The organism is Microbacterium sp. Y355 (genome assembly GCF_059445345.1).
Window position 1 is genome coordinate 286,149 of sequence record NZ_JCAIUD010000002.1, and the last position, 112,825, is coordinate 398,973.

A 112,825-nucleotide genomic window follows, 5' to 3' on the forward strand; every position below is an offset into this window, starting at 1 on the left:
ATTGCGATTGCACAGCCAGATCTCTCGCACGCCGGAGGAATCTCCGAGGTGCGTCGCATCGCCGCGCTCGCCGAGACATTCGACGTCTCGCTCGCACCGCATTGCCCCCTGGGTCCGCTTGCGCTCGCCGCGTGTCTGCAGGTGGGTTTCGCGACGCCGAACTACCTCATCCAGGAGCAGTCGATCGGCATCCACTACAACCAGGGCGCTGAGGTGCTCGACTATGTTGTCGACACGGCGCCGCTGAAGTTCGTCGATGGCAGCTTCGAGCGGTTGACTGGTGCAGGTCTCGGAATCGAGATCGACGAGAAGGCCGTACGGGATGCCGCATCTCGCTGGGAGACCTGGCAGAACCCGATCTGGCGGCACACGGATGGATCGGTGGCGGAATGGTGAGCACAGGATCATGAGCACAGTGGATAACGCGCAGTTGCGCGAACGGATCGCCTCTGACCGGCTGGTGGCGATTCTGCGGGGTACCGACGTGGATGCGACCGTGGCCGCTGCGCGCACGCTGATCGCCTCTGGCGTGACGACGCTGGAGATCACGCTCACGCTGGCGGATGCCGAAGAGGCGATCGCTCAGATCGTGTCGGATGCCCCGGCAGAAGCTCTTATCGGTGCAGGAACAGTTCTCACCGAGGCAGACACCGACCGTGCGGTCGCGGCCGGTGCTCAGTTCATCGTGACGCCGACGCTCACAGCATCCGTCGAGTACGCGATTGCGCAGAACATCGGCGTGCTCCCTGGCGTCTACACACCCACCGAGATTCAGCGCGGAATGGATCTGGGGGCGGCAGCGGTGAAGCTGTTCCCCGCAGCCACACTCGGCGCCGGATTCATCCAGGCGGTGCGCGATCCCTTCCCGGATGCCAGGATCATCCCCGTCGGGGGTGTGTACGTCGAGACGATCGGGTCATTCCTCGCGGCAGGTGCCTTCGGGTTTGGTGTCGGCAGCCCTCTCGTTGGAGATGCTGCCCGCCCGGGCGGTGACCTCAAAGCCCTCGCCGCGCGCGCCTCCGCGTTCCGCACTGCCGTCGATACGTCCCCCTGAACAACCGCCCCGCCGATGGCACCGTCCATGACTGGTGAAAGGTCGCAACCGATGAACACCATGCCTGCCGTGATTAAGCGTGGTCCCGGCGTCGAGGGTATCGAGATCGGCGAGGTCGACGTTCCGGTCGCTGGTGCAGGACAGGTCGTCATCGATGTTCTCGCGACCGGCATCTGTGGCACTGACGTGCACGTCGCCCATGACGAGTACGACCACGAGCGGCCGGTCGTCATGGGCCACGAAGTTCTCGGCGTTGTTTCCTCGGTCGGCTCCGAGGTGGATGCCTCCTGGCTCGGCGCAAAAGTGGCAATGGAGACGTATTTCGCTGCGTGCGAGGAGTGTGACATGTGCCGCGCCGGGCGCCGCAATCTGTGCGTGGATCGCCGTTCGATCGGTTCATTCCGAAACGGTGGGTTTGCCACGCAATTGCTGATGCCTGTCATCAACCTGCACCGGATGCCGGCGACGCCGGGAGAACTCGACGGAGTGCTCAGCGAACCACTCGCCTGCGTCGCCCAGTGTCTGCTCGATCCGCCGGTCGTGCAACCGGGGGACCGCGTTCTCGTCACCGGGCCTGGGGCGATGGGACAGCTCGCAGCACAAGTGGCTAAAGCCTCCGGGGGCATCGTTACACTCTCCGGGCTCCCCGCCGACGCCGCACGTCTGGCCGTCGCCGCAGATCTCGGCATCGGAACCACGACCGAAACGCCGGAGACTGACTCCTTCGATGTCGTCATCGAATGCTCCGGGTCTGCCCCGGGAGCCGCAAACGCGCTGCGCGCTGCGCGCCGGGGCGCACGCTACGTGCAGGTGGGGATATTCGGACGCGAGGTTACGCTGCCGTTCGACATCGTTTTGTACAAAGAGCTCACCGTTTCCAGCGGCTTCGCATCCACGCCGACCTCGTGGCGCGCGGCGATGAGGCTGATCGCCGCGGGTGCCGTCGTGCTGACGCCACTGATCACCAAACAGGTGCCGTTGAAGGAGTTCTTCGATGCGCTGAATGCCGCCGCCCGCGGTGAGGGTTTGAAGACCGTGGTGGTACCGGGGAACGCGACAGTTCGCTGACGGCGAAGGGCGGATTCTCCCGATTCGACCACTGTGTCGGTGGCCGTCGCTAGCGTGAGCGCATGACAAAAAGCCAACTCACAGTACTTCCGGCGACACCGGAGGATGTCGCCGCCCTGGTGCGACGTGCGCGCCAGGAAACTCTCACGATCACGGTCGTATCCGGCGGTCATGGGCCTTGGTCGCATGACGCGCCGGACGGCATGCGGATCGATCTCACCGGACTCGCGGACGTTCACGTTGAAGGATCCACCGTGCATATCGGTGGTGGGGCGACGTGGGGCGCAGTCGCCACGACGCTCGCGGATGCCGGGCTGGCAATCAGCTCAGGTGACACCGCCAGCGTCGGCGTTGGCGGGTTGACGCTCGGCGGCGGAATCGGCTGGATGGTGCGCAGCTGGGGGCTCGCAGTCGATCAGTTGATCGGCGCCCAACTCGTGACGGCGGCCGGCGAGATCATCGAGGTCGGAGCAGGCGAGAACGCCGAGCTGTTCTGGGCGCTGAAGGGCGGCGGTGGCAACTTCGGCATCGTCACACGTTTCGATTTTGCGGCACATCCGCTTTCCGGCATCGCCTACGGGGAGTATGTGATCGGCGGGGATGCAGGAACCACGCTGCGCGCGACGCGCGATCTGATGCGCACGGCCGCGCGCGAGCTGACGGTCACCTATATGGATGTTCCGGCGATGGATCCGAGCGCGCCGGCTGGCGCGCGTCTGGCCGCGGTCTGGGCAGGGGAAGACGCGGATGCGCTGCGATCAGCACTCGCGCCGGTGGCAGCACTGGATGGTATCGATGCCACCGTGACAACTCCGGCATACCGCGAGATCCTGCTCCAGATGCCTGAGCCGGAGGCCGGGGAAGATGCGCCTGCCCCTCCCGGGTTCCTGGGAGGTAATGGCCTCTATGCCGAGCTCGACGATGACCTCATCGATCGGTTGGTGGCATTCCGCGGCGCGTATCCGGCATCGGTCGTGTTCTTGCGCTCACTCGGGGGAGCATTCGCGGACGTGCCGCAGGAGGCGACGCCTTTCCCCGCGAGGTCGGCGACGTGGTTCGTGATGGCGGGCGGATTCGACATTCCCGGCATGATCGATGACGACACCCGTGCAGCGATCCTTGCGGACTGGCGAGAGATCGAATCCGGTCGCCTGGCCGAGTACGGAAACTTCGCCGACACGGAGCGTCCGGCGGCAGTGTCGGGGATGTTCTCGGCCGCGGCTTTCGAGCGGCTACGCACAGTAAAAGCGGCATGGGATCCGCACAACGTGTTCCGGCGAAACCACAACATCGTCGCATGACGCGTGTCACGTCCTGATAGAGGAGTCGCCTGATAGACGACTCACCTGAAAGACGAAGGGCTGGCAACCGCGAGGTCGCCAGCCCTTCGTCGTGCACAAACGATCAGTGCGTGTCTTCTGCCTCGATCTCGGTGCGGTCGCCCGACCACAGCGTGTGGAAGGTGCCTTCCTTGTCGATGCGCTTGTAGGTGTGTGCGCCGAAGAAATCGCGCTGGCCCTGCACAAGGGCTGCCGGCAGTCGGTCGGCGCGGATGCCGTCGTAGTACGCGAGCGATGACGAGAATGCCGGCGAGGGGATACCCGCCTCGGTTGCGGCGATCACGACGCGGCGCCATGAGGCCTGACCGCGGGTCAGCGCTTCGGCGAAGTACGGCGCCACCGCGAGCACCGGAAGATCCGGGTTCTCGGCGTAGGCGTCGGCGATGGGATTGAGGAACTGTGCGCGGATGATGCAGCCGCCGCGCCAGATCTTGCTGATCGCACCGAGGTCGATCTGCCAGTCGTATTCGGCAGCTCCAGCGCGGATCTCGTCGAACCCTTGCGAGTAGGCGATGATCTTCGATGCGAACAGTGCCAGGCGCACGTCCTCGATGAATGCCTCGGTGTCCTCGACCTCGAACTCTTCCTCCGGGCCGGGCAGGGCGGCAGCTGCCGCGCGCTGCTCAGGGTGTGAAGACAGTGAACGAGCGAACGTCGCCTCGGCAATGCCGGAGACCGGGACGCCGAGGGAAAGTGCAGTCTGCACTGTCCAGGCGCCGGTGCCCTTGGCGCCAGCCTGGTCGACGATGATGTCGACGAGCGGCTTGCCCGTTTCAGCGTCGACCTGGCGGAGAACCTCGGCGGTGATCTCGATCAGGTACGACTCGAGCTCGCCCTTGTTCCACTCGGCGAAGACATCGGCGATCTCCGCGGGGGTCTTGCCGGTGCCGCGGCGAATGAGGTCGTACGCCTCAGCGATGAGCTGCATGTCGGCGTACTCAATGCCGTTGTGCACCATCTTGACGAAGTGTCCGGCGCCGTCGTGACCGACGTGCGTGACACACGGTTCGCCTTCGGCGACCGCTGCGATGGACTTCAGGATCGGGCCGAGCGTGATCCAGGACTCATCCGATCCGCCGGGCATGATGCTCGGGCCGAGGAGAGCGCCTTCTTCGCCGCCGGAGATACCGGCACCGACGAAGTTGATTCCGGTCTCGCGGACGGCCTTTTCTCGACGGATCGTGTCGGGGAAGTACGCGTTCCCACCATCGACGATGATGTCACCCGGCTCGAAGACCTCGACGAGCGAGTTGATCACCGCATCGGTCGGACCGCCAGCCTTGACCATGATGATCGCGGTGCGCGGCTTCTGCAGGGAGTCGGCGAACTCCTGATAGGTGGATGCCGCAACGAAGCCGGCCTCCGGGTGCTCATCGAGAACGGTCTGCGTCTTCGCGTAGCTTCGGTTGAAGATCGCCACGGTGTTGCCCTCGCGGCTGGCGAGGTTGCGGGCGAGATTCGAACCCATGACGGCGAGTCCGACGACTCCGATGTTCGCTGATGCTTCGGGCACAGACTTCTCCTCGGTCGTGAAGTGGGGATGCTCTCAGATTATCCCCGTGGGCGGCACGCGTGCGCGCATGTGTCGCGAGATGCCATTTGTTGGCGTGACGCGCGGGCGTTGCGCTGCCGTGGGGTCAGTCCTGGGGTCAGTCCTTGCGGTAGCTGGTGCGCCCCATCGAGAACAACGCGCCGATCGTGAAGACAGTGGCGCAGAGCGTCATAGCGCCGATGAGCCAGAGGATGGCGTGTGAGAGGAAAGCGCCGTCGAGCATGCCGGACTCCAAGTTCTGCGTGGGGAAAAGACCTGAGTATCAGCCTACCCGGTCATCCGGTACGATAGAGGAGTTCCTCGGCGAGGGATGCTTCGCGTGCGCGGCATCCGTGATCGACGCGGCGAATGCAAGTCTCGTGGCTTCTTCGTGCGTCTGCGTCCGAGAATCTGACAATTAGACCACCACGCGGTGAGCAGTTCGTCGCGTGCCCCGAAGGAGAATTCATGTCTGAGGACACCAAGGTCCACGCTGAGGTTCGTGAGCAGTTCGGCAAGGGCTTCGCCCGCCGTCTGCGCGCCGCCGGCAAGATCCCCGCCGTCATCTACGGTCACGGCACCGAGCCCGTGCACGTGGCGCTGCCCGGCCACCAGGTCTCGCTCATCATCCGCCGTGCGAACGCATTGCTTGAGCTCGACATCGAAGGCAAGGGTCAGCTCGCACTTGTCAAGGATGTGCAGCGCGATCCGGTACGCCAGATCATCGAGCACATCGACCTCCTGGTCGTGCGGAAGGGTGAGAAGGTTCAGGTCGAGGTTCCGGTGTTCACCACTGGTGAGTCCTTCGCCGGCACGAGCGTCACCCTCGAGGTCACGTCGGTCAAGCTTGAGGTCGAGGCGACGCACATCCCCCAGAACCTCGAGATTTCGGTCGAGGGCCTCGAAGAGGGCGCGCACATCACCGCAAGCGACGTTGTGCTCCCCAAGGGCGCGACTCTGCTCGACGACCCCGAGCTGCTGATCGTCGCCGTCTACGTCCCCGCAGCCGAGGTGGCCGCGGACGATGCCGCCGCCGAGCCGGCTGCTCCGGCCGCTGAGGCTGCTGCGGAGTAATTCACCCGCACTTCGTGCACAGAGGGGACGCGAGCGCATCGCGTCCCCTCTGTCGTATGCTGACGACGTTCGAAAGGCGAGAGACGCATGGCTGACACCTGGCTGATCGTGGGACTGGGCAACCCCGGCCCCCGCTACGAGACAACCCGGCACAACGTCGGCCAGCTCGTCGTGGATGAGCTCGCGGCACGCCGCAGCGAGAGCTTCCGCGAGCACAAGGGTGGTGCACGCGTCGTCGAGACCTGGTTGCGGCCAGGGGGAGACAAACTCGTGCTCGCCAAGCCGAACTCCTTCATGAACGTCTCCGGTACGCCTGTGGCAGCTCTCACCCGCTTCTATTCCGTGCCACCAGAGCGCACGGTCGTCATTCACGATGAACTCGATATTCCCTTTGACACCGTGAAGCTCAAGGTCGGCGGTGGGCATGGTGGACACAACGGCGTGCGAGACGTCGCACGTGCGATCAGTACCGCCGACTTCCCGCGTGTACGCGTCGGCATCGGTCGCCCACCAGGGCGTCAAGACCCTGCCGACTGGGTGCTGTCACCGTTCGGAAAGGTCGAGCGCGAGACTCTGGGGATTCTCGTCTCCGACGCCGCGGATGCCGTTGAACTGCTCGTCGCTGAGGGGCTGCTGGCCGCTCAACAGAAGCACCATGCCCCGCGCTGAGCGCGAGGCATGGCTGAACGACTTCAAGACCCGTACAACGAGATAGCGCCGGTGCCGGCACCCGCGCTGAGCGCGATGAAGAGCACGATGAAGAAGATTATGGGCGCCAGGACACCCAGGACCAGCGCGGCGATGCCCGGTCCTCGGCCCTGCCGCTTCACGGTGGCCATGATCCCGAGAACGATCGCAGCGATGCCAGCGATCGTGCCGACCCAGAACCCGATCTCGCCCAGCAGCACATGCTCGCGCACGGGGGCGAGGAATGAGAGGTCGTTGGCACTGGTATCGACCTGCTGCATGACCGAGGGCAGTGCAACGCCGATCTGATATCCGGCGATGCCGGCGAAGATGGGCGTGACGACCGCGGCCACAAGCGACAGCACCAGCGCAACGATCCCGAGGACGGTCGACTTCGACTGAGCAGCCTCCGGTGCCTGATAACTGCCTACCGGGGCGCTGTAGCCGCCTACTGGAGCGGAATACGCACCGGGAGGCGTCTGGTACCCGGGTGCAGCCGGCACCTGGTAGCCGGGTGCCGGTACCGGTCCGGGCTGGTACCCGGGCGAAGGTGCCGGGGCCGGCTGGTATCCGGGCGCGGGCGGTACCGGCGGCACTGAGCCATTAGGCGCGGACGGCGGAAGCTGCGGATCAGTCACGCCCTAATCCTAGGGTGCCCCGTCGATCCAGTCTTCAGACGCGGCGGAGCAGACCGACCTTGTCGTACACGTCGGCGAGCGTTTGGTCAGCGACGGCATCCGCGCGTGCGGCGTTTGCGGCGAGGATGCGGTCTAGCTCGGCGGGGTCATCAAGCAACTCAAGAGCGCGGGCGCGCACCGGCTCGAATTCCGAGACGACAACCTCGGCGAGGCCCTTCTTGAAGTCGCCGTATCCGCGACCTGCATATTCATCTTCGATCGAAGCCACCTGACGGCCGCTCAGGGCGGCATAGATGGTCAGCATGTTCGAGACGCCGGGCTTGTTCTCGCGGTCGAAGCGGACGCTGCCCTCATTGTCGGTGACGGCACGCATGATCTTTTTCGCCGACTTCGCTGGGTCATCCAGCATCCACAGCACGCCTGCGTCGCTCTCTGCGGACTTTGACATCTTCGAGGTCGGGTTCTGCATGTCGTAGATGCGCGCGGTGTCCTTCTGGATCACGGGCATCGGCACGACGAACGTCTCGCCGAATCGCGAGTTGAAGCGCTCCGCGAGGTCGCGGGTGAGCTCGACGTGCTGCTTCTGGTCGTCACCGACCGGCACGATGTCGGTCTGATAGAGCAGGATGTCGGCTGCCATCAGCACCGGGTAGGTGAACAGACCCACGCTTGTGGCATCCGTGCCGTAGCGGGCCGACTTGTCCTTGAACTGGGTCATCCTGCTCGCTTCACCGAAACCGGTGACGGTGCTGAGGATCCAGGCGAGTTCGGCGTGAGCGCGCACGTGCGACTGCACGTACAGCGTCGATTTCGAAGGCTCGATCCCCGCGGCGATGTACTGCGCGGCCGTACGGCGCGTCTTCTCACGAAGTTCGGCAGGGTCATTCGGCTGCGTGAGCGCGTGCAGGTCAACGACGGAGAAGTACGCGTCGTAGGCGTTCTGCAGATCTCGCCACTGCAGGAGAGCACCGATGTAGTTACCGATCTGGAGAGAATCGGCGGAGGGCTGCATTCCTGAGTAAAGGCGAGGTCTCGTCACGGTATCAATCCTAGGGTGATGCTGGAGAGAGCGCTGCGCTGCTGACAGGCTTCACCGCGTGAGCGCGCTCGGCAGTAGCTGCGAGCGAAGACGCCACGAGTAGACCGCGACAGCCAGAGTCGTCGCCGCGTAGAGGACGCTCGCCTGCAACACGTAAGCGGGATAGTGGATGATCCACGGTGACTGGCTCTGGTCTGCGAGGTGAGCCGGGTTGTCGCTCACGTAAGGCACGAGCGCCCCCACGGCGTAACCGATGATCTGCCCCGCCACGTAGATCCCTGCTCCTGCCGCAAGCGCGACTACCGCCCCGCCGCGGCGCTGCTGCCAGACGGCGCGGGCCGAACGCAACGCGGTCCGTGGCTCCCATGATCCGCGCACGGGACCGAACCAAGCAGCCATTATCGGCCCGCACACGAACGCCCCGATGAGCAGAATAGCAAGGAGAGCGGTGCCGACGAGCAGTAGTTGCTCATCGCCGGCCCGACTGCGCATGAGCTGCGGTACCAGCAGTAGGGCGAGGATCGGAAGGCAGCCGATGAGGCAGCCCATCCAAATGCGCAGAAACGATCTGGTGTTCATGCATTCAGCGTGACGGCACGGCAATGCTCGGCCCACCCGGAAAACCCTCGGAGTAGTTACGGAAACCCGTTGCTCGCAGCTCAGTATGAGTAATCCACGACGACGGGTGCGTGATCGCTCCAGCGCTCTGCATAGGCTGCGGCGCGCGCGACGCTGTAGGCCTGCACGCGCTCCGCAAGCGTCGGGGACACGAGGTGGTAGTCGATTCGCCATCCCGTGTCGTTGTCGAACGCCTGGCCCCGCGCCGACCACCAGGTGTAGGGCCCTTCGATCTCACCGTGGAATCGACGGCCAACGTCTACCCATCCGAGTCCGGTGCCGACTGTGCCGTCGACACCCGTGACCTCGGTGCCTGCTTCACCGAGGAAGCGGTCGAAGTATGCGCGCTCCCGTGGAAGGAACCCGGCTTTCTTGCGATTGCCTCGCCAGTTCTTGATGTCGAGTTCGCGGTGCCCAACATTGAGATCGCCAGTGACGACAGCGAGAGCGTCGCCCTGCCCAAGCTCACTCAGCCGGGGTCCGAAGGCTTCGAGGAACTTCCACTTCTCATCCTGCTTCGGCGTGTCTACTTCGCCCGAGTGCACATAGGCGCTGACGACGGTCAACGACCGGTCGCCGAGCATGAAGTCACCCTCGATCCAGCGACCTTTGGAATCGAAGTCATCTGCGCCGAACGCGGTGCGGCTTGCTAGCGCGGGGGTGCGGCTTGCGATGGCGACGCCTGCGCGGCCCTTGGCCGTGGCCGCATCGTGAATGATGTGCCAGCCGGGGAGTGCGGCCTCCAGGTGTTCGTCCTGCCCGCGCACCTCTTGCAGCGTCAGAACGTCGACATCTGCCGTGTCGAGCCACGTGCTCATTCCGTTGCGAGCCGACGCCCGGATTCCGTTGACATTGACCGAAGCTACGCGCAGATGGGGCATGCATCCAGCCTATCGAGCACCTCGGACATCGCCTTCCGAGCGCGTGGGATCTGTGATCAGCCGCCGGGTCGGTGGAGCCTCCGCAGTCGTGAGGTCGGGCGGATTCGCGACGAGATTTGCGAGCTCAGACATCGCCGCATTCACTGCTCTTCTCGCGCCCCAGGCGCGATACCAGGGCGCGTCGCGCTGTGCTTCGCGCGCCTCACGCAGGCTAATGCGTGCGTCCAGAAGCAGAGCTTGATACTCGGCCGCGATGCGTTCGGCTTCGCTCTGTTGCAGCAGAGGCAGATCGCGATCCTGTGCGGAGATGGCGATCCACGCCGAAGCCACCAGCATGACCACCCCGTTGACGCGGAACCAGAGCAGTAGACCGATGAAGATCGCGAAGGTGGCGAGGAGGGGATTGGTCGGTGTGTAGCTCAGCAGGAAGCCCACACCGAACTGCAGGACGGTCATGGCTCCACCACCGAGGAGCGCGCCCGGCCAAATTGTTCGCCACCTTAGAGAGGTCCCGGTGAGGAAACGCACCATCGTGGCAAGCGCGGCCGAGAGCAGGACGAACGAAATGAGGATGGTGCCGATGCGGATGAGCAGGTTCACAGTGCCGGAGCCTGCGTCCCAACCCAGCAGCCTGAGGAGCCAGCTCAGTGTGGCCGCACTGGCGTAGCTGAGCGCTGAGCCCACGAGCAGAGACACTCCGAAGATGAGGGCGGCGAGCAGATCGCGCGCCTTGAGCAGCACGTAACTGCGCCGGTCAGGGGGAAGCCCGAACATGTCGCGCACAGCGCGTCGAGAAAACGTCACCCAACCGATGGCTGTCCAGATGACCGCACCCAGTGCAATCAGACCGGTGATGCTGAGTACTCCGGTAGTGTTCGTGGCGATGTCGTGGGCCTGCTCGGGTGTGACCACTCCGTGTGGGGGCTCGCTGATCAAGTTCGGGATATAGCTGTTGATCACGCCGATCAGCGCGTCGACGGCATCGGCGCTACCGCCCAGCCAGAGACCAGCAATCGCGAACGCGAGATAAACGGCCGCGAAAATTGCGAAAAGTGCCTGATAGCTGACTCCTGCGGCGAGCAGGAAGCCGTTGTTCTGCAGGAAGTGTCGCCACACCCGCACAGGGAACAGTCCAAGAGTGCGCTTTGTCAGCGCGGTCGCGCGCTCAACCGCGACGCCCAGGCGACCGGCCTCGATTGCATCGGCCTCAGAATCAGACACGCCCCCACCCTATCCAGGGTGGGGGCGTGTCGAAGACAGAAAAACCTGTTGAGAGTCAGCGACGTCCGCGCAGAACGGCCTGCTTGACCTCCGCGATCGCCTTGGTGACCTCGATGCCACGCGGGCACGCCTCCGAGCAGTTGAAGGTCGTACGGCAGCGCCATACGCCTTCCTTGTCGTTGAGGATGTCCAAGCGCACATCGGCGTTGTCGTCACGCGAGTCGAAGATGAAGCGGTGCGCGTTGACGATGGCAGCGGGGCCGAAGTACTGCCCGTCGGTCCAGAACACTGGGCACGAAGAGGTGCACGCGGCGCACAGGATGCACTTGGTGGTGTCGTCGAAGATCGCGCGATCTGCGATCGACTGCACGCGCTCCTTGCCCTTCTCCGGGATGGAGCCTGCAACGAGGAACGGCTGCACTTCGCGGAAAGAGGCGAAGAACGGCTCCATGTCGACGATGAGGTCCTTCTCCAGAGGCAGCCCCTTGATGGCCTCAACGTAGATCGGCTTCGATATGTCGAGGTCCTTGATCAGCGTCTTGCAGGCCAGACGGTTGCGACCGTTGATGCGCATGGCATCCGAACCGCAGATACCGTGTGCGCAGGATCGACGGAATGACAGCGAACCGTCGACCTCCCACTTGATCTTGTGCAGCGCGTCGAGCACGCGGTCGGTCGCGTACAGCTCGACGTCGTAGTCCACCCAGCGCGGCTCTTCGTCGGTCTCGGGGTCAAACCGGCGCACGATAAACGTGACCAGGAAAGATTCGATGGCAGGTTCTGCGGCAGCGGGAGCTTCTGCAACGGCGTTCGACATGCTCAGTACTTCCTCTCCATCGGTTGGTAGCGGGTCATGACGACGGGCTTCCAATCGAGCTTGATGTGGTCGGCCGGTGTCGACGAGTGCGGGTCACCGGTCAGATAGGCCATCGTGTGCTTCATGTAGTTCTCGTCGTCGCGCTTGGGGAAGTCGTCGCGCATGTGACCGCCACGGCTCTCCTCGCGGTTCTGCGCGGCGTAGACGACGACCTCGGCGATGTCGAGCAGGAAGCCCAGCTCGATAGCCTCGAGCAGATCGGTGTTGAACCGCTTGCCCTTGTCGTCGACGTAGACGTTCTTGTAGCGCTCGCGCAGTTCCTTGATGACGCCGAGCACGTGCTCGAGTGAATCGTGGGTGCGGAAGACCTGAGCGCCGAGATCCATCTCGTCCTGCAGCTTCTTACGCAGGACCGCGACCCGTTCAGTGCCGTTGCTGGTGCGCACGTTTTCGAGCAGCCCGGAGACGAAGGCAGCGGGGTTCTCGGGGAGAGGTACAAACTCTGCAGTCTTGGCGTACGCGACGGCGTTGTTGCCGGCACGCTTTCCGAAGACGTTGATGTCGAGCAGCGAGTTCGTGCCCAGACGGTTCGAGCCGTGCACCGAGACGCAGGCGCATTCACCGGCTGCGTAAAGGCCAGGAACGACGGTGTCGTTGTCAGCCAGAACCTCAGCGTTGTTGTTGGTGGGGATACCGCCCATGGCGTAGTGCGCGGTCGGCATCACTGGCACCGGGTCGGTGACCGGGTCGACACCCAGGTAGGTGCGTGCGAACTCGGTGATGTCGGGGAGCTTGGTCTCCAGCACCTCCGCACCAAGGTGGGTGCAGTCCAGGTAGACGTAGTCCTTGTTCGGGCCGGCGCCGCGGCCGTCGAGTACCTCTTGCACCATGGACCGGGCCACGATGTCACGCGGTGCGAGGTCCTTGATGGTGGGGGCATAGCGCTCCATGAAGCGCTCACCGGATGCGTTGCGCAGGATCGCGCCCTCACCGCGGGCGCCCTCTGTGAGGAGGATGCCGAGGCCGGCGAGGCCGGTCGGGTGGAACTGGAAGAACTCCATGTCCTCGAGCGGGAGGTTCTTGCGCCAGATGATGCCGACGCCGTCACCGGTGAGGGTGTGGGCGTTGGAGGTGGTCTTGTAGATCTTGCCGAAGCCACCGGTCGCGAAGATCACGGCCTTCGACTGGAAGACGTGCAACTCGCCGGTGGAGAGGTCGTATGCGACGACGCCTGCGACCTGCGTGCTGCCGTCCTCGGCCTTGACCGTGATCAGGTCGAGAACATAGAACTCGTTGAAGAAGTTGATGCCGAGGCGGACGCAGTTCTGGAACAGTGTCTGCAGGATCATGTGGCCGGTGCGGTCTGCGGCGTAGCACGCACGGCGCACTGGGGCCTTGCCGTGCTCAGAGGTGTGACCGCCGAAACGACGCTGGTCGATCTTGCCCTCTGGCGTGCGGTTGAAGGGCAGGCCCATGTTCTCGAGGTCGATGACTGCGTCGATGGCCTCCTTGGCGAGGATTTCGGCAGCATCCTGATCGACGAGATAATCGCCGCCCTTGACGGTGTCGAAAGTGTGCCACTCCCAGTTGTCTTCCTCAACGTTCGCGAGGGCCGCAGCCATGCCGCCCTGCGCCGCACCGGTGTGCGAGCGAGTCGGATAGAGCTTGGAGATCACGGCCGTCTTCGCCCCTGGGCCCGCTTCGATTGCAGCGCGCATGCCGGCCCCACCGGCGCCGACGATGACAACGTCGAACTGGTGGTAATGAATGCCGTCACGGACGACGGAATCCTGCGTCTCAGTAGTCACTTCTCGTAGCTCTCTTCTCAGTTCCCGACGGCGCCGATGGCGACACACTCGGTCCACAGTGTGCTGGCCTCGTCGACGCCGAGGCAGGGGTCAAAGGTGAATACGACCAGGGTGCCAAGCACGATCAGCAGCGCGGCAGCCAGGCCGATCGCCCAGACCAGAACCTTGCGAACCTTGGGCGTGGTCACGTAGTCGTTGACGATCGTGCGCATGCCGTTGCTGCCGTGAAGCAGTGCGAGCCACAGCATCAGCACGTCCCACCACTGCCAGAACGGGGTGGCGAACTTTCCGGCGATGAAGGCGAAGTCGAGGGCGTGGATGCCCTCGCCGACCATCAGGTTGACAAACAGGTGTCCGAAGATCAGGACGATCAGTACGACGCCGGATGCTCGCATGAACACCCAGCCCCACTTCTCGAGGTTGATCCCACGGCGGCGGCGTGCCGGTGCGGCGACGGTCTGAGCGGACATCAGTGACCCCCTCCGAATCCGGCGAACGCGAGCATGAGGTGACGACCGGAGAAGCCAGCCATGAGCACGAGCCACACGGCGATGACGCCCCAGAAGAGCTGCCTCTGGAAACGCGCACCCTTGGACCAGAAGTCGACCAGGATGATGCGCAGACCGTTCATCGCGTGGAACACGATGGCCGCGACCAACACGACCTCGCCCAGCGCCATGATCGGGTTCTTATAGGTGCCGATCACCGCGTTGTACGCCTCGGGGGAGACGCGGATCAGTGCTGTGTCGAGCACATGCACCAGCAAGAAGAAGAAGATGGCGACTCCGGTGATGCGATGAAGCACCCACGACCACATGCCTTCGCGGCCCCGATAAAGGGTGCCGCGCGGCGCTTTGGACGTGGTTTCCGAAATCGACGGTGTCAAGCGAGTGCCTGCGGACACGGTCGTCCTCCCTGGTCGATGCGACGTCGGCAGCGACTCCTGAGTCTGAACTGACCACAGAGCTGCCCGATCGTGTCCCATCCTATTCCTGTTCAAACACTGGGAGCGAGGAAGGCTCGCCTAAGTATCTCGATATCAAGATTCTTCGCACGGGCTACGCTGGAGCCATGACCGAGCCGTTCGACGACTTTTACGCAGTTATCCCCGCCGGTGGCATCGGGAGCAGACTGTGGCCCCTTTCCCGGGCGGATGCACCGAAGTTCCTGCACGACCTCACCGGGTCCGGAAACTCGCTGCTTCGCGACACGTGGGATCGTCTGGAGCCGATGACGGGGCCAGACCGGATCGCGGTGGTGACCGGGCGTGCGCACCGTGCTGCTGTCGAGGCGGAGCTTCCAGGCATTGCTGACATGAACGTTTTCCTCGAGTCCGAGCCGCGCGACTCGGCCGCAGCGATCGGACTCGCCGCCGCCATCCTGCATCGTCGTAACCCGGACGTCATCATCGGTTCCTTCGCCGCAGATCACGTGATTCGCGGCACCCGCACCTTCGAGTTCGCCGTCGAGCAGGCCGTCGCCGTTGCTCGAGCCGGCTACATCTGCACGATCGGTATTCAGCCGTCGGAGCCGTCGGTTGGCTTTGGTTACATCGAGAAGGGCGATGAGCTCATCATCGACAAGGCTCCGGAAGCGGCGACCGTCGTTCGCTTCGTGGAGAAGCCCGATCTCGAGACCGCCACGCAGTACTTCGCAGACCGCTCCTTCCTGTGGAACGCAGGCATGTTCATCTCGAAGGCGAGCGTGTTGCTGGACGAGCTCGCCGCGAACGAGCCAGAGATGCACGCGGGCCTGCTCGAACTCGCCGAAGCCTGGGATGACCGTGAGCGACGGGGCCCGGTCGTCGATCGCGTCTGGCCGAAGATCAAGAAGATCGCCATCGACTATGCAGTCGCAGAACCTGCAGCCGCGAAGGGGCGCCTTGCGGTGATTCCCGGTCACTTTGACTGGGACGACGTAGGCGATTTCGCATCCCTCACCAAACTCATCAGCAACGGCCGCAAGAACGACCTCGCCGTGCTCGGTCCGAAGGCTCGAGTGCTGTCGGATGCTGCGACCGGAATCCTCGTCAGTCAGACGTCACGGGTGATCAGTCTCGTCGGCGTGAAAGACATCGTGGTCGTCGATACTCCCGACGCACTGCTGGTTACGACGATCGAGCACGCGCAGCGAGTGAAGGGCGTCGTCGAGTCGCTGAAGCTCACCGGGCGTGGAGACGTGCTCTGAGGCGCACGTCCGATCTGTTTCGAGTTTGTAACCATTAACCGCGATCGCTCTCGGTGGCGGCGTAATAGTAGGTAACTTAGCCTCTGGGGCCTTGCGATTGGCGCAGGCCAGTAGTCGTGGAGGCTTACGTGACCATTAGCATCAAGAAGCGCGCACTCGCAGCGCTCGTGGCGACCGGAGTCGCCGTTGCACTGGCAGGCTGCGGCGCAGCTCCGGAAGAGTCCGATGGCGGCACTGCCGGCGGTGGCGAAGCCCTCGACTTCCTTCCCTGCATCGTCTCTGACCAGGGCGGCTTCGATGACAAGTCGTTCAACCAGCTTTCCTTCGAGGGCATGGAGCAGGCCGCAGAGGAACTTGGCGTCGAGTACAAGAACGTCGAGTCCAACAGCGAGACCGACTTCGCCCCGAACCTGGAGAGCCTTGTCTCGGAAGGCTGCAACGCCATCATCTCTGTCGGCTTCGCGCTTTCTGCTGCCACCGTCGAGAGCGCACTGGCCAATGAGGGCATCGACTACATCCTCGTCGACGACGCCGCAGACGCTGACTTCGACGGCACTACGGATGCCGAAAATGTCAAGCCGCTGCTGTACAACACGGCTGAGGCTGCATTCCTCGCCGGCTACCTGTCTGCCGGATTCTCCGAGGCGGGCAAGGTCGGAACTTACGGCGGCATGGAGTTCCCGACCGTGACGATCTTCATGGACGGCTTCTACCAGGGCGTCAACTATTACAACGAGGAGAACGGCACGGCCGTCGAGGTCGTCGGCTGGGACGGTACGAACGGTTCCTTCACGGGCGGATTCGAGGCTGGCCCCGAGGCCAAGACGGTCGCGCAGAACATCATCGACCAGGGTGTCGACGTGCTGCTGCCTGTCGGTGGTCCGATCTACCAGTCGGGTCTCCAGGCCATCAAGGAGTCCGGTCGCGACATCGCACTGATCGGTGCGGATGCTGACCTGTTCGTCACTGACCCGACCACCGAGGACTTCGTGCTGACCTCGATCCTCAAGGACATGAAGCTCTCCACCTACGAGGCCACGATGAGCAGCGCGAACGATGAGTTCGACGCGACTCCTTACATCGGCACGCTCGAGAACGAGGGTGTTGGCATCGCCGAGCTGCACAACTTCGAAGACAAGGTCGACCCGGCGCTGTGGACGGCCGTGCAGGATCTGCAGGAGCAGATCATCAGCGGCGACGTCACCGTCACCTCGTACTTCGACTGATCGAGTACGACCTACAAGGGGAGGCCGGCCAACTGCCGGCCTCCCCTTGCCGATCCCAGGCGCCCACAAGAGCTTGGGACGAAGCACCATTTGCTGATTAGGATCTGACACATGAAGCTTGAACTGCGCGGCATCACAAAGAGGTTCGGCGCGCTGACGGCCAACGACCACATCGATCTCACGATCGAGCCGGGGGAGATTCACTGTCTCCTCGGCGAGAACGGCGCTGGCAAGTCGACGCTGATGAACGTGCTGTATGGCCTGTACCAGGCCGACGATGGCGAGATCCTGCTGGATGGCGTCGAGCAGCACTTCGCGGGCCCCGGCGACGCGATGGCGGCCGGCATCGGCATGGTGCACCAGCACTTCATGCTGATCCCTGTCTTCACCGTCGCCGAGAACGTGATGCTCGGCCATGAGAAGACACGCTTCGGCGGACGTCTGGATTTGGCCGCTGCCCGCCAGATGGTTCGCGAGATCTCCGATCGCTTCGGATTCCAGGTCGACCCGGATGCCATCGTTGAGGATCTGCCCGTCGGTGTGCAGCAGCGAGTGGAGATCATCAAGGCGCTTTCGCGTAATGCGAGGGTACTGGTGTTCGATGAGCCCACTGCAGTGCTCACGCCGCAGGAGACCGACGAACTCATGGCGACGATGCGCACGCTCCAGCAGTCCGGTACGTCGATCGTCTTCATCACCCACAAACTCCGTGAGGTCCGCGAGGTCGCAGATCGCATCACGGTCATCCGTTTGGGAAAGGTCGTCGGTGAAGCGTCGCCGACCGCCAGTAACCAGGAACTCGCCTCCCTCATGGTGGGGCGCGCGGTCGAACTCAAGGTGCACAAGAATGCGCCCAAGCTCGGCAATGAAGCCCTCGTCGTGAAAGAGCTCACGGTCACCGACCCGTTCGGCGTCGTACTCGTCGACGACGTGTCATTCTCGGTACGCGCCGGAGAGGTGCTCGTGGTCGCCGGTGTGCAGGGCAACGGCCAGACCGAGCTCACCGAAGCCATCGTCGGTCTGCAGCCGCGGATCGAGGGCAGCATCCGCTTGAACGGCGCCGAGCTGATCGGACGCTCCGTCCGCGAGATCCTCGATGACGGTGTCGGCTTCGTTCCCGAAGATCGCAGCGTCGACGGGCTCGTCAAGGAGTTCTCCATCGCGGAGAACCTCATGCTCGACCGTTCGGTCGGTGCCCCGTTCGTGAAGGCCGGAACCCTGCAGTTGCAGGCACTCGACACCTTCGCCAAGGAGAAGATCGCCGAATTCGACATCCGCACGCAGGGTCCGACGCAGCAGGCCGGGCGCTTGTCGGGCGGAAACCAGCAGAAGGTCGTATTGGCGCGCGAGCTCAGCCGAGACCTCTCGCTGTTCGTCGCTGCGCAGCCGACTCGTGGCGTTGATGTCGGCTCGATCGAGTTCATTCACACACGCATCGTCGAGACGCGGGACTCCGGCATCCCCGTCATCGTCATTTCCACTGAACTCGATGAGGCGGCCGCACTCGCCGATCGCATCATGGTGATGTACCGAGGAAAGGTGGTCGGCATCGTGCCTGGTGATACCTCTCGCGAGCAGCTCGGTCTCATGATGGCGGGCATGGTCGAGACCGACACGACCATTGCCGTCGATCCCGCCTCACCGTCCGAGGAGGCAGGCGCATGAGTGCTCCCACACCGGCTCCGATCAAAGCCCCGCCGGCAGATTTCGGCGCCGAGCCTTCACGGTGGACCACTGCGTTGCAGCGCGTCTCCACCGGCAACGGCATGATCTCCGTGCTCTCCGTGATTCTCGCGCTGGTCGCCGGCGCGATCATGATCGCCTTCACCGACGCCGATGTGCAGCGCACCGCAGGCTACTTCTTCTCGCGTCCGCAGGACATGCTCGCCGCCGTGTGGGAATCCGTCTCCGGGGCGTACGTCGCGCTCTTCCAAGGCGCGATCTACAACTTCCGCGTTGATGGGTTCGCTGCCGGAATCAAGCCGCTCACCGAGACGCTGAAGTTCGCAACACCACTGATCGCAGCCGGTCTCGGCGTCGGGCTCGCGTTTCGCGCCGGCCTGTTCAACATCGGTGGTCAGGGCCAGATGCTGATGGCCGCAGCCGCCGCCGGCTGGGTGGGCACGAGCATGAATCTGCCGTGGCCGATGCACATGCTCGTCGCCATCATCGCCGGAGTCCTCGCGGGGGCACTGTGGGCTGGTATCGCTGGCTTGCTGAAGGCACGCACTGGCGCACACGAGGTGATCGTCACGATCATGCTCAATCACATCGCCTTTTATTTGCTGGCCTGGATGCTGGCCACCCCTGGCATCCTGCAGGCCCCTGGCTCCAATAATCCGAAGACCGCTGCGATGGCGGAGTCGGCGCTCCTCCCAGGCATCCTCGGTTCGCAGTACAAGCTGCACGCTGGCTTCATCCTTGCGCTGATCGCCGTCGCGTTCACGTGGTGGCTGCTGGAACGCTCCAGCCTCGGGTTCCGGTTTCGGGCGGTGGGGGAGAACCCCGCGGCCGCGCGGGTCGCCGGCATCAGCGTCGGCAAGATGTACTTCCTCGTCATGGTGATCGCAGGCGGCTTGGTCGGCATCGCTGGAGTCAGCCAGATGCTCGGCACTGTCACCAGCGGCTTCGGTGGTGACATCGACGCCGGCATCGGCTTTGACGCCATCACGGTCGCATTGCTCGGTCGATCCACGCCGCTGGGCATCCTTGCCGCAGGCATCCTGTTCGGCGCGTTCAAGGCAGGCGGATTCGCGATGCAGGCATCGGAGAACGTCCCGATCGAGATTGTGCTCGTCGTGCAGTCGCTGATCGTGCTGTTCATCGCCGCACCGCCGCTCGTGCGTGCGATCTTCGGTCTGCCGCAGCCGGGGGCCCGCAAGAAGCCAAAGAAACCGAAGACACCGAAGAAGAACGCCGCACAGATCGCCGAGGAGGTGTCCGCATGACCATCACCGCTGAAACGGTCGTCAGTGACGAGCAGCGTCGCGTCACTATCACCTCGTGGAAGACACCGATCATCTTCGGTCTGTTCACTGTTCTGTTCGCGCTGCTGCCGTTGCTCGTTCCGCGGGAAGGCGTGAGCACGTTCCGTCTGGTCCGTTCCGCGAACGCGGCCATTCAGCTCCCCGAACTGGTGCTCCCGGCAAACGCGACAGCTTGGGTGTGCGTGGCGCTGCTCGCTGCGGCCACCGTGCTCTCTGTTGTGTGGACACGTGCGCATCGCCGGCTGCCGCTCTGGCTGACGGTGGTCTATGTCGTGATCCTGATGATCGGGTTCCTCGCGTGGGCATCGGCCGGCGGGACGCTGCCCATGATCGGACTGCTGGGGGGAGCGCTCGCGCTCGCCACACCGTTGATCTTCGGAGCTCTCGGAGGCGTGATCGGCGAGCGGGTCGGTGTCGTCAACATCGCGATTGAAGCGCAGCTGCTCGCCGGTGCCTTCTTGGCAGCGGTGGTCGGCTCGGCGACCGGCAGCCCGTGGGCTGGCCTGATCGCTGCGATGTTCGCCGGTGCGCTGGTTTCACTGGTGCTCGCCGTGTTCGCGATCACGTACTACGTCAACCAGGTCATCGTCGGAGTCGTGCTTAACGTGCTCGTCGCAGGGCTCACGACGTTCCTCTACCGCCAGGTGCTGAACCCGAACGCGGCCGAGCTAAACTCACCGCCGCTGTTCCCGGTCCTCTCCATCCCGGTGCTCAGCGAGATTCCAGTGCTCGGCCCGGTGCTGTTTCGCCAGACGATCATCGTCTACCTGATGTACGTCACGGTGTTCCTGGTCTGGTTCGGTCTGTACCGCACACGCTGGGGCCTGCGACTGCGCGCAGTCGGCGAACACCCCCAGGCGGCTGACACCGTGGGTATCAAGGTGGTGCCAACCAGGTATTGGAACATGATGCTCGCCGGCGCCATCGCTGGCATGGGCGGAGCGTTCTACACCCTGGTCACCAATCCGCAGTTCGGTCGCGAGATGACCGCAGGCGCCGGTTATATCGCACTTGCCGCAGTCATCTTCGGCAAGTGGGATCCGATCCGGGCAACTCTCGCGGCGCTGCTGTTCGGGTTCGCCACCAACCTGCAGGGCGTCTTGTCGGTGATCGGATCCCCGGTGCCGAGCCAGTTCATGCTGATGCTGCCGTATGTCGTGACGATCTTCGCTGTGGCTGGCCTGGTCGGACGATCTCGTCCGCCTGCTGCTTCCGGCGAGCCATACATCAAGAGCTAGAGGAACAATGACTGATATCGACTGGGACGAACTTCGCCAGGTCGCAACCGACGCAATGCACAAGGCGTACGCACCGTACTCCCGGTACAGGGTGGGGGCGGCTGCACTCGTCTCTGACGGGCGGATCATCGCCGGGTGCAACGTCGAGAATGCCTCCTACGGGGTGACGCTGTGCGCCGAGTGCGCACTCGTGGGCGATCTGCACATGTCCGGCGGCGGGAAGCTCGTTGCCTTCGTCTGCGTGAACAACGACGGCGAGACGATCATGCCGTGCGGTCGCTGCCGCCAACTGCTCTTCGAGCACGCGATGCCGGAGATGCTGTTGGAGACAGTGAGTGGCATCCGCACCATTGATGAAGTTCTGCCGGATGCATTCGGCCCCCGAGATCTGGAAGAAGTCCGATGACTGTAGAAGCATTTGACGCGATCGACGTCATCCGCGCCAAGCGTGATGGCGGCGCAGTGCCGGAGCCGGCGCTGCGCTGGATGGTCGACGCGTACACGCGCGGCTACGTGTCGGATGCCCAGATGGCATCCTTCGCGATGGCGATCTTCCAACGAGGGATGAGCCGGGACGAGATCCGTGTGCTCACCGACGCGATGATCTCCTCGGGGGAGCGGATGAGCTTCGCCTCGCTCGGCAAGAAGACGGTCGACAAGCACTCCACCGGCGGCGTCGGTGACAAGATCACTCTGCCGCTGGCTCCGCTCGTGGCATCATTCGGCGTAGCGGTGCCGCAGCTGAGCGGGCGAGGCCTCGGCCACACCGGAGGCACGCTCGACAAGCTCGAGGCGATCCCTGGCTGGCGCGCAGCGCTCAGCAACGAGGAGATGTTCGCCCAGATGCAGGGCGATGTCGGAGCCGTGATCTGCGCTGCCGGGTCTGGTCTCGCGCCCGCTGACAAGAAGCTCTACGCGCTGCGTGATGTCACCGGCACCGTCGAGGCGATTCCGCTGATCGCGTCCAGCATCATGTCGAAGAAGATCGCCGAAGGCACTGATGCGCTGGTGCTCGACGTGAAGTTCGGCTCTGGCGCATTCATGCAGGACATCGATCGCGCCCGTGAACTCGCACAGACGATGGTTGCGCTCGGCACTGACTCAGGAGTAGCCACCACTGCGCTGCTGACCGACATGAACGTGCCGCTCGGCTTCGCCATCGGCAACGCGAACGAGGTGCGCGAATCGGTGGAGATCCTCGCCGGTGGCGGACCAGCCGATGTGCGCGAGCTCACTCTGGCACTCGCTCGTGAGATGCTCGCGCTCGCCGGACACCCGGACGCTGATGTCGAATCGGCACTCGATGGTGGACGCGCGATGGACACCTGGAACGCGATGATCCGCGCGCAGGACGGCGATCCGGATGCTGCACTGCCGACCGCGCGTGAGACCCACGTCGTGACGGCTCCTGCAGACGGCATTATGACGCGGATGGATGCGCTGCCGTTCGGCATTTCAGCGTGGCGCCTGGGGGCTGGGCGTGCCCGTGCAGAAGACCAGGTCGTGCATGCGGCCGGCATTGATCTGCACGCCAAGCCTGGCGATCGTGTCTCGGCGGGTCAGCCGTTGTTCACGCTGTCGGCGGAGGATGAGGCACGCTTCCCGCGCGCACTGGAAGCTCTTGAAGGTGCGTGGGAGCTCGGGGACTCTGCACCGGAGATCGGACCGCTCGTTCGCGAGCACATCACCGCGTAGGCTGGGTATCCGCCGCTCGCTGCCCATTTCGATGCGTCGGTCTCTGAGAGGAAAACCCATGTCGATCGCCTCCGACGGTGACATCAAGATCCAGGGCGTCTCGCTGCGCTCGCTGCCGAAGATCTCGTTGCATGATCATCTCGACGGTGCTGTGCGCCCCGCGACGATCGTAGAGCTGGCCGCGGAGATCGGGCTCGATCTGCCTGCCGATGATGCACGCGGTCTCGGCGCATGGTTTTCGAAGCAGAGCGACTCCGGCTCGCTCGTGGAGTACCTGAAGTCCTTCGAACTCACCGTCGGCGTGATGCAGACGGCATCCGCCCTCACGCGTGTGGCGCGGGAATTCGTTGAGGATCTGGTCGAAGACGGGGTTATCTACGGCGAGATGCGTTGGGCGCCGGAGCAGCATCTGGTCGGCGGTCTTTCTCTGGACGACGCGGTCGAAGCCGTGCAACAGGGCATCGAGGAGGGGGAAGATGCCGCAGACCGCGCCGGTAACAGCATCCGGGTCGGTCAGATTCTGAGCGCTCTGCGACACAGCGATCGCTCGCTCGAGATCGCGGAACTCACCATCGCTCACCGCGAGAACGGTGTAGTCGGGTTCGACATCGCAGGTCCTGAAGAGGGCTATCCCGCCTCGCAGCACCGTGAGGCGTTTGAGCTGCTGGCTGCGAACTTTATGCCCGTCACCGTGCACGCAGGCGAGGCAGCAGGACTCGCATCGATCCGCAGTGCGCTACTCGACGGGCGAGCCGTGCGTCTGGGGCACGGGGTGCGTCTCGTGTCTGATCTCGATGTCATCACCCGAGAGGGTGACGAGGTGCAGGTGAAGTTCGGCGACTTGGCCCGGTGGGTGCGCGACCGAGAGATTCCACTGGAGCTATCGCCGTCATCGAACCTGCACACCGCCGCGATCGAGGCGTGGGGTACCGAGATCGCGGATCACCCCTTCGACCTTCTGTACCAGCTCGGTTTCGCCGTCACCGTGAATGTCGACAACCGCACCATGAGCAGCACTTCGCTGACTCGTGAGCTTGCCGTTCTGGTGGACGCCTTCGGCTACGACCTCGAAGACCTTGAGGCTTTCCAGTTCAATGCCGCATCCGCTGCATTCCTGCCGGTCGAAGAACGTGAAGAACTCGTCGAAATGATCGCGGAGGGGTTCCAGAGCGACTGACGAAGTACCCATAGGATTCTGTCTATGGGGAATGTTGAGCGCCGGAGTGACCGCACTGCGCGGCGTGCACGCATCCGTCGACACCGACGGATCTGGCTCGTCAGTGCCGGTGCCGTGATCGCCGTGCTCGGTGTGAGCCTGACCATCGTTCTCGCGAGCCTGCGGGCTCCGGCCGAAGCCGAAGCAGCGCCAGGAACCGCGCCAGGAACCCAGACGCCGGCACCGGAGCAGACGCCGCTCACGCCGGTGCAGCAGCTGCTCGCTGATGCCGATGACGAGCTCGCCTGCGCCGTGACATTCGCCGGTGATGGCATCGTCGACGCACCGATGCTGCAGGTGCAAGGGACGCTGTACGCCGCGCTACCGATTCCCGCGCAGGACGGGATGGCGTTCGGGGGTTGGTACACGAGTGCGGAGACGGCGGCTGCGTTCCAGGCCGACGCTCGAGTCAATGGCGCGGATGCCGTGACATGCGTCAACCAGCAGCTCGAATTGCACGGCTCGTGGATGCCGGCCGAGCAGAACGCGGCCGCCGGCACCGAGGTGCCGATCCTCATGTACCACCAGTTCACCACGCGCCCGGAGGGTGAGGACGGGTGGTTGCGCGGCAACTACGCGTACATCGGTGACTTCGAAGCGCACATGGGTCACATCGCCTCGACCGGCTTCTACCTGCCCACCTGGGATGAGTTGAGTGCCTTCATCGACGGGCGTCTGTATCTTCCTCCGCGATCGGTGATCGTGACAGACGATGATGCCGACCAGACCTGGTTCGATCTGGCGGCTCCGATCGTGGAGCAGCAGAAGGTGCTCGCCACGTCGTTCATGGTCACGGCATACCGCTCCGACCCGCCACCGTCACCGTACGTGTTGCGGCGCTCGCACACCCATGACATGCACGAAGCTGGCGCCAATGGCGACGGCCGGATGGTGAACTGGACTGCCGACGAGATTGCTGCCGATCTGAACGCCTCCGGCGATCTGTTGGGAGTGCGCGAAGTGGTCGCCTACCCGTATGGCCACTACAACGACACCGCAAAACAGGGTGTTGCGCAGGCGGGCTATGAGATGGCGCGCACGATCGAGCCTGGCAAGGTCGTCGTTGGCACAGACAAGTACGCACTGCCTGTGGTGCGGATCGACTATGGGATGGGTCTGGATACGCTGATCTCACGCATCGGCTGAGGGCGCCCGGGGTTTGTCTGAGGAACCAGTGGAGACATCATGAGTTCGGTATTCATCGCGGGCCCCGCCTCGTGGAACTCCATCGTCGTGCTCGACCGGCTCCCTGAGCCCGTACCGCACATGCAGTTCGCCGAAGCGAGTTGGGAAACGGTCGGCGGGACGAGTGCGGGCAAGGTGCTGAGCCTGACGGCGCTCGGCCGCTCCGCTGTGCTGCACGCGTTGGTCGGCGATGACGCGCAGGGTGAGCTGTTGCGTCGGGCACTGGATGCCACGGGCGCTGACGTGCGCTGGGGTCGCAGCACCGCCACGGAGCGCCATCTGAACCTGATGAATCGCGAGGGTGGACGAGTATCGCTCTATCTGTCGAGTCCTTCAGCGCCAGTCGAGCCTGATGATGAGCTCATCCGCGCAGGCATGGCCACAGCTGCCGTGATCGTGCTGGATCTCGCTGCAGAGCCGCTGCGGCTGCTGCCAGCGGCAAAGCAGGCCGGGCGGCCCATCTGGATCGACGTGCACGATTACGACGGTGTCGCCGAGTATCATCGTCCGTTCCTTGAGGCGGCCGACGCGGTGTTCTGCAATGCCGACAACCTCGAGGATCCGGTGGCCTTTCTGCGGTCGCGCATCGCTGCCGGAGCGAGTCTGGCGGTGTGCACGCTGGGTGCCGCCGGCGCTGTTGCAGTGGATGCTGGAGGCAACGAACACCGCGTGAATGCAGTACCGGTCGAGGTCATCGATACGAACGGCGCCGGCGATGCGTTCTTCGCCGGCGTTCTGGACGCGCATCTCGCCGGGCATTCTGTGCCGCAGTCGCTCGAGGCCGGTGCGCGATCCGCGGCGTTGGTGCTTCAGAGCGCACACCTGCATCCGTTGCTGGATTCGGTGCTCGGTTAGCGATTCAGGAACGACCCGACCAGCTCCGTGACGGTCGAGTGCATCTCCTCGCCGGAGATCGTCGGGATACCATCGCCGCTCTGTGGGCCGTAGTCGCCGAAGGAGGCGTGAGACGCACCCGCGATCTCGACGAGTTCGGCGGTGTCTGGGAGCAGCGGGCGAGCACCGGCGATCTTCGCGGGGGTGGACAGAGCGTCTTCACTTCCGGACAGGCTCAGCACGTCGAGATCAGTGTCAGAGAGGTCGGTCGCGCAATACGAGCCGAACAGCACGAGCGCATCGGCATCCGTCGCCAACTGGCAGGCACGCACCCCGCCGAGAGAATGCCCGCCGACACCCCAGGAGTCGATCTCCGGCGCAGCGGTGGTGAAGGAATCCAGCCCGCGCAGGTCGAAGAATGCGAGGTTCAGCCAGGGCCGGGTGATCACTACGGTGGTGCCCTCCTCGGCGACGCCCTGAAGAATGGCGACATACGCCCATGGATCGACCTTGGCGCCGGGAATGAACACCAAGCCGATCTCGGAATCACCGTCGGCAGGGGCAAGCACGATGCCCTCCGGAGCATCCTCGATCGTGATGTTCGGGTTGTCCTGCGCGCTCGCGAGCGGGGTCTTCTCGGCAGCCATCACGCCGATCTGCGTCCACGCGAGGACGCCTCCGACAAGCAGAACAAGGAGGATGAGGATGCCCCATCCCACTCTGGCGATGATCCGGCGGCGACGCTTGTTGTGCACGAACCCAGCGTATATCCGCGTGCGCGAGTGACTAGACTCACGCAGATGGCGTCCCCCGGGTTCGCAAGGCCGCAGCCATGAGCACACAGTTCCGCGTGCTCGGGCCGATCGAAGTCTGGGCAGATGGCGAGGAGATCACGCCACCAGGACGGTTGCAGCGGAGATTGCTCGCCGCTCTCCTGGGTACACCGACCGGACTCAGCAATGCCGAGCTGTGCGACCTGCTCTGGGGGCATGGCGACCTAGACGCCCGATTGCATCTGCTCGTGCACCGCACGCGCGGACTGCTCGATCGTGCCGATCGGTTGGAGCGCACCGTCGACGGCTATCGGCTCGCCCTTACGCAGGGGGAGTTGGATCTCGACGGACTCGATCTGCGCGCCGATAAGCAGCCGGCAGAGGCGCTCACGCTGGTTGCTGCCGACGCCTTCCGCGATTGTGATGGCGAGTTCTTCGACACGTTACGTGAAGGGCTGAGCGAGCGACTGGCCGCTGTGCGCAAACGCGCGCTTCGCACAGCTTTTGATAGTGGAGATGATGATGTCGTGCTGCAGAGTGCAGGCGACGCGCGCAACCGGGAGCCGTACGACGAGGAACTCGCCGAGATTCATATGGCGACGCTGGCGCGCGGAGGACGGAGCTCCGACGCCTTGGAAATCTATGACGCGCTTCGCAGCCGGCTCGCGGATGAACTCGGCGTCGATCCGGGACCTGCCCTGCGAGAGTTGCACATGCGACTCGTGTCCGGGTCTGTTGGCGGTATTCGAGCAGTGCCGAACCAGCTTCCCCCGCACTCGGTGGATCTGTTCGGTAGAGAAGAGACCTTCAGTGCACTGGACACGATGCTCGAGAGTGGTACGCGAATCGCTGTCGTCACAGGGATGGGCGGGGTCGGGAAGACCTCTGTCGCGATGGCATGGGCAGCGCGTGCCCGCGAGCGCTTTTCGGACGGCATCCTGTACGTCGATCTGCACGGATTCGGAACGGCCGATCCTGTCGAGCCCGTGGTCGTGCTCGTCGCGTTCCTGCGAGCTCTGGGGCGGCCGGTGTCTTCTGCGCTCGGCGTGGATGAGCTTTCCGCAACGCTGCGCAGCGTCACCGATCGGCTGTCGCTGCTGATCCTTCTGGACAACGCCCATGACGAGGCGCAGGTGCGACCTCTGCTGCCGGCGGCAGAGGGACCCGTCGTGGTTGTGACGAGCCGTGAGGCGCTGCCAGGCGTCGGTGTGCGTGCCCCGGCACTCGACCTGCGGCTTGAGCCGCTCGCTGCTTCGGCCGCCACTGCACTCGTTCGAGCGCAGCTCCCAGGGCTGGACACCGACTTGTGTACGCGCCTGGCAGAGAAGTGTGCACGACTGCCGCTTGCGATCATGGTGGCGTCGCGGGCGGCCGCAGCCGCAGGGCAGGATGATCTGTTCGATGATCTCAGTCGGAGCCGAGCACTGGATGCCCTGGAGACCGGCGATGCGGAATCCGACCTGGCAACGGTGCTGTCGTGGTCTCTCGATGACCTGGATGCGGTTTCACGACGGCTATTCTGTCTGCTCGGCCTGGTGTCGTCGCCGACCACAGCGCACACGATCATCGCCCTCGACGGCGGCGAACCGAGTCGCGTGCGCTCGACGATACGCCGATTGCAACGCGCGAACCTCATATCCAGAATCGACTCGACACGACTCACGATGCATGATCTGCTGCGGGAGCTTGCCGCTGGCCTCTGTGCCGAGGAGAGATCCGCGGAAGAGATACGGGAAGCACGCACGAGACTGTTGACGCACTTGGAACTTGGCGTTCGCGATTTCACAGACCACGTGTCCCCTCTCCTCGGCCAGACACCTGTTCCGATGCTCGACAACCGCCCCGAAACGCTGCCTGTGACTCTTGCGTCTGATGCACGGCCGCCGGTGTTCCTCGACGTCGTCCAGGCGCGAGAGTGGGTGGGCCGCGAGTTGCCGTTGATGACGGAGGTGATCTCTGCTGCGGGTTCATCTGACGACGAGCAGATCTTACGGATGGTGCTTCGGCTACGCGTATATGCGATGTCTGTGGGGCACCTGCCCAGGACGCAGCTCTCGCTCTTTCATCAGCTGCGCAGTCGGGCCCGACGCCTGGGCGATCGGATTGTCGAGGCGGCCGCGCTGAGGCTGCTCGGAGCGATCGGATTCATACACGAGGGGGTTTCCGCTGCACGCGGCTGGACGGCTGAGGCCGCCGACATGAGTCGCGCGGACGGAGACGAACTGAGCGTAGGGCTCGCGTTGAACAACCTCGGTGAATTCGCGCGGTACGTCGAAGAGTACGACGAGGCGCTGGGTCTGTTCGCAGAGGTGACGACGATCCATGAGCGGATCGAGGCGTGGAGTCCTGCAGCCTCAAGCAATTCGAGTGCAGCGCTTGTGTACATCGCGCGTGGTGACTACGCACGTGGCGAAGCTGCTGCGAGGCGATCCGTGCGGTTTGCCGAACGCGGCACGAACAAGGTCATCCGTAGCGAGGCGTATGCCTGCCTCGCTATGGCTCTGATCGGTCTCGGCCGGATCGAGGAAGCCCGCCGCGCACGGGGCGATGCCGCCGTCGACGTGGCGATCGTGGAGGTGAAGGAACTCACAGCGATGGTGATGCTCGTCGATGCACGTCTGCATATTGCGGAAGGAGATCTGGATGCTGCCGTCGCACGGTACGACGAGATCGTGCGATTCTCGCGCGACGGTGGTGGTCTCCCGGAACTTCGGGTGGGCTGGCTGGGGCTGGCGGACGTGCACCGGTTGCGAGGAGATCCGGAAGACGCCGAGAAAGCGCAGATCGAGGCCGATCGTGTGCTGTCGCGATTACGTGACGGGGCTTCGTAGGGATCGTTGTGGCGTGTGAAGGATAAGCAGTCAGGCGGAAGCGAGCGCTCGAGCGCTCGAGCTCAGTAAATCGCGGGCGTGAAGACGAAGTGCCTGAAGAATATGTCCGGGCTGCGCGGGAACCCTCGTCACATGATCGAGACTGTCCAGTTCGGGAAGCAGATCGCCGACCACGATTGCGCGATCGGCGGTTCGCAGCATGCGCAGGTCGTTACGGTCATTGCCGAGCGCGAGTAACGGCTCTCCATTGCGGCGCAGCAGGCGGAGCCCCGCGGCCTTGTTCGCGTCAGCAGCGACGACGTCAGCATCACCGGTCGCGTGCGGGTACACCGCACCGGCCGAACCCACGAGCTGGGCGAGTGCGTCGGACCAGTTCGCGCCGGTGGCGATGCTGAACTTTACGACGCCGTCCAGGAGCGGAGCAGTCGTTGAAAGGGGAACGCGTGCCCGGGTCCCCATCCACGGCAGAGCATCGGAGTGGCTGGCTGCGAACCGGTCGCCGTACTCGAGACAGAATTGTTCGCCGCGCGCACGCAGCCGTTCCACCAGGTTGCGAACGAGCACCGGATCGAGGCTCTTCCGATGCAGCTCCGCCGTCGGCGTCGCGACGATCGCGCCGTTGCAACATACTCGTCCGAGGCTGCCGGCCAGGTGCCCGAACCATTCGTCGAGGACACGAGGAGAGCGGGCTGTCGCGACGGAGAGCGCTACATCTTCTCGGGCCGTGAGCTTCGCCAGCGCCGCGTGAATGAGCCGGTGCGGACGTCGACCATCGAAGACGATCGTGCCGTCCAGGTCGGTGGCGATATGCAGTCGTGAACTGGTGTGCATCAGAGGAGTGACGTGCACTGTCATCGCCGCGTCTCCGAGGGCGTGGCAAGATCGGTGACGCTGACGGGGTCGGCAGAGCGTCTGGCGAGCAGCAGCACGATCGCTGCGGCGAGAAGTCCGGTGGCCGCGAACCCCGCAGACCAGAACATCGCCGCAGCGATACTCAGCCCAGACGCCGCAGTCGGCACGACACTAAGGGCTGTGAGCGTGGCGATTCCCATAGCGCCACCGATGTTCTGCGCTGTGGTGAGCAGGCCAGCCGTCGTCGCTCTCGTTTCGGGAGGAGTGGCATCCACCGCGCCGACGGAGGCGGCAGGAAAGCACAGACCGAGTGAGACACCCACACCCGCCATCGAAGGCAGGATGCCGGCCCAGATCGCAGCATCGTGAGCGGTTCCCAGCCAGAGGAGACTGAGGATGAAGATGCCCGATCCCAGCGCGAATACCCGCGGAGCACCCCACGCGGTGACCAGACGTGCGCCGACACCGGCGGAGAGACTGAAAAGGATGGGTTGCGGCACGATCAGCAGTGCGACAGCGAGTGCCGATGCGCCCTGTCCGTCGCTGAGTCCGAGGCTGAGCGCATACATTGATCCGACGACGCCGGCGAAGAGGCTGCCCAGACCGAGGCAGGCTGCGCGCGCGCGAGGAGACGACACGACCGACCTCGGGATGTCGCGGACGCCGCGCCGCGTGATCAGCCAAGCGGTGAGCAGAATGATGACGATGCCTTCGACCGCGATCAGGATCGGCGCGAGCGTGGTGAGGGCACCGACGAGGTGCACGGCGAGCATCAGGCAGACCGTGAGCAGCACGGCGCCGACGATATCGGGGCGGCCCTGTGTGCGGGCGCTGGCCGAGCGGATGCCGTAAGTAGCAGCGAATACCAGCACAACGGCCGGCACCGAGATGAGAAAGCTCCAGCGCCATCCGAACCACGTCACCGCAGCCCCCGGAACGACCAAGCCGAGTGAGAAGCCGACTGCTCCCATCGCCCCGTAGATCGCCACTGCGCGGTTGCGGCTTGCACCCTCAGGGAGTCCGGCGGTGATCAGTGCGAGGGCAGCGGGAGCGCTGAGCGCGGCGCCCGAGCCTTGGATGACGCGGCCCACGATCAGCAGCGCCGATGAGGGCGACATGGCGCACACGACGCAGCCGAGGCCGAACAGGGCGATGCCCGCGAGGAACACCCGCCGCCGGTCAAGCCGGTCAGCGAGTGCCCCCGCGATCGGAAGTAGGCCTGCATAGGCGATGAGAAACGCACTCGCGACGAGTTGAAGCTCGCCGTCCGAGAGCGAGAGTTCCGTGCGCAGAGCCCCCAGTTGCACATTGATTCCCGACGTGCTCATGCCCTCCAGCAACAGTGCAAGGCAGATGATGATCATCCTGAATCGACCCATACCGGCCATCCCCAACCCCCTCCGGAACCGGAGTGTCCGGTTCGAGAGGAAGTGTGCGGGAAGCGACTTTCTTCAGGCTTTCATCGAGACGATGGATTAAGTCGCGAAGACGCAGCGACGTGCGGGTGTGTCGTCAGGTATTCCTCGAAAGCCTCGCGGCTGGTTCGGGTCGGGGTGAAGCCGAATTCGTTCTTCAAACGGTCGTTCGCCAGCACCGGACGGTAGCGCAGGAACGGCACCTTCTCCGATCCGTGGGGCGTCAGTCGCAGCATCCGCCCAATGCTGAGCGCAGCGACGAGCACCCACGCCGGGATCGTCAGCAGTGGCTTGCCCAGCCGCGCTGCGATCTCAGACACGGTGAGACGCCCGTCACCTGCGACGTTGAAGATGCCGGCTGGGCCGTCCGTCGCCGCGCGCACCATGGCCGAGGCGACATCATTGACCCAGATGAACACGAAGGGTGAGTCGGAGCCGGTGATGCTCAGGATGCGCCGACCGTCCCAGAGCGCGGTGATCTGGTTGTGAACATCGGGGCCGAGGATGGTGCCGATGCGGAAGATGACCTGTTCCAATTCCGGATGCGTACCGCGGTACTCCGCGAGCATCTCCTCGACCAACCGCTTGTGCTTCGAGTACGGGAACGCGTCGTTGCCGCGCACAGGTTGGGACTCGTCGATCCATTCCGGGTTGTTGGCGTGATAGCCGTAGGCGGCCCCAGAACTCGACACCACAACGCGCGATACGCCGGTCTCCACACATGCCGCCAGCACATTCGCGGAACCGGTTACATCGACGCGGTACTCGAGGCCGACATCGGCGCCCGGGTTGACGATGGCGGCGAGATGCACGACCGTGTCGATGCGGTGTTCACGCAGGACGGGAGCGATGCTCGCGGCATCCGTCACATCCAGCACCACCTGGGTGATGCCGTCGTGCGTGGTGCCGACGCGCAGATCTGACGAGATGACGATCTCCACATCCGCGCGCGCCGAGAGCATCGCAGCCACATGCGTCCCGAGAAATCCGCTGCCGCCGGTGATGAGTATCCGGCTCATATGTCGGCCGCCGTGCGGTGGGCGCTCGCATCACCCGACGCGGATCCGGTGCGCTTACGGGTATGACGCGCCCATAGGCTTGCCACCACGAGTCCGGCGATGATGTCCCAGATTCCCCACCATCCGGCCACGATCGCCATGCCGCCGAGGCCATCGAAGAACGCGAACACGAGTCCGAGTCCGAGTCCGGCATTGCGGATACCGACTTCGAACGTCATCGCCTTGCGCTCACGAGTGCCGAGGCCGCCCAGAACCGCCGTGCCATAGCCGAGGAACAGTGCGACGGCATCGTGGATCGTGACGACGAGAACGATGATCCCCAGCACCTGTACAAATACCGCCCAGTTTCCGACCAGCGCCACAACGATGAATCCGACCAGCGCGATCAGACTGAACCACTTCACGAACGGGTGCACCTTCGCCGCAACCCGGGGGAGCTTCGCACGCACCAGCAGGCCGACGGCGAAGGGCAAGCCGATGATCAGGACGATCTCCAGCAGCATTTTCATCGGGTCCAGCGCCACCTGGCGCAGCACCGCGCTCGCCGTCGGGTGTAGCGATCCCCAGAAGGCGATGCTCAGCGGCATGGCGACGATGTACAGCAGGTTGCCGACGGCTGTCATCGACACCGACAGGGCGACATTGCCGCCGGAGCGGTGCGTGAGCACCTGTGAAATGTTCCCCGGTGGGCAGCAGGCCACCAGGATCATTCCCATGGCCATGGATGCCGTCACTGGCAGTACGAGCGTCAGCAGGAACGTCACGGCGGGAAGTAACAGCAGTTGCGCGAGGATTGCGATGACGAACGGCTTCGGATGCTTCGCCACCACACGAAAGTCCTCCGGTGCGGTATCCAACGCGATGCCAAGCATGATCAGCCCGAGCACGACGTTGAGAATGGTCAGCGAGCCGGGAGTGAAGCTCAGGACGACATCATCGACGTTCATGCCGGATCCAGCAACTTGCGCTCGGCACGCATGGCCGCGCGATAGGCATCCTTGTTGACGTAGTACGACATCCGATCCAGCCCGAGATAATGGTAGCCGCCGGTGAGATCGGGCCATGGTACGCCGGTGACGCGCTGCCGGAAATGTGCTGCGCTCTCGGGCGCCCTCTCTGCCGCGGCAAGATAACTGGCCAGGAGCTCTGCCTGCTCGAAACGCCCCTGCCATCCGATGCCGGATGCCTCGATCATGCCCATCACGTATAGCCCGTTGAACGAGGCGGGGAAGATGTTCAGGAACAGCCGCGGGGCGGCTGTGCGCCAGGAGAGATGTTCGCGATCCACGAAGGGGTAATCGAGGTGGTATCCGGTCGCCAGCATCACCAGGTCGTAATCATCGCTGCTGCCATCGCGGAAATGCACGGTCTGTCCGTCGAAGCGGGCGATGTCGGCCCGTACACGCAGGTCTCCCTGGCCGAGATGGTTCAGCACCATGGTGTTGACGATCGGATGCGACTCGTAGATGCGGTAATTTGGCCTCGGAAAGCCGAACCTCACCGGATCTCCGGTGAATGCCTTGAGTACACGGGAATCGAGGGCCTGCTTGATTCGCGCAGGCAGCGGGCGGCCCTGATTCAACGTGTCGCTCGGGCGGCCGAAAAGATAACGCGGCACGAAGTAGTAGCCGCGCCGCACGCTCATGTCGATGGACTCCGCGTGGTGCACGGCATCCACGGCGATGTCACACCCGGAGTTTCCCGCGCCAATGATCAGTACACGCTTGCCATCAAGCTGCTTGGCATCCTTATATGCACTTGTGTGCATGAGCTCGCCGCTGAAGTCGCCGGCAAGGGTGGGGATGTTGGGGTCGGCGAGCGTTCCGTTCGCGAGGATGACACCCGCATACCAGTGGGTGCTCTCGTCTTCAGAAGATTCTGCGGTGAGGTCCCATCCGCCATCGCGGGGCTCTAGACGTGTGACGCGAGTGTCGAAACGGAACAGCTCGGTCAACTCGAAATGATCTGCGTACGCCTGGAAGTACTCGCGCAGCACACGGTGGTTCGGATAGTCGACATTGGTCCCCATCGGGAACTCGGTGAACTCGGTCGTTGTGCGCGATGAGATCAGGTGCGCCGACTCGTACATCGTGCTGCGTGGGTTCGTGATGTCCCACAGCCCACCGACGCCGTGGGAGGCTTCGTAGCCATCGACCTCAATGCCCTGCTTCTGCAAGGCGCGCGTTGCGGCCAACCCTGATGGGCCCGCGCCGATAACGGCGTATCTGCTCATTCTGCTCCCCGCACGACGGTGTGCTCGATCTGTGTCCCCGAGTCGATCGTAGCGCCGCCGCCGTGCGGGTGCCTGTTCTAGCTCAGAACGTGCGCAGCTCCTGCTGTCGTGCCGCGAACACCTCGTGCACTGCGGCGAAGAGCGGATGCTCCGGCTCCAGCCCCGTGACGGTCGAGGTGAGCACATCGGCGTCTTCGCTGTGCAGCATCCGCTGCAATTCGACGGACTGCTCATCGGTGGGATCATCGAAGGCGACGGCAGCGGCGACAGCTTCCACCAGCGCTGTCGTCTGCAGACCACGCTCTGCGGCCTGCACGGCAGGGCCGATGAACCGCTCGTTGCGTGAGAGCTTGCGCAGCGGTTGGCGTCCCACCCGCTGCACGGTGTCGATGAGGGACGGATTGCGGAACCGTTCCAGAATCTTCGCGCGGTACTGGGCGAGTTCGGCCGGGTCCAAGCCGTGCACGGCGACGAGGACAGCCGAAGTCTCCTCGAGTGCGGCGCCGACCTTGTCAGCGATCTTCGGGTCGGCGAGCGCGTCCGAGATTCGCTCGTGTCCGGCCTGCGCGCCGAAGTATGCGGTGGCCGCGTGCCCGGTGTTCACAGTGAAGAGCTTGCGCTCGATGTAAGGACCGAGATCATCGACGAAGTGCGCGCCGGGAATGTTCGGTAGGTCACCGTTGAATGGACCCGACTCGATCGCCCACTCGAAGTATGGCTCGACGGTGACATCGACTCCGCCGCCCTCCGGTTGCGCGGGAACGATGCGGTCGACCGCGGTGTTCGCGAACACCGCGCGTGCGGTGAGCTCTTCAGCCTCTGCACCCGCGGCCTTCTCGATCTCGGCGCGCAGTTGATCGGTCGCACCGATCGCGTTCTCGCACGCCATGATCTTCAGCGGCGCGAGGTCGGGGGAGCGCAGCGCGAGCCCTGCGACGATCGCCGGTGCGATGAATCGCAGCACGGTCGGTCCGACAGCGCAGGTGACGACATCGGCGGTCGCGACCTCGTGGGCTACCGCATCCGGATCGTTCTTGCTATTCACCGCACGGAAGCCGGTGACGACGCGATCGGCGCCGCCGGGACCAGCCTCGTGCACGGTGTACGAGTCGACGTCGTTGATGGCATTCACCAGCGCATCGGCGACGTCAGAGAAGACGAGGTCGTAACCGCCCTCGCGCAGCAGCAGACCGACGAAGCCCCGGCCGATGTTGCCGGCGCCGAAGTGGACAGCCTTCATCGCTCGTTCACCGCTCATGATTCATTGACGTCAGACAGCAGCGCGAACAACTCATCGGGTGTCTGCGCGGCGTTGAGCTTCGCGACGTCATCCTCCTCGGAGAACAGGATCGCGATCTGGGAGAGGATCTCGAGATGCTCGTCTCCTCGACCGGCGATACCGATCACGAATGTGGCCTCATCTCCTGCCCAGTCCACGCCGCCGTCATACCGTACGACGGACAGACCTGAGTCGAGGATCGCGGCCTTCGTCTCATTCGTGCCATGCGGGATCGCCAGGCCGTTACCCATGAAGGTCGACACTGTCTCTTCACGCTGGCGCATCGCGTCGACGTAGGCGGGGGTGACTGCGCCAGCCGCGACGAGGATGTCGGTGGCCTCCTGCAGCGCCTCATCCTGGGTGACAGACCCTGAGTGGATACGGACCTGTCCGATTGTCAGAACGCCCATGATGTCTCCTTCTTTCAGTGGTGGGGCGGATGCCGCAGCATCCGCCCCACCAGATGGGATTACTCGCCGGATTCCTTCTGGTCGCGCACCATTTCGACGACCTCTTCATACTTCGGGGAATTCATGAAGTTGTCCACCGAAACGTGAACCGAGTTCGGGGATTTGTCCTTCGCCCGATCTGTCAGTTGCTGCTGGGTGATCACGAGGTCGGCGGTGCCGTCCAGGTTCGCAATCGCCTGGTTGGTGACTGTGACACCTTCGATACCGGCCTTCTTCAGCTTGTTGCGCAGCACGCTCGCGCCCATGGCAGATGAGCCCATGCCGGCGTCGCACGCGAACACGATGTTCTGAATCGGAGCGGTGACGGTCGCGGTGGCCGCTCCTGCCGCTGTGCCGGCCGCCGCGGAGGCAGCCAGGTTCGACAGATGTGCGGATTCCTTGCCCTTGTTCGCCGCGGTCTGCGCGATCGCCGCGCCGAACGTGTCGCCTTCGGCTGCCAGATCACGCTTGCGCGAGGCTCGCAGAATGACACCGGTAATCAGGAACGTCACAGTGGCGGCGATGATGACCGACAGATAGACGACCAGCAGATTGCCGATACCGGAGCCGATGGCGGCGGCGGTCACGGCGATGATGCTTCCGGGAGCTGCCGGGAAGGCCAGCCCGCCGCCCAGGAGCATGTTCGTGGCAACCCCCGATGCTCCTCCGGCGATCAGGGCGAGAATCGTGGTCGGCTTGCTGAGCGCGTACGGGAAGTAGATCTCGTGGATGCCACCGAAGAACTGGATGATCGCCGCACCGGGTGCGGAGGCCTTGGCAGCGCCGACGCCGAAGAACGTGAATGCGAGCAGCAGACCGAGGCCAGGGCCGGGGTTGGCCTCGATGAGGAACAGGATCGACTTTCCTGTCTCAGCGGCCTGTTCGATGCCAAGCGGTGTGAACACGCCGTGATTGATGGCGTTGTTCAAGAACAGCACCTTGGCCGGCTCGACGATGACCGACACGATCGGCAACAGCTGCAACGACACGAGCCAGTCGACGGCGGCTCCGAGCACGGTGCTGATGCCGAGCATCACAGGGCCGAACGCGAAGAAACCGGCGATGGCGAGGAGCATGCCCAGGATGCCAGCGGAGAAGTTGTTCACCAGCATCTCGAAGCCAGGCTTGATCTTGCCGTCCCAGAGCCTGTCCATCTGCTTGGTGATCCATGCGGCCAGCGGGCCCATGATCATCGCGCCGAGGAACATCGGGATGTTGGTGCCGACGATGACGCCCATAGTGGCGATCGTTGCGACGACCCCGCCGCGCTCGCCGTAGACCATACGGCCAGCAGTGTTCGCGATGAGTAGCGGGAGCAAGTAAGTCACCATCGCGCCAACGAGACCGACGTATGCCTGGATATTGCCGCCGTCGCCTTCGGCCAGCGCTGTCATGGCGCCCGACCACCCGACGATGGCCGAGTCGCCGCCACCGCCGATGATCTCGGCGACCGGATACCAGTGCCAGCCCTTGAAGGGGGTGTCCGCGCCGAAGAACCCGGCGGGAATGAAGAGCATCGTGATGAAGCCCCAGGCAATGAAGGCCGCGATGTTCGGCATGATCATGCCGGAGAGGAACGTGCCGAGTCTCTGCACGCCTACACGGAGCCCGCCCTGTTTCGGGGCGGCTGGTGACGTCGTCGTCATGATGTCGTCTCTTTCTGATGTGAGGGGAGGGCCGCGGCTGCGTCAGTCACGGCATTGCGAGCACCGGCGGCGGCGTCCGCCGCCAGTGCCAACTCGGCGAGGCGCTTGGCCTCGTCGAGGGTGCGCTCAGAGAGCGCGAGTCGAACATCTGCGAGGGCAGCAGGAGCCATCGACAGGCTCGTGGCGCCGAGACCTACCAGCACGACGGCGAGCAGTGGGTCGGCCGCGGCCTCACCGCAGATGCCGACGGGCTTGCCGGTACGGGCACCGGCATCACCGACTTCCTTGACCAGGCGCAGCACAGCGGGATGCCATGGGTCCTGGAAGCTCGCCACGGAGCCGAGCATGCGGTCAGCGGCCATCGTGTACTGGGTGAGGTCGTTCGTGCCGATAGAGGCGAAGTCCGCGTGCGCGAGCACTCGGTCGGCCAGCAGCGCGGCGGCGGGGATTTCCACCATCACTCCTGCTGTCTTCACTCCATACTCACGTGCAAGGGCGGTGAAATACCGCGTCTCCTCGACGGTGGCCACCATCGGTGCCATCACCCACAGATCGGCGTCGGTGGCAGCATCCGCTTCGGCGAGCGCGGTGAGCTGCTCGCGCAGGATGTCCTCGCTCGCGCGCAGTGACCGAAGCCCGCGCAGGCCGAGCGCCGGGTTCTCCTCGTGCGCGTCGTTGAGGAACGCCAGTGGCTTGTCAGCGCCGGCATCCAGCATTCGAACCACGACTTTTTTGCCGGGGAACGCCGCCAGTAGTGCTCGATACGACTCACGCTGCTCGGCGACCGTCGGAGCCTGCGCTGAGGAAAGGAACAGGAACTCGGTGCGGAAGAGTCCGACACCCTCGGCGCCACGTGCCACCGCATCTGCAGCATCGGCTGGCTTGCCGAGATTCGCCAGCAGTGCGATCGCAGTGCCATCGGCGAGTGCACCTGGAGTGGGCGGTGCCGTCTGGGCTGCGTCCAGTGCGGCGGCCCGCTGTGTGGCGCGGTCGAGCTGTTCGGCGCTTGGGTCGGTGGTGACCGTGCTCGCCGCAGCATCCACTATCACGGTCGTTCCGGTCTCCAAGGAAGAAGCATCCGCGGCGCCGACGATGGCGACGATGCCCTTCTCGCGAGCGAGGATCGCAGTGTGCGAGGTGGGGCCGCCATCGCTGGTGATGAGAGCCAACACCTGCTCGAGATTGAGTAGTGCAGTGTCTGCCGGCGCGAGATCTCGCGCCACCAGCACGAATGGATGCCCGGGGTCGGGCACACCGGGAGCGGCGACGCCGCGCAGATGGGCGAGGATGCGCTGGGCGATGTCATCGAGGTCGGCTGCGCGCTCGCCGAGGTATCCGCCGAGAGCTTCCAGCGTCGCGCGGAAACCGGCGAAGGCGTCGTGCACGGCCCATTCCGCGGTGCCGCCATTGTCGATGCGGGCGTCGACCTCATCCTGAAGTGTCGGGTCCTCGGCAATCATCGCTTGGGCCTCGAGCACCTCCTGCGCTGATCCGCCTGCGACATCAGCGCGCTGCTGCAGCTCGGTGGCCACAGCTGCGACTGCTTCGCGGGCACGGGTGCGCTCGGCATCGGCGCCCAGTGTGCTGGACGTGTTCTCTGGTGCAGGGAGGGCTTCGGCCATGCGGACGACGGGCCCCTGTGCGACGCCCCGCCCGATGCCGACTCCTCGCAACTCGGTCATCCCGCTGCGTCCTGGTCGTGGTCAGTGGTCAGCAGCTCGGTCAGTGTGTCGATGATGCCCTCGGCGCCGTCTCCCTCTGCAGAGAGCGTCACGTAATCACCGTGATCGAGGCCCAGGGCGATGATGCCCAGGATGCTGGCCGCATTGACCGGCTTGCCGGAGTCCTTGGCGATCGTCACCGCGATGCCGGACTCTTTGGCAGCCTGAGCGAACAGCTTCGCCGGGCGGGCATGCAGCCCGTGGGTGGAGCCGATCCGTACGGTCCGTGAGACAGCAGTCATGATGTTCCTTTCGCAGTGGGCTTCGCGGTGGAGTTCGCAGTGGACGTCGCGGTCGAGTTCGCGGCGGATGAAGAATCTGAGATCGCGGTCTGGGCGATCGTGAGCGTGCGCGTGCCGTCGAGGTCGGTGAACACATCGTCCGGAAGCACAGCGACCGGTCCGCGAGCTGCGGCATGGATCGCGTCGAGATGGTCGGAGAGGTGAGGGCCGACGAGCACGAGGTCCGCGAAGGCGGTGGAGATGGTCTGCTCGGTGCCAGCGGAAGTTTCCCAGTCGAGGCCGACGGCGGATGCGGCACGCCGAAGCCGCTGGGCGACGAAGGTGCTGGACGCGCCAGCGCCGCACACCACCAGAATCCTCATTGATGCCACCTCTTTCTACTCTCCATTCTGGGAAAAGGCTGAGAGGGATGCCACCACGTTCCTTTCCGCCCCTGCGGAACCTGCCGCTCTGGCCCATGGCGGCCGCAGTACTGACATCATGGGAATGCAACGGACCGAGCTCTGGGGAGGATCATGTCGCGACAGCGTCAAGACCAGCTTCTGCAGGCTCTGCTTCGTCAGGACGAATGGGCGACAGCAGCGAGTCTCGCCGATGTGCTCGGTGTGACACCGCGTAGCATCCGCTCATATGTTGCCGCGCTGAACGTGCGCACGACCGACGGCGACGCAGTCGAATCCGGTCCGGCCGGCTACCGCGCCGGTGCAGGGGCGCATGCGGCGCTGCGCACGCGCGTGACGGGGGAATCCGCCCCACGCGATCGACTGCACTCGCTGGTGCGGATGCTGCTCGACGCGTCTGACGGCATCGATGTCTACGACACCGCAGAGCGGATGCACGTCAGCGAGGCGACCGTGGAATCGGATCTCGCTCGGGTGCGGGGCTTGCTCGGCGCTGAACTGCGGATCGAACGCGACCGTGAGGTGGTTCGCCTGCAGGGGACCGAGGTCGCGCAGCGGCGCCTGCTGAGCAGGTTGGCTCACGACGAGATGGATGCCGGATCATTCCATCCGGAAAGCATCCGGCGCGCACTGACTGGGACGGCGGTCGCCGCGCACGCCGTGGGCCCGTTCAAGACCGCACTGGTACGAGAACTCGGCGAACTCGGGTACTACGTCAACGAACTCGCGATCTCTGACGTGCTCCTGCACATTGCGATCGCCGCCGACCGCGTCTCGGCCGGACGTGCGCTTGAAACCCCGATCTCCGGCACGTGGGAGGAGATTCCCAAGCTCGGCGCAGTGATCAGCCGACTCGCGGGGGAGCACTTCGGCGTCGCTCTCGGTGATGGAGACAGCGCACATCTGGCGACGCTCGTGCTGACACGAGCAATCGCGCCAGGGCAGAACGCGGCATCCGAGGCGGTGCGCAGCGGTGTCGATCCTGGCATCGAAGCCGCAGTCCGCGCCGAGATCGTGCAGGCCGCAGCCGACTATCAGGTCGATCTTGTCGATGAGGCCTTCATCCTTCGACTCGCACTGCACGTGCAGAACCTGCTGCGCCGGGCTCAGGAGCAAGCGTGGACCCGTAATCCGCTGACCCGTTCGCTGAAGTCTTCGTATCCGATGATCTTCGAGGTGGCGGTGTCGATCGCCAGCGGCCTGCACGACCGCCTGGGTGCGCCGATCCACGACGATGAGATCGCATATATTGCCATGCACATCGGCGGCAGGCTCGAACGCAGCCGCAAGGCAGAAACGATCCTCACCGCGACGATCGTCTGCCCTGGCTACTACGAGCTGCATGAATTGCTGCGCTCGAGTGTCGACAGGTCGCTGGGTTCCTCGGTCGAAGTCACCAGCGTCGTGACAACCGTCGACCCGGACTGGACGAGCATCGACACCGATCTGGTGCTCACGACGATCGACCCTGGGACGAGTGGCGAGCGCTACGTGCGCATTCAACCGTTCCTCACTGACGCCGATGTTGAGCGGGTGTCGCAGACCGCGGCACGGATGCGCCGGGGGCGACGGCTGATGCGCCTGCGCGAAGAGCTGTCACGTTATTTCGTCGCGGATGCCTACATCTGCCCGCTTCCGGATGAGGGCGACGAGGCCATCATCCGCCGCCTGGGCGGGCTGCTCGTAGGTACCGGGCTCATCGGCGACGACTACGTCGAGAACACGATCATCAGAGAACGAATGTCGTCGACGGCGTTCACTGATGCGCTGGCAGTGCCGCACGCCTTGCAGATGACCGCTCAGCGCACCGCTATCGCGATCGGTGTCGCCGACGGGTCAGTCGCGTGGGGTGAGGGACGCGTGCAAGTGGTCGCGCTCGCCGCATTCAGCGAGAGCGATCGCACGGCATTCCAGACGGTCTTCGAGCAGCTCGTCGAAGTGTTCAGCGAGCGCGACAGCGTGCAGCGGATCGTTCGCCGCGGCACCACGTTCGAGGCGCTGCTCGACGAGCTTGTGGCTGTCATCGACGGCTGATTTAGTCTCGGCCGCACAGAATCAGTTCAGTCGTTCGGGTCCAATTCAGTGTTGCGGATCCAACTCAGCGTTGTGGATCCAGTACCGCGGCCATGGCGTCGAGCACTACGAGAGCATCGGCAGAAGGCGTCGTGTCGAGCACGACCTCGTCGCCGTGCCCAAGTCCGAGTTCCATGACGGCGAGCACGCTGGACAGGTCGACGCTGGCGCCGTCCCGCGTCGTGAGCGTCACCGGGGCGGAATGTTCGAGCGCCAGCCGTGCAAGCTCAGCCACGGGGCGAGCGTGGGCTCCGTGAGCAGTGGTGATTCTCACACGTCGAGTGGGCATCTCTCCGGCGCTCAGGAGCGCTCCTCCAACAGGGTCCGCACGCCTGCCTCGAGGGCAGTGACGATGGCCTTCGCCTCGTCATCTGATTCGCCCTGCGTATCCAGGTACACCTTGAGCTTCGGCTCGGTGCCGCTGGGGCGAACGATCACCCGCGACCCTCCATCGAGGTGGTAGCGCAGCACATCGCCTGCTGGCTGGCCTGCGGGTGCCTGGAGTAGGTCCTCCGCAGACTTGATGGCGACGTCGCCGATTCGGGCAGGTGGCAGTGTGCGCAGCGACAGCATCAGCTTGTCGATGATCGAAAGGTCATCGACCCGCAGCGACACCTGGCCGCTGGCGAAGTGTCCGTATGTCTCGCCGAGCTGGGTCAGCAGGTCGCCCAGTGTCTCGCCGCGCTCGTGCGCCTCAGCCGCAAGGCCGAGTACAGCGATCGCTGCGGAGATGCCGTCCTTGTCACGGACAGTGTCGGGGTTCACGAGGTAGCCGAGAGCTTCCTCGAAGCCGAAGACCGCGCCGGGTGCACGCGAGATCCACTTGAATCCGGTGAGAGTTTCATGGAAGTCGAGCCCGTGGTGGGCGGCGATCGCACCGAGCCCGGGGGAGGAGACCAGTGAGCAGGCAAGGGATGCGCCGGTCTGTCCCTCGGCGGCGCGTGCCGCACGAGCGCCGAGCAGCAGCCCGACCTCGTTGCCGCTGAGCCTGCGCCAGCCACCGTTCGCTGACCTGTCGGGGATCGCGACGCCCAGACGATCTGCGTCCGGGTCGTTGGCGATGATGAAGTCGGCCCTGGTGCGGCGTGCCGCCGCGATCGCGAGATCCATCGCGCCGGGTTCTTCCGGATTCGGGAACGCGACTGTACGGAAAGTCGGATCGGGATGCAGCTGTTCGCCGACGGTCTTCGGATGGGGATAGCCCGCCGCGCGCAGGATCCGCGAGAACGTCTCCCAACCGACACCGTGCATGGCCGTGTAGACCCAGGTGAGATCCCGGGCTGCGGCCGGTGCAGGAGCGACCGCTGCGGTCGCAGCGATGTACGCCTCAACGACGTCCTCGCCTGCATCCTCGTACCCGATCGATCGGGGAAGCAACGACCCACTTCCGGCATCCGCCACCCGCTGGATGTGTGCCTCGATCTCTGCATCACCGGGTGACACGATCTGCGCGCCATTTTCTGCGCCACCGAGGTAGACCTTGTAGCCGTTGTCGTTCGGCGGGTTGTGACTTGCTGTGACCATGACACCGGCATCCGCACCGAGATGACGTACCGCGAAGGCGAGCACGGGAGTCGGCAGCAGGCGGGGCAGCAGGATCGCGCGCAGGCCAGCGCCCGCGAAGATCTCGGCGGAGTCGAGCGCGAACCGGCGGGAGTTCCGGCGGCCGTCGTAGCCGACGACGACAGTAGGCGTGGCGCCGTTCGCATGAGACAGAAGATACGAAGCGAAGCCTGCCGCCGCCTGTGCGATCAGTACACGGTTCATCCGGTTGCTGCCGGCGCCGATCGCGCCGCGGAGCCCCGCAGTGCCGAAGGTGAGACGCGTGGCGAAGCGATCGTCCAGGTCGGCACGCGCCGCCGCATCTCCGGCAGAGGCACGGGTGATGATGCCGGCCAGTTCGTCGCGCGTTTCCGCATCCGGATCCTGACGCAACCAGGCACGCGCCTGTGCGAGGCGGTCTGCGGTCTGGTCGTCGATGTCGCTCATAGTGCCTCGATCACACGGGCGAGCAGCGCCGAGATCACAGGCTCTGCTTCCTTGCCTGCTTCGATGACCTCGGTGTGGCTGAGTGGCGTCTTCTGGATGCCGGCGGCGAGGTTCGTGATCAGGGAGAAGCCCAGGATCTCCATCCCGGACTCCCGGGCGGCGATCGCCTCGAGCGCGGTGGACATGCCGACGATGTGCCCGCCGATGTTTTTGGCCATCTGCACCTCAGCCGGCGTCTCGTAGTGCGGCCCGCGGAACTGTGTGTAGATACCCTCATCCAAAGAAGCATCCACGGAGCGTGCGATGTCCCGAAGACGCTGCGAGTAGAGGTCGGTCAGGTCGACGAAATTCGCACCCTCGAGCGGTGAGTCTGCGGTGAGGTTGATGTGGTCGCTGATGAGTACGGGCTGGCCAGGTGTCCAGGTTTCGCGGATGCCGCCAGCGCCGTTGGTGAGCACCATGATCTTCGCTCCCGTGGCGGCGGCGGTGCGGACACTGTGGACGACGCGTCGGACGCCGTGGCCCTCGTAGTAGTGGGTGCGTGCACCGATCACCAGAACATTCTTGCCGTCGGGTGTTCGCACGCTGCGGAGCGTGCCGACGTGGCCCTCCAGAGCGGGCTTCGAAAAGCCGGTCACCTCGGTCGCAGGGATCGTGGCAATGGTCTCGCCGATGAGGTCTGCGGCCTTGCCCCAGCCGCTGCCAAGCGTAAGGGCGATGTCATGCTTCTCGACGCCGCTCAGTCGCGCGATGTCTGCGGCGGCGAGGGCCGCCACCTCGAACGGGTCAGCGTTCGGGGCGTCGAGAGGATTGTCGTGAAAGTCGGTCATGGCTCCACTCTAAGGAAGGTGACGGCGAGTCCGGAAGATTGCGGAAGAATAGAAGACATGTCTTCCACTCCTTTCGAGCGCACTCAGCGCGTCGCCGTCCTCGGTGGCGGCCCCGGCGGTTATGAAGCGGCGCTAGCCGCGGCTCAGCTCGGCGCGGAGGTGACCCTCGTCGAACGTGTGGGAGTAGGCGGATCTGCTGTGCTTACTGACGTCGTGCCGTCGAAGAGCCTCATCGCTACAGCCGATGCTGCTGTCGCGATTTCCGAGGCGAGTGACCTCGGGGTGCAGTTCTACGCGAAGGGTGGAAATGGCAAGCCGTTGAAGCCGGAGATCGCGATCAACCTCGCTGCGGTCAACAAGCGCCTGCTGGCGCTTGCCGGACAGCAATCCGAAGACATGCGCTCGACGCTGCTGGAATCGGGCGTGAGTATCCTCTCCGGGCACGGCCGTCTGGAGGGGTCGAACGCGATCATCGTGTCGACGGGCCCAGGCGGCACCGACTTCGACCGCATCGAGGCCGACACGATCGTCGTCTCAGTCGGTTCGTCTCCGCGTGAGCTGGACAGCGCCAAGCCAGACGGTGAGCGCATTTTGACCTGGACGCAGCTCTACGGCATGAAGGCGCTTCCCGAGCACCTGATCGTCGTCGGCTCAGGTGTCACGGGTGCAGAGTTCGCTTCGGCGTACATGAACCTCGGGGCGAAGGTGACGCTCATCTCCAGCCGCGAGCAGGTGCTTCCTGGCGAAGACCAGGATGCCGCACGCGTGCTTGAAAAGGTCTTCAAGCGCGGAGGCATGACCGTGCTGTCGAAGTGTCGTGCCGATACGGTCGAGCGCAATGGCGACGGCGTGACGGTGACGCTCTCTGACGGCCGAACGGTCGAGGGCAGCCACTGCCTGATGGCGGTCGGCTCGATTCCGAACACCGCTGACATCGGACTCGAAGCTGCCGGGATCGAACTCGCGGAGTCCGGCCATGTGCGGGTGAACAAGGTGGCGCGCACCTCGGTACCGAACATCTACGCGGTCGGCGACTGCACGAACTTCTTCCCGCTGGCATCCGTCGCCTCTATGCAGGGCCGCACCGCGGTGTTTCACGCGCTCGGTGACATCGTCATCCCGCTGGAGAAGATCAAGATCACCTCGAACATCTTCACCGCTCCCGAGATCGCGACGGTCGGTTGGGGCGAGAAGGATGTCGAGGATGGTGTGGCTGACGGTCTCGTCTACAAGCTGCCGCTCGCCGCGAATCCGCGCGCGAAGATGATGGGCATCAAGGACGGCTTCGTGAAGATCATCGCCCGCAAGGGCTCTGGCACGGTGATCGGGGGTGTGATCGTGGCGCCGAAGGCATCCGAGCTGATTTATCCGATCGCCGTCGCTGTCGAACGTCGATTGACGGTGGACCAGTTGTCGCGCGTGTTTGCCGCGTACCCGTCTCTGTCCAGCAGCATCACGGATGCATCCCGCGCGATGCACCTGGTGAACATCTCCTAGGCCGCCTCGTTGGTGTGAGCTCGGCGTGCACCAACTTCGGAGATGTGCAGCTTCTTCGGAGAGATTCGCGCAATTCATCCGAAGATGGCGCACATCTCCGAGGCAGGTGCACGGCAAACTGGTGCGAATACGAGAAAGGCCCCGCCGCGGCGGGGCCTTTCTCGTTGGACTCAGGTCAGCTGATCGTCAGCAGCTGATGGCCGGAGGACACCGTGCCGCCTGCTACCGCGTTGATGCTGCCGATCACGCCGTCCTTGTGCGCTTGCAGCGGCTGCTCCATCTTCATCGCCTCGAGAACGATGACCAGATCGCCCTTGACGACTTCTTGGCCCTCTTCGACAGCGATCTTGACGACGGTGGCCTGCATCGGCGACTTGACGGCATCACCTGATGCGCCGGACGAGGCCGACATGGTGTGACTGCGCCGAGACGGCGGGACAGCTGCGGGGCGACCGGAGGTGCCAGCGGCGACAGTGACGCGGTCAGGCAGGCTCACCTCGAGGCGCTTGCCCGCGACCTCGACAACGACCGTGTGGCGGCTTGAGGTGGCAGCAGACTCTTCCATCTCGCCATCCCAGGCGGGGATGTCGTTGTCGAACTCGGTCTCGATCCAGCGTGTGAAGATGCCGAACTCGCCGTTCTCCGCGGTGAAGGCGGGGTCGCGGACGACCTTGCGATGGAACGGGAGAACAGTGGGCAGACCTGCGACCTCGAACTCGTCCAGTGCGCGTCGGGCGCGTTCGAGCGCCTCCTCACGGGTACGTCCGGTCACGATGATCTTCGCCAGCAGTGAGTCGAACGCACCGGAGACAGCGTCGCCAGCGGTTACACCCGAGTCGAGACGGATGCCGGGGCCGCCGAACGTCTTGAAGACGTGGATGGGGCCGGGCTGGGGGAGGAACCCGCGGCCCGGGTCCTCGCCGTTGATCCGGAACTCGAAGGAGTGTCCCTGCGGGATCGGGTCGTCATAGTCGATGGTGCCGCCGGCCGCGATGCGGAACTGCTCGCGTACGAGGTCGATGCCGGTGACCTCTTCTGAGACCGTGTGCTCCACCTGCAGACGCGTGTTCACCTCGAGGAAGGACACGGTGCCGTCGGCGCCGATCAGGAACTCGCAGGTGCCAGCACCGACGTAGCCGACCTCTCGCAGGATGGCCTTCGACGATTCGTACAGCTGGCGATTCTGCTCTTCGGTGAGGAAGGGCGCCGGTGCCTCTTCAACAAGCTTCTGGTGACGGCGCTGCAGCGAGCAGTCACGTGTGGAGATCACGACGACATTGCCCTCGGCATCCGCCAAACACTGCGTCTCGACGTGACGCGGCTTGTCGAGGTACTTCTCCACGAAGCACTCACCGCGACCGAATGCGGCGACGGCCTCACGGGTGGCGGATTCGAAGAGCTCGGCGACCTCGTCCAACTCGCGGGCGACCTTGAGGCCGCGTCCGCCGCCGCCGTATGCCGCCTTGATGGCGATCGGCAGGCCGAACTCCTTCGCGAAAGCGATGACCTCGTCAGCACTCTCGACCGGGCCGGGTGTTCCAGGCGCGAGCGGCGCACCGACCTTGTCCGCGACGTGACGGGCGGTCACCTTGTCGCCGAGAGACTCGATGGCTTCGGGGGAGGGGCCGATCCAGATCATGCCGGCGCCGATCACAGCGCGAGCGAACTCGGCGTTCTCGGCGAGGAAGCCGTAGCCGGGGTGAACGGCGTCAGCGCCTGCGCGACGAGCGATCGAGAGGATCTTGTCGATCTGCAGGTAGGTGGTGGCGCTCGTCTCTCCGTCCAGGGCGTAGGCCTCGTCTGCGAGCCGCGAGTGCAGGGCATCACGGTCCTGGTCTGCGTAGACGGCGACCGAGGATATCCCGGAATCGCGTGCGGCGCGGATAATGCGTACGGCGATCTCACCGCGGTTGGCGATGAGCACCTTGTCGATTGGCATGAGTGCCAGCCTAGCGAGATCGAGCCCGATCCTTTTGACAACTCTCCACAAGAAATTCGTGAAAACGTGGCGGGATGTCTACGACCACAGATCTGTCCACGAGACGCCGAGCTCGATGGCGAGTGCGCGGATGGTCGAGAGCGACATGCCGACCACGGTGGATGGGTCACCGTCGACGCGCGTGATGAAGGCACCGCCAAGGCTGTCGACGGTGAAGGCGCCGGCAACGTGCAACGGTTCCCCGGTGGCGACATACGCGGCGATCTCCTCATCGGTCACGTCAGCGAAGGTGACAGATGCTTCGGCGACCGCAGTCGCCTCTGCGGGAGCGCTGCCGGGCGTCAACCGGAACACAGAGTGGCCAGAATACAGGATGCCGGTCTTCCCCCGCATCTCCTGCCACCGCCGGGTAGCCTCCTCAGCCGTGTACGGTTTGCCGTAGACGCGGCCTCCGAGCGCGAACATCGAGTCGCCCCCGATCACCAGGCCGTCGAACGATGGGTCTTCCTCGGCGAGTCGGTGCGCGACATCCGCAGCTTTGGCCCGCGCCAACAAAAGCACGAGCTCTGCCGGCGGTATGTCAGCGCCGCGTTCGGCTACCGCTTGCGCGGTCACGGCATCCTCGTCTGTCTCCGGCGCACGCGTGATCGGCTCGATGCCGACCTGGCGAAGCAGCATGAGGCGAGCGGGGGAGGACGAGGCCAGGCAAACATGCATGCTGCCCACCGTATCCTGGAGGGATGACTTCCTCTGCGGGCCAGCTGCTCGACCTTGACATCACCGGCATCGCGCACGGTGGCACTTTCATCGCCCGTCATGAGGGGCGTGTCGTATTCGTTTCCGACGCGATTCCGGGAGAGCGCGTGCGCGTGCGCATCACTGACGCTGCCAAGTCATCGTTCTGGCGTGGTGAGACCGTCGAGGTGCTGGAAGCGTCACCGCACCGCCAGCCGCACGTGTGGCGGGAGGCCGATGTATCGCGTGACCCGGCAGATCGAGCAGGCGGCGCCGACCTCGGACACATTGAGTTGTCGCACCAGCGCACGCTGAAGCGCCAGGTGCTGCAGGAAGCACTCGACAAGTTTGCGGGTGCAGGCCTCGTGGCCCCAGAGATCAAGCCCGTTGGTGACGGAGACGGCACTGGCTGGCGCACGCGCGTGTCACTGCACGTCGATGATGACGGCATCGTCGGTCCGTATGCGGCACGCAGCCACCGAGTGATCCCGGTGCAGTCACACCCGCTCGCGCGTCGCCGCGTCGCGGCCGAGGCTCTCTCGCAGAAAAATGCGAAGCCCGGACGCATCGATCTCGTTGAGTCTGGCGATGGTCAGGTGCATGTCATCCGTCGTCCTGCGAAGGGCAAGCGCCCAGCCCCGCAGATCATCCGTGAGCAGGTGGGCGAGCGCACATTCCACGTGGATGCCGATGGCTTCTGGCAGGTGCACCCCCGCGCGGCTGACATTCTCGACACGGCCGTGCGTTCGGCGCTTGCCGGCCGGGTCGACCCTGAGGCAACGCATCTCGACCTGTACGGCGGCGTCGGCTTGTTCGGTGCCTCGTTGGGCGAACTCGGCGCGACCAACATCGTCACAGTGGAATCGAGCAAGCGTGCCACCGAGCTCGCGCAGCAGAACCTCGAAGCTTTCGACGTCCATGCGGTCACGGCACGCGTGGACAAGTACCTTGAGGGTTTCCCTGCGGATGAGCGCGTCGGCGCGGTCGTTCTGGATCCGCCTCGCGCTGGCGCCGGTCGCGCCGTCGTAGAAGGCGTGCACGCGCTGAACCCTGATGCGATCGTCTATGTGGCGTGTGACCCGGTTGCGCTCGCACGCGACCTTGGTACATTCCGTGCACTCGGCTGGCAGACGGATTCGCTTGAGGCTTTCGATCTGTTCCCGCACTCGCATCACTTCGAGGTTGTCGCGCTCCTCACACGGTGAGTACTCGGCCCCGCTCGGTGGGTACTCAGCGAATCGATAGGCTGGGTGCATGAGCAGGGTCGCACTCATCGACGATCACGAGTCCGTCCGCCTCGGGCTTGAACTGGCGTGCGAGCGGGACGGGGCGCAGTCCGTCGTCTTTTCCGGCAGCACAGTGGGGTCGTATCTCGGTTGGCGGCGGTCGACCGGGTCTGCTCCCGCCGATGTGGTTGTTCTCGATCTCACGCTCGGTGACGGCACAACCGTGACCGAGAACGTGGCCACTCTGGTAGCTGACGGTGCCAGTGTCGTCATTCACAGTGTTGCTGATCGTCCTGCGGCCGTGCGTGAAGCGCTCGCCGCCGGGGCAGTCGGTATCGTGAGCAAGTCATCGGCCCTCGATGACGTGCTTGACGCCATCCGCACAGTCGCTCGCGGTGAAGCTCTCAACAACGTCGAGTGGGCCAGCGCCGTCGAGGGAGATCGGGAGTTCGCCGATGCGCAGCTGTCGACTCGTGAGCGCGAGGTGCTGCGACTGTACGCCGCCGGGCTGCCGTTGAAGGTCGTCGCAGAGCGGCTGGGCGTCGCATATTCCACAGCCAAGGAGAACATCACTCGTGTGCGAGTGAAGTACGTCGAAGTCGGCAGGCCCGCGCGAACCAAGATCGATCTGCTTCGTCGCGCGATGGAGGATGGCATCGTCGCCGGCGATGGGGCCGCGAGTGCCAACTGAGACCGCTCTTCGTGACGCCTGGAGTCAGATTCCGTCCCCGGGCACAGCGGAGACCGAGTTCGAACGGTTCACCGGCAAGCGGATGGAGCGCATCCTCGCCACCGTAGTGGCCATCGGGTCGACTCTTTTGGGTGTCCAGGCGCTGTTGGTGGCCATCGGCGGCATCTCACATGGTGCATCGGCCGGTTACATCGCGCTCGTCTTCGTCGTCTACGTGCCATTGCTGGCCATGCTGGTCGCGTGTGTGACCGCTCGCGGAGTGCGCGTTGCGACGGGCTGCTTCGCCATCGTCTACGTGGTCGCCCTCGCGGCATGGCCCCTGGTCGTGGACACCAACAGTGCCGCCAGCCAGCCATGGATCTTCTTCCTGGTGAATGTCGGCGTCGTGGCTGCGATGCTCGCGTTCCCGATGAAGGTCCAGCTTGCCTGGGCCTTCGGAGTCCCCCTCGTCTACGGTTACGTTCGCCTCGTGGAGGGCGAGTTCACGAGCAGATTCTGGACCAGCACTGCCTTTGATGTGTCGTTCACCATCATTCTCGGCATCGTCATCGTGTCGCTCGGGTGGATGTTCCGCTCCGTCGCAGCGGGCGTTGACGAAGCGCGCGGCCAGACTGTCGCCTCATATGCGGCCGCGGCGGCCGCTGCAGCCGCAGAGGAGGAGCGCGTGGCCATCGCCGCCCTGATGCACGACAGTGTGCTCGCGGCGCTGATCGCCGCGGAGCGCGCAGACACCGACCGGGCGAGGGATCTGGCTGTCTCAATGGCACGAGAAGCGCTCACGCGCCTTGCGAACACCGACGCAGGTGTGGATCAGGAGGGCAGTGATGCGCCCGTTGCCACTGCACAGATCGTCATTGAGCTTCGCAGGGCACTGTCTGAAATCGGCGCGGATGCCGTCGTCGAAGAGCGGGGTAGCGCCGGATTGATTCCGGGACGAGTGGCACGCGCGCTCGTTCTTGCCGCGCGCCAGGCGATCGGCAATGCCGTCACTCACGCGCACGGCCGTGGCCTTCACCTCATTGTCCAGGGAAACGGTGATGAGGACGTCTCCGTCACAGTTGTCGACACCGGTCCCGGATTCGATGTGGATGCCATCGGCGAGGACCGTCTCGGAATCAGGGCCTCCATCATTGCGCGAATGGCGGGAGTGGCAGGCACAGCGACGATCGTCGCCGGATCCGCAGGGACCACCGTCGCGCTCGGATGGGAGCGGGCATGAACCGCTCGGTGCGCAGCATCGCCACGGCGCTCGCGGTCGGATTCGCGGTCTATTTCGCGGCGCGTGCTGTCTGGTGGATCGTGCAGCCGACGGCTCCGCTGATCATGGTGGCCGCGATCCTGCTGTATCTGATTGTGATGATGGCGACCGTGCTCGTGGAAGCCCCCAACGGAATGCAGATGCCGTTGTGGTGGGGAGTGGTCGCCGTCGTGACGAGCGCTGTCATCCCCACGATGGTGAGCGTGTCACTGCTGCCGATTCACAAGACGGCCCCGTTCGCGACCTGGTACATCGGCGCGCTGGGGCTGCTAGCGGTGGTGTGCATCGTCAGGCGGCGTGCCCTCGCGGGGTGGCTGGTGCTGCTGGCACTGACGATCTCATCCGCCGTGCATCTCGGGGTGTTTGTCGCGCTGGAGCTGGGGCTGGTCGGCTCGATCATGTGGACCCTCGTGGCGCAGCTGCTGGTGTTGTTCTGGGATCGTGCGGTGCGTGACACAGAGCATCTTGCCGACATTCAGCAGGCGGTCTCCGCCTGGCATGCGACCCAACTGGTCAGGCAGCGAGAACGTCGGGTTCGCGTGCAGTACGCGCTCGGAACGGCGGGACCGGTGCTCACTCGCACGGTTGCGTCGCGCGGGCATCTCACCGACGAAGAACGGCTGGATGCGCGACTCGCCGAGGGGCGGCTACGCGATGAGCTTCGCGGCGCGAGCCTGCTGAACGATGCTGTTCGGGACGCGATCCAGGCTGCTCGGCTGCGAGGAGCTGCCGTGACGGTGTTCGACGAGGGCGGGCTGGACGAGCTGGATGAGCAACGTCGTGCGGAGATTCGTGACGAGCTAGCCGATGTTCTCACTCGAGCCGACACTGGTCGAGTGATCATCCGCGCGGCGCGCGATTCGCACACGGCGGTCACGGTTGTGGGGCGCTCTGGAGCGGGCGGTTCCTCGGATGAGGACTCTGTCGGCCTCTGGCACGAGATTCCCCGGGAGCACGAGGATGCTGCGCCAGACAGCGATTGATGGGCGCGTGATTGAGATGGGCGAGGGGCGGCGTTTCCGCCAGCCCCTCGCCAGTTGCGGTGCAGTTACCCGAAAACTGACCGCGGTGGTCGATCTACGTCTGCCTACCCTGGGGCAGAGAGACCGAACGAACGCGAAGCGTCGATTCAAGTCTGCGGGAACGCAAGGAACTTGTCTGTAGGTACTTTGGGGGACAAGAATCCGTTCCCATGGGACATGATGGAGCCGTGAGTGTACGGCGCCGTGGAACAAATCTTCCGAAGATGGGCGACTTCAATCAGTCCGTCATCCTGGAAACCATCCGACGATCAGGCGAGGGTCTGAGTCGGATCGAACTGGTGGATGCGACCGGACTTTCGGCGCAGACGGTGACGAACATCACCCGCAGGCTGCTGGACGACGGGATCATCGAAGAGGCCGGTCGAACCATCACTGGTCCCGGAAAGCCGCGCACGACGTTGCGGCTGAATGCCAACAGCAGGCTATCGATCGGTGTGCATCTTGATCCGGCGGTCATGACGTTCGTGCTGCTGGACCTTGCCGGCTCGGTGATCGAACGCACCAAGAGGCGTACCCCCGCGAACGATCCGCGGCGAATCATCAAGGCGATGGCCAAGACAGTCGACGAATTGATCGTCCGCTCCGGGGTCGAACGTGAGCGCATCGCGGGGATCGGCGTCGCGACACCGGGGCCGCTGGATTCAGCTCGGGGCACCGTGATCGATCCGCCCAAGCTCAATACCTGGCACCGCGTGCCGCTGCGTGACGCTCTTGCTGAGGAGACCGGGTTTCCCGTCACCTTGGAGAAGGACACAACTGCGGCTGCGGTCGCCGAGCTGTGGACGGGAGTCAATCCGACGGACGGCTCGTTTCTGTTCGTCTACCTCGGTATCGGAATCGGCACTGCGCTCGTGCTCGACGGCGAGGTCGTGCATGGCTCCTCGCGCAACGTCGGTGAAGTCGGCCACATCATCGTCGACCCGGATGGTCCGCTCTGCGCATGCGGACAGCGCGGCTGCGTCGAGGTCGTGTGCACGCCTCAGGCGATCGTGGAGCGCGCCGAGAGTGCTGGCATACTCGCGGATGATCGTGTGAGCAGCGATGCCGGGTCGGTAGACGAGCGATTCACCGAACTGTGTGCGCGCGTCGCCGCGGGGGATGCTGAGGCTGCCACGGTGCTTGATCAGGCAGCGCAGCACCTGTCGGTGTTGATTTCGAGTCTGACGAACATGCTCGATGTCGATCGCGTCGTGCTGGGCGGGCCATTCTGGTCGCGCGTTGAAGAGCTGTATCTGCGACGCTTGCCCGGGCTGCTCGATCGACACAGCGCCACGCGTGCGGTGCGCCATCTGCCTGTGTTCGGCACGATCGTCGGTGACGATGTCGTCGCGGTGGGCGCCGGCTGTGTGGTGCTCGACGAGGTGCTGTCGCCTCGCGCATCCACACTTTTCTTAGGCCACTGAGGACGCGGATCTGGCCAGCGTTTGGCATCCACCCCTTGACAAGAGTAAATCTAATCGATTTACTATCTCTCAACCCCTCGTCTTGGAGTCTGCTGCCGAATGCATGACACATCCTCGCTCATAGAAGCTCGAGTTCGTCGTTTCGTTGATGAGCGACTGCGGCCGAATGTGTATGTGGATCTCGCGCCGCTGACCTTGGCGAGTTGGGACGTGCCGGGGGAGCCGGTGCCGTTCGCTGAAGCTGTCGGGCAGGTTTATGAACCATTCGTCGTCGGGACGCGCTGGGGGCGCCCATGGGGAACGACGTGGCTGAGAGTGACAGGAACGGTACCGGGCACACCGGGAACTGAGCTGCTTTTCGACCTCGGCTTCAACGCCGCGGAACCCGGCTTTCAAGCCGAAGGCACCGTCTATCGACTGGACGGTTCGATCGTGAAGGCGGTCGAACCGCGCAATTCCTACGTGCCGCTGGAGGGCAACGCCGGCGACCAGTTCGAGCTATATCTGGAAGCTGCAGCGAACCCGGACGTGGCAGACGGTTTCCGCGACTTCCGGCCGACGCCGCTGGGAGACCTGGAGACGGCAGGAGACGATCTGCTGTACGTCTTCCGGCAGGCGGATATCGCGGTGCGCGATGTCGTCGTGTGGGAGCTGTTGCAGGATGCGACGGTGCTGTTGCAACTGATGGCTGAACTTTCTGACACACCGCGTCGGGCAGAGATCCTGCGGGCGCTGGAGCGCATGGTCGATGCTGCCGATCCAGACGACATCGCTGGAACGGCGGCGAACGCGCGGGCGGAGCTGACCGAGGTGCTCGCGCGGCCTGCATCCGCATCGGCACACCGTCTGCACGCCATTGGGCATGCACACATCGACGCGGCGTGGCTGTGGCCCGTGCGCGAGACCCAGCGCAAAGTCGCGCGAACGTTCTCGAACGTGCTGTCGCTGCAGCAGGAGACTGACTTCACTTTCGCGGCTTCCTCGGCGCAACAGTACGCGTGGATGAAGCGGTTCCAACCAGAGCTGTTCTCACGATTGCGCGATGCCGTCGCATCCGGTCGTTTCGTACCTGCCGGGGGCATGTGGGTCGAATCCGATACGAATATGCCGGGTGGCGAGGCGCTGGCGCGTCAATTCGTGCGTGGCAAGCGATTCTTCATGGAGGAATTCGGGGTCGAGCCGCTGGATGTCTGGCTGCCGGATTCGTTCGGGTACTCCGCAGCGCTGCCGCAGATTGCACGCGCGGCGGGTTCTCGGTGGATGCTGACGCAGAAGATGTCGTGGAATGAGACGAACGTCATGCCGCATCACACTTTCCAGTGGGAGGGCATCGACGGATCGCGCATCTTCACGCATTTTCCTCCGGTGGACACGTACAACGCACAGCTGACCGGGGCAGAGCTTGCCCGAGCTGAGCGCCAGTATAACGAGAAAGGGCTCGCCAACACGTCGCTGGTGCCGTTCGGATATGGCGATGGTGGCGGAGGTCCGAATCGCGAGATGGTGGCCGCTGCGGCGCGGCTGCGGTCGTTGGAAGGTTCGCCGACGGTCACGTTGTCGAGCCCGGTGCAGTTCTTTGAGGCGGCAGAGGCAGAGTATCCGAATCCGCCGGTGTGGTCGGGGGAGATGTACCTCGAATTCCACCGCGGCACGTACACGTCGCAGGCGCGCACGAAGCGCGGCAATCGCCGCAGTGAACATGCCCTGCGCGAGGCGGAACTGTGGGCGACGGCTGCGGCCTTGCGCGGTGCAGAGTATCCCTATGGCGAGTTGGACGGCCTGTGGGAGACCGTGCTGCTGCAGCAGTTCCATGACATTCTTCCTGGCACATCTATCGGCTGGGTGCACCGGGAAGCAGAACGTCGCTACGCCGAGGTCTTGACCTCGACGGAGCGCATAATCGCGCAGGCTCTGGGGGCCGTCGTCGGAGAAGGTACGACGGAGCTCGTTGCGAACGCGGGACCCTATGCGTGGGAGGGAACGACGGCGATGGGGATCGCTATCGCACCACGCGTCGAGGAGCCACCCGCAACAGTCGTGCGGACGATGGGCGGATTCGACCTGTCGAATGAGCACCTTGCCGTGCGCATCGACGAGTCGGGTCTTTTAACGTCACTCATCGTCCGCGCGACGGGGCGCGAAACGATTGCGCCGGGAGAGCGGGGAAATCTCCTGCAGTTGCATCGCGATACGCCTACCCAGTGGGATGCCTGGGACATCGATGAGCACTATCGTCGTCACGTCGTCGACCTGACTGATGTGGTGTCGATCGATCAGGTTCCGCATCCGACTGCGGCGGTTGTCTGCGTGATCCGCAGCCGGGGGGCTACGCGGATCACGCAGACGTTGACTCTGGCGGTGAATTCTCAATCGCTGGAGATCGAGACGACGGTGGATTGGCATGAGCGACAGAAGCTGCTCAAGCTCGCGTTCCCCCTGGATGTGCATGCCGATCGTGCGAGCTCGGAGATCCAGTTCGGGCATGTGCAGCGGCCCACGCACGCGAACACTTCGTGGGATATGGCGCGGTTCGAGACAGTTGCGCATCGCTGGGTGCATGTCGGTGAGAACGGTTTCGGCGTAGCTGTCGCGAACGATTCCACCTATGGGCACGACATCACGCGTGCGCCGCGTTCAGGCGGCGGCACGATCACGAACGTTCGGCTGTCATTGTTGCGGGCGCCGTTGTATCCCGATCCAGAGGCAGATCAGGGCGAGCACACGTTCCGGGTGAGCATTCGACCGGATGCCGAGATCGCGGATGCCGTGCGCGAGGGGTATCGGCTCAATATGCCGACGCGCGCTCTCGCGGGCGCGAGGCCTGCGGCTTCGTTGGTCACGGTGTCGTCGGATGCGGTGTCCTCAGATGCCGTAGTGGTGGAGGCAGTGAAGCTTGCGGAGGACCGCAGCGGGGACGTGATCGTGCGACTGTATGAGGCACACGGTGGGCGTGCCTCGGCGACGCTGACGACGGCTTTCGAGTTCGACAGCGTGAGTGAGACGGATTTGTTGGAGCGTGAGGTGGATGCTGCGGCGGTGACTGCGGCAGCCGGCGGTCGGGTGGAGCTGACGCTGCGCCCGTTCCAGTTGGTGACATTGCGCTTCGCGAATCCGGCCTTGCGCGCCTGAGCTGGTTCAGCCCGAGAATCGGCCCCACGGAATATCGCGGTGCAGCGGCGCGCGCAGCGAACGCTGGGTGCGCTGCCATGCTGACACGGACGATTCTTCGGCGACGGCACCCTCGGCCTCTCGCTCGTATGCGTCGGTGACGACGGCGATGAGCGCGGCAAGTTCTTCTTCGTTTGCGGTGCCGCGGACGAAGCGGAGGTCTGCTGCCCGGTTGAGGCTGGCGTCGGGATCTGTCACAGCGGAATGTTCCCGTGCTTCTTCGGGGGCAGCTCGCTGCGCTTGCCGCGGAGGGATCGCAATGCCTTGGCAATCGAGACTCGAGTGTTCGCGGGTTCGATGACGCCGTCGATCTCGCCACGCTCTGCGGCAAGGAACGGTGAGGTGACGCTGTAGGTGTACTCGTTGGCGAGGCGGGTGCGGACAGCGGCGACGTCTTCGCCTGCTTCTTCCGCCTTCTTGATTTCGCCGCGGTAGAGGATGTTGACGGCGCCCTGGCCGCCCATGACGGCGATCTCGGCGGTCGGCCAGGCGAGGTTGACGTCGGCTCCGAGCTGCTTGGAGCCCATCACGATGTACGCGCCTCCGTATGCCTTGCGCAGGATCACTGTGACCATCGGAACGGTGGCTTCGGCGTAGGCATAGATGAGCTTCGCGCCGCGGCGGATGACGCCGGTCCATTCCTGGTCGGTGCCGGGCAGGTAGCCGGGAACGTCGACGAGGGTGACGATCGGAACCGAGAAGGCGTCGCAGAAGCGCACGAAGCGGCTGGCTTTTTCACCGGCTTCGATGTTCAATGTGCCCGCCATCTGAGAGGGCTGGTTGGCGATGATGCCGACCGAGCGACCTTCGATCCGACCGAAGCCGATGACGATGTTCGGAGCGAACAGCGGCTGAACCTCGAGGAAGTCGTCGTCGATCACGTGGTCGATGACGGTGTGGATGTCGTAGGGCTGGTTCGCTGAGTCGGGGATGATCGTGTTCAGTGTGCGATCGGCATCCGTCGTCTCGAACTCGAAGGCGCTCTCGTACGTAGGGATCTCGGCCATGTTGTTGTCGGGGAGGAACCCGAGGAGAGTGCGCGCGTAGTCGAGGGCGTCGTCTTCGTCTTCGGCGAGGTAGTGCGCGACGCCGGAGCGGGTGTTGTGCGTGTACGCGCCGCCGAGCTCTTCCATGCCGACGTCTTCGCCGGTGACGGTCTTGATGACGTCGGGGCCGGTGACGAACATCTGGCTGGTCTTGTCGACCATGATGACGAAGTCGGTGAGCGCGGGGCCGTAAACCGCGCCGCCGGCTGCGGGGCCCATGATGATCGAGATCTGTGGGATGACGCCGGACGAGCGGGTGTTCAGCCGGAAGATCTCGCCGTACTTGCTGAGGGCGAGCACGCCTTCCTGGATGCGGGCGCCGCCGGAGTCGAGGATGCCGATGATGGGCATCCCGCCGGTGAGGGCGTATTCCATGATCTTGATGATCTTGTCGCCCGATACTTCGCCGAGCGAGCCGCCGAACGTGGTGAAGTCCTGCGAATACACAGCCACGGTGCGGCCGTGGATGGTGCCGAAGCCGGTGACGACCGAGTCGCCGTAAGGGCGGTTGCGGTCCATGCCGAAGGCGGTGCTGCGGTGGCGCACGTACTCGTCGAATTCGACGAAGCTGCCAGCATCGACGAGGAGTTCAATGCGCTCGCGGGCGGTCATCTTGCCCTTGGCGTGCTGCTTCTCCTTCGCCTTTTTCTCGGCGTCGAGCACCGCGTCGCTGTAGCGCGCGCGGAGATCGGCGATTTTGCCGGCGGTCGTAGAAAGGTCAGGGGTGTCCGTCACGGATTCCACACTAGTAGGGGGATGCCAAGACGCGTTGGATGCCTCGCACAACAGGTCGCAGGATCCTTTGGCAGATCAGGCACGAGTCCCTATGGACACCCTTCTTCCCGGTTGCAGAAATTTGATGAATCTTCTATAGCTGGTTGACGGGAAGACGTTGTTTTCTTGACGCAAGGTGGAGTTAATGCGACTCAGCCACCACCGCGAAGGAAACAAGATGACTGCGTACCAAGACGACATTGACGCTGTTGAGGCTCTCAAGGAGCACAACGGATCCAGCTGGGATGCCATCAACCCCGAGTACATCGCCCGCATGCGGGCGCAGAACCGGTTCAGGACCGGACTCGAGATCGCCCAGTACACGGCTGACATCATGCGCCGCGACATGACGGAGTACGACGGCGACTCGTCGCTGTACACGCAGTCGCTCGGTGTGTGGCATGGATTCATCGGGCAGCAGAAGCTCATCTCGATCAAGAAGCATCTGAAGACCACCAACAAGCGCTACCTCTACCTGTCGGGGTGGATGGTTGCAGCGCTCCGCTCCGATTTCGGGCCTCTTCCCGATCAATCGATGCACGAGAAGACCGCCGTGCCGGCGCTCATCGAGGAGCTCTACACCTTCCTCCGCCAGGCCGACGCCCGCGAGCTCGATCTTCTCTTCACAAAGCTCGACGGGGCTCGGTCGGCTGGCGATGAGACGGCGGTCGAGTTCATCCAGTCACAGATTGACAACTACGAGACCCACGTCGTGCCGATCATCGCCGACATCGACGCCGGTTTTGGCAACCCCGAGGCGACTTACCTTCTCGCCAAGAAGATGATCGAGGCGGGGGCCTGCGCCATCCAGATCGAGAACCAGGTCTCCGATGAGAAGCAGTGCGGTCACCAGGACGGCAAGGTCACGGTTCCGCACGAGGATTTCATCGCGAAGCTCGCCGCAGTCCGTTACGCGTTTCTCGAACTCGGCATCGATAACGGCGTGATCGTCGCCCGCACCGACTCGCTCGGCGCTGGCCTCACGCAGAAGCTCGCTGTCACGCATAAGCCTGGTGACCTCGGTGACCAGTACAACTCCTTCCTCGAAGTTGAAGAGATCTCGGAGTCGGAGTTGGGTAACGGTGATGTCGTCATCAAGCGCGATGGCAAGCTCTTGCGTCCGAAGCGGCTCGCGAGCAACCTGTTCCAGTTCCGTGCTGGTACCGGTGAGGCGCGCTGCGTGCTCGACAGCATCACTTCGCTGCAGAATGGTGCCGACCTGCTGTGGATCGAGACGGAGAAGCCGCACGTCGCGCAGATCGCCGGCATGATGAACGAGGTGCGTAAGGTCATCCCCAACGCGAAGCTCGTCTACAACAACAGCCCGTCGTTCAACTGGACCCTCAACTTCCGTCAGCAGGCCTACGACCTGTTCGCCGAGCAGGGCAAGGATGTCTCCATCTACGTCCGTGGCGAACTGATGAGCGTCGACTACGACAACACCGAGCTCGCGCGGGTGGCCGACGAGATGATTCGCACATTCCAGCGGGACAGCTCCGAGCAGGCCGGGATTTTCCACCACCTCATTACGCTGCCCACCTACCACACGGCGGCTCTGTCGACGGATGATCTCGCAAAGGGCTACTTCGGAGACCAGGGCATGCTCGCCTACGTGACGGGTGTCCAGCGTCGTGAGATTCGCGAAGAGATTGCGACCGTCAAGCATCAGAACATGGCGGGCAGTGACATCGGCGACAACCACAAGGAATACTTCGCCGGCGACGCCGCGCTCAAGGCGGGTGGCAAGGACAACACGATGAACCAGTTCGGCTGAATTTGATTTGTACACAGGTGCGGGCCCCGGCGCTGCCGGGGCCCGCACCTGTGTACATGCGACGCGCTAACCGTGGCATAAAAGCTCCGGCTTGCATGCGGGTGGTGAATGAGCTGTTCGCTTGGATGCTGGAGGAATGAAGGAACCGCGATCTCGAGCATCCGAGCAGGTCGGACTGCGGGTCGCGGAACTGCGGAGTAAGACGACGATGAGCCGCGCCAAGCTCGCCGAGCGCGCCGACATGGATGTGTCTCATTTGGCGCGCATCGAGAAGGGGGTCGGAAACCCGACCCTGTTCGTGCTCATCCAGCTCGCCACCGCACTTCAGGTGAAGCCGACGGTATTCCTTGACGGATTGACCGCTGCTGATCTGCCCGAAAACCTCAAGCCCTACTCAGAGGCCGATTTTCGTCGAGAGCTTCGCCGCCGCGAAGGCGTGTGAGATCGCGCGTGCGTCTCAGACGGAGACCTGCGCATCACACCACGAACCGCCACACATATTCCAGGCCGTCGCTGGGCCGGAACCAGGCCAGCGTCACGACTACCTCCTCGAGATCGGCCGTGCAGAGGCACAGCTCGATGTCCTCTGACGGAAGCACCTGTCCCCACAGTTGAGTGCGCTCTTGGCCCGCGCTGTCGTCGCGGAACACTCGCACGAAATCGACGGCCTCCCGGCCCTGATTGATCACCACAGGATGCACAGGATCATCGCGGCGGATGAGCCACGGCACTCGGTACGCAGGCGTCGGCGGTTGTTCGGTCGGATCGATGGCTCTCAACATGGGGCCACGGTAGGAGCGGCCGCCGACGCGCGAGCGCCCCCAGAAGGGCGCACCGCAGGAACGGGGGAGAACCCCTAAGAATCCGTATCTGTGGGCACCGAGTCGCCGATATCCACCTCACGCTCCAGGCTGCGCTGCTTGCGCTTGCCACGGGTCACGTCATTGACTTTGTGCCCGACCCAGCCCGCGCCTCGCACCACCGTTCCCGCAGCCCCGGAAACGGCCGATCCAGCGAAGCGCGCACCGCGCAGCATCCGCAATTCGAGTTTCTCGGCGCCTGCGACCGGTTCCAACTCGGCCGGCAGCACCACGGGCGCCGCACCGAACGCGCGGCGCGATGTCGTCAGCACGCGCCTGCCCAGCAGATGATTCCCCGCTCCGCCGACTGCAGCCCCGACGCCGAACGGCAACGCCTTGCCAAGAATGGATGCACCGCCTGCCGCGGCGAAGTGCCGCACGAACACTGTCTTGAGCTGGTCAACGACCGGCCCGACGGCCGCGCGGGGGAGCGATTTCGTCACAAGCTCACCCCAGTACGACGACCGGGCGCCCCCACGACCGGTCGCCTGATTAGCCAGCTGGCTGACCAGGTCCACGCCCTCTTTGCCGAGCATCAGCGTCATCACCAGCGCGCGCGCCCGATCAGGGTTCTCGATCGCGATGCCGTGAACCTCCGCAACGGACTGCGCGAACAGAGCCGTCGACTCGACGAACCCGATCGTCTCCACACCCGACAGCGCCAGGGTGATTCCGGTGCCGATACCAGGAACGACGGCAGTTGCTCCGACGGCTGCGCCCCCGGTCGTCACCGCTGCGAGGTAGCGGCGCTCAAGAATTCGCACGAGCAGATCCGGTGTGGCATCCGGATTGCGCAGACGGATGCTGCGGATATGAGCGAGTACGAGAGGGCGCTGAATGGCCAGCACTCGATCGAGCCCGCGCACGGCGAACGGGTGCTCATCCGAACCCACGGGAGCAACACCCCTGTCCCACGGAGAATCGCCGGGGAGGGAGTGGATCTTGTGCACTTTCTTGGCCATCACGACGATCTTAGGTTCGTCTGCAGGGAGAAAGCAGAGAGATCAAGGAGAAAGCAGAGAGCCGCCCCGTCCTCACGCTCAGGAAGCGGGGAAGGGGCGGCTCTCGGAAAAGGCGTGTCAGACCGGCGTGTGTCAAACGTACAGGTTCGCGCGCTCGAGGTCTTCTGCGAAGTCGACCTCGACGGCGTACAGATCAGAGACGTCCATCGGCTCCAACAGCAGTCCGTCTTCGGCGATCGCGAGTTCAAGCCCGCGCTCGAAGTAGTCCTGATCCTCGACGCGCTGCAGTTGACGCATGAACGCCTTCTTGTGTGTCGACGAGATGTAGTTGATGCCGACCGCTTCGCCGAGGCCACCCTTGACGGTCTTCGACAGCTCGTTGATGAAGCCCTCGGCCGTGACCGTGTACTTCACCTCTTCGTCGCTCACCCTGGAGGTGTTGACCGTGACGAACGACTGGTCGCGCTCGATGAACTCGATTGCGCGGCCGAGGATGAGCGGGTCGAAGACGACGTCACCGTTCATCCAGAGCACGCCGTTCTTGCCCGTCGCACCTAGTGCACGCAGCAGGCTCTTGGAGGTGTTGGTCTCGTCGTAGCGCTCGTTGTGGACGTAGTTGACGTTCGGAAACGCCTCGATGATCGTCTCGGCGCGGTAGCCGACGACTGCGGTGATGCGGGCATCGCTGCCGAAGGCCGTACGGATGTTCTCGTGCTGCTGCTGCATGATCGAGCGGCCATCGCCGAGCTCGGTCAGCGGCTTCGGCAGGGCGCGGCCGAGGCGTGAGCCCATGCCAGCGGCGAGAATGACGGTCTGAAGAGTCACGAATACTCCTAAAAAAGAATCTGTGTTCACGGCCGGTTCATCGGCCAGACACCCCTTCGTGCCGAGTTCATGCTAGCGACGACTGCTGGGAACCCTCGGGGTATGTGGCCGCCGTTGCCATTTCGTGATCAGGTACACACCGGATGCACAGGTGTCAATTATTTCGCTCGACCCAGAGAAAGTCCATCCCCATTGATAGCGTAAGACGGTGACTTCTCCCCTTGATGACCGTGCCGATCAGACGGAAGACGTGACGGACGCGTCTGCCGACACCTCCGCACCGCGCGCCACGCGTCCTGCTGCGGAGAAGCCCCCCGCACGCACGACGAAAGCGGCGGCAGTGAAGACGGCGGCCGCACGCTCCAAGACCGCCGCGAAGAAGCCAGCGATCAATAGCGCCGCTTCTACGGCGAAGGCCGGCGCTGCCAAGACTGCGGGGAGCACGTCGGCAGCGAAGAAGACCAGCACGGCCAGGACCGCGGCAGCAAAGGATGCTGCGTCGCGCGCCGCGACAACCAAGACGGCCGCACAGAGGGCAGCAGCTAAGACAGCCTCGGCAAGAACATCGGCAGCGAAGACCGCCGCAGCAAAGAGTGCGGCCGCCAAGCGCGCGGCTGCAGAGGCTGCTGCCGCGGCCAAGGACGCCGCGGCGAACGAATCATCCGTAGACATCGTCGAGATCGCCGCACCTCCGGTGAAGCGCAAGCCACGAACCAAGTCTGCCGTCGCCGCCGACGACGCGGCGCCCACCGCCGAGGCGGTCAGCGCTCCGGTACCTGTTGAGCCGGCGCTCACCGGAACCGTATTGGTCGATGCGGCGCCCGCTGAGGGGGCAGCTGTCGAGCCTGAACCCGTCGAGGCTGCTCCGATCGAGGCTGCTCGGGTCGAGTCCGAACCCGTCGAGTCCGAACCCGTCGAGTCCGAACTCGTCGAGCCTGAACCCGTCGAGTCCGGGCCGGAATCAATCGTGTTGGAGCAGGAAACGACCGAGCCTGACTCTGAGACCGCGCCCGAGCCCGCCAGCACATCCACGGATGAAGCGGATGAAGCGGATGAAGCGGCAGCCTCGGACGCCGTCGACGCCACCCCCGCCCCCGACGCTGTCGTGATTCGCGGTCTTGTCAAAGACTTCGGCGACCATCGCGCAGTCAACGGCATCGACTTGAATATTCCTGCCGGATCCTTCTACGGAATCGTCGGACCGAACGGCGCGGGAAAGACGACAACCCTGTCGATCCTTGCCGGGCTTCTTCGCGCCGATTCCGGTCAGGTCGTCGTCTGCGGCATCGATCAGGCGACCGATTCTCTCGGAGCCAAGCGTGTCATGGGCGTGCTGCCCGATCGTCTTCGCACCTTCGACCGATTGACCGGCCGCCAACTGCTGCATTACTACGGGCTGCTGCGTGGGCTCTCCGCTGATGTGATCGAGAAGCGGTCCGCCGACCTGGTTCGTGCCTTCGACCTCGCTGACGCCGTCGGCCGTGTCGTCTCCGACTACTCAGCCGGCATGACCAAGAAGATCATGCTCGCTGGGGCCATGATTCACTCGCCGCGCGTGCTGGTGCTCGATGAGCCGTTCGAAGCCGTCGATCCGGTTTCATCAGCGGTGATCCTCGATATCCTCCGTGCCTATGTCGCCCACGGCGGCACTGTCATCCTGTCCAGCCACGGAATGGACCTCGTCGAACGGGTCTGCTCTCGCGTGGCGATCATCGTCGGTGGCGATGTGCTGGCTGAGGGAACCATCGACGAAGTGCGTGCCGGTCAGACGTTGGAGTCTCGTTTCGTCGAGCTCTCCGGCGGCATCGGCGAGGTGGAGGGTCTCGAGTGGTTGCACACGTTCTCCGACTGAGGTTTGCGCTGATGTTCGGCGCCCTCCGGGGCGGACGAGCAGCGCGTTCGCTGGTGGGCCTTGCCGTGCTCATCGTCATCACTGGCGCGGTCTGCGTTGCCATCCTGAGCCTTGCGGATGCTCCGCTGCCTGTCGCACGTACCGTGCTCGTGCTGGGAGGCGCCGCGACCTTCCTCGGTTTCCTGCTCGGGCCGATCTTCACTGGCGCAACGGATCAGCTCGATCCGCGACGGTTCGGTGTCTTCGGTCTCGACGGTCGACAGCTGCCGTGGATCCTCGCGCTCGCCTCGCTGATCAGCGTGCCGTCGTTCGCATTGCTCGCGATCATCGTCTGCTCAACGATCGTCACCATCGAACTCGGGACGCCGTGGCCCGCTGCTGTTTTGGCTGCGTTCGTCCGGCTGCTCGCATCGACCATTGCGGCGCGGATCGGGATGGCGTTCAGCGCGTTGCTACTCCCCGAACGACGCTCTCGAGAGCTGACCGCGCTGTTCGGGCTGGCTATCGTCGTCGTGGCGTTCCCCGTCGCTGTCTTCTTCGCCTCGTTGGAATGGGACGGGCAGGTGCCAGAAGCTGTCGCCGTTGTGGCGACCGTGGCAGGATTCACGCCGTTCGCAGCGGCCGCGGCCTTCCCGCTTGCGATCGCGGCCGGAGACGGCATGGACATGTGGATCACCGGGATCGTCGGGGTTGTCACGCTCGTTGCTCTTTGGATGCTGTGGTCCTGGCTCGCTCGTCGACTGCTTACCACCACCCCGCGCCCTGCGACATCTCGCGAACGCTCTGGCCTCGGCTGGTTCGGGCTACTGCCAGCAAACGCATTCGGTGCCATCGCCGCTCGCAGCCTCGTCTACTGGCTGCGTGATCGCCGTTACATCGTGAACTTCGCCATCGTGCCCATCGCCGGCGTGCTGACGGTCTTCCCGTTGCTCGTCGCCGGAGTGCCGCTGTACATCGCCGCGCTCGTGCCTGTCCCACTCATGGCGCTGTTCTTCGGCTGGCTGCCGCACAACGACGTCGCCTATGACTCCACGGCACTCTGGACTCACGTCGCCAGCGGGGTGCGAGGGCTGCCCGATCGCCTTGGACGACTCATCCCGGTCGCCCTGGTCGCAGTTCCAACCCTTGCCGTCGCGATCTCGCTGACCTTGGCCCTGGTCGAGAGTTGGTATCTGCTCCTCCCGATGATCGGACTCGCGTCGAGTCTGTTCCTCTCGGGTCTCGGGCTCTCCAGTGTCTCCTCGGTGGTCTCGCCGTACGCGGTCTCACGCCCAGGGGACAGCCCGTTCCAGCAGCCTCAGCGATCGGCATCCCGTGGCGGCTTCGGACCCGCCGTCGCGTTCATCGGCGCAATCATTATGAGCGTGCCCACGATCTGGCTGTTCATCATGACGGTGGTCGCGGACGGCATTTACAACCCGATGACCTTCTGGATCGGCATCGGATCGGGACTGGTCGTCCTCGTGCTCGGTGCCGTTATCGGCGGGCGAATCTATGATCGCGGGGGCGAACGACTCATGGAGTTCGTCGAGACGGCATGAGCGAAGCCGTTTCGCGCCCGTCGCGTCGCCAAGACGGTTAGAATCAGCGCTATGAGTACTCCGCTTGACAGCCCCGATCAGGGCGGTGTCGCCACGCTTGATCGCGAACTGGAAGAACTTCTCAAAGAAGAGAACCTCGAGCCGGGCGACCACGAGCGCTTCTCGCACTACGTGAAGAAAGACAAGATCATGGAGTCCGCGCTCTCCGGCAAGCCGGTGCGTGCGTTGTGCGGCAAGAAGTGGACTCCTGGTCGTGACCCGGAGAAGTTCCCGATCTGCCCGACGTGCAAAGAAATCTACGAATCGATGATTCGCTGACGGTTCGACAGCTTCAGCGGTCAGCCGGCATCGACGAACACTGTCGGGATCGCAGGATCTGATTTGCTGAGCGCCAGCGCACGCACGGGCATTTCTTCGCGAACGCGCAGGTGATGCTCCCTCGCGGATGCCGTGCCCACGGCGCCTTCGTACGCGCTGTTGATCTCGCCGCCATCGACAAGCAGAACCTGCAACGGCCGCGAGTCTGGATATTCGCCAGCGGTCCCCAACGCTTCGAACCCGTCGGATACGACCACCGTCTCAGCTGTCGCCACGCCGTCGCGCAGCGTGCGGAACGCGGCCTTGCGCCCGCCCTTTGAGCCCTTGTCGGTGGCGGTCTTCGTCACCGATACCCAGCCGCCAGACGGATCTTGCCGGGCGACCAGTTTGTAGACCATGCCGGCTGTCGGATACCCGGATCCGGTGACTACGGAAGTGCCGACACCGTAGAAATCGACAGGGGATGCCGCGAGGGCAGCGATCGCGTATTCATCGAGGTCGCTGGTCACGGTGATCTTCGTCTCCGTCGCGCCGAGTTCGTCGAGTTGAGCGCGCACGACTGCGGCGACGGTCGGCAGGTCGCCGGAATCCAGTCGCACGCCGCCGAGCCCTGTGCCCGCCACTCGGATGGCGGTTTCCACGCCTGTTCGGATGTCATAGGTGTCGACGAGCAGCGTCGTGTCGACACCGAGGCTCTCGATCTGGGCGCGGAAGGCGTCTTCCTCAGTGTCGTGCAGCAGCGTCCACGAGTGAGCTGCCGTGCCCATGGTCGGGATGTCCCACGTTCGGCCTGCTTCGAGGTTGCTGGTTGCAGCGAAACCGGCAATATATGCCGCCCGAGCCGCCGCCACTGCGGACTGTTCGGCCGCTCGACGTGAACCCATCTCCGCCAACGGCCGCTCCCCAGCGGCGATGCTCATGCGTGAGGCTGCGGTTGCGACTGCGGAGTCGTGATTGAGCACGCTCAGCGCGAGCGTCTCCAGCACCACCGCATCCGCAAAGGTGCCCTCGACGGTAAGAATGGGGGAGCCGGGGAAGTAGAGCTCGCCCTCGCGGTATCCGTCGATAGATCCGGTGAATCGATAGTTCTCCAGATACGTCAGGGTCGAGGCATCCACTACTCCGCCATCGCGAAGGAAGCGCAGCTCCTCATCGCCGAAACGGAAGTCTCTGAGCAGAGAGAGCAGGCGTCCTGTGCCCGCGACGACGCCGAAACGGCGCCCGCCGGAGAGACGCCTGGAGAATACCTCGAACACACTCGGGCGTGCAGCCGTGCCATCGCGCAGCGCCGCTGAGAGCATCGTGAGTTCGTATCGGTCCGTCAGCAGAGCCGTCGACGAGTTCATGCGCTCAGCTTAGTGAGCGTGGCGGCACGCCGGTGACTTCAGCGCGCGGGTAGGCTGGGTAGTCATGAACGACGCGCCGATCGGAATCTTCGACTCCGGTGTCGGCGGGCTCACTGTGGCTCGCGCGATCCGGGCCCAGTTGCCTCGTGAATCTTTCGTCTATATCGGCGACACCGCACATTCGCCCTATGGCCCGAAGCCCATCGCCGAGGTGCGGCGCTATTCGCTCGAAGTGCTGGACACGCTGGTCGATCAGGGCGTGAAGATGCTCGTGATCGCGTGCAATACGGCATCCGCCGCGATGCTCCGTGATGCCCGAGAGCGCTACGACGTTCCTGTCGTCGAGGTCATCGGGCCCGCCGTTCGTCGCGCCGTCTCCACGACTCGAAACAACCGGATCGGCGTCATCGGCACCGTTGGAACCATCGGGTCTCGCGCATACCAGGACATGCTCGAGGTCGACGAGCGCCTGCAGGTGTTCACCGCAGCCTGCCCACGGTTCGTCGAGTTCGTTGAGGCTGGCATCACCGGCACTCCTGAGGTTCTCGCCGAGGCTGAGACATACCTTGCACCCCTGCGTGACGCCGACGTCGACACGCTTGTGCTCGGATGCACGCACTATCCGTTCCTGCGGGGCGCGATCAGCTACGTCATGGGTGAGGGCGTCTCTCTCGTCTCCAGTGACGATGAGACCGCCGGCGACGTCTACCGGCAGTTGACGCGCGGCGATCTTCTCGCACCGCCGGATGCGGTATCGAGCTACACATACGAGGCGACCGGAGAATCCACCGAGGAATTCACGGCTCTCGCCAACCGGCTGATGGGCGCCGAGGTGCGCAACGTGCAGCACGTGCAGACCGGTGTCATCACTCTTCCCGACCTCTCCGAGCTGGCTGAAGCCGGCATCCAACCAGAAGGAACTTCATGACTGACATCGTTCGCGTCGACGGCCGCTCCGTAGACCAGCTCCGCGAGATCACGATCGAGCGTGGGTGGAGCGCCCAGGCCGAGGGATCTGCGCTGATCAGCTTCGGCGGCACCAAGGTGCTGTGCACGGCGTCGTTCACGAATGGTGTGCCGCGCTGGCTCACCGGCAAGGGCAAGGGCTGGGTGACCGCCGAATACGCGATGCTGCCCCGCGCCACGAACAGCCGCAACGACCGCGAGAGCGTCAGAGGCAAGATCGGTGGCCGCACGCACGAGATCTCGCGCCTGATCGGCCGGGCTCTGCGCGCAGTCGTCGACACCAAGGCGTTGGGCGAGAACACCATCGTCATCGACTGTGATGTGCTGCAGGCCGACGGTGGCACCCGCACCGCCGCGATCACCGGTGCATACGTTGCGCTCGCTGACGCCATCGAGTGGGGTCGCGAGAAGAAGTTCATCGGAAAGAACGCCACGCCGCTGCTGGACTCTGTCGCCGCCGTGTCGGTCGGGATCATCGACGGTGAACCAATGCTCGATCTGGCATACACCGAGGACGTGCGTGCCGAGACCGACATGAACATCGTCGTCACCGGCCGCGGGCTGTTCGTCGAGGTGCAGGGCACCGCCGAGGGCGCTCCCTTTGACAAACGCGAGCTCGACGCACTGCTCGAACTCGGTGTCAACGGTTGCGTAGTCCTGAAGGCACGCCAGCTCGCAGCCCTCGCAGGGGAGTGAACGCATGACCAAGGTCGTCCTCGCGACGCACAACCCGCACAAGATCGCTGAGTTCCAGCAGATCATCGCGATGACGAGGCCCGACCTTGAGGTCATCGGCTACGACGGTCCCGAACCTGTCGAGGATGGCGTGACTTTCGCGGAGAACGCGCTGATCAAAGCACGCGCCGCGGCAGAACTCACGGGGCTCACCGCGTTCGCTGACGACTCCGGCATCTGCGTGGATGTGCTGGGAGGATCGCCCGGCATCTTCTCCGCATATTGGGCAGGACAGAAGAAGGATGCGCAGTCGAACCTCGAGTTGCTACTAGACCAGCTCTCCGACATCGCCGACCCGCACCGCACGGCACAGTTCATCTCCACGATCGCGCTTGTGACGCCGAACGGCACAGAGCATACGGTGGAGGGCGTCTGGCCAGGGCGTCTCGCACACGAGCCCTCCGGCGCGAACGGCTTCGGTTACGACCCGATCTTCATCCCGGACGGTCAGCCCGCTGGCGCCGAGCGCACTACGGCAGATTTCAGTAGCGAGGAGAAGCAGTCGCAGTCACACCGGGCGCGTGCCTTCGAGGCGTTTGTCCCGCTGCTGAAGACACTCTGACGCGCATCCGATTCAACGTCTACCTATACCGTGGCGAGGGGTGCCGCAGTAAGCTGACGCCGTGAATCCTTGGGATCTGGTGTTCTCCGCGGTCGAACAGGCACCAAAGGCGCCGAACTTGTGGGGAGCGCTCGGGTGCGCAATGGCGTACGCCGCCGCATTGCTGGCGGCGCTGGATTCGTTCGCCGACATGCTGCTCGCCCGCGCAGGTGCCACACGCGGCCTCGGCCCTGCACACGGGCTGAAAATCGGTGGCAAGCTCGCGGCGGCTGCGATCGCCGTGACTTCTGCGGCGCTGGTCCTCGCGCTGGATTCGAATTGGTTCGCCTTCACGTCGCTGTCGACCGTGTTCGTGATCGTGGTGGTTGTCGCAGTATTGCTGATGCGACGTAACGCTCGATACTCCGCGAGATCGGGCGTGCCGACCCCGCCGGATCCACCGCTCGAGCGAGATCGCTAGACGCGGGTGCTGGCAAGATGGTGAGACTGGTTCTCGTTACCCTTCCCGACTAGCCGCAACAGACCTTTCGGGGTGCCGCCCCGGGCTAGCCTGGTGACATGCACGATCACGCACATGGGGGAGGACTCCGCGGTTCCAGCAACCGTCGGCTGCTGACCATCTCGCTGTGCCTGACGGCCACGGTGATGCTTGTGCAGGTCGTCGGTGCGATCCTCACCGGATCGCTCGCCCTGCTTGCGGATGCTGCCCACATGTTCACGGATGCCTCGGCACTGGTGATCGCGCTGATCGCCAGCGCTGTGGCAGCGCGCCCCGCAGATGACCGACGCACGTTCGGCTATCAGCGGGCAGAGGTCTTCGGCGCACTGATCAACGCGATCATCCTCATTGTTCTGTCGGTGTCGATCGGGATCGAGGGCGTCAGACGTCTGCTGGAGCCTGTCGAGACTGAGATCGCCGGACCGCTCATGCTCGTGGTCGCCGTCATCGGTCTGATCGCGAACGCGATTGCGATGTGGCTGCTCAGCTCCGCACAGAAGACCAGTATCAACGTGCGCGGCGCTTACCTTGAGGTCCTCGGCGACCTGATCGGTTCTGCCGCCGTGATCGTCGCCGCCGTCATCATCGTCACGACCGGATGGATGCCGGCGGATGCCATCGCCTCGCTGCTCATCGCCGTCATGATCATCCCTCGGGCGATCGTGCTGCTGCGCGAGGTGTTTTCGGTGCTCGCCGAATCTGCACCGAAGGACACGCACGTCAGCGAGATCCGTGATCACCTGCTCGCCTTCGACGGTGTCACCAACGTGCATGACGTGCACGTGTGGCAGCTCACCAGAGGTGCGCCCGTCTTCACCGCGCACGTCGAAGTCGCTCCTGACTTTCTGGAGTCAGGCCGTTCCGTAGAACTGCTGGAACATCTGCAGGGCTGCCTCGCGGACCACTTCGACGTCGCGCATTCCACGTTCCAGATCGAGTCCGCCGGCGCGCCGGACTGCCAAGACACTCACGCCTGAGCATCCGTCATTCGATGACGATCTCGCCAGCCTCTTTGTCGGGTCGGAGCCCGCGCCAGCTGGCGTGTCGCAGTGAGCCATCCGGCGTCCAGTTCGCGAACTCCACCTCGCCGACGAGTACCGGCTGCACCCACAGGGCGTCGCGTGCATCGGCATCCGGGACGCCCACAAGCGGATTCGTGTCGGTGCGCAGCGGTTCCAGGCGTGCGGTGAGGTCGCGGAGGGCACGGTCATCAAAGCCGGTGCCCACACGCCCGACATAGCGCAGTTGCCCGGTCGCAGGACCCGCCGCAGAACCTGCCGCTGAGTCGGCCGCTGAGTCGTCCGAGGCATCCGGCACGCCCAACAGCAGCGATCCGATGCTCCCTCCGCGATTCCCCTTGCCGGGGCGGATGCCAGCAATGACGACCTCTTGCGTGCGGGTGTGCTTGATCTTCAGCCACGAGCCGGAGCGCACGCCGGATCGATATGGTGAGCCCGACTCCTTTACGACGATCCCCTCCAAGCCGAACTCGCGACTCATCGTCAGGGCAGCATCCAGATCATCGAACACGGGTGGCGCTGCCACCGGCGCATCCGCACTCTCCACGAGAGTCTCTAAGAGCGCGCGCCTCTCGCGGAGCGGGAGTCTGGTCAGGTCGTGCCCGTCGAGGCGAAGCAGATCGAACAGGTAATACGCAACGGGAGTTCGCACCACCTCGCGCTCGATTTCGCGACCGCGGGTGAGGTGCATTCGGCGCTGCAAGAGGCTGAAGCTGGGCCGCCCCGAAGCATCCAGTGCAACGATCTCGCCGTCAACTATCGCTTCAGCTGAGGCGAAGCGCGGTGCCCCATCGGCGGTGAGTTCTGGGTAGCGCGCCGTGATGTCTATCCCGCTGCGGGCATGCAATTGCATCCGGCCATCACGCCATGTTCCGATCGCGCGGATGCCGTCCCACTTGATCTCGCTCCACGGCTCGCGCAGCGCTCGAGCGAGACCGGGCGTGCCAGGCTCCGCGAGCATGGGCGTGATCGGTCCGGATGCCGCCGTCGCGCGCGCCGTCGGTGCCGCTGTGACGACTGGCCTGGCTTCCGCCGCTTGAGCGTGACGAGAGGAGCGTTTCTGCGCAGACACCGAAAAAGGATCGATGCCTGCCTCAACCCGCGACGCAACCTCTTCGAATGTCAGCTGTCGCAGCTCGGGGTCGTCGAGTTCCTCCCACATGCGCGGCGCGGCCGCAGTTGGCTGTGCGCGCCCGCGCAATGAGTACGGCGAGATGGTGGTCTTCGAGCCGTTGTTCTGACTCCAGTCGAGAAAGACCTTTCCACCGCGTGCGGCCTTCGCCATGGTGCTGGTTGCGATATCCGGATGATCGGATTCGATCGCTCTGGCGAGCTCTTTCGCGATCGCTGAGGCCTGGTCGCTCGTGTAGGTGCCATCCAACTGCGCGTACAGATGCAGCCCTTTGCTGCCGCTCGTCACGGGGACAGGTTTCAGGCCGATATCGCTCAGGATCACTCTGGCGAGACCTGCGATGTGGGCGCACAGCGTCAGATCGGCTCCTGGGCCAGGGTCGAGATCCAGCACGAGCCGGTCCGGGTTGCTCTGAGTTCCGTCGCTCGCGAAGCGCCATTGCGGTACGTGTAGCTCGATACTCGCCACCTGAGCGAGCCACACGAGCGTCGGCAGATCATGCACCAGGGGGTATTCCTTCGCGCCGCCGGAGTGGTCGATCGGCAGGCGCTCCACCCACTCTGGGGTGCCAGGCTCCACCTGTTTCGCGAAGAACGGCTCTGCCGGGGCATCCGCTGTGCCGACGCCGTGCACCCAGCGCTTGCGAGTGACTGGCCGGTCGGCGATAAGCGGCAGCATCCGCGGAGCCACTCGCGTGTAATAGGCGATCACCTCGCCCTTGCTCGTGCCCGTCTCGGGATAGAGCACTTTGTCGAGGTTCGTCAGGCGCAGGCGCCTGCCATCGACTTCGACCACCTGCGCGTCGCCTGGCATGTCGAAAGAGTAACCGCAAGAGGTGGCATTCGGGGGAGTAGACGGTGTCTACTGGTGTGTATGAGGACGATCTGGAAAGGCGCCTTGACGTTCGGGCTGGTGAACGTGCCGGTGAAGGTGTATTCCGCCACCGAAGACCACGACGTGTCGCTGCATCAGGTGCACGATGAAGATGGCGGCCGCATCCGCTACAAGCGCACCTGCGAGGTCTGTGGTGAGGTGGTGGCGTATTCGAATATCGACCGTGCCTACGAGGATGACGGCCAGATGGTCGTGCTCACCAAGGAGGACCTCGACGCGCTCCCCGCTGAGCGCAGCCGCGAGATCGACGTCGTCGAATTCGTTCCGAGTGACCAGGTCGATCTGCTGACCCTCGACAAGGCGTACTATCTCGAGCCGGACTCGACGTCTCCGAAAGCCTATGTGCTGTTGCGCAAGACCCTGGAGCAGACCGAGCGCACCGCGATCGTGCGCTTCACACTGCGGCAGAAGACGCGGCTAGCGGCGCTTCGCGTACGCGGCGATGTGCTCGTGCTGCAGACGCTGCTGTGGGCGGACGAGGTGCGCGAAGCCGCGTTCGAGTCGCTCAGTGCAGAGGTAAAGATCTCCAAGAAGGAGATGGAGCTGTCGGCGAGCCTGGTCGAGAGCTACTCCAGCGACTTCGATCCTGAGGCTTTCGTCGACGAATACCAGAAGGAACTCAAGACGCTTATCGACGCGAAGATCGAGGCGGGCGAGAGCTTCGATGTCACCGAGACCTTCAAGGACGATCAGGTCGAGAGCAAGGGCGGCGAGGTCATCGATCTGATGGAGGCGCTGCGCGCCAGTGTGGAGCGGTCTCGCGAGCAGAAGCGCGACGCCGGGTGATCGGCAGGCTCAGTCCTGAGTGCCGACAGCATCCGCATTGCTGGTTCCACCGGCGGCGATCGCTTTTGCGACCTTGCGGCGCTCTGCAAGGTAGTGCCAGACGGTGATGATCACGGTGCCGAGGACGACGGCCAGCAGGATCAGGTCGATGTACTCGGTAACCAGATGGGCGATCCAATCGATATAGGCGATGAGATAGCCGAGCATGGTGAGTCCGAAGCCCCACAGCACAGCGCCGATGAGGTTGTACAGCGAGTATCGCTTCCACGGCATGTGACCGACGCCAGCCGCGACCGGAGTGAAGGTGCGCACGATCGGAACGAAGCGGGCCAGTACGACTGTCAGGCCGCCGAAACGTTCGAAATAGGCGTTGGTGCGTTCGACGTTCGTGCGCGAGAAGATGCCGGAGTCCTTGCGCTCAAAGATGGCGGGGCCTGCTTTATGGCCTATCAGGTACCCCACTTCGCCACCGAGGAAAGCGGCGAAGGCGATGCAGAGCCCGACGATCCAGATGTTCACGTGGAATACGTCATTGGTGTGGGTGAGTAGACCCGCGATCACCAGGAGAGTGTCACCGGGCAGCAGGAACCCCACCAGCAGACCGGTTTCGGAGAAAATGATCAGGCATACGACGAGCAATGCCCAGCCACCCGCAGAGCTGATGATGCTCTCGGGGCTCAGCCAATCCGGAAGGAAGGCGATCTGATGCATGGTGTCCCGTCATAGGGGATGGAATTGTGTTGATCGTGCGGAAGGTGGGACTTGAACCCACACGCCCTAAGGCACAGGAACCTAAATCCTGCGTGTATACCAATTTCACCACTCCCGCGTGGTGATTTCAGTCTAGGGGAATGCCGGATCTGCTGGCAGCGGGGCAGCCCGGCCGAATACTTCTGGATATCCCGAAACATTGCCCTGTGGATAACTTCCGAGGCTGACCGCGAATTCTTGCGAGGATGCCGGAGTGAGCCAGCCGTCCCTCCTCGTTGCCGAACGTGTGCGCAGGCGCCTGCGCGCGGAGCGCACGGATCCTTCGCTTGCGCCTGAGGAAGCCAGGCGGATCGCGCAGTCAGAAGTCCGGCGGCACAACGACCTCGCACTATCGCGTGGGGACGCGATGATCGATGACGAATCGGCCTGCGTGCAGGATGTGCTGGCCTCCGTCAGCGGATTCGGAGCCCTGCAGCCACTTCTCGACGATGACAGCATTGAAGAGATCTGGCTGAATGGCCCAGGCCATGTCTACATCGCGCGAGGCGGGGTATCGGAGCGGGTTCCGCTGCGACTCACTGATGCAATGGTGCGTGATCTCGTCGAGAGAATGCTGCAGTCCACTGGCCGCCGGGTGGATATCAGTCAGCCATTCGTTGATGCCTCGCTGCCGGATGGATCACGCCTGCACGTTGCGATCGCGGATGTCGTTCGCGGTTCGTGGGCCGTCAATATTCGCAAGTTCCTCCCGCATCACCGCACTCTGGATGCCCTGGTGGCGGTCGGGTCGATGCCGGAGCACATCGCCGCCATGTTGCGAACGGCTATGAACGATGGGGCCAGCGTCATCGTGTCCGGCGCGACCCACACCGGGAAAACGACGCTGCTGGGGGCGCTGCTGGCGTCTTGCGCCGAATCGCAGCGAATCATCACGGTCGAGGAGACGTTTGAGCTCGCCGTGGACGGCCCCGACCTTGTCGCCCTCCAGGGCAGGCAGGCGAGTCTCGAGGGGACCGGTGAGATCACGCTGCGCCGGCTGGTGAAGGAGGCGCTGCGCATGCGACCTGACCGGCTCGTGGTCGGAGAGGTGCGTGACGCCGAAGCGCTGGATCTCGTGCTGGCACTGAACACCGGCGTGCCTGGCGCAGGAACCGTCCATGCGAACTCTGCAGTCGAGGCGCTCGAGAAGCTCACGATCCTGCCGCTGCTCGCCGGGCGCAACATCGATCGCTCGTTCATCGCGCCCGCTCTCGCGTCAGCTGTCTCGCTCATTGTGCACTGCGCGCGCGATGGCGCAGGCGCGCGTTTCGTCGCTGAGGTGGTTGCGCCGACTGGCGAGGTCGTCGAGGGGCGGATCATCACTCGATCGCTGTATCGCGCGGAGCCGCGTTCATGACGCTGTTCGTCGGCGCGATGCTCGCTGCGGGGATGCTGTTGTGCGTTTCACCGTGGCTCTGGCCACGTCGTGAGCGGGAGGCGCGTCGACCTCCGGACTCCGGATGGCTGGCTCGGCTCATCGACGAGGCAGGGTTTGCGTCGGTCGAACAGCGAACCGTGGTCGCGGTCGTCGTCGCCGTCGGACTTCTTGCAGCCTCTGTGGTGTGGCTGATCACGGGCATCGCGGTGCTGGCAGTGCTCGGCGGCGCGGCTGCTGCGAGCGCACCGATAGCCTTCCTACGCTCGCGCAAGCTGCGCCTGCTGAAGGCACGCAGACAGCTGTGGCCCGATGTCTGCGATCTGCTCATCGCGTCGATCAGAGTGGGACTCTCGTTGCCGGATGCGGTGGCGAGCCTGGCGGATTCCGCCCCGTCGATGGTGCGGCCGGCTTTCGTCGTCTTCGCCAGAGATCTGCGCGGCACCGGGCGGTTCGAAAGCAGTATCGATCGGCTCAAGACAGCGCTCGCCGATCCCATTGCCGACCGCATCATCGAGTCGCTGAAGATGGCACGACAGGTCGGCGGCACCGAGCTCACTGGTGTGCTGCGGGCACTGTCATCGTCCGTACGTGCGGATGCCACGCTTCGAGGTGAAGTCGAGGCGAAACAGTCGTGGGTCCGCGGTGCAGCGGTGCTGGGTGTCGTCGCGCCCTGGGTGATCCTGGTGCTCCTCGCGATGCGCCCAGAGGGCGCGCAGGCCTATGCCAGCCCGGAGGGCGTGCTCGTGATCTGCGGTGGTGCCGCCGTGTCGGTGATCGCGTTCCGCATCATGGTGCGCATCGGCCGCCTGCCCGAGCCTCGGAGGTGGTTCGCATGACCGGGATCACGGATGCCGCGATGGCGATTCTGCTGGGCGGGTTGCTGGCCGCTGGCGTCCTCTGCATCCTTGCGGCGGCGCCGCGATGGCGTGCCGCATCGCTGACCATGCGCATCGCACCCTATGTGCGGGATGCCGTCGATGATGCGGTGCTTCCGATCGGGATGCTGCCGAGGGTAGGGGTGCTTCCCGCGCACGCCGCCGGTGGTGTGGCGAGGCTGAAGGCACTGTTGCTGCGCGGGTTCGGAGACAGTGAAGCATTGACACAACGCCTCGGCCAAGCCGGAATCAACGAGGGCCCCGCGGCGTTCCGCGGACGACAGTTGGGGTGGGCGCTGGCAGGTTTCGGCGGCGGGAGCGTGCTGGTCATCATCCTCGCGCTGACTGGGCGGATGACGCCGCCTGCGGCGGCCCTGCCGGTGGTGCTCGGTGCCGGCACGGCGATGGCGCTTGACATGCTGCTCTCGGCGCGAGTGAAGGCGCGGCTCAGTCGACTCAGCGACGAACTGCCGACCACGCTGGAGTTTTTGGCACTGTGCTTGTCTGCAGGCGAAGGGTTTCTGGATGCGCTGCGCAGAGTTGCCGCGATCGGCTCGGGGGAGCTAACGGGAGAGTTGCGGCAGGTCGTGCTGGCGGTCGGAACCGGGTCATCGTTGGCCGACGCGCTCGGCGAGATGGCGGCGCGGTTGCGCCTGCCAGGGGTGTCGCGTGCGACCGATCAGATCATCGCCGCGCTTGAGCACGGTGCACCGCTGGCCGGAGTGCTGCACGCGCAGGCGTCTGATGCCCGTGAAGATGCGAAGCGGATGCTGATCGAGCAGGCGGGGCGGCGCGAGATTTTGATGATGGTGCCTCTGGTATTCCTGATCCTGCCGCTGTCTGTGGTGTTTGCTGTGTTCCCTGGAATGTTCATTCTGCGCCTTGGTATCGGCATCGGCTGAGGCCTCTGAGCTACCGAAGATCTGTGATTTACCGACGAAAGGACCGATGATGAATCGAATTCAAAGCTGGTGGACGACGGCAACGGCCGAGGCGCGAGCATTCGGCGAGGATGAGAACGGCGACGTTCCCGGCTGGGTGCTCGTCACGTTGATGACGGCTGGCCTTGTCGTGGTGATTTGGGCTGTCGCGGGCCCCGCGCTGCTCGGGCTGTTCGAGCAGGCGATCTCGAGCGTGTCCGGAATCTGACATGCGGTGGCGAGCAGAGGCGGCGGATGATCGCGGGTCTAGTCCCGTCGATTTCGTGCTCGTCGGCTCGCTGCTGACTGTCCTGACGCTCGCCGTTCTGCAATTGGGGCTCGCCGTCTACGTGCGCAATGTCGTGCATGACGCGGCAGTCGAGGGCGCACACTACGCGGCGCTCGCGGATACCTCTCTTGAGGAGGGCGCCGAGCACGCTCGCCTCTTCATCACGCGCGCCGTGGGCGGCTCGTTTGCGGAGGACGTCAGCATCGCTGAGAGCGGCAGGCTGGGGCATCCCACCGCGGTCGTCACCGTGCGAACGACCCTTCCGCTCATTGGATTGCTGGGTGTTCCGTTCGCGCTGGAGGTGGATGCCGATGCGCCGATGGAGTCGCTGGGGCCATAACGACGAGGGCTCAGCCGCGCTGGAGTTCCTCACCGCGGGGGTCATCTTCCTCGTGCCGCTGGCCTACCTGATCATCACGCTGGGGGTGATCCAGCAGAGCACGTTGGGTGCGGAGGCCGCAGCCCGCCACACTGCCCGCGTGATCGGCCAGTCACACGACGCCGAATCTGCTGCGCGCAGCAGCGCCGCGGTGCTGGCTAACATCATCGACGAGTATGGCTTGGACTCCGACAACACCGGAGTCTCCATCTCTTGTATTCCGGCAGGCGTGCCCTGCCCGTCTTCCGGTGTGACGGTGCTGGTCACGGTGGACACGCGGGTCTCCTTGCCGTTCGTTCCGCCGATCTTCGGACTCGACAGCGCGACGCGCATCCCGCTGCAGGCAGAAGCAGCGCAGAAGTTGTCGCGGCTGTGGAGCACGGAATGACTTGGCAGTGCGGGCAGGCGGATGATGAAGGCGGCAGTATCTTGCCGCTCCTGCTCGGCTACGTCGTGCTCGCGCTCGCCGTGATTTCGGTGTGCGTCTGCGCTACTGACCTGCACATCACGCAGAAGCGACTCGATTCCCTCGCTGATTCCGCTGCGCTGGCCGGAGCCGACGGCTTCACGCTCGTCATCGACGGGGAATCCGTGCGTGCCGTGCTCACCGATGACGGCGTACGCGAGCAGGCAGAGGTGATCGTAGCGGCCATCTCGACGGAGGCGAATCTGGTGTCGGCATCCGCGCCCGATGGCGTGTCTGCGCAGGTCACGGTCGCCGCCGCGTGGCATCCGCCCCTGTTCTCACCGTTCGTCCCGGACGGCATCCTGCTCGAGTCGACCGCGACCAGTCGCACGGCGATGCGGTGACCTGCCGGAAGAACGGCACTGCCATTGGGGGCGCAGTTCGCATTACTGCGCCCCCGACGACGTTCAGGCTCGTTGGATGTCGGAGAACAAGCCGATGAACGGCACCCCGGTGCCGATCAACCGCTGGAAGAACTCTCCCGCGACCGGTGTGGCGACAGCAGCCGAGGCCGCTTCATAGGTCTCGAAGTACAGGTCGAGGGTCCGATGCGCCGGCGTGGGTGTCCCGTCTTCTTTGGGCCAGACTTTTGCTGCCTCGAATCGTTGCAGCGCCGGGAGCTGTTCGGCGAGAGCGGCGATCTCCGGGTAGGCGATTTCGAACTCGTCTGGGTCGCTGGGGTTCTCGATGACGATGGTGATCTTCGTGGGCATGATTTCACTTTCCTTTTCTGGTTATTACTGCGTCACTTGCTATGCGGCCGGTCGGCCGTAGGTCTCCAGGAGCCGGAGCCAGACCTCGCTGATGGTCGGGTATGCGGGCACGGCGTGCCAGAGGCGTTCGATGGGGACTTCTCCGACGATGGCGATGGTGGCGGCGTGGACGAGTTCCGCGACGTCCTGTCCGACGAAGGTGGCGCCGACGATCAGGTGCCGATCTTCGTCGACGATGAGCTTCGCCTGCCCGGCGTAGCCGTCGGCATGGAGCTTCGCTCCGGCGACCCAGCCGAGGTTGTACTCGACGGCCCGGTAGTTGAGCTGCTTCTGCTTGGCGCCTTCTTCGGTGAGTCCGACGGCGGCGACCTCAGGGTCGGTGAACACGACGCGCGGCACCGCTGTGTGATCTGCGGTGGCGACGTGTTGTCCCCACGCCTCGTCCGAGATCGGCGAGCCATTCAGGCGTGCCGCGATTGCTTCGCCGGCGGCTCGTGCCTGGTACTTGCCTTGATGAGTGAGCATCGCACGCCTGTTGACGTCGCCGACGGCGTAGAGCCAATCGGTGCCGCCCACGAGCATGGTGTCATCCACGGCGATTCCGCCGCTGACGTCCAGCCCCAGGGCTTCGAGACCCAGATTGTCGGTAGCGGGGCGGCGCCCCGTCGACACGAGGAGCTCGTCCGCGCTGATGCTGGTGCCGTCAGCGAGAGCGATGGTGACGATGCCGTCGGCGTCGCGGTCGACTCTGGTGGGGGTGGCCGCGGTGTCGACGTGCACGCCTTCTGCGAGCAATGCTGCCGCGACATGCTCGCCCACGAACGGTTCTTCGCGCTCCAGCAGGGGGGTGCGGGAGAGCAGCGTGACCTGAGAGCCGAGCGAGGAGAACGCGAAGGCGAGTTCGGTGCCGGCGACTCCGCCACCGATGATGGCGAGTCGGGCAGGCACGTGATCTGCAGAGGTGGCTTCCCGAGTGCCCCATACCGAGGCATCGGCGAGGCCGGGAATCGGAGGGAGCACGGGAACGGAGCCCGTCGCGATTGCCACCGCCCTGGCTGCGTAGACACGATCGCCCACCAGGACCTGCCCGCGGCCGGTGATATGGCCGTGCCCGCGGATGAGGTCGATCCCGGCGGACTCGAGCCAGGAGACCTGTCCGTCGTCTTTCCAGCCGTCGGTGAACGACGTGCGTCGTGCGAGGACAGCGGCGGCGTCGATGTGGTCGGCGACCGCCTCCCGCGCTCCGGCCAGGCGGCGGGCGGCGCGGATCGCGTGTCCGCTGCGCAGGAGCGCCTTGGAGGGCATGCATGCCCAGTAGGAGCACTCGCCTCCGACGAGCTCGGATTCGACGATCGCGACATGGATGCCGCGCTTCTTGGCGTAGTCGGCGACGTTCTCGCCGACCGCCCCGCCGCCGATGACGATCAGGTCGTAGTCGTATGCAGCGGAGGCGGTCATGCTGCGACCTTCTTGCGCAGCACGATGGACAGGCGGATGGCGGAGATCAGGAAGAAGATCGCGCCCAGAAGGGCGTAGCCGGCGACTCCGGTGATCATCCCGTTGCCCTGAAGGCCCTGCGCGACGAATGCCCCACCGGCGAATAGCGAGATGCCGCCGGACAGCATCTGCGGAACCTGCCCGCCGTTGCGGCGGTTGCGGATGGCGGTGATCAGCTGGGGGAGACCCGCGCCGATGGCCCACACACCCCACACGATCAGCGCAGCGGCTGCGGACACCGTCGATGCCCAACCCAGCGCGATCGCGACGAGCACGCTGACGACGACGTTGATCCATTCCGAGGCCTTCGCCCGGTGGCTGTCGCCTGCAGAGCGGATCTGCCAGAAGACGGATGCCGCGTCGAACAACGGGTACACGATCAGCAGGATCGTGAGGGCGAGCCCCGCGGTACCGCCGGTCAGAAACAGCAACGCTGCCCAGACCACGGTGAAGCCGAAGCGGATGAAGTAGAGGCGGCGCAACGCGCCGCTCAAGCTGGAAGAGGAAGTGGTATCTGACATGCTCGACATTTCTTTCTTATAGAGATCGACTGGTAGAGTTACTAGTACGTCTACATAGAAAGATAACCCGTCTCGGCCTCGAACGCAAGCGACACCATCACCGCCATCGAGACTGACTAGTACGACTAGGTAAGAAACCGTGAAATCCTGGAAGCTCTGATGCGACCTGCCCGACCCAGACCGGAGCCCGAAGTGCAAGATGAGATAACCACCCCCGCGGCGAAGTCATCGAAGGGTGCGAGCACACGACAGCGGATTCTCGACGCTGCCAACGAGCTGTTCTACAACCACGGCATCCGCGCGACGAGCGCCGACCGGATCATCGAGCAGGTCGGCATCACCAAGGTCACCTTCTATCGACATTTCCGCACGAAGAGCGACCTCATCGTCGCCTACCTCGAGCAGCAGTCGGCTGCCGAGCAGGCTTGGATGAGAAGCACGGTCAACGAGGGGGACCCGCTCGCCACGGCGCGCACGATCGCTGCCGGCATCGGTGCAGCCAGTTGCAGCCCGGGTTTCCGCGGATGCGCGTTCATCAATGCGGCCGCGGAGTATCCCGACCCTCAGGATCCGGTTCGCCTCGCCGTCGATGCGCACCGAGGCTGGATGATTGATTTCTTCGCCGGGATCGCGGACCAGTCGGGCGTGCGCGATGCCGGTTCCGTGGCGAATCAGCTCATGATCCTTCGCGACGGCGCCATGGTCAACGGCTACCTCGGCGACTCGCTCACGCTCGCAGGTTCTCTCGAGGCGGGATTCTCCTCAATTCTCGGGACCGCTGACGACAACGGGCGTTAACGGGCGTCTGGTCGTCGCGGACTGAAGCGGGGAATCCAGCGGATGAATCCGAGCGCGCCGAGAAGTCCGACGATGCCCATGACCCCGCTCGCGAACGACAACGAGGCGATGGCAGTCACGCCCGCCACGATGAGCGGAGCGACTGCGCCGCCGGCATCCGTCAATGTTCGCCACGAGCCGAGGAATGTGGCCGGCTCCTGCTGCGGTGCGATATCGGCGCCGAGCGTCAACAGGATGCCGCTAGAGAGGCCATTTCCGACACCGAGCACCGCGGCGAGCATCCCGAACCACAGAACGGCGGTATCACCATCGTGAGTGAAGGAGAGTGCGAGGAAGCCTGCGCCCATCAGCACCATCGCTGGCATCGCCGCCCACAGCCTGCCGAAACGATCCATCACCTGCCCGCTGGCATAGAACAGCGCGAAATCGATCGCGCCAGAGATGCCAACGACGAGGGCGATCGTCTGCGCGTCAAGCCCGAGTGAGAGGCCCCACAGCGGCAGCACCACCTGTCGAGCGGAGCGCACCGCCGACAGTGATGCTGCCGCCAGTCCGAGACGGCCAAGCACCCCACGGTAGTGCCACATGGTACGGAAGATCCCGGCCCGTTCCAGTGTCAGGATCGATCCGGTCACCGCCTCGCCGGTGTCCTCCGAGATGGTGAAGGATGAGGCAGCGCGCACCGGAGGGATCGTTTTCTCCGGGTCGGGCCCGAAAGTCACGAGCACGACCATGCCGAGTAAGCACGCGAGGAAGAACCAGATCGACGCCTGCTCGCGTCCGAAAACCTGCAGGAGGGCTGCGGTGACGAACGGCCCGATGAAGATGCCAAGGCGGAAACTGCCGCCGAGCAGCGATAGCGCACGGGCGCGGAACGCGATTGGAACGCGCGTCGTCATGAACGCGTGTCGTGCGAGGCCGAATGCCGCAGCGCAGAATCCGAGTACGAACACGGATGCCGCGAACACTCCGAGGGCCGGGGCAAGGAGCATCCCGAGTACGGCGACCATCGCGATGAGGCCGGCGATCACCATCGTGTAGCGCTCGCCGATGCGGGCCACGGCCCACCCGGCCGGCAGATTCCCGCACAGTTGGCCGACGACGAGCGCCGAGGCGACAAGGGCAGCGAAGGCGACATCGGCACCCATGCTCGCGGCGATGATCGGAATCAGCGGGAGTACGGCGCCCTCGCCGAGCGAGAACAGAATGGTGGGCAGGTACACCATCGGCCCGAACTGCTTCAGGACTGACGACGCGCTGCTCACGGTGCCACGCTACTCTGCTCGCGGTTCAGCAGATTTCGCGCACGTACGTGTCGTCGGTGGGGGTGGTGAGGTCGCGGTCGCGCAGTATCGTCGTCGGCGTCTCCACGTCGGCGCACATCTCCTGAAAAGTGCGGGGGAGCGTGTCGGTGTACTCGACGTTCAACACTGCGGTGCCGTAGACGTCCGTATACGCCGCGCACTCGCGGTAAGCAGCGCACTCTTCACTGATGGCGAAGTCGAAGCCGCTCTCCTTGCGGAACATCTGGGTGTGCTCGGCGGCGTTCTTCTGGCCCACCGCGAGATCGGCTTCGTGTGCAATGACAACGATCCGGCCGGCGAGAGCGGACGCATCCTCGGCCGACAGGGCCCCGTCGGATCGGGTGAACGAGTCGAGGTTGTCCAGCTCCACCGCGTCGAACCCGTCAGATGCGCAGCCGCGGATCCACTCGCCGACCCGCGCGGCGATCACGTCCTGCGCAGTAGCGGAGGAGATGTCCAGAAGGGCCTCATCCGGCCAGTCCGGATCCCGCACCGGCTGCCCATCGGCATCCATCAGCACGCTCTGATCGGGCCAGTCCGAGAGCTCTCCAGGCTGCGTCTGGAAGGCGTTGATATAGCAAATTGAATAGACGCCAGGCTGCGGCTCATCTGTGCGGTCGCGCACGATGATCCCGACACCTTCCGCTGGTGGATACCCTCCACCGAGCTGGTAATCGAACGCGACGCCGTCGGGAAGAGATGCTCGCGCAGCGCCCTGCGCATCGGGAGTGGATGCCGCGCACGAGACGAGAGTGGATGCCACGACAAGGGCCACGCCGACGGCGGCAAAACGGCTCACAGAGATATGCACATATCAGGGTAACCACGCACGATAGGCTGAGGTGCCATGCTCGAACTCGATATCGCCGCCGAAATTCAGGCGCTCAAGCACACCTTCAGTGACATCAGCGAGGTCGTCGATGTCAACCGAATCCGCGAGGATATCGTCCGCCTCAGTGAGGAAGCGGGCGCACCCGACCTCTGGGAAGACACCGAGCACGCGCAGAAGGTCACCAGCGCACTCAGCCACCGACAGTCCGAGCTTGCTCGCATCACCGGCATTGGCAGTCGCCTCGATGATCTCGAAGTGCTGGTGGAGCTCGCCAACGAGATGGAAGACGAAGACTCCGCTCAGGAGGCCCAGCGTGAGCTTGAGGCACTGAGCGCGGTCATCAGTCAGCTCGAGGTGCAGACGCTGCTCGACGGCGAATATGACGAGCGCAACGCGATCATCACCATCCGCTCCGGCGCCGGCGGCGACGACGCCACCGACTTCGCCGAGATGCTCATGCGCATGTACCTGCGCTGGGCCGAGCAGCACAATTACCCCGCCAAGGTCATGGACACTTCCTACGCGGAGGGTGCAGGCATCAAGTCCGCCACCTTCGAGATCACGGCTCCCTACGCCTTCGGCACGCTGTCGGTTGAGGCTGGCACGCACCGACTCGCACGCATCAGCCCGTTCGGCTCTGCCGACAAGCGCCAGACCAGCTTCGCCGCGGTCGAGGTCATCCCTCTGATGGAGGAGGCCACCGCGGTCGAGATTCCCGAGAATGACATCCGGGTGGATGTGTTCCGCTCGTCCGGTCCTGGTGGACAGTCGGTCAACACGACCGACTCGGCCGTGCGCCTGACCCACCTTCCCACCGGCATTGTCGTGTCGATGCAGAACGAGAAGTCGCAGATCCAGAACCGCGCCGCAGCAATGCGCGTGCTGCAGACCAGACTCCTGCTGTTGCAGAAGGCGCAGGAAGCAGCCAAGAAGAAAGAACTCGCCGGCAACATCACGGCGAGTTGGGGCGACCAGATGCGCTCGTACTTCCTCTACGGTCAGCAGCTCGTCAAAGATCTGCGCACCGGCCACGAATCGGGCAACCCCGCAGCGGTTTTCGATGGGGATCTCGATGGCTTCATCTCGGCTGGCATCCGATGGCGCAAGCGCAGGGACGACGACGACTGACCCGCACCGGGTGTCGCTCGCTGTCAGGCAGGAACGCGCGCTTAGGCTCGTAACGCCATGATTCGGTTCGAGAACGTCACTAAGCGCTACCGCGGGACGAAGCGACCGGCCCTTGCCGGGGTCGACTTCGAAGTCCAGCGGGGCGAATTCATCTTCCTTGTCGGAGCATCAGGTTCGGGTAAATCCACCTGTCTCAGACTCATCTTGCGTGAGGATGTCCCCACCACCGGCCGTGTCGCGGTCCTCGGACGCGACCTGCGTTCGCTTGCGAACGGCAAGGTGCCGTACTTCCGTCGTCACATCGGCTCGGTCTTCCAAGACTTCCGTCTGCTCTCGTCCAAGACGGTGTTCCAGAACGTTGCCTTTACCCTGCAGGTCACTGGGTCGTCGCGTGGATTCATCCACCAAGCAGTGCCGGAAGCACTCGCCCTGGTCGGGCTTGAAGGCAAAGAGAAGCGGATGCCTCATGAGCTGTCCGGCGGTGAGCAGCAGCGCGTGGCGATCGCTCGTGCGCTGGTCAACCGTCCGCAGATTCTGCTTGCGGATGAACCGACCGGAAACCTTGACCCTGCGACCTCGGTCGACATCATGCAGCTGCTCGCTCGGATCAACGCCGGCGGCACCACGGTCGTGATGGCCACGCACGAGGCAGCGTTCGTTGATCAGATGCAGCGCCGCGTGATCGAGCTCCGCGACGGTGAGATGGTGCGCGACGAGGTGCGCGGTGGCTACGGCGACCGCTCGATGATTCCGCAGCTGGGCCCTGAGGAGCAGCGCGGCGCAGCGACGACCGCTGCGCGCACCGCGATGCAGGAGGTACAGCGCGAGACCGAGGGGCTTGAACCCCTCACCGCCGAATTGATCGCGTCGATGAGGGCAGCAGGCAACGCTCCGGCAGTCGCCCCTCAGGATGTTCCTGCCCAGACGCAGGCCCCAGAAACGCCAGCCCCGGCCCAGGTCGGCCAGCGGACGCACCCGATCGTGCTGCCGGAAGTTGACGTCGCCGAGCTCGGCGTCGCCGACCGCCTTGGCCTGTCGGATACCGACGATGACGAGGAAGTAGGGCCGACCTCGTGAGAGTGGGACTTATCCTCATGGAGGCCCTCGGGGGCCTGAGGCGCAACATCTCGATGGTGATCTCCGTCGTGCTCGTGACCTTCGTCTCGCTGACGTTCGTCGGCGCAGCGATCCTCATGCAAGGTCAGATCAGTACGATGCGCGGGTACTGGACCGAGCGTGCGCAGGTCTCGGTCTCGATGTGCTCGCCGGTCTCGGGCGGTCAGGAGACCTGCCTGGATGGCGCCGCCACTGAAGAGCAGGTCAACCAGGTGCGCATTGAACTGGCCGGCGATGCTCTCGGGGCGCTCATCAGTAGCGTGCGCTTCGAAGACAAGGCCGAGGCGTATGCCAACCTCACTGAACTGCTCGGCGAAGAGCAGGCGAGCGTGCTCACCGAGGAGCAGATGTCGGAGAGCTTCTACATCACTCTCAAGGACCCCAGCCAATCGCAAGTGATCGTCGAGGCGTTCGCAGGAATCAACGGCGTCGAAGAGGTGCGTGACCAGCTGCAGTACCTCGATCCGCTGTTCTCGGCACTCACTGTCGCGACCTATATTGCGGTGGGTATCGCGGTGCTGATGCTGATTGCTGCCATCTTGCTCATTGCGACAACGATTCGTCTTTCTGCCTATGCGCGCCGCAAAGAGATCGGGATCATGCGGCTGGTGGGCGCATCGAACAGGTTCATCCAGACGCCGTTCATCCTGGAGGGCGTGTTCGCGGCCTTCCTCGGGTCGGCTCTTGCCAGCGCCGCAGTCATCGCCGGAATGCATTTCGGCGTGAACGGCTATCTGAAGGGTCGTGTGCCTTTCATCACGACATGGGTGTCGATGCAGGATGCCGTGCTCGTGGTGCCGGTGCTCATCGGCATCGGCGTGCTGTTGGCCGCGCTCTCGGCGGGCTTCGCGATCCGTCGTTGGCTGCGCACCTGATATAGGCTGAGGGGCTGGCCACAGAAAGAGCTGGCCACCGAAAGAAGAGGAACCATCATGCCCAGGGAACGCGGGGAGAAGGTCATCGCGACCAATCGTCGCGCACGTCACGACTACAACATCGAAAAGTCGTACGAGGCGGGAATGGTGCTCTCCGGCACCGAAGTGAAGTCGCTCCGGCAGGGTCGTGCGAACCTCTCCGACGGCTACGCCTTCATCAAAGGCCATGAGCTCTTCCTCGATTCCGTGCACATTCCGGAGTACTCGCAGGGCCACTGGACGAACCACTCCGCCAAGCGCATCCGCAAGCTGCTGATGCACCGCGACGAGATCGACAAGCTGGAACACGCGGTCTCCGCCGGCGGCTACACGCTCGTCCCCATGAAGCTGTACTTCTTGGATGGCCGCGCCAAGGTCGAGATCGCGCTGGCCAAGGGCAAGCGCGAGTTTGACAAGCGTCAGACCCTGCGCGAGCGTCAGGACACTCGCGAGGCAGAGCGCGCAATGCGGCTGCGCAACCGCACGGGCGAGTAGCCCTACAGCTTCGGGTCGAACCCGAACACCCTGCCGAGGAACGTCAGTTCACGCTCCAGGGCGTCGATGATGGTTTCTGCGCGCCGGAAGCCGTGTCCTTCTCCTGGGTACAGCACGTACTCGTGGTCGACGCCGCGGGCAGCGAGAGCATCGCGGATCGCCTCGGACTGCGACGGCGGAACGACGCGATCGTTCGCACCCTGCAACAGCAGCACCGGCACGTCAATGTCATCGACATGAGTGAGTGGCGAGCGCTCGATGTACACCTGCTCGGCCTCGGGTAGCGGGCCCACCAGGCCGTCGAGGTAGTACTTCTCGAAGTCGTGGGTGTCCTGTGCGAGCATCCGCAGATCGGTGACGCCATAGCGGCTGATTCCGGCGGCGAACACGCCACCGCGCACGAGCGCTGAGAGCACCGTCCATCCGCCCGCCGAGCCACCGCGGATCGCGATGCGCGCAGGGTCGGCCTTGCCAGCCTCGGCAAGGCCACGCGCGGCGGCGAGCACGTCGTCGACCTCGGCGATGCCCCACTGCCCGTCGAGGCGCTCGCGGTAGGCGCGGCCGTAGCCGGTGGAGCCGCCGTAGTTCACATCCAGCACGCCGATCCCTCGGCTCGTGTAGTACGCGATGGCGGTGGATGCTCCGCCTGACACGTGCGCGGTGGGGCCGCCATGCACGAACACGATGTACGGCGGCAGTTCGCCAGCGGGTGCATCGGCGTTCGGGTTCGCCGGCGGATAGTCGAATGCGTGCACAGGTCCGTTGGCCCCATCGAATGTGACACGCGTGGCCGGAGGCATCCATTCTTCATCGACAGGTATGCCTCCGCGGACGCGTTCGACCGCGCCGGAATCGACATCCACGCACCACAGCCCGGCATTGACGCCCGCGCCCCCACCGGAAAGCAGCACACGGACGCCTGCGGTATCGTCGACGCTCACGTGCGCGGTAGCCGGCACATCGAGGCGCTTCTCCGATCCATCGGGCTCGATCAGGACGATCTCATCTGAGCCGTTAGTGCGCACGGCGACGATACGGCCGTCCGACAGCGGTTGGTACCAGCGATTGCCCAGCACCCACAATCCGTACCCTGTGTCGGCATCGGCCGGCGCGATGGAGTCTGGGCCGGAGGTGCGCTCCAGACCGTCGAGGGAGATCCGCTGCAATTGCCAGCGTCCGGTGGGATCATCGGCGTAGGTGAGTTCGGTGTCGCTGATCCATTCGGGTTGCAGTGCGGCGCGTGTGGGGGTGCTGGCAAACGTGTCGCCGCCGAGTTGGGCGACGTGCAACTGGGCCAGCTGCCATGGCATGTGGTGGTCGCTCCACTGCACCCATGCGATGCGCGTGCCGTCGGGGGAGAGGGCAGGATGTGCGACGAACCCGGAGGTCGCAATGATCTGCTGAACGTCGCTGCCGTCGGTCGGGATCTCGACGATCGCGCGGCGGTGCCGATCGTCGGTGAGGTCCTCGCGCACCGCGAAGAGGCGACCGTGCTGCAGTCGTAGGCCGCCGTGGTTCGGGCCAATGCCGTTCGGCCCAACGGGCGTGAGTGGCTGCGGCGAGCCGCCCCGGAGCATCCGGTACACCCTCTGGTCGTTCGCATCGACGAAGAACAACGTGCCGTCGGTGTCCGCGGTCCATGCGCCGCCACCGTACTCGTGCACCCGCGAACGAGCGTTCCATGGCTCAGGCAGCAGCACGTTGCCGTTCGAGCTGCGCACTGTGACACGCCCACCTTCGGCCGGCACCGACTCGCCCCACCAGATCTCATCGCCGACGAACCGCGCACCGTCTATACGGGGCGCGGATGAGGCGATATCGACTGCGTGAAATGGAGAAGGCCAGGTACCGTACGGCTGCATGCTTCGACCCTATGCGGTGACGTTCTGACACACGGCGTCACACACTGTGCGCGAGGTGGCATCAGTGCCATAAGTTTCTGGAAACGGCCGGTTTATCCGGACGTGGAGCGACAGCCGAGCCCGGCACCCGCCCGCGAACGATCCAGTGTCTGGGGTCGTCCGCGGCTGCCCTGCCCACTCTGTCACCCCAGGAGAATGATGTCTTCCGAGTCTTTGACGCTCGGGACCCCACGTGTCCCTTTCTCCTTCGAGCTCTACCCGCCGCGTTCGGCTTCGAGCGACGAGGCGCTGCGCGAGACTGTCCGTCAGCTAGCGGCGGCGGGGCCTGAATTCATCTCCGTCACGTACGGCGCCGGCGGCTCCACTGGTGGACGCTCACTCGACGTGCTGCGCTTCATCCGCGAGTACACCGACGTCGAGCCGCTCGCGCACCTGACATGCGTCGGCAATACCTATGCGGGTGCGGCTGCGCTCATTCGTGAATTCTTGGATGCTGGCATCCTCAGCTTCCTCGCCCTTCGCGGTGACCCACCCACCGGTCAGCCGGAAACCTTCCTCGGCGATCTGGAGAGCTCCGCGCAGCTCGTACAGCTGATTGGCCGTGTGCAGGCCGAGCGTGCTCCGTATGAGGAGACGCCGATTCCTGGTTTTCCAGGGGCCGCTCGCGTCACCCGGGGGCGCGATGTCAACATCGCGGTGGCTGCCTTTCCCAAGGGGCATCCACGCTCTGCCCACCGCACGCAGGACGTCGAGGCGTTGCTTGCCAAACAGGCCGCCGGGGCGACTTTCGCGATCACACAGCTGTTCTTCCACGCCGACGACTACCTCGCGTTTGTCGAGCGTGCGCGGGCCGCTGGAGTCACGATTCCGATCCTTCCTGGCATCATGCCGATCACCTCGCCCGCCCGTCTGGGCCGTGTGCTCGAGCTCACCGGCGAAGACCTGCCCAGCGAACTTTCGATCGCGCTGGAGGTCGAGCCGACGGCCGAAGGTCGTCGCGAAATCGGCACCCAGTGGGCATCACGTCTGACCCGCGAGGTGGTGGCCGGCGGCGCACCAGGAGTGCATTTGTACGCGTTCAACCAACACGAAACCGTTCTCACCGTTCTCGCCGAGGCAGGCGTTCTTCCTGCCCTGCGTCACTAGATCCCTCCCCGAAAGGAAACATCATGACCGCATTCCCCCAGGGGACTATCCTCGGCTACCCGCGCATCGGCCGCCGCCGCGAGCTGAAGAAGGCCGTCGAGGCGTTCTGGGCCGGCCGCTCAGACCTCGCAGCGCTGGAGCAGACTGCTGCCGAACTGCGTGCAGCGAGCCGTGAGCGCCTCGCATCCCTCGGCCTCGGCCGCACCGATTCGGCGATCCCGGAGTCGTTCTCGTACTACGACCAGGTGCACGATGCCGCCGTCACTGTCGGCGCAATCCCCACCCGCTTCGACAACCTTCGCGAGGCGGACGGCTCGATCGGGCTACCGGCGTACTTCACCATCGCGCGCGGCGAGGGCGAGCGCGCCGCGCTCGAGATGACCAAGTGGTTCGACTCGAACTACCACTACCTCGTTCCCGAGATCGGCCCTGAGACGACGTTCTCGCTGTCCAGCGACCGCGTCGTGCGTCAGGTCGAAGAGGCTGTCGCCGCCGGGTTCGTCACGCGCCCCGTCGTCGTCGGCCCTGTCACCCTGCTGGCGCTGGCGAAGGCATCGGATGCCGCGCCCGAGGGCTTCGACCCGCTGTCGCGTCTCGATGACCTTGTCCCCGTGTACGTCGAGCTGCTTGCTCGTCTGAAGGCCGCCGGCGCAGAGTGGGTGCAGCTGGATGAGCCGGCGCTCGTCAGCGAGTCACTTCCCGCGTCCGCTGAGCAGTTGGCGGATGCCGCGGCACGCGCGCTGGCAATCATCGGTGGTGCGACTGAGCGTCCGTCAATCCTCGTTGCGGCTCCGTACGCGTCGTTGGACGCCACGTTCGCCGTGCTGGCCGCGGCTCCCATCGAGGCCATCGCGGTCGACCTCGTGCGCGGCAGCGTCCCGACGGCGGTCGAGGGGCTTTCCGACAAGGTGCTCGTCGGCGGAGTGATCGACGGTCACAACATTTGGCGCGGCGACCTCGCCGCCGCGTTCGAAACGCTGGAGGCGCTGGGGTCGCTCGGTGCGGCTCAGGTCGCGGCATCCACCTCTACCTCGCTGCTGCACGTCCCACACGACGTGACCGACGAGTCGAAGCTCGACGAGCGCCTCGCCAGCTGGCTCGCATTCGCCGACCAGAAGGTCGAGCAGGTCGTCGCCCTTGCTCGTGGCCTCGGCTCGGGCCGTAAGGCGATCCAGGCAGAGCTGGATGCGGCATCCGCGGCACTCGCCGACCGCAGCAACGCACCAGGTGTGCGTGATGGTTCTGTGCGCTCGCGTGCACTTGCCGACGACGATTTTTCGCGCGTCTCGTATGCCGAGCGTGAAGCGGCTCAGGAAACGGCACTCGGACTGCCGGCGTTGCCGCTCACCACGATCGGCTCATTCCCGCAGACCGGCGACATCCGCCGTGCCCGCGCTCAGTACATTCGTGGCGAGCTGTCGCAGGATGACTACGACGAGTTCCTTCGCCGCGAGGTGGACACCGTCATCGAACTGCAAGAAGATCTGGGTCTTGATGTGCTCGTGCACGGCGAACCCGAGCGCAACGACATGGTGCAGTACTTCGCCGAGAACCTCGACGGCTTCTCGGTGACGGAGAACGGCTGGGTGCAGTCATACGGCTCGCGCGCCACGCGCCCGTCGATCCTGTGGGGCGATGTCTCACGTCCTGCTCCGATCACGGTCGGATGGTCGACCTACGCGCAGTCCAAGACCGCCAAGCACATGAAGGGCATGCTCACTGGGCCCGTGACGATCCTCGCGTGGTCGTTCGTGCGTGATGACCAGCCGCTGGGAGAGACGGCGAACCAGGTCGCCCTCGCGTTGCGCGATGAGATCACGGATCTCGAGGCTGCCGGCATCGCCATCATCCAGGTCGACGAGCCCGCGCTGCGCGAGTTGCTGCCGCTGAAGAAGGCCGACCAGCCTGCGTACCTGGAGTGGTCGGTGGGTTCCTTCCGCCTGTCGACGGGTGGAGCGGCAGCCGCAACGCAGGTGCACACCCACCTGTGTTACTCGGAGTTCGGCGTCGTCATCGACGCGATCCGTGCACTGGATGCCGACGTGACCTCGATCGAGGCAGCGCGTAGCCGCATGGACGTCGTAACGGACATCGCAGAGGTCGGCTTCGACCACGGCATCGGACCTGGCGTCTACGACATCCACTCCCCGCGCGTTCCCACGGTCGAGGAGATCGAGTCGCTTCTACGTCGCGCAGTCGATGAGATCCCGACGCGTCAGCTCTGGGTGAACCCGGACTGCGGGCTGAAGACCCGCGGCTACGACGAGACCACAGAGTCGCTGCGCAACATCGTCGAGGCCACCCGTCGCGTGCGCGAAGACATCTCAGTAACGGTCTGACCCTCTGGCGGCGCTGCGCGCTCCGTTCTCGGCGCTGGGCGCCGCCGAGAACGCACAAACCGTCCTTCCCGAAGCATAGGAAGGACGGTTTCTGTGTTCTCGATGTGCGTACGTATGTATAGGTGTTCGGTCAGACAGCCCGCAGCACAGCAACGACCTTGCCGAGCACCGTGGCGTCATCGCCGAGGATGGGCTCGAAGGCGGAGTTGCGAGGCAGCAGCCAGGTGTGGCCATCGCGCTGGCGGAACGTCTTCACCGTGGCTTCGCCATCAAGCATCGCCGCTACGATCTCACCGTTTTCTGCGGTGTTCTGCGTACGGATGACGACCCAGTCGCCGTCGCAGATCGCCGCGTCGATCATCGACTCGCCAGTGACCTTGAGCATGAACAGATCGCCCTTGCCGACGAGTTGACGGGGGAGAGGGAAGATCTCTTCGACCTGCTGCTCCGCCGTGATCGGGACGCCGGCTGCGATCTGACCGACCAACGGCACCATGGCTGCGTCGCCCACGGGAGTGCTGGAATCGGCAGGGTTCTCACCGCTGGAGCCCGGCAGATCGATCAGCACCTCCATTGCACGTGTCTTGCCAGGATCGCGTCGTAGATAACCGCTGAGCTCGAGCTGACCCAGCTGATGCGTCACGCTCGATAGCGACTTGAGGTTCACGGCATCGCCGATCTCGCGCATGCTCGGCGGGTAGCCGTGCGTGGCGATGGAAGTCTGAATGACCTCGAGAATCGCCATCTGCTTCGGGCTGAGGCTTTTACGCCGGCGAGTGCGCGGAGCCTCTGGGTCGGGTGCGGAGATGTCGCTCATGGGTGCTCCTTTGTACGCGATTCCGGTGCGGCTCTTCGAATGTCTGAGGTCCGTGATGAGGTGTGTCTATCGAAACCGTATCCGAGAAACACCTTGATTAGGAAGATCTGTTCGAGCGTGTCGGCGATTTCAGCGGTTCGGTTTCGAATAATTCTTGACAGATGTTCGAATTCGAAGATACATTCGGTACGTAGCTTCGCATTCACTGCTCCCGGCCGAGTGGTGAATGCGAACGCTACGCCAAAGACGCAGAGGAGAATCCCATGAGCACCATCAGCATCACCGCAGGCGCCGCTGTTTCGACTGGCACCACGCGGCCTCGAATGACGCGGCTGCGAATGACAACTCGTGGGCGTCGCGTGTTGCTTGCCGTCGCGGCACTCCCGCTGGCTGCGGGTATCGGCTTCGCAGCAATCAGCGGCGGCTCTGCCATCGCATCGGGCGAATCGGCGAGCACGGTAACCTTCGACACCGTGACGGTCCTGCCTGGTGACACGCTGTGGTCGATCGCAGAGTCGCTCGCACCGTCGACTGACCCGCGCACCGTGATTGGTGATATCGAGCGACTCAATGTCCTCAGCAACGGTTCGCTCCAGGTCGGCCAGCAGTTGGCCATTCCTGCGCAGTACAGCAACTGATCTCACCGTTAACATGGGGAGGGTGACTTCTTCACTTGGCGACTTACCCCTCCGCGACGATCTTCGTGGGCTTACCCCCTATGGCGCTCCGCAGGTTCCACTTCCTGTCGCGCTGAACGTGAATGAGAATACTCATCCCGTTCCGGACGAGGTGGCCAGCGACATACTCGATGACATCGCCGTCGCACTGCGCGATGTGAACCGATACCCCGACCGTGAGTTCACTGCCCTCCGCGAAGGCTTCGCCCGCTATCTCGGGCACGGTCTCGACGCATCGCAGATCTGGGCGGGCAACGGATCCAACGAGGTGCTGCAGCACATCCTGCAGGCATTCGCAGGCCCAGGGCGCACCGCCTACGGGTTTGCTCCCACCTACTCGATGTACCCGCTTCTTGCGCAGGGCACGGGCGCACGGTGGCAGGTCGGCGCTCGTCAGCCCGACTACACGATCACTGCCGATGACGCTGCTGCCCAGGTCAGGGAGGCAGCCCCCGATGTCGTCATGCTGTGTAGGCCGAACAACCCGACGGGCACTCCGCTCGGCATCGATGTCATCGAGGCCGTCTACGAAGCTGCACCGGGTGTCGTGGTTGTCGATGAGGCCTACTGGGAGTTCGCCCCACGAGACGCCGTCTCTGCTTTGACTCTCCTCGAGGGGCGTCCGCGTCTCGCGGTGTCGCGCACGATGAGTAAAGCGTTTGCGTTCGCGGGTGCCAGGGTCGGCTACCTCGCAGCAGACCCAGCGTTTATCGATGCGCTGCGGCTGGTGCGTCTGCCGTACCACTTGAGTGCGCTCACGCAGGCTGCGGCCGTCGCGGCTCTCCGCAACTCGTCCACGATGCTGGCGATGGTCGACGACATCGTCGAGCAGCGCGATCGCATCACAGCGACGCTGGAGGCGCTCGGTTACCTGCCACACGAATCGTGGTCGAACTTCGTTCTATTCGGGGGAGTGGCTGATCCGCAGGCCACCTTCCAGGCTCTGTATGATCGCGGGGTTCTGGTGCGCGATGTCGGAATCCCGAACCACCTGCGGGTCACGGCCGGTACTGAGTCCGAGACCACGGCATTCCTCGATGCGCTGGCCTCGATAGAATCAGATTCATGAGCGCTTCTCGTACCGCGACCCGTACCCGCAGCACATCTGAGTCGACAGTTGAACTCCAGGTGAACCTCGACGGCACTGGGCAGAGTCACATCGATACCTCGGTGCCGTTCTTCGACCACATGCTGACGGCTTTCGCGAAGCACTCGCTCACCGACCTGACCGTGCGTGCCTCGGGTGACACAAACATCGATGCTCACCACACTGTGGAAGACATCTCGATCGTGCTCGGCCAGGCGATCGGCGAGGCACTCGGCGACAAGGCCGGGATCTCTCGCTACGGTGATGCCCTGGTGCCGCTCGATGAGGCGCTCGCGCAAGCAGTGGTCGACATCAGCGGTCGTCCGTACCTTGTGCACACTGGTGAGCCCGCAGGGTTTGAACACCACCTCATCGGCGGGCACTTTACTGGCTCGCTCGTTCGCCACGTCTTCGAGGCGATCACCTTCAACGCCGCGCTCACCGTGCACGTGCGTGTATTGGGCGGCCGCGACCCACACCACATCGCCGAGGCAGAGTTCAAGGCCTTTGCGAGAGCGTTCCGCCAGGCCAAGGCTCTTGACCCTCTGGTGATTGGCATCCCATCCACTAAGGGCGCGCTGTGACCCGCACTCCCACTGTCGCGGTCTACGACTACGGGTCCGGCAACGTCCACTCTGCGGTCAAAGCACTGATCGCTGCGGGCGCCGACGCGAAGCTCACTGGCGATCGCACAGAGGCGTACGAAGCAGACGGGCTGTTCGTGCCCGGTGTCGGTGCGTTCGCTGCTGTACGCGAGGCATTGATCGCCAAGGGTGGTGACCAGATCATCGATCGACGGTTGTCCGGTGGGCGACCGGTGCTCGGCGTATGCGTCGGCATGCAGGTGCTGTTCTCTCACGGTGTCGAGCGCGGACAGAATGTCGAAGGCCTCGGCGAGTGGCCAGGAACCGTGACAGAACTCGACGCGCCGGTACTGCCGCACATGGGCTGGAACACGGTCACACCAGACGAGGGCAGCGTGCTCTTCGACGGCATCGAAGATGAACGTTTCTACTTCGTGCACTCGTTCGCCGCGCAGCACTGGGAGCTTGATGTCATCCCGCCGTTCCCAAAGCCGAAACTGACCTGGACGACGTACGGGAATCCATTCCTCGCGGCCGTGGAAAACGGTCCACTGTCGGCTACGCAGTTCCATCCGGAGAAGTCCGGCGATGCCGGGATCCGCCTGCTGAAGAACTGGGTTCAGAGCCTCTGACGCGCCCGCGCCGTCGAACGCCGGACTTAGGTCCGACTCAGAATCCGCGGGCGACCGATGCAGCGGCCGCGAGCCAGGCGCGCTGAGTGTGCTTGGCCAGTCCTCCATAGTGGAGATGGCCATCTACCATTTCGTGGTCGAAGGGGATAGTGACGACGTCGCGAGCGAGTGATTGGTACCCGTCGACGACATGATTCACATCCGCCGCCGTCGCCTTCGGATCTGCCTGCGAAACCACGACCACCGACTGCTCGGCGAGCTTCGCCGAGCGCTCATCGCGGTCTTCGAGAGCCTCGAGCAGCAATGCTCCTGCTTCGGCGTGATCGTCGCGGGTCGTCGTCGCGACGACGATCTGATCGGCGCGATCGATCATTCGGAGCCACATGGGATCGGACTCGTCGTTGCCTGAGTCGATGATGATCAGCCGATAGAACTTCGCGGCCACGGCGTGGATAGCATCCACGTCCTCGGGGTTCAGGCGGTTCTCGTGCGCAAGCCTGATCGGCTTGGAACGCAGAACGTCATACTTCTCGCGGGGCTGGTGGTGCACGAAGTGCGCCAGATCTGCCGACTGTGCTCCGGTGCCGAGCAGTCGCTCCGCTTCGGGCAGCATCTCCAGCAGTGTGCGATCATGCGCGCCGGCCTCGGTCCGCCAGCCGAGCGTTCCGCGCGTCTGGTTGTTGTCCCAGGCGAGAACACCAGCGCCGCCGTAGCGTGCAAACACCGCGGAGAGGAGGATTGTCGTCGGAGTCTTGCCCGCTCCGCCCTTGCCGTTGACCACCGCGATCGTCCGCGGACCCGGCCAGTGCTGACTCACCGACAGCTCATCGTCTCGCGACGACTGCTCGGCCGCGCTGGGGGACAATTTGAGGCCCAGCTTGTTCAAGGTGCCGCGGGCGCCCTGGCGAGCGGGTTCTTCCGGTCGATCGGTCTGCAGGAACGATTGCCGTTCGCGTGCCTCGCGCTGCTGCTTTCGCGAGGACTGCTCTGCTTCCGGAGCGGGCGCGTCGATTTGGTCGGCGATATTGCCGTTCCTGCGATACTGCGGCATCGAGTCTGCGTCCGCGTCTGCGTCTGGACGGCGCCGTGATGGAGCCGACGGAACGGCAGAACCCAACAGCGGAACCGACTGGATGACTGGATGCTCGCCGCCGTTCGCTCGCGCGATCTCTGCGCGCGTGGGCGTGGCGAATTCAGGTGAATCAGACATTTCCTGTGAGCCTAGCGTCCCGACCTGATGTTCTTCTCTGTCGACCGGGACGCCACGCCACGTCGCCATATGAGTCGACTCGCATTTGAGGAGCGCCCGACCGCGGGGTACCCTCAGTTCTCGTGCCCGTCTACGGCGCCCTTCGCCCCACCCGAGGATGACATGAACGACTTCGCGTCCACACCCAAGCTCACACTTCTTCCCGCAGTCGACGTTGCCGGTGGCAAGGCCGTCCGTCTGACGCAGGGCGAGGCCGGCACTGAGACCAGCTACGGCGATCCGCTGGATGCAGCGGGTGAGTGGGTTGATCAGGGTGCCGAGTGGATCCACCTTGTCGACCTTGATGCCGCCTTCGGTCGTGGAAACAACACCGCGATCATTCGCAAGGTCATCAAGCAGTTCCGCGGCGTGAACATCGAGCTGTCCGGCGGTATCCGCGATGACGCCAGCATCGAGGCGGCGCTGGAGAGCGGGGCGACTCGCATCAACCTCGGCACGGCCGCACTAGAGAACCCAGAGTGGGCAGCCGATGTGATCGGTCGTTACGGCGAGGCGGTCGCTGTCGGATTGGACGTGCGCGGCACCACGCTCGCCGCACGCGGCTGGACCAAGGAAGGCGGAGACCTCTGGGAGGTGCTCGAGCGCCTCGAAGACGCAGGCTGCAGTCGCTACGTCGTCACCGACGTCACGAAGGACGGCACGCTGCGCGGCCCGAACCTCGAACTTCTGCGCGAAGTCACCTCGCGTACCCCGAAGCCCGTTGTCGCCTCCGGTGGCGTTTCCAGCCTCGATGACATCGCCGCTCTCCGCGAACTCGTGCACCTCGGTGTCGAGGGTGCGATCGTGGGCAAGGCGCTCTACGCCGGCGCGTTCACGCTGGCAGAGGCACTGGATGTCGCAGGGGACTGACGACGCCGGCGAGCACGACGGCGGCGATTCAACGTCTCCAGACGGAGCAGGTGCTTCAGCGCCTCTAGGTGGAGCCGGCGATTCAGCGGGCGTCCCGTGGGAAGGCCGTAGCTTCGAGTCGAACTCGCGCGCAGGGGACGACGGCTCCGCCGACCCCGCACTGCTCTCAGCCCTGCTGCGCTTTCGCGCGGGAGAGGGCAGTCAGACCGAGGTCATTGACGCGTTCCGCTCGGCAAGGGTTCTGATTCCCCTCATCGCTGAGAAGGGCGAAGAGGGTGTCGCGCCCAGCGGCCTCGCCGTAGACAAAACGCAGGAGCTGTCGATCGTGACGGTCGCCGCCCCTGACGGTCGGACGGTGCAGCCGGTGTTCTCGTCTGTCACCGCAATGCAGAAGTGGGATGCCACGGCGCGGCCGATCCCGGTCGAGGCAGTACGCGCGGCTTTGGCTGCGTCATCGGAGCAGACCGATCTCATCGTCTTGGACCCGACGTCGGAGACCGAGTTCGTGATCCGTCGCCCCGCTGTGTGGGCCATCGCGCAGGGGCACGACTGGGAGCCGAGTTTTCTGTCACCCGAGGTGTTCACCGGGCTTCAGGAGAGCATCGCCCACGAGCTTGCGGTGATCGATGTTGCGGTGGCGCCAGGAGACCCCGAAGCGCGGCTACACGGCGCCGAGCTGATCGTGATCCTCGAGCTCATCGATGGGCTCGAGCGCGAAGTTCTGGATGCAGTGCTGGCACGCCTCGCACAACGCTGGGCCGCCGACGATCGCATCGCCGTCCTTGCCGACTCGTTGACCGTCAAGCTCCGCCGCAGCGCATAGCGCTCCGGCGGAGCCAACCGAGGACTAGTTGACCGGTCCGGTCCACTTCTCGCCTGGTCCCTTGCCGATCGGGTCGGGGATGACGGATGCTTCGCGGAATGCGAGCTGCAGTGAGCGCAGTCCGTCGCGCAGCGAGCGGGCGTGCATGTCGCTGATCTCCGGGGCACCGGCGGTGATGAGCCCGGCGAGGGCGTTGATCAGCTTGCGGGCCTCGTCGAGGTCGAGTTCGTGGTCCGGGTCATCTGCGAGGCCGGTTTTGACTGCTGCTGCACTCATGAGGTGCACGGCCGCGGTGGTGATCACCTCGATGGCGGGCACATCCGCAATGTCTCGGGTGGCCGCTGCTGCGGCGTCTTCCTGTTGCTGCCAGCGCTCGTGGCGCTCGTCGTGGCCATCACTCTGAACCGGAATCGTCACTATGCCTTGCCTTCTGTTAGACTTTGTCGGGCTTCAGAGCTGTACGCTCTGAAACGAAAGAGGATTCACTTCCCACCCGCGCTTGCCGTTCCAGGCTACCGGGTCTTGCACTCCACCGGCTCACGTCGGCAGATCGGACACAGTCTGATGTTAAGGGTGCAGAGCCGGCGTCTGAATGCCGGTGGGTGGGAGACGATTCTGATTTCGCCCGTGACGCAGACTGCGTCGCGGTGGCTTGATCCCATCGTCTAAGGAGTTCCGCATCAGCGATCCCCGTACTAATGAGCGCATTCGCGTCCCCGAGGTCCGCCTCGTCGGCCCCGCGGGTGAACAAATCGGCGTCGTCCGCATCGAGGCAGCGCTGCGCCTTGCGCAGGAAGCCGATCTTGACCTCGTCGAGGTTGCCCCCAACTCGAAGCCACCCGTGGTCAAGATCATGGATTTTGGCAAGTTCAAGTACGAGGCCGCCCAGAAGGCGAAGGAAGCTCGTCGCAACCAGGCGAACACGATCCTCAAGGAAGTCCGTTTCCGACTGAAGATCGAAGCTCACGACTACACGACCAAGCTCAAGCGCGCTGAGGGCTTCCTCAAGGCCGGAGACAAGGTCAAGGCCATGATTCTGTTCCGCGGCCGCGAGCAGCAGCGACCTGAGCAGGGTGTTCGACTGCTCCGCAAGTTCGCTGAGGACGTCGCCGAACTCGGCACTGTCGAGTCAAACCCGACAATTGACGGTCGCAACATGGTCATGGTTGTGGCACCACTGAAGAACAAGTCCGACGCGAAGGCCGAGCAGAACGCGCAGCGCGACGCGCAGCGCGCCGCCAACAAGCATTCCGCCCATGAGACGGATGAGCCGGCTGAAGCAACCGCGGAGTAATTCCCGCCCCCACGCTCCCGCACCGCGGGTTTGACACCGTCGCCTGAGAAGGCGCCATACGAAGGAAGAGAAGATGCCGAAGCAGAAGACCCACTCGGGTGCTAAGAAGCGCTTCAAGATCACCGGCAGCGGCAAGCTGAAGAAGCAGCAGGCCGGGATGCGCCACAACCTCGAGCACAAGTCGAGCCGTCGCACCCGTCGCCTGAACCAGGACCAGCTGCTGTCGAAGGCTGACACCAAGACCGCGAAGAAGCTTCTCGGCCGCTGACGCGTCCGATCGCAGGAATAGGAACACAGGAAAATGGCAAGAGTCAAGCGGGCGGTAAACGCCCACAAGAAGCGTCGCGTCATCCTTGAGCGCGCCTCCGGCTACCGCGGTCAGCGTTCGCGCCTCTACCGCAAGGCCAAAGAGCAGGTTATTCACTCCCTGGTCTACTCGTACCGCGACCGCCGCAAGCGCAAGGGCGACTTCCGCCGTCTCTGGATCCAGCGCATCAACGCCGCTGCTCGCCAGAACGGCATGACGTACAACCGTTTCATCCAGGGCCTCGGTCTTGCTGGCGTCCAGGTGGACCGTCGCATGCTCGCTGAGCTCGCGGTGAACGAGCCGGCCACGTTCGTCTCGCTCGTCGAGACGGCCAAGAAGGCTCTGCCTTCGGATGTCAACGCTCCGAGGTCGGCTGCGTAAGCATCTTTCACGAAACGGGCGCTTCCCTCAGGGGAAGCGCCCGTTTCTGCGTTATCAGCGCGTCTGACGGCGTGCGCTGCGGCCTGCGATGCGCGAGATGGCGATATCCAACAACATCACCGCGATGACGGCGAACGCGTACACAAGGAGGTCGCGATGATCGAAGGATGCTCCGAACACGAGCACGGCCGGTGGGAAATCCTCGGCGATGGTTGACGGCACGGCCGTGAGCTGCAGGAGTTCAATGCTGGTGCAGAAGATGATCGCGAGCGCTGCGGGCACGGTTTTCGCGACACGGGGCATCAGCAGGGCGAGAACGAGGTAGATCAGCACGGCGTACAGTGCGTCGCCCACGATGTCGCCTCGGATGCCGGTGCCGAACCGATGCACGAGGAGACCCGTGCAAAGAGTCAGCACAGCGGCCGACGCGACGATGAGACAGCGCCGCATCGACGAGCGTTGAGCGGCAGGTGACACGCGGAAACTCTAATCCGGCAGCCTGCGTGGTAGCCGAACGAAGACTGGCCGCTGGCAGTGTGCGCGTGAGCGGTCCGGTGTCCCTAAACTGGGAGCGTGCTCGAGAATCCCCGGTCCCCCCGTGTACGAGCCGTCGCGAAGCTGACCAAGCGCGGCGCGCGTACGGAAACTGGACTTTTCCTTCTGGAAGGGCCGCAGGCCGTTCGTGAGGCTCTTGCGTACCAACCCGAGTCGATCATCGAACTCTTCGCGACGCACAACGGATGGGAGAAACACCCTGATCTGCGTGCTGCTGCCGCCGAGCACAACGTCGAGGTCGAGTACGTCACCGAGTACGTGCTCAACGCCATGGCTGACACCGTCACGCCTCAGGGGGTGGTCGCTGTCGTACAGCAGACCCCGACGTCTGTGCGCGACGTGTTCGCGGCATCCCCCCGTCTCGTCGCGATCTGCGAGGAAATACGAGACCCCGGAAACCTCGGCACGATCATTCGCGCCGCGGATGCCGCGGGAGCGGATGCTGTGGTGCTGACCGGCCGCACGGTCGACCCATACAATCCCAAGGTCGTGCGCGCTACTACCGGGTCACTGTTTCACCTGCCGATCTCGGTCGGCGGTGCACTTGAAGACGTCGTGCAGCGCGCTCATGCGGCGGGGCTCTTGGTTTTAGCGGCCGACGTGAAGGGCGATGACCTGCTGCAGGCACGCGCTGATGGCGTGCTCGCCCAGCCCACGGCCTGGCTGTTCGGTAACGAGGCCCATGGTCTTGAGGAATCCGCTCTGGAGTTGGCAGATCACGTGCTCAAACTGCCGATCTTCGGCCGCGCAGAGTCACTCAATCTCGCGACCGCCGCGAGCGTCTGCCTGTACGAAAGTGCCTTCGCCCAGCGGGCCGCGGACGGTCACTGACAGTCCTACTTCTCCTCGCGGGTTGTTTCGTGTCGGTTACAACTCGATAACCCGCCGACATGGATGCTGGTTCCCACGCCTCTGTACTCCTAGTGTGGGGACATGACCGAGACTGGTGCACCCCTTGTCGTGGTGGATAACGTTCAAAAGCATTACGGCGAGTTCCAGGCGCTGACCGATATCAACCTCACCGTCAACAAGGGCGAGGTCGTGGTCGTGATCGGGCCGTCCGGCTCTGGTAAGTCGACGCTCTGCCGTACGATCAATCGCCTCGAGACGATCACGAGCGGCACGATCAGCATCGACGGCAAGCCGCTTCCTGCAGAGGGCAAGGGACTTGCGAACCTTCGTGCCGACGTCGGCATGGTCTTCCAATCGTTCAACCTGTTCGCGCACCTCACGATCCTCGAGAACGTGACGCTGGGCCCGATCAAGGTGCGAGGTCTCAAGAAGGCGGATGCCGACAAGGAAGCAATGCAGCTTCTCGAGCGCGTCGGCGTTGCACAACAGGCTTCGAAGCTTCCTGCCCAGCTGTCAGGCGGGCAGCAGCAGCGTGTTGCGATCGCCAGGGCACTGGCGATGCGCCCGAAGGTGATGCTCTTCGATGAGCCCACGAGCGCCCTCGACCCCGAGATGATCAACGAGGTGCTCGACGTCATGGTCGGCCTCGCGAAGGACGGCATGACGATGATCGTCGTCACGCACGAGATGGGCTTCGCGCGCAAGGCCGCCAACAGAGTGGTCTTCATGGCGGACGGACAGATCGTCGAAGAGGCGACTCCCGAGGAATTCTTCCTGCACCCGAAGAGTGACCGCGCGAAGGACTTTCTGTCCAAGCTCCTCACCCACTGACCTTTTCCGCACACACAGCACACAAGGAGACGCTCATGCGACGCACACGGACATTGGCAGGAATCGGAATCGCGGCAGTTGCACTGCTCGCACTGACTGCCTGTAACAGCGGCACACCCAGCACGCCCGGTGGCGGCGACGCTGATGGAGACGCCGGCGAAGAGCCATCGACCTGGTTCGAGGTGGCAACCGATGTGACGCTCGAGGGCAGCCCCACCTTCGACGCGATGGTCGAGCGGGACGGCGTGGTCGTGGGAGTGAAGGAAGACCAGCCTGGGCTCGGGTTCCTCGATGTCACGACTGGCGAGCGAAGTGGTTTCGACATCGACATCGCCCGCTGGATCGCGGCATCACTCGGCTTTGATGAGGAGCAGATCGAGTTCAAGCCGATCGCCTCGGCGAACCGCGAGCAGTCGATCGTGAACGGTGACATCGACTACTACGTCGGTACCTACTCGATCAACGACAAGCGCAAAGAGCTCATTGACTTCGCTGGCCCATACTTCATCACCGGACAGGGCCTCCTCGTCGCGACCGACACCGAAGGCATCGAGACGCTCGAGGATCTGAGTGGCAAGACCGTCTGTTCTGCTACCGGCTCAACGCCGATCCAGAACATCAAGGCGAACTTCCCGGACATCAAGACGCAGGAGTACGACCTGTATTCCGCGTGTGTCGAGGATCTCCTCAACGGCAAGGTCGACGCTGTCACAACAGACCAGGCCATCCTGATCGGCTATGCCGCGCAGTACCCGGATGAGATCAAGGTCGTCGGCGATCTCTTCACGGAGGAGCGCTACGGTGTTGGCCTCACCAAGGGAGACACCGTGCTTCAGGAGCACATCAACACACTCTTCACCGATGGTGGCGACATCTGGCAGGCGATCTTCGACGAGAACCTCGGTTCCTCGGGCATCGAGGTCGAGCAGCCCACTGTCGACTGATTGACCCAGGGGGCGGCCTATGAGGGCCGTCCCCTCCTGATTTCAGAAGGGGAGGACGGCATGGACGTCATCTTCGGCAACCTCGACCTGTGGGGCGAAGCGATCGGCAATACGCTGCTCGTGTTCTTCATCGGCGGGATCATCGCCCTCGTGCTGGGCATCATCGTCGGCGCGATGCGCGTGTCGCCGGTGCCGATCGCGCGCTCAGTTGGCACGGTGTATGTGAACCTCGTGCGAAACACGCCGTTGACTCTTGTCTTCTTCTTCTTCGTGTTCGGGTATCCGCAATTGGGCCTCCCAGAGCTTTCCAACACGGTCCTCGGCATCCTCGCGATCGGTATCTACACCGCCACCTACGTTGCAGAGGTGCTCCGCGCCGGTATCAACACGGTGCCTGTCGGTCAGGCCGAGGCAGCTCGGGCGATCGGCCTCCCGTTCGGGCAGGTAATGACGAACGTCATCCTCCCGCAGGCCTTCCGCTCTGTGGTGCCACCCATGATGAGCGTCTTCATCGCGCTGTTGAAGAACACCACAGTGGCGGCAGGATTCTCCATCGCAGAACTCGGTGCACTGCGCGCCACCGTCAACGACGCAGCCGACCGGCCAGGAAACCCGATGGAGGTCCTGCTGTGGGTCGCCGTGCTGTTCGTGGCATTGGTCATGCTGCTCAGCTGGCTTCAGCGATATCTCGAGAACCGATGGAGGATCATCCGATGACTTCCGTACTGTACGACGTCCCCGGACCCAAGGCGATCCTGCGCAATCGTCTTCTGGCGGTCGTCACGATCATCGTGGTACTTGCTGCGATCGGCTTCGTCATCTACCGCATGGTCGTTACCGGTCAGTTCTCCGCGCAGAAGTGGTACGTCTTCACGTTCTCCAACGTATGGACGGGCATTTTCAAGGCGCTGGGGAACACTCTTGCAGCGTTCGCGCTCGCTGCGGTGCTCAGTATCGTGCTTGGCTTCACCCTCGCGATCGGACGGCTTTCCGAGCACGCCTGGGTGCGCGTTCCCGTCACGGTGATTACTGAACTCTTCCGGGCCGTTCCCGTTCTCGTGTTCATGATGCTGCTCTACTTTGGGCTGCCTGTGATCGGAATCAAGATGGATCCGTACTGGGCCGTCGTGATCGCGTTGATGATGTACAACGGTTCCGTGCTCGCAGAGGTGCTTCGCGCTGGCATCGAATCGCTACCCCGCGGTCAGAAGGAGGCCGGTTACGCGATCGGGCTGCGCAAGAGCGGCGTCATGCGCTTGGTCCTGCTGCCGCAGGCGATTCGAGCGATGCTGCCAGTGATCGTGGCGCAGCTCGTCGTGACGATGAAGGACACCGCCCTCGGATTCATCATCACCTACCCCGAACTGTTGTACTACGCCAAGCAGCTCACGTCTCAGCAGGGGCGCCCGATTCTGCAGTCGGCATTCGTGATCGGTGGCATTTACATCCTCATGTGTCTGATCCTTGCCGGAATCGCGAAGTGGGTCGAGATTCGTACTCGGCGCTCACCGAAGGTCAAGGCACTCCAGGCGGATGCCGCGGCACTCATGCACGACGGGACCGACACCGAGCTCATCACCTTGCAAAGGGGCACGGGGAAACCCGACTCCGGTCTGGGTCTTTGACCGAGCCTCATCCGCTCTGACTCGCACGGCGGATGCCCGTAGGGGAGGACCGGCGACCGCCGGTAGACTCATGTCTCGTGTCAGATGCTCCAGAGATCACGCCCGAGGCGGTGGAATCCGCCGTCGCTGCCGCACTCGCTGCGATCGGTGCCGCTGCCAATACCACCGAGCTGAAAGCGACTCGCTCCGCGCACGTCGCTGAGGGGTCGCCGCTGGCGGTGCTGAATGCTTCGATGCGCCAGGTAGCGCCCGAACACAAAGCCACCTTCGGCAAGCTCGTCGGCCAAGGCCGGGGTCAGGTGACCAAGGCTCTCGCCTCGAAAGAAGGCGAGCTAGCCGAGGCCGAGACTGCCGAACGGCTGGAGGCGGAGCGCGTCGATATCACCGCTGTCTCCTCGCGCACACGCGTCGGAGCGCGGCATCCGCTCATGCAGTTGCAGGATGACATCTCCGACATCTTCGTCAGCATGGGCTGGGAGGTCGCGGAAGGACCGGAGCTCGAGCACGAGTGGTTCAACTTCGACGCGCTGAACTTCGATGTCGACCACCCCGCGCGTCAGATGCAGGACACTTTCTTCGTCGATCCGGTTGATCGTCATCTGGTCATGCGCACGCACACGAGCCCTGTGCAGGTGCGTTCGATGCTCGACCGTGAGGTGCCGATCTATGTGCTCTGCCCTGGACGGGTTTACCGCACGGACGAGTTCGACGCCACGCACCTGCCGGTGTTCACACAGGTCGAAGGCCTGGTCGTAGACAAGGGCATCACGATGGCCCATCTCAAGGGCACGCTCGATCATCTCGCCAAGCAGCTGTTCGGAGAGGATGCGAAGACCCGTCTTCGCACGAACTTCTTCCCGTTCACCGAACCCTCTGCCGAGTTCGATCTGTGGCACCCGACGTTCAAGGGCGGCGCCCGCTGGATCGAGTGGGGCGGTTGCGGCATGGTCAACCCCAATGTGCTGCGCGCGGCGGGAATTGACCCAGAGATCTACAGCGGCTTCGCATTCGGCATCGGCGTCGAGCGCGCGCTGATGTTCCGCAGCGATGTACAAGACATGCGCGACATGGCCGAGGGCGATGTCCGTTTCAGCGAACAGTTCGGGATGGTGGTGTGATGCGCGTCCCGCTTTCGTGGTTGCGTGAGTACGTGGATGTGGCAGCGGATGCCACCCCTGAAGATGTCCTCGAGGCGCTGGTGTCGGTCGGCTTCGAAGAGGAGGAGATCCACGGTTTCGAGATCTCAGGTCCCGTCGTCGTCGGTCAGGTGCTCTCCTTCGAAGAAGAGCCGCAGTCCAACGGCAAGACGATCCGTTGGTGCCAGGTCGACGTCGGCCCCGACAACGGAGGCGTCCGCGGCATCGTCTGCGGCGCGAGCAACTTCGCCGTCGGCGACAAGATCGTCGCGACGCTGCCAGGTTCGGTGCTGCCAGGGCCGTTCCCGATCGCGGCTCGCAAGACCTACGGTCATGTTTCCGACGGGATGATCGCCTCTGCGCGCGAGCTGGGACTCGGGGATGAGCACGATGGCATCCTGATCCTGTCAACGCTGGGTGTCGACGCTCCTATCGGCGCTGACGCGATCGAGCTTCTCGGTCTTGATGACGTCGCAGTCGAGATCAACGTCACGCCGGACCGCGGCTACGCATTCTCCATCCGCGGTGTCGCGCGTGAGTACTCCCATGCCACCGGCGCGGACTTCCGCGATCCGGCCGAGCACGAATGGTCTGACGTCGAGCCCGGTACTGGCTTCCCACTTTCGGTCGACGCAGAGCCGCTGCGCGAGAACCCTGCTGTGCAGGAGTTCGTCGTGCGCGTCGTGCGCGATGTCGATCCGTCCCGTCCGACGCCACCGTGGATGATCGCGCGGCTGTCGCTCGCCGGCATCCGGTCGCTCGGTGTGCTCATCGACATCACCAACTACGTGATGCTCGAGCTCGGTAACCCGATCCACGGCTACGATCTCGACAAGCTCTCCGGCGGCATCACCGTGCGTCGCGCGCAGCATGGCGAGACGATGAAGACGCTCGATGGCCAGGAACGCACGCTCCACGTCGAGGACCTGCTCATCACCGACGACTCGGGCCCGATCGGTCTTGCCGGCGTCATGGGCGGCGGCACGACTGAGATGGGCGATGAGACCCGCAACGTGCTCATCGAAGCTGCGATCTTCGACCCGGTCTCGATCGCGCGCAGTGCCCGTCGTCACAAGCTGCCCAGCGAAGCATCCAAGCGCTTCGAGCGTGGTGTCGACCCGCTGGTGCCTTTCGTCGCGGCTCGCCGCGTGGCCGACCTCATGGTCTCTCTCGCCGGCGGGCGCATCGATGAGGTCGGTGGGGCGCTGTTCTCTGACGTCTCCATCGATGGCATTGAGCTTCCCGCAGAGTTCGTCCCCGACCTCATCGGCGTCGACTACACCGATGAGGAGATCGTCGGCGCGCTGGAAACGATTGGCGCAGAGGTCACCGAGACCGCTGACGGCTGGCAGGCCATCCCGCCGAGCTGGCGCCCTGACCTCACTGACAAGTGGACGCTGGCCGAAGAGGTCGCGCGCATCCATGGCCTCGACCGCATCCCGTCCGTGTTGCCGACGCCGCCATCCGGTCGTGGCCTCACTGTGCTGCAGC

112 protein-coding genes and 1 tRNA gene (2 of these 113 only partly in view) are annotated in these 112,825 nt (G+C 64.3%); 66 read left to right on the forward strand and 47 right to left on the reverse strand.

Annotated elements, in window-relative coordinates; genetic code table 11:
• The 4 genes from dgoD to AC1C2O_RS18415 all read left to right on the forward strand — a co-directional run.
• On the forward strand, positions 1-396 hold the end of the coding sequence (gene dgoD, locus AC1C2O_RS18400) for a galactonate dehydratase (RefSeq protein WP_495432019.1). Its footprint begins 756 nt before the window's first position; 396 of the gene's 1,152 nt are visible here — the last part of the coding sequence; its start codon lies off the left edge, out of view; it ends in the stop codon at positions 394-396.
• A gap of 10 nt (positions 397-406) precedes the next feature.
• On the forward strand, positions 407-1,054 hold the full coding sequence (locus AC1C2O_RS18405; protein WP_495432020.1) for a bifunctional 4-hydroxy-2-oxoglutarate aldolase/2-dehydro-3-deoxy-phosphogluconate aldolase: 648 nt from the start codon (positions 407-409) through the stop codon (positions 1,052-1,054).
• Positions 1,055-1,105: 51 nt separating this feature from the next.
• Positions 1,106-2,122 carry an alcohol dehydrogenase catalytic domain-containing protein gene (locus AC1C2O_RS18410; RefSeq protein ID WP_495432021.1) on the forward strand — a complete coding sequence of 339 codons (1,017 nt, stop codon included), beginning with the start codon at positions 1,106-1,108 and terminating at the stop codon, positions 2,120-2,122.
• A gap of 62 nt (positions 2,123-2,184) precedes the next feature.
• Positions 2,185-3,423, forward strand: a complete 1,239-nt coding sequence (locus tag AC1C2O_RS18415) for an FAD-binding oxidoreductase (RefSeq protein WP_495432022.1) — start codon at positions 2,185-2,187, stop codon at positions 3,421-3,423.
• Between the two features lie 103 nt (positions 3,424-3,526).
• On the opposite strand, the gene gnd is transcribed toward AC1C2O_RS18415, so the two are convergent.
• Entirely contained in the window at positions 3,527-4,975 is a 1,449-nt protein-coding gene (gene gnd / locus AC1C2O_RS18420; RefSeq protein ID WP_495432023.1) for an NADP-dependent phosphogluconate dehydrogenase, read from the reverse strand.
• Between the two features lie 136 nt (positions 4,976-5,111).
• Positions 5,112-5,237, reverse strand: coding sequence for a hypothetical protein (locus AC1C2O_RS18425; RefSeq protein WP_495432024.1), 126 nt, complete (start codon positions 5,235-5,237; stop codon positions 5,112-5,114).
• A gap of 224 nt (positions 5,238-5,461) precedes the next feature.
• Between AC1C2O_RS18425 and AC1C2O_RS18430 the strand changes: the two genes are divergently transcribed.
• Together AC1C2O_RS18430 and pth are read left to right on the forward strand one after the other, a co-directional pair.
• The gene (locus AC1C2O_RS18430; protein WP_495432025.1) at positions 5,462-6,067 is read left to right on the forward strand and encodes a 50S ribosomal protein L25/general stress protein Ctc; all 606 of its coding nucleotides are present in this window, start codon (positions 5,462-5,464) and stop codon (positions 6,065-6,067) included.
• 87 nt (positions 6,068-6,154) lie between these two features.
• The gene (gene pth / locus AC1C2O_RS18435; protein WP_495432026.1) at positions 6,155-6,736 is read left to right on the forward strand and encodes an aminoacyl-tRNA hydrolase; all 582 of its coding nucleotides are present in this window, start codon (positions 6,155-6,157) and stop codon (positions 6,734-6,736) included.
• 23 nt (positions 6,737-6,759) lie between these two features.
• Here the strand turns inward: pth and AC1C2O_RS18440 are convergent, their stop codons facing one another.
• From AC1C2O_RS18440 to sdhC, 9 genes are all read right to left on the reverse strand, one after another.
• A complete protein-coding gene (locus AC1C2O_RS18440; RefSeq protein WP_495432027.1) occupies positions 6,760-7,392 on the reverse strand; it encodes a hypothetical protein in 633 nt (210 codons plus the stop codon).
• A 34-nt stretch (positions 7,393-7,426) separates the two neighbouring features.
• A complete protein-coding gene (gene trpS / locus AC1C2O_RS18445; protein WP_495432028.1) occupies positions 7,427-8,431 on the reverse strand; it encodes a tryptophan--tRNA ligase in 1,005 nt (334 codons plus the stop codon).
• A 51-nt stretch (positions 8,432-8,482) separates the two neighbouring features.
• The gene (locus AC1C2O_RS18450; protein ID WP_495432029.1) at positions 8,483-9,010 is read right to left on the reverse strand and encodes a hypothetical protein; all 528 of its coding nucleotides are present in this window, start codon (positions 9,008-9,010) and stop codon (positions 8,483-8,485) included.
• 80 nt (positions 9,011-9,090) lie between these two features.
• Positions 9,091-9,930 (reverse strand): exodeoxyribonuclease III, encoded by an 840-nt coding sequence (locus tag AC1C2O_RS18455; protein ID WP_495432030.1) that lies wholly within the window; start codon positions 9,928-9,930, stop codon positions 9,091-9,093.
• A gap of 9 nt (positions 9,931-9,939) precedes the next feature.
• Positions 9,940-11,151 (reverse strand): YihY/virulence factor BrkB family protein, encoded by a 1,212-nt coding sequence (locus tag AC1C2O_RS18460; RefSeq protein ID WP_495432031.1) that lies wholly within the window; start codon positions 11,149-11,151, stop codon positions 9,940-9,942.
• Positions 11,152-11,206: 55 nt separating this feature from the next.
• Positions 11,207-11,968, reverse strand: coding sequence for a succinate dehydrogenase iron-sulfur subunit (locus tag AC1C2O_RS18465; RefSeq protein ID WP_495432032.1), 762 nt, complete (start codon positions 11,966-11,968; stop codon positions 11,207-11,209).
• A gap of 2 nt (positions 11,969-11,970) precedes the next feature.
• On the reverse strand, positions 11,971-13,776 hold the full coding sequence (gene sdhA, locus AC1C2O_RS18470) for a succinate dehydrogenase flavoprotein subunit (RefSeq protein WP_495432033.1): 1,806 nt from the start codon (positions 13,774-13,776) through the stop codon (positions 11,971-11,973).
• A gap of 17 nt (positions 13,777-13,793) precedes the next feature.
• Complete coding sequence (locus AC1C2O_RS18475; RefSeq protein WP_495432034.1) at positions 13,794-14,246, reverse strand: succinate dehydrogenase hydrophobic membrane anchor subunit; 453 nt, start codon at positions 14,244-14,246, stop codon at positions 13,794-13,796.
• Entirely contained in the window at positions 14,246-14,680 is a 435-nt protein-coding gene (gene sdhC, locus AC1C2O_RS18480; RefSeq protein ID WP_495432035.1) for a succinate dehydrogenase, cytochrome b556 subunit, read from the reverse strand. The genes AC1C2O_RS18475 and sdhC overlap by 1 nt, the downstream gene beginning before the upstream one ends.
• 167 nt (positions 14,681-14,847) lie before the next feature.
• Between sdhC and AC1C2O_RS18485 the strand changes: the two genes are divergently transcribed.
• The 10 genes from AC1C2O_RS18485 to AC1C2O_RS18530 all read left to right on the forward strand — a co-directional run bounded on the left by AC1C2O_RS18485 (position 14,848) and on the right by AC1C2O_RS18530 (position 26,365).
• Positions 14,848-15,963 (forward strand): mannose-1-phosphate guanylyltransferase, encoded by a 1,116-nt coding sequence (locus AC1C2O_RS18485; RefSeq protein ID WP_495432036.1) that lies wholly within the window; start codon positions 14,848-14,850, stop codon positions 15,961-15,963.
• A gap of 128 nt (positions 15,964-16,091) precedes the next feature.
• Positions 16,092-17,189, forward strand: a complete 1,098-nt coding sequence (locus tag AC1C2O_RS18490; protein WP_495432037.1) for a BMP family lipoprotein — start codon at positions 16,092-16,094, stop codon at positions 17,187-17,189.
• Between the two features lie 111 nt (positions 17,190-17,300).
• Positions 17,301-18,854, forward strand: a complete 1,554-nt coding sequence (locus AC1C2O_RS18495) for an ABC transporter ATP-binding protein (protein ID WP_495432038.1) — start codon at positions 17,301-17,303, stop codon at positions 18,852-18,854.
• Positions 18,851-20,137 carry an ABC transporter permease gene (locus AC1C2O_RS18500; RefSeq protein ID WP_495432039.1) on the forward strand — a complete coding sequence of 429 codons (1,287 nt, stop codon included), beginning with the start codon at positions 18,851-18,853 and terminating at the stop codon, positions 20,135-20,137. Before AC1C2O_RS18495 ends, AC1C2O_RS18500 begins: the two co-directional genes overlap by 4 nt.
• Positions 20,134-21,414 (forward strand): ABC transporter permease, encoded by a 1,281-nt coding sequence (locus AC1C2O_RS18505; RefSeq protein WP_495432040.1) that lies wholly within the window; start codon positions 20,134-20,136, stop codon positions 21,412-21,414. The genes AC1C2O_RS18500 and AC1C2O_RS18505 overlap by 4 nt, the downstream gene beginning before the upstream one ends.
• Before the next feature lie 7 nt (positions 21,415-21,421).
• Positions 21,422-21,820: a cytidine deaminase gene (locus AC1C2O_RS18510; protein WP_495432041.1), complete on the forward strand. Its 399-nt coding sequence runs from the start codon at positions 21,422-21,424 to the stop codon at positions 21,818-21,820.
• Entirely contained in the window at positions 21,817-23,109 is a 1,293-nt protein-coding gene (locus AC1C2O_RS18515; RefSeq protein WP_495432042.1) for a thymidine phosphorylase, read from the forward strand. Before AC1C2O_RS18510 ends, AC1C2O_RS18515 begins: the two co-directional genes overlap by 4 nt.
• A gap of 58 nt (positions 23,110-23,167) precedes the next feature.
• Positions 23,168-24,286 carry an adenosine deaminase gene (locus AC1C2O_RS18520; RefSeq protein ID WP_495432043.1) on the forward strand — a complete coding sequence of 373 codons (1,119 nt, stop codon included), beginning with the start codon at positions 23,168-23,170 and terminating at the stop codon, positions 24,284-24,286.
• Positions 24,287-24,310: 24 nt separating this feature from the next.
• Positions 24,311-25,471 carry a polysaccharide deacetylase family protein gene (locus tag AC1C2O_RS18525; protein WP_495432044.1) on the forward strand — a complete coding sequence of 387 codons (1,161 nt, stop codon included), beginning with the start codon at positions 24,311-24,313 and terminating at the stop codon, positions 25,469-25,471.
• Positions 25,472-25,510: 39 nt separating this feature from the next.
• A complete protein-coding gene (locus AC1C2O_RS18530; protein ID WP_495432045.1) occupies positions 25,511-26,365 on the forward strand; it encodes a carbohydrate kinase family protein in 855 nt (284 codons plus the stop codon).
• Here the strand turns inward: AC1C2O_RS18530 and AC1C2O_RS18535 are convergent.
• Positions 26,362-27,099: an alpha/beta hydrolase gene (locus tag AC1C2O_RS18535; protein ID WP_495432046.1), complete on the reverse strand. Its 738-nt coding sequence runs from the start codon at positions 27,097-27,099 to the stop codon at positions 26,362-26,364. The two genes, AC1C2O_RS18530 and AC1C2O_RS18535, sit on opposite strands and share 4 nt — an antisense overlap.
• Before the next feature lie 77 nt (positions 27,100-27,176).
• On the opposite strand from AC1C2O_RS18535, the gene AC1C2O_RS18540 reads away from it, so the two are divergent.
• Positions 27,177-29,948 carry an ATP-binding protein gene (locus AC1C2O_RS18540; RefSeq protein WP_495432047.1) on the forward strand — a complete coding sequence of 924 codons (2,772 nt, stop codon included), beginning with the start codon at positions 27,177-27,179 and terminating at the stop codon, positions 29,946-29,948.
• 30 nt (positions 29,949-29,978) lie between these two features.
• Here AC1C2O_RS18540 and AC1C2O_RS18545 read toward each other — a convergent pair whose 3' ends face one another.
• From AC1C2O_RS18545 to AC1C2O_RS18595, 11 genes are all read right to left on the reverse strand, one after another.
• Complete coding sequence (locus AC1C2O_RS18545; RefSeq protein WP_495432048.1) at positions 29,979-30,779, reverse strand: HAD family hydrolase; 801 nt, start codon at positions 30,777-30,779, stop codon at positions 29,979-29,981.
• Positions 30,780-30,799: 20 nt separating this feature from the next.
• Positions 30,800-32,179, reverse strand: a complete 1,380-nt coding sequence (locus AC1C2O_RS18550) for an MFS transporter (RefSeq protein WP_495432049.1) — start codon at positions 32,177-32,179, stop codon at positions 30,800-30,802.
• A gap of 80 nt (positions 32,180-32,259) precedes the next feature.
• Positions 32,260-33,234 (reverse strand): SDR family oxidoreductase, encoded by a 975-nt coding sequence (locus AC1C2O_RS18555; RefSeq protein ID WP_495432050.1) that lies wholly within the window; start codon positions 33,232-33,234, stop codon positions 32,260-32,262.
• The gene (locus AC1C2O_RS18560) at positions 33,231-34,181 is read right to left on the reverse strand and encodes a bile acid:sodium symporter family protein (protein WP_495432051.1); all 951 of its coding nucleotides are present in this window, start codon (positions 34,179-34,181) and stop codon (positions 33,231-33,233) included. Before AC1C2O_RS18560 ends, AC1C2O_RS18555 begins: the two co-directional genes overlap by 4 nt.
• The gene (locus AC1C2O_RS18565) at positions 34,178-35,467 is read right to left on the reverse strand and encodes a flavin-containing monooxygenase (protein ID WP_495432052.1); all 1,290 of its coding nucleotides are present in this window, start codon (positions 35,465-35,467) and stop codon (positions 34,178-34,180) included. Before AC1C2O_RS18565 ends, AC1C2O_RS18560 begins: the two co-directional genes overlap by 4 nt.
• An 82-nt stretch (positions 35,468-35,549) precedes the next feature.
• Complete coding sequence (locus tag AC1C2O_RS18570; protein WP_495432179.1) at positions 35,550-36,707, reverse strand: mannitol-1-phosphate 5-dehydrogenase; 1,158 nt, start codon at positions 36,705-36,707, stop codon at positions 35,550-35,552.
• Positions 36,708-36,721: 14 nt separating this feature from the next.
• On the reverse strand, positions 36,722-37,156 hold the full coding sequence (locus AC1C2O_RS18575; protein WP_495432053.1) for a PTS mannitol transporter subunit IIA: 435 nt from the start codon (positions 37,154-37,156) through the stop codon (positions 36,722-36,724).
• 59 nt (positions 37,157-37,215) lie between these two features.
• Positions 37,216-38,841, reverse strand: a complete 1,626-nt coding sequence (locus AC1C2O_RS18580) for a PTS mannitol transporter subunit IIBC (protein ID WP_495432054.1) — start codon at positions 38,839-38,841, stop codon at positions 37,216-37,218.
• Positions 38,838-40,523: a phosphoenolpyruvate--protein phosphotransferase gene (gene ptsP / locus AC1C2O_RS18585; protein WP_495432055.1), complete on the reverse strand. Its 1,686-nt coding sequence runs from the start codon at positions 40,521-40,523 to the stop codon at positions 38,838-38,840. Before ptsP ends, AC1C2O_RS18580 begins: the two co-directional genes overlap by 4 nt.
• Positions 40,520-40,804 carry an HPr family phosphocarrier protein gene (locus tag AC1C2O_RS18590; protein ID WP_495432056.1) on the reverse strand — a complete coding sequence of 95 codons (285 nt, stop codon included), beginning with the start codon at positions 40,802-40,804 and terminating at the stop codon, positions 40,520-40,522. The genes ptsP and AC1C2O_RS18590 overlap by 4 nt, the downstream gene beginning before the upstream one ends.
• Entirely contained in the window at positions 40,801-41,166 is a 366-nt protein-coding gene (locus AC1C2O_RS18595) for a PTS sugar transporter subunit IIB (protein ID WP_495432057.1), read from the reverse strand. Before AC1C2O_RS18595 ends, AC1C2O_RS18590 begins: the two co-directional genes overlap by 4 nt.
• 153 nt (positions 41,167-41,319) lie before the next feature.
• Between AC1C2O_RS18595 and AC1C2O_RS18600 the strand changes: the two genes are divergently transcribed.
• Complete coding sequence (locus AC1C2O_RS18600) at positions 41,320-43,239, forward strand: BglG family transcription antiterminator (protein ID WP_495432058.1); 1,920 nt, start codon at positions 41,320-41,322, stop codon at positions 43,237-43,239.
• 64 nt (positions 43,240-43,303) lie between these two features.
• Here AC1C2O_RS18600 and AC1C2O_RS18605 read toward each other — a convergent pair whose 3' ends face one another.
• Genes AC1C2O_RS18605 through AC1C2O_RS18615 form a run of 3 tightly spaced genes read right to left on the reverse strand, consistent with a single transcriptional unit; the run spans position 43,304 to position 46,097 of the window.
• Positions 43,304-43,567 (reverse strand): HPr family phosphocarrier protein, encoded by a 264-nt coding sequence (locus AC1C2O_RS18605; RefSeq protein ID WP_495432059.1) that lies wholly within the window; start codon positions 43,565-43,567, stop codon positions 43,304-43,306.
• A gap of 11 nt (positions 43,568-43,578) precedes the next feature.
• Positions 43,579-45,267 (reverse strand): phospho-sugar mutase, encoded by a 1,689-nt coding sequence (locus AC1C2O_RS18610; protein WP_495432060.1) that lies wholly within the window; start codon positions 45,265-45,267, stop codon positions 43,579-43,581.
• Entirely contained in the window at positions 45,264-46,097 is an 834-nt protein-coding gene (locus tag AC1C2O_RS18615; protein ID WP_495432061.1) for a purine-nucleoside phosphorylase, read from the reverse strand. Before AC1C2O_RS18615 ends, AC1C2O_RS18610 begins: the two co-directional genes overlap by 4 nt.
• A 57-nt stretch (positions 46,098-46,154) precedes the next feature.
• Here AC1C2O_RS18615 and AC1C2O_RS18620 point away from each other — a divergent pair, with 57 nt between their 5' ends.
• Positions 46,155-47,594 carry an NAD(P)H-quinone dehydrogenase gene (locus tag AC1C2O_RS18620; protein WP_495432062.1) on the forward strand — a complete coding sequence of 480 codons (1,440 nt, stop codon included), beginning with the start codon at positions 46,155-46,157 and terminating at the stop codon, positions 47,592-47,594.
• Between the two features lie 175 nt (positions 47,595-47,769).
• On the opposite strand, the gene AC1C2O_RS18625 is transcribed toward AC1C2O_RS18620, so the two are convergent.
• Positions 47,770-49,533 (reverse strand): acetyl/propionyl/methylcrotonyl-CoA carboxylase subunit alpha, encoded by a 1,764-nt coding sequence (locus AC1C2O_RS18625; RefSeq protein WP_495432063.1) that lies wholly within the window; start codon positions 49,531-49,533, stop codon positions 47,770-47,772.
• A gap of 78 nt (positions 49,534-49,611) precedes the next feature.
• On the reverse strand, positions 49,612-50,250 hold the full coding sequence (locus AC1C2O_RS18630) for a Maf family protein (RefSeq protein ID WP_495432064.1): 639 nt from the start codon (positions 50,248-50,250) through the stop codon (positions 49,612-49,614).
• A 23-nt stretch (positions 50,251-50,273) separates the two neighbouring features.
• On the opposite strand from AC1C2O_RS18630, the gene AC1C2O_RS18635 reads away from it, so the two are divergent.
• From AC1C2O_RS18635 to AC1C2O_RS18660, 6 genes are all read left to right on the forward strand, one after another.
• Positions 50,274-51,473, forward strand: coding sequence for a class I SAM-dependent RNA methyltransferase (locus tag AC1C2O_RS18635; protein ID WP_495432065.1), 1,200 nt, complete (start codon positions 50,274-50,276; stop codon positions 51,471-51,473).
• Positions 51,474-51,522: 49 nt separating this feature from the next.
• Positions 51,523-52,185: a response regulator transcription factor gene (locus tag AC1C2O_RS18640; protein WP_495432066.1), complete on the forward strand. Its 663-nt coding sequence runs from the start codon at positions 51,523-51,525 to the stop codon at positions 52,183-52,185.
• Positions 52,175-53,404: a sensor histidine kinase gene (locus tag AC1C2O_RS18645; protein WP_495432067.1), complete on the forward strand. Its 1,230-nt coding sequence runs from the start codon at positions 52,175-52,177 to the stop codon at positions 53,402-53,404. Before AC1C2O_RS18640 ends, AC1C2O_RS18645 begins: the two co-directional genes overlap by 11 nt.
• A complete protein-coding gene (locus tag AC1C2O_RS18650) occupies positions 53,401-54,426 on the forward strand; it encodes a hypothetical protein (protein WP_495432068.1) in 1,026 nt (341 codons plus the stop codon). Before AC1C2O_RS18645 ends, AC1C2O_RS18650 begins: the two co-directional genes overlap by 4 nt.
• A 263-nt stretch (positions 54,427-54,689) precedes the next feature.
• Positions 54,690-55,889 (forward strand): ROK family transcriptional regulator, encoded by a 1,200-nt coding sequence (locus AC1C2O_RS18655; protein WP_495432069.1) that lies wholly within the window; start codon positions 54,690-54,692, stop codon positions 55,887-55,889.
• 99 nt (positions 55,890-55,988) lie between these two features.
• Entirely contained in the window at positions 55,989-59,018 is a 3,030-nt protein-coding gene (locus tag AC1C2O_RS18660; RefSeq protein ID WP_495432070.1) for an alpha-mannosidase, read from the forward strand.
• A 6-nt stretch (positions 59,019-59,024) separates the two neighbouring features.
• Here the strand turns inward: AC1C2O_RS18660 and AC1C2O_RS18665 are convergent, their stop codons facing one another.
• Both AC1C2O_RS18665 and AC1C2O_RS18670 read right to left on the reverse strand, forming a co-directional pair.
• Positions 59,025-59,255 carry an acyl-CoA carboxylase subunit epsilon gene (locus tag AC1C2O_RS18665; protein ID WP_495432071.1) on the reverse strand — a complete coding sequence of 77 codons (231 nt, stop codon included), beginning with the start codon at positions 59,253-59,255 and terminating at the stop codon, positions 59,025-59,027.
• A complete protein-coding gene (locus AC1C2O_RS18670) occupies positions 59,252-60,847 on the reverse strand; it encodes an acyl-CoA carboxylase subunit beta (RefSeq protein WP_495432072.1) in 1,596 nt (531 codons plus the stop codon). Before AC1C2O_RS18670 ends, AC1C2O_RS18665 begins: the two co-directional genes overlap by 4 nt.
• Positions 60,848-61,055: 208 nt before the next feature.
• On the opposite strand from AC1C2O_RS18670, the gene AC1C2O_RS18675 reads away from it, so the two are divergent.
• Both AC1C2O_RS18675 and AC1C2O_RS18680 read left to right on the forward strand, forming a co-directional pair.
• A complete protein-coding gene (locus AC1C2O_RS18675) occupies positions 61,056-62,651 on the forward strand; it encodes an isocitrate lyase (RefSeq protein WP_495432073.1) in 1,596 nt (531 codons plus the stop codon).
• Between the two features lie 136 nt (positions 62,652-62,787).
• Positions 62,788-63,093 (forward strand): helix-turn-helix domain-containing protein, encoded by a 306-nt coding sequence (locus tag AC1C2O_RS18680; RefSeq protein WP_495432074.1) that lies wholly within the window; start codon positions 62,788-62,790, stop codon positions 63,091-63,093.
• 34 nt (positions 63,094-63,127) lie between these two features.
• Here the strand turns inward: AC1C2O_RS18680 and AC1C2O_RS18685 are convergent, their stop codons facing one another.
• The 3 genes from AC1C2O_RS18685 to AC1C2O_RS18695 all read right to left on the reverse strand — a co-directional run bounded on the left by AC1C2O_RS18685 (position 63,128) and on the right by AC1C2O_RS18695 (position 65,298).
• Entirely contained in the window at positions 63,128-63,433 is a 306-nt protein-coding gene (locus AC1C2O_RS18685; RefSeq protein ID WP_495432075.1) for a hypothetical protein, read from the reverse strand.
• Positions 63,434-63,507: 74 nt separating this feature from the next.
• Positions 63,508-64,473, reverse strand: a complete 966-nt coding sequence (locus AC1C2O_RS18690; protein ID WP_495432076.1) for a hypothetical protein — start codon at positions 64,471-64,473, stop codon at positions 63,508-63,510.
• Positions 64,474-64,605: 132 nt separating this feature from the next.
• Complete coding sequence (locus AC1C2O_RS18695) at positions 64,606-65,298, reverse strand: phosphocholine cytidylyltransferase family protein (RefSeq protein WP_495432077.1); 693 nt, start codon at positions 65,296-65,298, stop codon at positions 64,606-64,608.
• A 208-nt stretch (positions 65,299-65,506) separates the two neighbouring features.
• Here AC1C2O_RS18695 and AC1C2O_RS18700 point away from each other — a divergent pair, with 208 nt between their 5' ends.
• The 3 genes from AC1C2O_RS18700 to AC1C2O_RS18710 are packed head-to-tail and all read left to right on the forward strand — an operon-like array spanning position 65,507 to position 69,009.
• Complete coding sequence (locus AC1C2O_RS18700; protein WP_495432078.1) at positions 65,507-67,150, forward strand: ABC transporter ATP-binding protein; 1,644 nt, start codon at positions 65,507-65,509, stop codon at positions 67,148-67,150.
• Positions 67,151-67,161: 11 nt separating this feature from the next.
• A complete protein-coding gene (locus tag AC1C2O_RS18705; RefSeq protein ID WP_495432079.1) occupies positions 67,162-68,691 on the forward strand; it encodes a hypothetical protein in 1,530 nt (509 codons plus the stop codon).
• 51 nt (positions 68,692-68,742) lie between these two features.
• The gene (locus AC1C2O_RS18710; protein ID WP_495432080.1) at positions 68,743-69,009 is read left to right on the forward strand and encodes a DUF3039 domain-containing protein; all 267 of its coding nucleotides are present in this window, start codon (positions 68,743-68,745) and stop codon (positions 69,007-69,009) included.
• Between the two features lie 20 nt (positions 69,010-69,029).
• On the opposite strand, the gene AC1C2O_RS18715 is transcribed toward AC1C2O_RS18710, so the two are convergent.
• On the reverse strand, positions 69,030-70,355 hold the full coding sequence (locus tag AC1C2O_RS18715; protein WP_495432081.1) for a nicotinate phosphoribosyltransferase: 1,326 nt from the start codon (positions 70,353-70,355) through the stop codon (positions 69,030-69,032).
• A gap of 64 nt (positions 70,356-70,419) precedes the next feature.
• On the opposite strand from AC1C2O_RS18715, the gene murI reads away from it, so the two are divergent.
• The 5 genes from murI to AC1C2O_RS18740 all read left to right on the forward strand — a co-directional run bounded on the left by murI (position 70,420) and on the right by AC1C2O_RS18740 (position 74,094).
• The gene (gene murI / locus AC1C2O_RS18720) at positions 70,420-71,283 is read left to right on the forward strand and encodes a glutamate racemase (protein ID WP_495432082.1); all 864 of its coding nucleotides are present in this window, start codon (positions 70,420-70,422) and stop codon (positions 71,281-71,283) included.
• On the forward strand, positions 71,280-72,017 hold the full coding sequence (rph, locus tag AC1C2O_RS18725; RefSeq protein ID WP_495432083.1) for a ribonuclease PH: 738 nt from the start codon (positions 71,280-71,282) through the stop codon (positions 72,015-72,017). Before murI ends, rph begins: the two co-directional genes overlap by 4 nt.
• 4 nt (positions 72,018-72,021) lie before the next feature.
• A complete protein-coding gene (gene rdgB, locus AC1C2O_RS18730) occupies positions 72,022-72,618 on the forward strand; it encodes an RdgB/HAM1 family non-canonical purine NTP pyrophosphatase (RefSeq protein ID WP_495432084.1) in 597 nt (198 codons plus the stop codon).
• Between the two features lie 61 nt (positions 72,619-72,679).
• Positions 72,680-73,078, forward strand: a complete 399-nt coding sequence (locus AC1C2O_RS18735) for a hypothetical protein (RefSeq protein WP_495432085.1) — start codon at positions 72,680-72,682, stop codon at positions 73,076-73,078.
• 98 nt (positions 73,079-73,176) lie between these two features.
• On the forward strand, positions 73,177-74,094 hold the full coding sequence (locus tag AC1C2O_RS18740) for a cation diffusion facilitator family transporter (RefSeq protein ID WP_495432086.1): 918 nt from the start codon (positions 73,177-73,179) through the stop codon (positions 74,092-74,094).
• 7 nt (positions 74,095-74,101) lie between these two features.
• Here AC1C2O_RS18740 and ligD read toward each other — a convergent pair whose 3' ends face one another.
• Positions 74,102-76,081, reverse strand: coding sequence for a non-homologous end-joining DNA ligase (gene ligD / locus AC1C2O_RS18745; protein WP_495432087.1), 1,980 nt, complete (start codon positions 76,079-76,081; stop codon positions 74,102-74,104).
• A gap of 60 nt (positions 76,082-76,141) precedes the next feature.
• Between ligD and ku the strand changes: the two genes are divergently transcribed.
• Entirely contained in the window at positions 76,142-76,948 is an 807-nt protein-coding gene (gene ku / locus AC1C2O_RS18750; protein ID WP_495432088.1) for a non-homologous end joining protein Ku, read from the forward strand.
• A gap of 9 nt (positions 76,949-76,957) precedes the next feature.
• On the opposite strand, the gene AC1C2O_RS18755 is transcribed toward ku, so the two are convergent.
• Positions 76,958-77,659: a DedA family protein gene (locus AC1C2O_RS18755; protein ID WP_495432089.1), complete on the reverse strand. Its 702-nt coding sequence runs from the start codon at positions 77,657-77,659 to the stop codon at positions 76,958-76,960.
• Positions 77,660-77,695: 36 nt separating this feature from the next.
• A tRNA-Leu gene (locus tag AC1C2O_RS18760) sits at positions 77,696-77,777 on the reverse strand.
• Between the two features lie 135 nt (positions 77,778-77,912).
• On the opposite strand from AC1C2O_RS18760, the gene AC1C2O_RS18765 reads away from it, so the two are divergent.
• From AC1C2O_RS18765 to AC1C2O_RS18795, 7 genes are read left to right on the forward strand one after another with little or no spacing between them, the layout of a single operon-like run.
• Positions 77,913-79,055 carry a TadA family conjugal transfer-associated ATPase gene (locus AC1C2O_RS18765; protein WP_495432090.1) on the forward strand — a complete coding sequence of 381 codons (1,143 nt, stop codon included), beginning with the start codon at positions 77,913-77,915 and terminating at the stop codon, positions 79,053-79,055.
• Positions 79,052-79,912, forward strand: a complete 861-nt coding sequence (locus AC1C2O_RS18770) for a type II secretion system F family protein (protein ID WP_495432091.1) — start codon at positions 79,052-79,054, stop codon at positions 79,910-79,912. The genes AC1C2O_RS18765 and AC1C2O_RS18770 overlap by 4 nt, the downstream gene beginning before the upstream one ends.
• Positions 79,909-80,853 carry a type II secretion system F family protein gene (locus AC1C2O_RS18775; RefSeq protein WP_495432092.1) on the forward strand — a complete coding sequence of 315 codons (945 nt, stop codon included), beginning with the start codon at positions 79,909-79,911 and terminating at the stop codon, positions 80,851-80,853. Before AC1C2O_RS18770 ends, AC1C2O_RS18775 begins: the two co-directional genes overlap by 4 nt.
• A gap of 49 nt (positions 80,854-80,902) precedes the next feature.
• Complete coding sequence (locus AC1C2O_RS18780; protein ID WP_495432180.1) at positions 80,903-81,100, forward strand: hypothetical protein; 198 nt, start codon at positions 80,903-80,905, stop codon at positions 81,098-81,100.
• Position 81,101: 1 nt separating this feature from the next.
• Positions 81,102-81,500, forward strand: a complete 399-nt coding sequence (locus AC1C2O_RS18785) for a TadE/TadG family type IV pilus assembly protein (RefSeq protein ID WP_495432093.1) — start codon at positions 81,102-81,104, stop codon at positions 81,498-81,500.
• On the forward strand, positions 81,472-81,927 hold the full coding sequence (locus AC1C2O_RS18790; RefSeq protein WP_495432094.1) for a TadE/TadG family type IV pilus assembly protein: 456 nt from the start codon (positions 81,472-81,474) through the stop codon (positions 81,925-81,927). The genes AC1C2O_RS18785 and AC1C2O_RS18790 overlap by 29 nt, the downstream gene beginning before the upstream one ends.
• Positions 81,924-82,349, forward strand: coding sequence for a pilus assembly protein TadG-related protein (locus AC1C2O_RS18795; protein ID WP_495432095.1), 426 nt, complete (start codon positions 81,924-81,926; stop codon positions 82,347-82,349). Before AC1C2O_RS18790 ends, AC1C2O_RS18795 begins: the two co-directional genes overlap by 4 nt.
• Before the next feature lie 63 nt (positions 82,350-82,412).
• On the opposite strand, the gene AC1C2O_RS18800 is transcribed toward AC1C2O_RS18795, so the two are convergent.
• The 3 genes from AC1C2O_RS18800 to AC1C2O_RS18810 are packed head-to-tail and all read right to left on the reverse strand — an operon-like array spanning position 82,413 to position 84,736.
• Entirely contained in the window at positions 82,413-82,718 is a 306-nt protein-coding gene (locus AC1C2O_RS18800; RefSeq protein WP_495432096.1) for an EthD domain-containing protein, read from the reverse strand.
• Positions 82,719-82,757: 39 nt separating this feature from the next.
• The gene (locus AC1C2O_RS18805; RefSeq protein WP_495432097.1) at positions 82,758-84,176 is read right to left on the reverse strand and encodes a dihydrolipoyl dehydrogenase family protein; all 1,419 of its coding nucleotides are present in this window, start codon (positions 84,174-84,176) and stop codon (positions 82,758-82,760) included.
• Positions 84,173-84,736 carry a hypothetical protein gene (locus AC1C2O_RS18810; protein ID WP_495432098.1) on the reverse strand — a complete coding sequence of 188 codons (564 nt, stop codon included), beginning with the start codon at positions 84,734-84,736 and terminating at the stop codon, positions 84,173-84,175. Before AC1C2O_RS18810 ends, AC1C2O_RS18805 begins: the two co-directional genes overlap by 4 nt.
• Positions 84,737-84,928: 192 nt before the next feature.
• Between AC1C2O_RS18810 and AC1C2O_RS18815 the strand changes: the two genes are divergently transcribed.
• On the forward strand, positions 84,929-85,534 hold the full coding sequence (locus tag AC1C2O_RS18815) for a TetR/AcrR family transcriptional regulator (RefSeq protein WP_495432099.1): 606 nt from the start codon (positions 84,929-84,931) through the stop codon (positions 85,532-85,534).
• On the opposite strand, the gene AC1C2O_RS18820 is transcribed toward AC1C2O_RS18815, so the two are convergent.
• Complete coding sequence (locus AC1C2O_RS18820; protein WP_495432181.1) at positions 85,531-86,760, reverse strand: MFS transporter; 1,230 nt, start codon at positions 86,758-86,760, stop codon at positions 85,531-85,533. The genes AC1C2O_RS18815 and AC1C2O_RS18820 overlap by 4 nt on opposite strands.
• 64 nt (positions 86,761-86,824) lie before the next feature.
• Complete coding sequence (locus tag AC1C2O_RS18825; protein ID WP_495432100.1) at positions 86,825-87,637, reverse strand: endo alpha-1,4 polygalactosaminidase; 813 nt, start codon at positions 87,635-87,637, stop codon at positions 86,825-86,827.
• Positions 87,638-87,685: 48 nt separating this feature from the next.
• Between AC1C2O_RS18825 and prfB the strand changes: the two genes are divergently transcribed.
• The 4 genes from prfB to smpB are packed head-to-tail and all read left to right on the forward strand — an operon-like array spanning position 87,686 to position 91,323.
• Complete coding sequence (gene prfB, locus AC1C2O_RS18830) at positions 87,686-88,798, forward strand: peptide chain release factor 2 (RefSeq protein WP_495432101.1); 1,113 nt, start codon at positions 87,686-87,688, stop codon at positions 88,796-88,798.
• Between the two features lie 57 nt (positions 88,799-88,855).
• The gene (gene ftsE, locus AC1C2O_RS18835; RefSeq protein ID WP_495432102.1) at positions 88,856-89,875 is read left to right on the forward strand and encodes a cell division ATP-binding protein FtsE; all 1,020 of its coding nucleotides are present in this window, start codon (positions 88,856-88,858) and stop codon (positions 89,873-89,875) included.
• Entirely contained in the window at positions 89,872-90,789 is a 918-nt protein-coding gene (gene ftsX, locus AC1C2O_RS18840) for a permease-like cell division protein FtsX (protein WP_495432103.1), read from the forward strand. The genes ftsE and ftsX overlap by 4 nt, the downstream gene beginning before the upstream one ends.
• A gap of 57 nt (positions 90,790-90,846) precedes the next feature.
• Positions 90,847-91,323 carry an SsrA-binding protein SmpB gene (gene smpB, locus AC1C2O_RS18845; RefSeq protein WP_495432104.1) on the forward strand — a complete coding sequence of 159 codons (477 nt, stop codon included), beginning with the start codon at positions 90,847-90,849 and terminating at the stop codon, positions 91,321-91,323.
• Between the two features lie 2 nt (positions 91,324-91,325).
• Here smpB and AC1C2O_RS18850 read toward each other — a convergent pair whose 3' ends face one another.
• The gene (locus tag AC1C2O_RS18850) at positions 91,326-93,185 is read right to left on the reverse strand and encodes a S9 family peptidase (protein ID WP_495432105.1); all 1,860 of its coding nucleotides are present in this window, start codon (positions 93,183-93,185) and stop codon (positions 91,326-91,328) included.
• Between the two features lie 198 nt (positions 93,186-93,383).
• Here AC1C2O_RS18850 and AC1C2O_RS18855 point away from each other — a divergent pair, with 198 nt between their 5' ends.
• Positions 93,384-94,331 carry a methylenetetrahydrofolate reductase gene (locus tag AC1C2O_RS18855; RefSeq protein WP_495432106.1) on the forward strand — a complete coding sequence of 316 codons (948 nt, stop codon included), beginning with the start codon at positions 93,384-93,386 and terminating at the stop codon, positions 94,329-94,331.
• 23 nt (positions 94,332-94,354) lie between these two features.
• A complete protein-coding gene (gene metE / locus AC1C2O_RS18860) occupies positions 94,355-96,670 on the forward strand; it encodes a 5-methyltetrahydropteroyltriglutamate--homocysteine S-methyltransferase (RefSeq protein WP_495432107.1) in 2,316 nt (771 codons plus the stop codon).
• 130 nt (positions 96,671-96,800) lie between these two features.
• Here metE and lexA read toward each other — a convergent pair whose 3' ends face one another.
• Complete coding sequence (lexA, locus tag AC1C2O_RS18865; protein ID WP_495432108.1) at positions 96,801-97,487, reverse strand: transcriptional repressor LexA; 687 nt, start codon at positions 97,485-97,487, stop codon at positions 96,801-96,803.
• A gap of 263 nt (positions 97,488-97,750) precedes the next feature.
• Here lexA and AC1C2O_RS18870 point away from each other — a divergent pair, with 263 nt between their 5' ends.
• The 4 genes from AC1C2O_RS18870 to hisH are packed head-to-tail and all read left to right on the forward strand — an operon-like array spanning position 97,751 to position 100,467.
• Positions 97,751-98,125 carry a LysM peptidoglycan-binding domain-containing protein gene (locus AC1C2O_RS18870; protein ID WP_495432109.1) on the forward strand — a complete coding sequence of 125 codons (375 nt, stop codon included), beginning with the start codon at positions 97,751-97,753 and terminating at the stop codon, positions 98,123-98,125.
• A 13-nt stretch (positions 98,126-98,138) separates the two neighbouring features.
• The gene (locus tag AC1C2O_RS18875; protein WP_495432110.1) at positions 98,139-99,233 is read left to right on the forward strand and encodes a histidinol-phosphate transaminase; all 1,095 of its coding nucleotides are present in this window, start codon (positions 98,139-98,141) and stop codon (positions 99,231-99,233) included.
• The gene (hisB, locus tag AC1C2O_RS18880) at positions 99,230-99,835 is read left to right on the forward strand and encodes an imidazoleglycerol-phosphate dehydratase HisB (RefSeq protein WP_495432111.1); all 606 of its coding nucleotides are present in this window, start codon (positions 99,230-99,232) and stop codon (positions 99,833-99,835) included. Before AC1C2O_RS18875 ends, hisB begins: the two co-directional genes overlap by 4 nt.
• On the forward strand, positions 99,832-100,467 hold the full coding sequence (gene hisH, locus AC1C2O_RS18885) for an imidazole glycerol phosphate synthase subunit HisH (protein WP_495432113.1): 636 nt from the start codon (positions 99,832-99,834) through the stop codon (positions 100,465-100,467). The genes hisB and hisH overlap by 4 nt, the downstream gene beginning before the upstream one ends.
• A gap of 37 nt (positions 100,468-100,504) precedes the next feature.
• On the opposite strand, the gene AC1C2O_RS18890 is transcribed toward hisH, so the two are convergent.
• Positions 100,505-101,677, reverse strand: coding sequence for a MinD/ParA family ATP-binding protein (locus tag AC1C2O_RS18890; RefSeq protein WP_495432115.1), 1,173 nt, complete (start codon positions 101,675-101,677; stop codon positions 100,505-100,507).
• 162 nt (positions 101,678-101,839) lie between these two features.
• Here AC1C2O_RS18890 and priA point away from each other — a divergent pair, with 162 nt between their 5' ends.
• Together priA and AC1C2O_RS18900 are read left to right on the forward strand one after the other, a co-directional pair.
• On the forward strand, positions 101,840-102,586 hold the full coding sequence (gene priA, locus AC1C2O_RS18895) for a bifunctional 1-(5-phosphoribosyl)-5-((5-phosphoribosylamino)methylideneamino)imidazole-4-carboxamide isomerase/phosphoribosylanthranilate isomerase PriA (protein WP_495432117.1): 747 nt from the start codon (positions 101,840-101,842) through the stop codon (positions 102,584-102,586).
• Positions 102,570-103,409 carry an SseB family protein gene (locus tag AC1C2O_RS18900; protein WP_495432118.1) on the forward strand — a complete coding sequence of 280 codons (840 nt, stop codon included), beginning with the start codon at positions 102,570-102,572 and terminating at the stop codon, positions 103,407-103,409. Before priA ends, AC1C2O_RS18900 begins: the two co-directional genes overlap by 17 nt.
• Positions 103,410-103,433: 24 nt before the next feature.
• Here AC1C2O_RS18900 and AC1C2O_RS18905 read toward each other — a convergent pair whose 3' ends face one another.
• Complete coding sequence (locus tag AC1C2O_RS18905; RefSeq protein ID WP_495432183.1) at positions 103,434-103,820, reverse strand: DUF1844 domain-containing protein; 387 nt, start codon at positions 103,818-103,820, stop codon at positions 103,434-103,436.
• A gap of 241 nt (positions 103,821-104,061) precedes the next feature.
• Here AC1C2O_RS18905 and infC point away from each other — a divergent pair, with 241 nt between their 5' ends.
• The 3 genes from infC (at position 104,062) to rplT (ending at position 105,391) form a co-directional block, all read left to right on the forward strand.
• On the forward strand, positions 104,062-104,703 hold the full coding sequence (infC, locus tag AC1C2O_RS18910) for a translation initiation factor IF-3 (protein WP_495432119.1): 642 nt from the start codon (positions 104,062-104,064) through the stop codon (positions 104,701-104,703).
• A 73-nt stretch (positions 104,704-104,776) separates the two neighbouring features.
• Entirely contained in the window at positions 104,777-104,971 is a 195-nt protein-coding gene (gene rpmI / locus AC1C2O_RS18915; protein WP_439280486.1) for a 50S ribosomal protein L35, read from the forward strand.
• A gap of 33 nt (positions 104,972-105,004) precedes the next feature.
• Positions 105,005-105,391: a 50S ribosomal protein L20 gene (gene rplT, locus AC1C2O_RS18920; protein WP_495432120.1), complete on the forward strand. Its 387-nt coding sequence runs from the start codon at positions 105,005-105,007 to the stop codon at positions 105,389-105,391.
• 54 nt (positions 105,392-105,445) lie between these two features.
• Here the strand turns inward: rplT and AC1C2O_RS18925 are convergent, their stop codons facing one another.
• Entirely contained in the window at positions 105,446-105,868 is a 423-nt protein-coding gene (locus AC1C2O_RS18925) for a ribosomal maturation YjgA family protein (protein ID WP_495432121.1), read from the reverse strand.
• Between the two features lie 96 nt (positions 105,869-105,964).
• Between AC1C2O_RS18925 and AC1C2O_RS18930 the strand changes: the two genes are divergently transcribed.
• From AC1C2O_RS18930 to pheT, 7 genes are all read left to right on the forward strand, one after another.
• Positions 105,965-106,777: a TrmH family RNA methyltransferase gene (locus AC1C2O_RS18930; protein WP_495432122.1), complete on the forward strand. Its 813-nt coding sequence runs from the start codon at positions 105,965-105,967 to the stop codon at positions 106,775-106,777.
• 102 nt (positions 106,778-106,879) lie between these two features.
• On the forward strand, positions 106,880-107,629 hold the full coding sequence (locus AC1C2O_RS18935; protein WP_495432123.1) for an amino acid ABC transporter ATP-binding protein: 750 nt from the start codon (positions 106,880-106,882) through the stop codon (positions 107,627-107,629).
• A 35-nt stretch (positions 107,630-107,664) separates the two neighbouring features.
• Positions 107,665-108,573: a glutamate ABC transporter substrate-binding protein gene (locus AC1C2O_RS18940; RefSeq protein WP_495432124.1), complete on the forward strand. Its 909-nt coding sequence runs from the start codon at positions 107,665-107,667 to the stop codon at positions 108,571-108,573.
• Between the two features lie 60 nt (positions 108,574-108,633).
• Positions 108,634-109,290 carry an amino acid ABC transporter permease gene (locus tag AC1C2O_RS18945; protein ID WP_495432126.1) on the forward strand — a complete coding sequence of 219 codons (657 nt, stop codon included), beginning with the start codon at positions 108,634-108,636 and terminating at the stop codon, positions 109,288-109,290.
• Positions 109,287-110,198 (forward strand): amino acid ABC transporter permease, encoded by a 912-nt coding sequence (locus AC1C2O_RS18950; protein WP_495432128.1) that lies wholly within the window; start codon positions 109,287-109,289, stop codon positions 110,196-110,198. Before AC1C2O_RS18945 ends, AC1C2O_RS18950 begins: the two co-directional genes overlap by 4 nt.
• A 77-nt stretch (positions 110,199-110,275) precedes the next feature.
• Entirely contained in the window at positions 110,276-111,316 is a 1,041-nt protein-coding gene (gene pheS, locus AC1C2O_RS18955) for a phenylalanine--tRNA ligase subunit alpha (RefSeq protein WP_495432129.1), read from the forward strand.
• Positions 111,316-112,825: the 5' portion of a phenylalanine--tRNA ligase subunit beta gene (gene pheT, locus AC1C2O_RS18960; protein WP_495432130.1), read on the forward strand. 989 nt of this gene lie beyond the right edge of the window; only the first 1,510 of its 2,499 coding nucleotides appear in the window; the start codon lies at positions 111,316-111,318; its stop codon lies beyond the right edge, outside the window. Before pheS ends, pheT begins: the two co-directional genes overlap by 1 nt.

Coding starts and splice junctions, on each gene's coding strand:
- AC1C2O_RS18405 (WP_495432020.1), top strand. CDS start 407: ATGAGCACAGTGGATAACGCGCAGTTGCGCGAACGGATCGCCTCTGAC.
- AC1C2O_RS18410 (WP_495432021.1), top strand. CDS start 1,106: ATGAACACCATGCCTGCCGTGATTAAGCGTGGTCCCGGCGTCGAGGGT.
- AC1C2O_RS18415 (WP_495432022.1), top strand. CDS start 2,185: ATGACAAAAAGCCAACTCACAGTACTTCCGGCGACACCGGAGGATGTC.
- AC1C2O_RS18425 (WP_495432024.1), bottom strand. CDS start 5,237: ATGCTCGACGGCGCTTTCCTCTCACACGCCATCCTCTGGCTCATCGGC.
- AC1C2O_RS18430 (WP_495432025.1), top strand. CDS start 5,462: ATGTCTGAGGACACCAAGGTCCACGCTGAGGTTCGTGAGCAGTTCGGC.
- pth (WP_495432026.1), top strand. CDS start 6,155: ATGGCTGACACCTGGCTGATCGTGGGACTGGGCAACCCCGGCCCCCGC.
- AC1C2O_RS18450 (WP_495432029.1), bottom strand. CDS start 9,010: ATGAACACCAGATCGTTTCTGCGCATTTGGATGGGCTGCCTCATCGGC.
- AC1C2O_RS18455 (WP_495432030.1), bottom strand. CDS start 9,930: ATGCCCCATCTGCGCGTAGCTTCGGTCAATGTCAACGGAATCCGGGCG.
- AC1C2O_RS18465 (WP_495432032.1), bottom strand. CDS start 11,968: ATGTCGAACGCCGTTGCAGAAGCTCCCGCTGCCGCAGAACCTGCCATC.
- AC1C2O_RS18475 (WP_495432034.1), bottom strand. CDS start 14,246: ATGTCCGCTCAGACCGTCGCCGCACCGGCACGCCGCCGCCGTGGGATC.
- AC1C2O_RS18485 (WP_495432036.1), top strand. CDS start 14,848: ATGACCGAGCCGTTCGACGACTTTTACGCAGTTATCCCCGCCGGTGGC.
- AC1C2O_RS18495 (WP_495432038.1), top strand. CDS start 17,301: ATGAAGCTTGAACTGCGCGGCATCACAAAGAGGTTCGGCGCGCTGACG.
- AC1C2O_RS18500 (WP_495432039.1), top strand. CDS start 18,851: ATGAGTGCTCCCACACCGGCTCCGATCAAAGCCCCGCCGGCAGATTTC.
- AC1C2O_RS18505 (WP_495432040.1), top strand. CDS start 20,134: ATGACCATCACCGCTGAAACGGTCGTCAGTGACGAGCAGCGTCGCGTC.
- AC1C2O_RS18510 (WP_495432041.1), top strand. CDS start 21,422: ATGACTGATATCGACTGGGACGAACTTCGCCAGGTCGCAACCGACGCA.
- AC1C2O_RS18515 (WP_495432042.1), top strand. CDS start 21,817: ATGACTGTAGAAGCATTTGACGCGATCGACGTCATCCGCGCCAAGCGT.
- AC1C2O_RS18520 (WP_495432043.1), top strand. CDS start 23,168: ATGTCGATCGCCTCCGACGGTGACATCAAGATCCAGGGCGTCTCGCTG.
- AC1C2O_RS18525 (WP_495432044.1), top strand. CDS start 24,311: ATGGGGAATGTTGAGCGCCGGAGTGACCGCACTGCGCGGCGTGCACGC.
- AC1C2O_RS18530 (WP_495432045.1), top strand. CDS start 25,511: ATGAGTTCGGTATTCATCGCGGGCCCCGCCTCGTGGAACTCCATCGTC.
- AC1C2O_RS18540 (WP_495432047.1), top strand. CDS start 27,177: ATGAGCACACAGTTCCGCGTGCTCGGGCCGATCGAAGTCTGGGCAGAT.
- AC1C2O_RS18545 (WP_495432048.1), bottom strand. CDS start 30,779: ATGCACACCAGTTCACGACTGCATATCGCCACCGACCTGGACGGCACG.
- AC1C2O_RS18550 (WP_495432049.1), bottom strand. CDS start 32,179: ATGGGTCGATTCAGGATGATCATCATCTGCCTTGCACTGTTGCTGGAG.
- AC1C2O_RS18555 (WP_495432050.1), bottom strand. CDS start 33,234: ATGAGCCGGATACTCATCACCGGCGGCAGCGGATTTCTCGGGACGCAT.
- AC1C2O_RS18560 (WP_495432051.1), bottom strand. CDS start 34,181: ATGAACGTCGATGATGTCGTCCTGAGCTTCACTCCCGGCTCGCTGACC.
- AC1C2O_RS18565 (WP_495432052.1), bottom strand. CDS start 35,467: ATGAGCAGATACGCCGTTATCGGCGCGGGCCCATCAGGGTTGGCCGCA.
- AC1C2O_RS18570 (WP_495432179.1), bottom strand. CDS start 36,707: ATGAAGGCTGTCCACTTCGGCGCCGGCAACATCGGCCGGGGCTTCGTC.
- AC1C2O_RS18575 (WP_495432053.1), bottom strand. CDS start 37,156: ATGGGCGTTCTGACAATCGGACAGGTCCGTATCCACTCAGGGTCTGTC.
- AC1C2O_RS18580 (WP_495432054.1), bottom strand. CDS start 38,841: ATGACGACGACGTCACCAGCCGCCCCGAAACAGGGCGGGCTCCGTGTA.
- ptsP (WP_495432055.1), bottom strand. CDS start 40,523: ATGACCGAGTTGCGAGGAGTCGGCATCGGGCGGGGCGTCGCACAGGGG.
- AC1C2O_RS18590 (WP_495432056.1), bottom strand. CDS start 40,804: ATGACTGCTGTCTCACGGACCGTACGGATCGGCTCCACCCACGGGCTG.
- AC1C2O_RS18595 (WP_495432057.1), bottom strand. CDS start 41,166: ATGAGGATTCTGGTGGTGTGCGGCGCTGGCGCGTCCAGCACCTTCGTC.
- AC1C2O_RS18600 (WP_495432058.1), top strand. CDS start 41,320: ATGTCGCGACAGCGTCAAGACCAGCTTCTGCAGGCTCTGCTTCGTCAG.
- AC1C2O_RS18605 (WP_495432059.1), bottom strand. CDS start 43,567: ATGCCCACTCGACGTGTGAGAATCACCACTGCTCACGGAGCCCACGCT.
- AC1C2O_RS18610 (WP_495432060.1), bottom strand. CDS start 45,267: ATGAGCGACATCGACGACCAGACCGCAGACCGCCTCGCACAGGCGCGT.
- AC1C2O_RS18615 (WP_495432061.1), bottom strand. CDS start 46,097: ATGACCGACTTTCACGACAATCCTCTCGACGCCCCGAACGCTGACCCG.
- AC1C2O_RS18620 (WP_495432062.1), top strand. CDS start 46,155: ATGTCTTCCACTCCTTTCGAGCGCACTCAGCGCGTCGCCGTCCTCGGT.
- AC1C2O_RS18625 (WP_495432063.1), bottom strand. CDS start 49,533: ATGCCAATCGACAAGGTGCTCATCGCCAACCGCGGTGAGATCGCCGTA.
- AC1C2O_RS18630 (WP_495432064.1), bottom strand. CDS start 50,250: ATGCATGTTTGCCTGGCCTCGTCCTCCCCCGCTCGCCTCATGCTGCTT.
- AC1C2O_RS18635 (WP_495432065.1), top strand. CDS start 50,274: ATGACTTCCTCTGCGGGCCAGCTGCTCGACCTTGACATCACCGGCATC.
- AC1C2O_RS18640 (WP_495432066.1), top strand. CDS start 51,523: ATGAGCAGGGTCGCACTCATCGACGATCACGAGTCCGTCCGCCTCGGG.
- AC1C2O_RS18650 (WP_495432068.1), top strand. CDS start 53,401: ATGAACCGCTCGGTGCGCAGCATCGCCACGGCGCTCGCGGTCGGATTC.
- AC1C2O_RS18655 (WP_495432069.1), top strand. CDS start 54,690: ATGGGCGACTTCAATCAGTCCGTCATCCTGGAAACCATCCGACGATCA.
- AC1C2O_RS18660 (WP_495432070.1), top strand. CDS start 55,989: ATGCATGACACATCCTCGCTCATAGAAGCTCGAGTTCGTCGTTTCGTT.
- AC1C2O_RS18675 (WP_495432073.1), top strand. CDS start 61,056: ATGACTGCGTACCAAGACGACATTGACGCTGTTGAGGCTCTCAAGGAG.
- AC1C2O_RS18680 (WP_495432074.1), top strand. CDS start 62,788: ATGAAGGAACCGCGATCTCGAGCATCCGAGCAGGTCGGACTGCGGGTC.
- AC1C2O_RS18685 (WP_495432075.1), bottom strand. CDS start 63,433: ATGTTGAGAGCCATCGATCCGACCGAACAACCGCCGACGCCTGCGTAC.
- AC1C2O_RS18690 (WP_495432076.1), bottom strand. CDS start 64,473: ATGGCCAAGAAAGTGCACAAGATCCACTCCCTCCCCGGCGATTCTCCG.
- AC1C2O_RS18705 (WP_495432079.1), top strand. CDS start 67,162: ATGTTCGGCGCCCTCCGGGGCGGACGAGCAGCGCGTTCGCTGGTGGGC.
- AC1C2O_RS18710 (WP_495432080.1), top strand. CDS start 68,743: ATGAGTACTCCGCTTGACAGCCCCGATCAGGGCGGTGTCGCCACGCTT.
- AC1C2O_RS18715 (WP_495432081.1), bottom strand. CDS start 70,355: ATGAACTCGTCGACGGCTCTGCTGACGGACCGATACGAACTCACGATG.
- murI (WP_495432082.1), top strand. CDS start 70,420: ATGAACGACGCGCCGATCGGAATCTTCGACTCCGGTGTCGGCGGGCTC.
- rph (WP_495432083.1), top strand. CDS start 71,280: ATGACTGACATCGTTCGCGTCGACGGCCGCTCCGTAGACCAGCTCCGC.
- rdgB (WP_495432084.1), top strand. CDS start 72,022: ATGACCAAGGTCGTCCTCGCGACGCACAACCCGCACAAGATCGCTGAG.
- AC1C2O_RS18740 (WP_495432086.1), top strand. CDS start 73,177: ATGCACGATCACGCACATGGGGGAGGACTCCGCGGTTCCAGCAACCGT.
- ligD (WP_495432087.1), bottom strand. CDS start 76,081: ATGCCAGGCGACGCGCAGGTGGTCGAAGTCGATGGCAGGCGCCTGCGC.
- ku (WP_495432088.1), top strand. CDS start 76,142: ATGAGGACGATCTGGAAAGGCGCCTTGACGTTCGGGCTGGTGAACGTG.
- AC1C2O_RS18755 (WP_495432089.1), bottom strand. CDS start 77,659: ATGCATCAGATCGCCTTCCTTCCGGATTGGCTGAGCCCCGAGAGCATC.
- AC1C2O_RS18770 (WP_495432091.1), top strand. CDS start 79,052: ATGACGCTGTTCGTCGGCGCGATGCTCGCTGCGGGGATGCTGTTGTGC.
- AC1C2O_RS18775 (WP_495432092.1), top strand. CDS start 79,909: ATGACCGGGATCACGGATGCCGCGATGGCGATTCTGCTGGGCGGGTTG.
- AC1C2O_RS18780 (WP_495432180.1), top strand. CDS start 80,903: ATGAATCGAATTCAAAGCTGGTGGACGACGGCAACGGCCGAGGCGCGA.
- AC1C2O_RS18785 (WP_495432093.1), top strand. CDS start 81,102: ATGCGGTGGCGAGCAGAGGCGGCGGATGATCGCGGGTCTAGTCCCGTC.
- AC1C2O_RS18790 (WP_495432094.1), top strand. CDS start 81,472: ATGCGCCGATGGAGTCGCTGGGGCCATAACGACGAGGGCTCAGCCGCG.
- AC1C2O_RS18795 (WP_495432095.1), top strand. CDS start 81,924: ATGACTTGGCAGTGCGGGCAGGCGGATGATGAAGGCGGCAGTATCTTG.
- AC1C2O_RS18800 (WP_495432096.1), bottom strand. CDS start 82,718: ATGCCCACGAAGATCACCATCGTCATCGAGAACCCCAGCGACCCAGAC.
- AC1C2O_RS18805 (WP_495432097.1), bottom strand. CDS start 84,176: ATGACCGCCTCCGCTGCATACGACTACGACCTGATCGTCATCGGCGGC.
- AC1C2O_RS18810 (WP_495432098.1), bottom strand. CDS start 84,736: ATGTCAGATACCACTTCCTCTTCCAGCTTGAGCGGCGCGTTGCGCCGC.
- AC1C2O_RS18820 (WP_495432181.1), bottom strand. CDS start 86,760: ATGGTGTACCTGCCCACCATTCTGTTCTCGCTCGGCGAGGGCGCCGTA.
- prfB (WP_495432101.1), top strand. CDS start 87,686: ATGCTCGAACTCGATATCGCCGCCGAAATTCAGGCGCTCAAGCACACC.
- ftsE (WP_495432102.1), top strand. CDS start 88,856: ATGATTCGGTTCGAGAACGTCACTAAGCGCTACCGCGGGACGAAGCGA.
- smpB (WP_495432104.1), top strand. CDS start 90,847: ATGCCCAGGGAACGCGGGGAGAAGGTCATCGCGACCAATCGTCGCGCA.
- AC1C2O_RS18850 (WP_495432105.1), bottom strand. CDS start 93,185: ATGCAGCCGTACGGTACCTGGCCTTCTCCATTTCACGCAGTCGATATC.
- AC1C2O_RS18855 (WP_495432106.1), top strand. CDS start 93,384: ATGTCTTCCGAGTCTTTGACGCTCGGGACCCCACGTGTCCCTTTCTCC.
- metE (WP_495432107.1), top strand. CDS start 94,355: ATGACCGCATTCCCCCAGGGGACTATCCTCGGCTACCCGCGCATCGGC.
- lexA (WP_495432108.1), bottom strand. CDS start 97,487: ATGAGCGACATCTCCGCACCCGACCCAGAGGCTCCGCGCACTCGCCGG.
- AC1C2O_RS18870 (WP_495432109.1), top strand. CDS start 97,751: ATGAGCACCATCAGCATCACCGCAGGCGCCGCTGTTTCGACTGGCACC.
- AC1C2O_RS18875 (WP_495432110.1), top strand. CDS start 98,139: ATGGGGAGGGTGACTTCTTCACTTGGCGACTTACCCCTCCGCGACGAT.
- hisB (WP_495432111.1), top strand. CDS start 99,230: ATGAGCGCTTCTCGTACCGCGACCCGTACCCGCAGCACATCTGAGTCG.
- AC1C2O_RS18890 (WP_495432115.1), bottom strand. CDS start 101,677: ATGTCTGATTCACCTGAATTCGCCACGCCCACGCGCGCAGAGATCGCG.
- priA (WP_495432117.1), top strand. CDS start 101,840: ATGAACGACTTCGCGTCCACACCCAAGCTCACACTTCTTCCCGCAGTC.
- AC1C2O_RS18900 (WP_495432118.1), top strand. CDS start 102,570: ATGTCGCAGGGGACTGACGACGCCGGCGAGCACGACGGCGGCGATTCA.
- rpmI (WP_439280486.1), top strand. CDS start 104,777: ATGCCGAAGCAGAAGACCCACTCGGGTGCTAAGAAGCGCTTCAAGATC.
- rplT (WP_495432120.1), top strand. CDS start 105,005: ATGGCAAGAGTCAAGCGGGCGGTAAACGCCCACAAGAAGCGTCGCGTC.
- AC1C2O_RS18935 (WP_495432123.1), top strand. CDS start 106,880: ATGACCGAGACTGGTGCACCCCTTGTCGTGGTGGATAACGTTCAAAAG.
- AC1C2O_RS18940 (WP_495432124.1), top strand. CDS start 107,665: ATGCGACGCACACGGACATTGGCAGGAATCGGAATCGCGGCAGTTGCA.
- AC1C2O_RS18945 (WP_495432126.1), top strand. CDS start 108,634: ATGGACGTCATCTTCGGCAACCTCGACCTGTGGGGCGAAGCGATCGGC.
- AC1C2O_RS18950 (WP_495432128.1), top strand. CDS start 109,287: ATGACTTCCGTACTGTACGACGTCCCCGGACCCAAGGCGATCCTGCGC.